Annotated in this window: 89 protein-coding genes and 2 pseudogenes (1 of these 91 cut by a window edge); 44 read left to right on the top strand and 47 right to left on the bottom strand. The window is 66.1% G+C overall.

All coding sequences use genetic code 11. From position 1 onward, the window contains the following. Window positions 1–3 precede the first annotated feature (3 nt). From DIE12_RS00280 to DIE12_RS00290, 3 genes are all read right to left on the bottom strand, one after another. Window positions 4–1,062 carry an LLM class flavin-dependent oxidoreductase gene (locus tag DIE12_RS00280; protein ID WP_124519394.1) on the bottom strand — a complete coding sequence of 353 codons (1,059 nt, stop codon included), beginning with the start codon at window positions 1,060–1,062 and terminating at the stop codon, window positions 4–6. A 39-nt stretch (window positions 1,063–1,101) separates the two neighbouring features. After that, complete coding sequence (locus DIE12_RS00285) at window positions 1,102–2,043, bottom strand: ABC transporter substrate-binding protein (protein ID WP_124519395.1); 942 nt, start codon at window positions 2,041–2,043, stop codon at window positions 1,102–1,104. A gap of 62 nt (window positions 2,044–2,105) precedes the next feature. Then, the gene (locus tag DIE12_RS00290) at window positions 2,106–2,666 is read right to left on the bottom strand and encodes a GNAT family N-acetyltransferase (protein WP_124519396.1); all 561 of its coding nucleotides are present in this window, start codon (window positions 2,664–2,666) and stop codon (window positions 2,106–2,108) included. Between the two features lie 755 nt (window positions 2,667–3,421). On the opposite strand from DIE12_RS00290, the gene DIE12_RS00295 reads away from it, so the two are divergent. Further along, window positions 3,422–4,690, top strand: coding sequence for a M20 family metallopeptidase (locus tag DIE12_RS00295; RefSeq protein WP_124519397.1), 1,269 nt, complete (start codon window positions 3,422–3,424; stop codon window positions 4,688–4,690). A 155-nt stretch (window positions 4,691–4,845) separates the two neighbouring features. Here DIE12_RS00295 and DIE12_RS00300 read toward each other — a convergent pair whose 3' ends face one another. The 6 genes from DIE12_RS00300 to DIE12_RS00330 all read right to left on the bottom strand — a co-directional run bounded on the left by DIE12_RS00300 (window position 4,846) and on the right by DIE12_RS00330 (window position 10,798). Continuing rightward, window positions 4,846–5,622 carry a S9 family peptidase gene (locus DIE12_RS00300; protein WP_124519398.1) on the bottom strand — a complete coding sequence of 259 codons (777 nt, stop codon included), beginning with the start codon at window positions 5,620–5,622 and terminating at the stop codon, window positions 4,846–4,848. Then, window positions 5,619–6,761, bottom strand: coding sequence for a DUF3182 family protein (locus tag DIE12_RS00305; RefSeq protein WP_260428990.1), 1,143 nt, complete (start codon window positions 6,759–6,761; stop codon window positions 5,619–5,621). The genes DIE12_RS00300 and DIE12_RS00305 overlap by 4 nt, the downstream gene beginning before the upstream one ends. A 406-nt stretch (window positions 6,762–7,167) precedes the next feature. Then, complete coding sequence (locus DIE12_RS00315; RefSeq protein WP_124519400.1) at window positions 7,168–7,377, bottom strand: type II toxin-antitoxin system MqsA family antitoxin; 210 nt, start codon at window positions 7,375–7,377, stop codon at window positions 7,168–7,170. Between the two features lie 34 nt (window positions 7,378–7,411). Beyond that, window positions 7,412–8,446 carry a succinylglutamate desuccinylase/aspartoacylase family protein gene (locus DIE12_RS00320; RefSeq protein WP_124519401.1) on the bottom strand — a complete coding sequence of 345 codons (1,035 nt, stop codon included), beginning with the start codon at window positions 8,444–8,446 and terminating at the stop codon, window positions 7,412–7,414. A gap of 243 nt (window positions 8,447–8,689) precedes the next feature. Further along, window positions 8,690–8,965: a hypothetical protein gene (locus DIE12_RS00325; protein ID WP_124519402.1), complete on the bottom strand. Its 276-nt coding sequence runs from the start codon at window positions 8,963–8,965 to the stop codon at window positions 8,690–8,692. 273 nt (window positions 8,966–9,238) lie between these two features. Continuing rightward, the gene (locus DIE12_RS00330) at window positions 9,239–10,798 is read right to left on the bottom strand and encodes a sensor domain-containing diguanylate cyclase (protein WP_124519403.1); all 1,560 of its coding nucleotides are present in this window, start codon (window positions 10,796–10,798) and stop codon (window positions 9,239–9,241) included. A gap of 496 nt (window positions 10,799–11,294) precedes the next feature. Between DIE12_RS00330 and DIE12_RS00335 the strand changes: the two genes are divergently transcribed. Genes DIE12_RS00335 through DIE12_RS00345 form a run of 3 tightly spaced genes read left to right on the top strand, consistent with a single transcriptional unit; the run spans window position 11,295 to window position 16,140 of the window. Beyond that, complete coding sequence (locus DIE12_RS00335) at window positions 11,295–14,171, top strand: xanthine dehydrogenase family protein molybdopterin-binding subunit (RefSeq protein WP_124519404.1); 2,877 nt, start codon at window positions 11,295–11,297, stop codon at window positions 14,169–14,171. Beyond that, window positions 14,168–14,884, top strand: a complete 717-nt coding sequence (locus tag DIE12_RS00340) for a (2Fe-2S)-binding protein (protein WP_124519405.1) — start codon at window positions 14,168–14,170, stop codon at window positions 14,882–14,884. Before DIE12_RS00335 ends, DIE12_RS00340 begins: the two co-directional genes overlap by 4 nt. Next, window positions 14,881–16,140 (top strand): cytochrome c, encoded by a 1,260-nt coding sequence (locus tag DIE12_RS00345; protein ID WP_124519406.1) that lies wholly within the window; start codon window positions 14,881–14,883, stop codon window positions 16,138–16,140. The genes DIE12_RS00340 and DIE12_RS00345 overlap by 4 nt, the downstream gene beginning before the upstream one ends. 95 nt (window positions 16,141–16,235) lie before the next feature. Here the strand turns inward: DIE12_RS00345 and DIE12_RS37895 are convergent, their stop codons facing one another. From DIE12_RS37895 to DIE12_RS00355, 3 genes are all read right to left on the bottom strand, one after another. Next, on the bottom strand, window positions 16,236–16,409 hold the full coding sequence (locus tag DIE12_RS37895) for a hypothetical protein (RefSeq protein WP_185640807.1): 174 nt from the start codon (window positions 16,407–16,409) through the stop codon (window positions 16,236–16,238). Between the two features lie 275 nt (window positions 16,410–16,684). Next, window positions 16,685–17,176 carry a peptidoglycan-associated lipoprotein Pal gene (pal, locus tag DIE12_RS00350; protein WP_124484754.1) on the bottom strand — a complete coding sequence of 164 codons (492 nt, stop codon included), beginning with the start codon at window positions 17,174–17,176 and terminating at the stop codon, window positions 16,685–16,687. A gap of 335 nt (window positions 17,177–17,511) precedes the next feature. After that, window positions 17,512–18,771 carry a porin gene (locus DIE12_RS00355; protein ID WP_124519407.1) on the bottom strand — a complete coding sequence of 420 codons (1,260 nt, stop codon included), beginning with the start codon at window positions 18,769–18,771 and terminating at the stop codon, window positions 17,512–17,514. A 567-nt stretch (window positions 18,772–19,338) separates the two neighbouring features. Between DIE12_RS00355 and DIE12_RS00360 the strand changes: the two genes are divergently transcribed. Beyond that, window positions 19,339–31,725, top strand: a complete 12,387-nt coding sequence (locus tag DIE12_RS00360) for an LWXIA domain-containing protein (protein WP_124519408.1) — start codon at window positions 19,339–19,341, stop codon at window positions 31,723–31,725. A gap of 119 nt (window positions 31,726–31,844) precedes the next feature. Here the strand turns inward: DIE12_RS00360 and DIE12_RS00365 are convergent, their stop codons facing one another. Next, window positions 31,845–32,504, bottom strand: a complete 660-nt coding sequence (locus DIE12_RS00365; RefSeq protein WP_124519409.1) for a response regulator transcription factor — start codon at window positions 32,502–32,504, stop codon at window positions 31,845–31,847. Window positions 32,505–32,643: 139 nt separating this feature from the next. Between DIE12_RS00365 and DIE12_RS00370 the strand changes: the two genes are divergently transcribed. The 3 genes from DIE12_RS00370 (at window position 32,644) to DIE12_RS00380 (ending at window position 37,706) form a co-directional block, all read left to right on the top strand. Then, window positions 32,644–34,413: a hybrid sensor histidine kinase/response regulator gene (locus DIE12_RS00370; RefSeq protein ID WP_124519410.1), complete on the top strand. Its 1,770-nt coding sequence runs from the start codon at window positions 32,644–32,646 to the stop codon at window positions 34,411–34,413. Between the two features lie 485 nt (window positions 34,414–34,898). Beyond that, window positions 34,899–35,780 carry a sterol desaturase family protein gene (locus DIE12_RS00375; protein WP_124519411.1) on the top strand — a complete coding sequence of 294 codons (882 nt, stop codon included), beginning with the start codon at window positions 34,899–34,901 and terminating at the stop codon, window positions 35,778–35,780. A gap of 9 nt (window positions 35,781–35,789) precedes the next feature. After that, window positions 35,790–37,706, top strand: coding sequence for a serine hydrolase (locus DIE12_RS00380; protein ID WP_124519412.1), 1,917 nt, complete (start codon window positions 35,790–35,792; stop codon window positions 37,704–37,706). 152 nt (window positions 37,707–37,858) lie between these two features. On the opposite strand, the pseudogene DIE12_RS00385 reads toward DIE12_RS00380, so the two are convergent. After that, window positions 37,859–38,080: pseudogene (locus DIE12_RS00385) on the bottom strand (ankyrin repeat domain-containing protein); the annotation flags it as partial. On the opposite strand from DIE12_RS00385, the gene DIE12_RS37900 reads away from it, so the two are divergent. The 14 genes from DIE12_RS37900 (at window position 38,059) to DIE12_RS00445 (ending at window position 54,347) form a co-directional block, all read left to right on the top strand. Next, on the top strand, window positions 38,059–38,211 hold the full coding sequence (locus DIE12_RS37900) for a hypothetical protein (protein ID WP_185500365.1): 153 nt from the start codon (window positions 38,059–38,061) through the stop codon (window positions 38,209–38,211). The pseudogene DIE12_RS00385 and the gene DIE12_RS37900 overlap by 22 nt on opposite strands. A gap of 413 nt (window positions 38,212–38,624) precedes the next feature. Then, complete coding sequence (mdlC, locus tag DIE12_RS00390; protein ID WP_124519413.1) at window positions 38,625–40,214, top strand: benzoylformate decarboxylase; 1,590 nt, start codon at window positions 38,625–38,627, stop codon at window positions 40,212–40,214. Window positions 40,215–40,269: 55 nt separating this feature from the next. Next, a complete protein-coding gene (locus DIE12_RS00395; RefSeq protein WP_124519414.1) occupies window positions 40,270–41,721 on the top strand; it encodes an aldehyde dehydrogenase in 1,452 nt (483 codons plus the stop codon). 141 nt (window positions 41,722–41,862) lie between these two features. Continuing rightward, complete coding sequence (locus DIE12_RS38445) at window positions 41,863–41,988, top strand: hypothetical protein (RefSeq protein ID WP_260426178.1); 126 nt, start codon at window positions 41,863–41,865, stop codon at window positions 41,986–41,988. Further along, on the top strand, window positions 41,985–43,331 hold the full coding sequence (locus DIE12_RS00400) for an MFS transporter (RefSeq protein WP_124519415.1): 1,347 nt from the start codon (window positions 41,985–41,987) through the stop codon (window positions 43,329–43,331). The genes DIE12_RS38445 and DIE12_RS00400 overlap by 4 nt, the downstream gene beginning before the upstream one ends. Window positions 43,332–43,424: 93 nt before the next feature. After that, on the top strand, window positions 43,425–44,570 hold the full coding sequence (locus DIE12_RS00405) for an alpha-hydroxy-acid oxidizing protein (protein ID WP_124519416.1): 1,146 nt from the start codon (window positions 43,425–43,427) through the stop codon (window positions 44,568–44,570). Window positions 44,571–44,653: 83 nt separating this feature from the next. Continuing rightward, entirely contained in the window at window positions 44,654–45,613 is a 960-nt protein-coding gene (locus DIE12_RS00410; protein WP_124519417.1) for a helix-turn-helix domain-containing protein, read from the top strand. A gap of 151 nt (window positions 45,614–45,764) precedes the next feature. Then, on the top strand, window positions 45,765–46,817 hold the full coding sequence (locus DIE12_RS00415) for a carbon-nitrogen hydrolase family protein (protein ID WP_124484766.1): 1,053 nt from the start codon (window positions 45,765–45,767) through the stop codon (window positions 46,815–46,817). 149 nt (window positions 46,818–46,966) lie between these two features. Then, on the top strand, window positions 46,967–48,199 hold the full coding sequence (locus tag DIE12_RS00420) for an MFS transporter (RefSeq protein ID WP_221621947.1): 1,233 nt from the start codon (window positions 46,967–46,969) through the stop codon (window positions 48,197–48,199). 198 nt (window positions 48,200–48,397) lie between these two features. Beyond that, window positions 48,398–49,819, top strand: coding sequence for an indoleacetamide hydrolase (iaaH, locus tag DIE12_RS00425; RefSeq protein ID WP_124519418.1), 1,422 nt, complete (start codon window positions 48,398–48,400; stop codon window positions 49,817–49,819). Window positions 49,820–49,855: 36 nt separating this feature from the next. Next, on the top strand, window positions 49,856–51,040 hold the full coding sequence (locus DIE12_RS00430) for a substrate-binding domain-containing protein (RefSeq protein ID WP_124484768.1): 1,185 nt from the start codon (window positions 49,856–49,858) through the stop codon (window positions 51,038–51,040). Window positions 51,041–51,044: 4 nt separating this feature from the next. Continuing rightward, window positions 51,045–51,890 carry a branched-chain amino acid ABC transporter permease gene (locus DIE12_RS00435; protein WP_124519419.1) on the top strand — a complete coding sequence of 282 codons (846 nt, stop codon included), beginning with the start codon at window positions 51,045–51,047 and terminating at the stop codon, window positions 51,888–51,890. Continuing rightward, window positions 51,868–53,643 carry an ABC transporter permease subunit gene (locus DIE12_RS00440; protein WP_124519420.1) on the top strand — a complete coding sequence of 592 codons (1,776 nt, stop codon included), beginning with the start codon at window positions 51,868–51,870 and terminating at the stop codon, window positions 53,641–53,643. Before DIE12_RS00435 ends, DIE12_RS00440 begins: the two co-directional genes overlap by 23 nt. Beyond that, window positions 53,640–54,347 (top strand): ABC transporter ATP-binding protein, encoded by a 708-nt coding sequence (locus tag DIE12_RS00445; protein ID WP_260426177.1) that lies wholly within the window; start codon window positions 53,640–53,642, stop codon window positions 54,345–54,347. Before DIE12_RS00440 ends, DIE12_RS00445 begins: the two co-directional genes overlap by 4 nt. Window positions 54,348–54,410: 63 nt before the next feature. Here the strand turns inward: DIE12_RS00445 and DIE12_RS00450 are convergent, their stop codons facing one another. Next, window positions 54,411–55,148 carry a helix-turn-helix transcriptional regulator gene (locus DIE12_RS00450; RefSeq protein WP_260426176.1) on the bottom strand — a complete coding sequence of 246 codons (738 nt, stop codon included), beginning with the start codon at window positions 55,146–55,148 and terminating at the stop codon, window positions 54,411–54,413. Window positions 55,149–55,607: 459 nt separating this feature from the next. Here DIE12_RS00450 and DIE12_RS00455 point away from each other — a divergent pair, with 459 nt between their 5' ends. Continuing rightward, window positions 55,608–56,666, top strand: a complete 1,059-nt coding sequence (locus DIE12_RS00455) for a porin (RefSeq protein ID WP_260426175.1) — start codon at window positions 55,608–55,610, stop codon at window positions 56,664–56,666. A gap of 215 nt (window positions 56,667–56,881) precedes the next feature. Here DIE12_RS00455 and DIE12_RS00460 read toward each other — a convergent pair whose 3' ends face one another. Genes DIE12_RS00460 through DIE12_RS00485 form a run of 6 tightly spaced genes read right to left on the bottom strand, consistent with a single transcriptional unit; the run spans window position 56,882 to window position 62,637 of the window. Next, the gene (locus DIE12_RS00460) at window positions 56,882–58,261 is read right to left on the bottom strand and encodes an MFS transporter (protein ID WP_124519421.1); all 1,380 of its coding nucleotides are present in this window, start codon (window positions 58,259–58,261) and stop codon (window positions 56,882–56,884) included. Beyond that, window positions 58,258–58,977, bottom strand: coding sequence for an ABC transporter ATP-binding protein (locus DIE12_RS00465; RefSeq protein ID WP_124519422.1), 720 nt, complete (start codon window positions 58,975–58,977; stop codon window positions 58,258–58,260). Before DIE12_RS00465 ends, DIE12_RS00460 begins: the two co-directional genes overlap by 4 nt. Then, a complete protein-coding gene (locus tag DIE12_RS00470; protein ID WP_124519423.1) occupies window positions 58,974–59,756 on the bottom strand; it encodes an ABC transporter ATP-binding protein in 783 nt (260 codons plus the stop codon). Before DIE12_RS00470 ends, DIE12_RS00465 begins: the two co-directional genes overlap by 4 nt. Further along, window positions 59,753–60,640, bottom strand: a complete 888-nt coding sequence (locus DIE12_RS00475) for a branched-chain amino acid ABC transporter permease (RefSeq protein WP_124519424.1) — start codon at window positions 60,638–60,640, stop codon at window positions 59,753–59,755. Before DIE12_RS00475 ends, DIE12_RS00470 begins: the two co-directional genes overlap by 4 nt. Next, the gene (locus tag DIE12_RS00480) at window positions 60,633–61,526 is read right to left on the bottom strand and encodes a branched-chain amino acid ABC transporter permease (RefSeq protein ID WP_124519425.1); all 894 of its coding nucleotides are present in this window, start codon (window positions 61,524–61,526) and stop codon (window positions 60,633–60,635) included. The genes DIE12_RS00475 and DIE12_RS00480 overlap by 8 nt, the downstream gene beginning before the upstream one ends. 16 nt (window positions 61,527–61,542) lie before the next feature. Then, window positions 61,543–62,637 (bottom strand): ABC transporter substrate-binding protein, encoded by a 1,095-nt coding sequence (locus tag DIE12_RS00485; RefSeq protein WP_124484776.1) that lies wholly within the window; start codon window positions 62,635–62,637, stop codon window positions 61,543–61,545. Window positions 62,638–62,943: 306 nt separating this feature from the next. On the opposite strand from DIE12_RS00485, the gene DIE12_RS00490 reads away from it, so the two are divergent. The 4 genes from DIE12_RS00490 (at window position 62,944) to DIE12_RS00505 (ending at window position 66,123) form a co-directional block, all read left to right on the top strand. Next, window positions 62,944–63,291 carry a RidA family protein gene (locus tag DIE12_RS00490; RefSeq protein ID WP_124519426.1) on the top strand — a complete coding sequence of 116 codons (348 nt, stop codon included), beginning with the start codon at window positions 62,944–62,946 and terminating at the stop codon, window positions 63,289–63,291. 12 nt (window positions 63,292–63,303) lie between these two features. Continuing rightward, window positions 63,304–64,548 carry a D-amino acid dehydrogenase gene (locus tag DIE12_RS00495; protein WP_124519427.1) on the top strand — a complete coding sequence of 415 codons (1,245 nt, stop codon included), beginning with the start codon at window positions 63,304–63,306 and terminating at the stop codon, window positions 64,546–64,548. After that, window positions 64,545–65,336, top strand: coding sequence for an aspartate/glutamate racemase family protein (locus DIE12_RS00500; protein WP_124484779.1), 792 nt, complete (start codon window positions 64,545–64,547; stop codon window positions 65,334–65,336). The genes DIE12_RS00495 and DIE12_RS00500 overlap by 4 nt, the downstream gene beginning before the upstream one ends. An 82-nt stretch (window positions 65,337–65,418) precedes the next feature. Continuing rightward, a complete protein-coding gene (locus tag DIE12_RS00505; protein WP_124484780.1) occupies window positions 65,419–66,123 on the top strand; it encodes a GntR family transcriptional regulator in 705 nt (234 codons plus the stop codon). Between the two features lie 110 nt (window positions 66,124–66,233). On the opposite strand, the gene DIE12_RS00510 is transcribed toward DIE12_RS00505, so the two are convergent. The 12 genes from DIE12_RS00510 to DIE12_RS00565 all read right to left on the bottom strand — a co-directional run bounded on the left by DIE12_RS00510 (window position 66,234) and on the right by DIE12_RS00565 (window position 79,023). Next, window positions 66,234–67,094: a class II aldolase and adducin N-terminal domain-containing protein gene (locus DIE12_RS00510; protein ID WP_260428991.1), complete on the bottom strand. Its 861-nt coding sequence runs from the start codon at window positions 67,092–67,094 to the stop codon at window positions 66,234–66,236. Beyond that, window positions 67,091–67,981 carry an amino acid ABC transporter ATP-binding protein gene (locus DIE12_RS00515; protein ID WP_124484781.1) on the bottom strand — a complete coding sequence of 297 codons (891 nt, stop codon included), beginning with the start codon at window positions 67,979–67,981 and terminating at the stop codon, window positions 67,091–67,093. Before DIE12_RS00515 ends, DIE12_RS00510 begins: the two co-directional genes overlap by 4 nt. A gap of 201 nt (window positions 67,982–68,182) precedes the next feature. Further along, complete coding sequence (gene argE, locus DIE12_RS00520) at window positions 68,183–69,349, bottom strand: acetylornithine deacetylase (protein ID WP_124519694.1); 1,167 nt, start codon at window positions 69,347–69,349, stop codon at window positions 68,183–68,185. After that, a complete protein-coding gene (locus tag DIE12_RS00525) occupies window positions 69,342–70,019 on the bottom strand; it encodes a DUF1028 domain-containing protein (RefSeq protein WP_124484782.1) in 678 nt (225 codons plus the stop codon). The genes argE and DIE12_RS00525 overlap by 8 nt, the downstream gene beginning before the upstream one ends. A gap of 1 nt (window position 70,020) precedes the next feature. Next, the gene (locus DIE12_RS00530) at window positions 70,021–70,467 is read right to left on the bottom strand and encodes a RidA family protein (protein WP_124484783.1); all 447 of its coding nucleotides are present in this window, start codon (window positions 70,465–70,467) and stop codon (window positions 70,021–70,023) included. Window positions 70,468–70,522: 55 nt separating this feature from the next. Then, window positions 70,523–71,872, bottom strand: a complete 1,350-nt coding sequence (locus DIE12_RS00535; protein ID WP_124519428.1) for an NAD(P)/FAD-dependent oxidoreductase — start codon at window positions 71,870–71,872, stop codon at window positions 70,523–70,525. Between the two features lie 485 nt (window positions 71,873–72,357). Then, window positions 72,358–73,191, bottom strand: a complete 834-nt coding sequence (locus DIE12_RS00540; protein ID WP_124519429.1) for an ABC transporter permease — start codon at window positions 73,189–73,191, stop codon at window positions 72,358–72,360. Window positions 73,192–73,215: 24 nt separating this feature from the next. Then, window positions 73,216–74,463 carry an ABC transporter permease gene (locus DIE12_RS00545; RefSeq protein ID WP_124485063.1) on the bottom strand — a complete coding sequence of 416 codons (1,248 nt, stop codon included), beginning with the start codon at window positions 74,461–74,463 and terminating at the stop codon, window positions 73,216–73,218. Between the two features lie 87 nt (window positions 74,464–74,550). After that, entirely contained in the window at window positions 74,551–75,609 is a 1,059-nt protein-coding gene (locus DIE12_RS00550; protein WP_124484786.1) for an ABC transporter substrate-binding protein, read from the bottom strand. A 2-nt stretch (window positions 75,610–75,611) separates the two neighbouring features. Continuing rightward, complete coding sequence (locus tag DIE12_RS00555; RefSeq protein ID WP_124519430.1) at window positions 75,612–76,784, bottom strand: ABC transporter ATP-binding protein; 1,173 nt, start codon at window positions 76,782–76,784, stop codon at window positions 75,612–75,614. 52 nt (window positions 76,785–76,836) lie between these two features. Next, window positions 76,837–77,985: an aromatic ring-hydroxylating dioxygenase subunit alpha gene (locus DIE12_RS00560; RefSeq protein ID WP_124519431.1), complete on the bottom strand. Its 1,149-nt coding sequence runs from the start codon at window positions 77,983–77,985 to the stop codon at window positions 76,837–76,839. 99 nt (window positions 77,986–78,084) lie between these two features. Next, window positions 78,085–79,023: a LysR family transcriptional regulator gene (locus DIE12_RS00565; RefSeq protein ID WP_124484789.1), complete on the bottom strand. Its 939-nt coding sequence runs from the start codon at window positions 79,021–79,023 to the stop codon at window positions 78,085–78,087. Window positions 79,024–79,502: 479 nt separating this feature from the next. On the opposite strand from DIE12_RS00565, the gene DIE12_RS00570 reads away from it, so the two are divergent. Genes DIE12_RS00570 through DIE12_RS00580 form a run of 3 tightly spaced genes read left to right on the top strand, consistent with a single transcriptional unit; the run spans window position 79,503 to window position 81,683 of the window. After that, window positions 79,503–80,330 (top strand): transporter substrate-binding domain-containing protein, encoded by an 828-nt coding sequence (locus DIE12_RS00570; protein ID WP_124484790.1) that lies wholly within the window; start codon window positions 79,503–79,505, stop codon window positions 80,328–80,330. Window positions 80,331–80,340: 10 nt separating this feature from the next. Next, window positions 80,341–80,991, top strand: a complete 651-nt coding sequence (locus DIE12_RS00575; protein WP_124484791.1) for an amino acid ABC transporter permease — start codon at window positions 80,341–80,343, stop codon at window positions 80,989–80,991. A gap of 29 nt (window positions 80,992–81,020) precedes the next feature. After that, on the top strand, window positions 81,021–81,683 hold the full coding sequence (locus DIE12_RS00580; RefSeq protein WP_124484792.1) for an amino acid ABC transporter permease: 663 nt from the start codon (window positions 81,021–81,023) through the stop codon (window positions 81,681–81,683). A gap of 249 nt (window positions 81,684–81,932) precedes the next feature. On the opposite strand, the gene DIE12_RS00590 is transcribed toward DIE12_RS00580, so the two are convergent. The 3 genes from DIE12_RS00590 to DIE12_RS00600 form a co-directional block, all read right to left on the bottom strand. Further along, complete coding sequence (locus tag DIE12_RS00590) at window positions 81,933–83,393, bottom strand: MmgE/PrpD family protein (RefSeq protein WP_124519432.1); 1,461 nt, start codon at window positions 83,391–83,393, stop codon at window positions 81,933–81,935. A gap of 45 nt (window positions 83,394–83,438) precedes the next feature. Then, the gene (locus tag DIE12_RS00595; RefSeq protein WP_124519433.1) at window positions 83,439–84,521 is read right to left on the bottom strand and encodes a porin; all 1,083 of its coding nucleotides are present in this window, start codon (window positions 84,519–84,521) and stop codon (window positions 83,439–83,441) included. A 183-nt stretch (window positions 84,522–84,704) separates the two neighbouring features. Further along, window positions 84,705–85,607, bottom strand: a complete 903-nt coding sequence (locus DIE12_RS00600; RefSeq protein WP_124484795.1) for a CoA ester lyase — start codon at window positions 85,605–85,607, stop codon at window positions 84,705–84,707. 228 nt (window positions 85,608–85,835) lie between these two features. On the opposite strand from DIE12_RS00600, the gene DIE12_RS00605 reads away from it, so the two are divergent. The 4 genes from DIE12_RS00605 to DIE12_RS00620 all read left to right on the top strand — a co-directional run bounded on the left by DIE12_RS00605 (window position 85,836) and on the right by DIE12_RS00620 (window position 90,610). Continuing rightward, the gene (locus tag DIE12_RS00605; protein WP_185500287.1) at window positions 85,836–86,600 is read left to right on the top strand and encodes an IclR family transcriptional regulator; all 765 of its coding nucleotides are present in this window, start codon (window positions 85,836–85,838) and stop codon (window positions 86,598–86,600) included. Window positions 86,601–86,673: 73 nt separating this feature from the next. Beyond that, complete coding sequence (locus tag DIE12_RS00610) at window positions 86,674–87,954, top strand: CaiB/BaiF CoA-transferase family protein (RefSeq protein WP_124519434.1); 1,281 nt, start codon at window positions 86,674–86,676, stop codon at window positions 87,952–87,954. A 66-nt stretch (window positions 87,955–88,020) separates the two neighbouring features. Continuing rightward, window positions 88,021–89,040 carry a cyclase family protein gene (locus DIE12_RS00615; protein ID WP_124519435.1) on the top strand — a complete coding sequence of 340 codons (1,020 nt, stop codon included), beginning with the start codon at window positions 88,021–88,023 and terminating at the stop codon, window positions 89,038–89,040. Window positions 89,041–89,122: 82 nt separating this feature from the next. Beyond that, a complete protein-coding gene (locus DIE12_RS00620; RefSeq protein WP_124519436.1) occupies window positions 89,123–90,610 on the top strand; it encodes an MFS transporter in 1,488 nt (495 codons plus the stop codon). A gap of 271 nt (window positions 90,611–90,881) precedes the next feature. Here DIE12_RS00620 and DIE12_RS00625 read toward each other — a convergent pair whose 3' ends face one another. Beyond that, entirely contained in the window at window positions 90,882–91,700 is an 819-nt protein-coding gene (locus DIE12_RS00625; protein WP_124484799.1) for a response regulator transcription factor, read from the bottom strand. Window positions 91,701–91,878: 178 nt separating this feature from the next. Between DIE12_RS00625 and DIE12_RS00630 the strand changes: the two genes are divergently transcribed. From DIE12_RS00630 to DIE12_RS00640, 3 genes are all read left to right on the top strand, one after another. Beyond that, a complete protein-coding gene (locus DIE12_RS00630) occupies window positions 91,879–92,724 on the top strand; it encodes a carbon-nitrogen hydrolase family protein (RefSeq protein ID WP_124519437.1) in 846 nt (281 codons plus the stop codon). A gap of 127 nt (window positions 92,725–92,851) precedes the next feature. After that, complete coding sequence (locus DIE12_RS00635; RefSeq protein WP_124484801.1) at window positions 92,852–94,192, top strand: APC family permease; 1,341 nt, start codon at window positions 92,852–92,854, stop codon at window positions 94,190–94,192. 139 nt (window positions 94,193–94,331) lie between these two features. Continuing rightward, window positions 94,332–94,928 (top strand): plasmid pRiA4b ORF-3 family protein, encoded by a 597-nt coding sequence (locus DIE12_RS00640; protein WP_124484802.1) that lies wholly within the window; start codon window positions 94,332–94,334, stop codon window positions 94,926–94,928. Between the two features lie 253 nt (window positions 94,929–95,181). Here DIE12_RS00640 and DIE12_RS00645 read toward each other — a convergent pair whose 3' ends face one another. The 4 genes and pseudogenes from DIE12_RS00645 to DIE12_RS00665 form a co-directional block, all read right to left on the bottom strand. Beyond that, window positions 95,182–96,672, bottom strand: coding sequence for an ISNCY family transposase (locus tag DIE12_RS00645; RefSeq protein WP_260427228.1), 1,491 nt, complete (start codon window positions 96,670–96,672; stop codon window positions 95,182–95,184). A gap of 450 nt (window positions 96,673–97,122) precedes the next feature. Then, on the bottom strand, window positions 97,123–97,491 hold the full coding sequence (locus DIE12_RS00655) for an addiction module antidote protein (protein WP_124519438.1): 369 nt from the start codon (window positions 97,489–97,491) through the stop codon (window positions 97,123–97,125). 2 nt (window positions 97,492–97,493) lie between these two features. After that, window positions 97,494–97,789, bottom strand: a pseudogene (locus DIE12_RS00660) (type II toxin-antitoxin system RelE/ParE family toxin). Between the two features lie 374 nt (window positions 97,790–98,163). Next, entirely contained in the window at window positions 98,164–98,928 is a 765-nt protein-coding gene (locus tag DIE12_RS00665; protein WP_409362688.1) for a TetR/AcrR family transcriptional regulator, read from the bottom strand. A gap of 342 nt (window positions 98,929–99,270) precedes the next feature. Here DIE12_RS00665 and DIE12_RS00670 point away from each other — a divergent pair, with 342 nt between their 5' ends. The 7 genes from DIE12_RS00670 (at window position 99,271) to DIE12_RS00700 (ending at window position 109,431) form a co-directional block, all read left to right on the top strand. Beyond that, window positions 99,271–100,437: an efflux RND transporter periplasmic adaptor subunit gene (locus tag DIE12_RS00670; protein ID WP_124519439.1), complete on the top strand. Its 1,167-nt coding sequence runs from the start codon at window positions 99,271–99,273 to the stop codon at window positions 100,435–100,437. Beyond that, complete coding sequence (locus DIE12_RS00675; protein WP_124519440.1) at window positions 100,434–103,604, top strand: efflux RND transporter permease subunit; 3,171 nt, start codon at window positions 100,434–100,436, stop codon at window positions 103,602–103,604. Before DIE12_RS00670 ends, DIE12_RS00675 begins: the two co-directional genes overlap by 4 nt. Further along, window positions 103,604–105,070, top strand: coding sequence for an efflux transporter outer membrane subunit (locus tag DIE12_RS00680; protein ID WP_185500286.1), 1,467 nt, complete (start codon window positions 103,604–103,606; stop codon window positions 105,068–105,070). Before DIE12_RS00675 ends, DIE12_RS00680 begins: the two co-directional genes overlap by 1 nt. Window positions 105,071–105,199: 129 nt before the next feature. Further along, entirely contained in the window at window positions 105,200–106,534 is a 1,335-nt protein-coding gene (locus tag DIE12_RS00685; protein WP_124519442.1) for a paraquat-inducible protein A, read from the top strand. A gap of 39 nt (window positions 106,535–106,573) precedes the next feature. After that, entirely contained in the window at window positions 106,574–108,169 is a 1,596-nt protein-coding gene (locus tag DIE12_RS00690) for an intermembrane transport protein PqiB (RefSeq protein WP_124519443.1), read from the top strand. Next, a complete protein-coding gene (locus tag DIE12_RS00695; protein ID WP_124519444.1) occupies window positions 108,166–108,855 on the top strand; it encodes a membrane integrity-associated transporter subunit PqiC in 690 nt (229 codons plus the stop codon). Before DIE12_RS00690 ends, DIE12_RS00695 begins: the two co-directional genes overlap by 4 nt. Window positions 108,856–108,936: 81 nt before the next feature. Next, on the top strand, window positions 108,937–109,431 hold the full coding sequence (locus DIE12_RS00700) for a TetR/AcrR family transcriptional regulator (RefSeq protein ID WP_124519445.1): 495 nt from the start codon (window positions 108,937–108,939) through the stop codon (window positions 109,429–109,431). Between the two features lie 163 nt (window positions 109,432–109,594). On the opposite strand, the gene DIE12_RS00705 is transcribed toward DIE12_RS00700, so the two are convergent. The 6 genes from DIE12_RS00705 to DIE12_RS00730 all read right to left on the bottom strand — a co-directional run. Continuing rightward, a complete protein-coding gene (locus tag DIE12_RS00705; RefSeq protein ID WP_124519446.1) occupies window positions 109,595–110,320 on the bottom strand; it encodes an OmpW family protein in 726 nt (241 codons plus the stop codon). A gap of 119 nt (window positions 110,321–110,439) precedes the next feature. Continuing rightward, window positions 110,440–111,495 (bottom strand): amidohydrolase family protein, encoded by a 1,056-nt coding sequence (locus tag DIE12_RS00710; RefSeq protein ID WP_124519447.1) that lies wholly within the window; start codon window positions 111,493–111,495, stop codon window positions 110,440–110,442. A 78-nt stretch (window positions 111,496–111,573) separates the two neighbouring features. Continuing rightward, a complete protein-coding gene (gene dmpG, locus DIE12_RS00715) occupies window positions 111,574–112,605 on the bottom strand; it encodes a 4-hydroxy-2-oxovalerate aldolase (RefSeq protein WP_124519448.1) in 1,032 nt (343 codons plus the stop codon). Window positions 112,606–112,616: 11 nt separating this feature from the next. Next, window positions 112,617–113,564, bottom strand: a complete 948-nt coding sequence (locus DIE12_RS00720; protein ID WP_124519449.1) for an acetaldehyde dehydrogenase (acetylating) — start codon at window positions 113,562–113,564, stop codon at window positions 112,617–112,619. After that, window positions 113,561–114,361 carry a 2-keto-4-pentenoate hydratase gene (locus tag DIE12_RS00725; RefSeq protein ID WP_260428992.1) on the bottom strand — a complete coding sequence of 267 codons (801 nt, stop codon included), beginning with the start codon at window positions 114,359–114,361 and terminating at the stop codon, window positions 113,561–113,563. Before DIE12_RS00725 ends, DIE12_RS00720 begins: the two co-directional genes overlap by 4 nt. Before the next feature lie 35 nt (window positions 114,362–114,396). Then, window positions 114,397–115,343 carry the 3' portion of a bifunctional 3-(3-hydroxy-phenyl)propionate/3-hydroxycinnamic acid hydroxylase gene (locus DIE12_RS00730; RefSeq protein WP_124519451.1) on the bottom strand. 820 nt of this gene lie beyond the right edge of the window, so only the last 947 of its 1,767 coding nucleotides appear in the window; its start codon lies beyond the right edge, outside the window; the stop codon is at window positions 114,397–114,399.

Below are 115,343 nucleotides of genomic sequence, written 5' to 3' on the forward strand. Positions count from 1 at the left end.
GCGTCACGCGTTCTGGTCGGGGGAAAGGGAGCGAAGGGAGCGGTCGGCCGCGAAGGCCGCCTGCACGGGGGTGATCGACTGCGCGCCGCCGAGCCATTCGGCCGACGCGAGCCGTGCCGCGTAATCGGTCACCGGCGAGTCGATCACGAACGCGTCGACGTCGAGCCGCCGGCTCAGCGCGTCGAGCGCGCGGTGGATGCGCTCGGGCGTATCGGCCAGCACGGTCGGGCGCAACTCGTCGATCCGGTAGTCGGACGCGCCGCTTTGCCGCGCAAATTCGGCCGCGGCCTGCGCGCTCGGCAGGTTGAAGCTCTGGCCGCCGGCGAACTGCAGCTTGAAGATCTTCAGCGGCCCGATCAGTCGCTCGGCCTCCTCGCGGGTCGGCGCGGCGACCGCGTACAGCGCGACGAGCGCTCGCGTGCCGCCTGCGTCGCGGTAGGCGGCCAGCGAGCGTTCGAGGTTCGCGTCGTCGCCGTTGAAGTGCCCCGCGTAGCAGAAGCGCCAGCCGTGTCGGGCGGCGAGCGCACCGCTGTCGGGCGAGCCGCCGAGCAGGATGCGCTCCGGCGCGTGCGGCGGCACCGGCATCGCGACCGCGCCGGCGAGCGGATGATCTTCGGCGACACCCCAGCCCAGGAACGCATCGAGTTCGGCGAGCTGGCCCGCGAAGCCCGGCTTTTTCGCCTTGTCGTGAAACCACTGCAGCGCGCGTGTGGTCAGCGGCAGCCCGCCGGGCGCCTTGCCGACGCCGAGATCGACGCGGCCCGGCCCGAGCGCGGCGAGCAGCTTGAAGGTTTCGGCGACCTTGAACGGGCTGTAGTGCTGCAGCATCACGCCGCCCGAACCGATGCGAATGCGCGACGTGTGCGCGAGCAGGTGCGCGACGACGATCTCGGGCGCGGAGCTCGCGAAGCCGGGCGCGCCGTGATGCTCGGCGACCCAGAAGCGCTCGTAGCCGAGCTGTTCGGCGCGCTGCGCGAGGGTCGTCGTGAAGCGCAGCGCGTCGGCGGCGGTCGCGCCGTCGGCGATCGGACTCTTGTCCAGCAATGAAAGCGAATAAGACATGGTGATCGGCGTTCCTGCGAAGGCGTGAAGGGGCGGCGCTCAGCTCTTCGGCAAACCCGGCGGATTCGTGCGCGACTGGTCGATCGCTTCGGACGCGAGGTTCCAGCGGTCGAGGATCTGCTGATAGCGGCCGTTCTTGATCAACCCGTTCAGCGCGACCGTCAACGGATCGGCGAGCCCGCTGCCGCGGCGCGTCGCGATCGCGATGTCGGCCGTGCGCGGCCAGCCGCCGCTGATCGCGCCGACGAGCCGTGTCTTGCCCTGCTGCGCGCTCTGGTACGCGAGCACCGAGTTCACGCTGAACACGGCATCGGCGCGACCCGACTGCACGGCGACGATCCGCATCGCTTGGTCGTCGTAGTACTGCACCTGCACCGGTTTCAGGCCGTGCGCGACGTTCTCGCGGTCCCACGCGAGCAGGATCTTTTCCTGGTTGGTGCCGGCGTCGGTCACGATGCGCAGCCCCGCGACGTCCTTCGGCTCGCGGATCGACTGGATCTTGCTGTCGTTGCGCACGTAGAAGCCGACCTGGTCCTTGCGGTAGGTCGAGAAATCGAATTTTTGCTTGCGCTCCTCGGTGACGGTGACGTTCGAGATCACGGCGTCGACCTTCCCCGATTCGAGCGCGAGCGGCCAGTCGGCCCACGCGAGCGGGACGATCTTCAGCTTGCGGCCGAGGCTGTCGGACACCAGCTGGCCGACGTCCGCGTCGAAGCCGACCACCGTGCGCGCGTCGGTCGCATACGTGCTGATCGGCGGCAGGCTCGGCGCGACGCCGATGGTCAGCGTGCCGGTTTCGGCGAACTTGAACGACGCTGGCACCGCGCGCTCGACGGTCGCATCGGCCGTGCCGCGCGGGCGGCCGCGCTGCTCGGGGCTCAGGTCGAAGGTCGCGGCGGCCGCGGCGATCGCGGTCACGCCGACCAGCGCGGCGGCCAGCGTGCGGAGCGCACGCGGCGTGAAGGGTACGGCTCGTTGCATGGATGCGTCCTTGTTGTGTTGTCGTCGGGAGCGAGGGAGCGGAATCGGATGACGCGACGCGTTCAGCGCGGCAGCACCGCTTCGGGCAGCGGCGCCCACAGGTCGGTGAGCGTCGACGTGCGCGACGGATCGGCGAGATCCTTGCCGAAGCGCAGGTGGAAATACGCTTCGGGGTCGATCGACGAGTCGAACAGCCGCGTATAGCCGGTGCGGTCGTACAGCGCCCACGCTTCGGGCTGGCGAAAGCCGGTGGTCAGGTACACGCGCCGATAGCCCTGTTGCGCGGCGCGCAGTTCCAGCGCGTCGACGATCAGGCGCGCGAGCCCCTGGCGGCGCAGGTCCGCGCGGGTCCAGATGCGTTTGAGTTCGGCGGTCTGCGCGTCGTAGCGCTTGAATGCGCCGCCGCCGATCGTCTCGCCGTCGCGCAGCAGCAGCACGAACGCGCCTTCGGGCGGCGCGAACAGCTCGGCCGGGTAGCGCGCGAGTTCGTCGCGTGCGGACGCGCGGCTGTCGGGGCGGTACGCGTCGTAGCGCGTCGCGTATTCGTCGATCAGCGCGTCGATCAACGGCTGGGCGCGGACGTCGAGCGGCGTCGTGTCGATGATGCGGTCGTTCGTGGCCATGGGCATCGCGAAGGGCGCGCGATGCGGACGTTCCTGGCGGGGGCGGGGCACATCGCCCGGCCGGTCTGTTCCGTTATCGCGACGCGGTTGTCGTGATGACGGCGGCCGCGGTGCTTCCTGCGCTGCATCCGGCGTGCCGCCGCCGTTTCGAACACGTTAGCGGCGTGGGCGGCAAAGGCGAACGAAGCAATTTCGATAAGGATTTCGCGGGGGGCGTCAGAAGGCTTGCAGGGGGAGTGGGGTGGGGAGGCGATTGAGAGTAGTGCGGAGCCGAGCCAGTTCGATGTGTGTGCAATACATATGAATGCCGTGGGTTTGCACGCTGTTATTGCTCGATGTTCTATCGGTATTGCCGATTTGGGGGGCGATAAGGTTTGGCAGGAAGCGGCAAATCAGCCAGAACGAGTCATACGCCGTCTCGCCGAGCCGGACCTGCGGGCGACCGCTTTGTCTTATGAATCGACAGGACCTTCCGGATTGCCGCTATCGAGACTATGGTTCTCTTCTAGTCCTGTCCCGCTTCGGGCAGCAGGCGACTTGACGGAAACGTAATACGAAGTGCCAGGGTAGAGCGGGCTCGCCCGGATGTTCCGTGTTTCCCCCCTGTCGCATGCATCGGACTAGTCGGCGGATTGCGTACCGCGCTCCTGCCGCCGTGTCGCCAGATCGGGCGCAAGCGCTGCCACGCTTCAACGACGGCCGACGCGTGCGATGCAACATCGGCCCCCGCAACGAACCATTTGAAAGGATCGATCATGCCTGCATTGGTGGAAGCGACCAAGGACGCCATCGAAAGCCTCCTGCCCGAGCTCGAAGCGATCTACAAGGACCTGCACGAGCATCCCGAACTGTCGATGCAGGAAGTGCGTACCGCACGTATTGCAGCCGATTATCTCGAAAATGTCGGCTACGACGTTACGCGGGGTGTCGGCGTGACCGGCGTCGTGGCGGTGTTACGCAACGGCGACGGTCCGACTGTAATGTTGCGCGCCGACATGGATGCGCTTCCGATGGAAGAAGCGACCGGATTGCCATATGCCAGCACGGCGAGGGCGAAGGACGAGGATGGCCTCGAAGTGGGCGTCGCGCACTCGTGCGGCCACGACATGCACGTGGCCTGGCTGATGGGTGTGGCGCACCTGATGGCTGCGCACCGGGACGCCTGGCGCGGAACGCTGATGGCGGTCTTTCAGCCGGGCGAGGAAGTGGCGCGCGGCGCCCGCAGCATGATTGACGACGGCATGGCCGAACGCTTCCCGAAGCCTGACGTGATCCTTGGCCAGCACGTCATGGTTGGCGCGGCGGGCACGGTCGGCTATCGGAGCGGCACGATTCTTTCGGCGGGCGACAGTTTGAAGGTGAGGCTGTTTGGACGCGGTTCGCACGGATCGCAGCCACAAACCTCGATCGATCCGGTCATCATGGCGGCTTCGACGACGCTCCGTCTGCAGACGATCGTATCGCGGGAAATCTCCCCGCGCGATAGTGCGGTGCTGACGATCGGTGCGCTGCAGGCGGGAACGAAAGAGAACATTATCCCCGACGACGCGACGCTCAAGCTCAACATGCGCACATTCGACGAAGACGTGCGCGAATACATGCTGGGTGCGATCCGTCGCATCTGTTGCGCGGAATGCATGGCCTCCAACGCACCACGCGAGCCCGAATTCACGACGCTCTCGAGCTATCCGCTGACGATCAACGACGCGCAGACAAGCGAGCGTGTGCGGGAGGCATTCGAAGCGCACTTTGGCGAGCGCGCCTACGAAACGCCCCCGGCAGCAGCGAGCGAGGACTTCAGCGTATTCGGGCGCGAATGGGGCGTGCTATATGGGTTCTGGTTCATCGGCGGGACCGATCCGGATACATTTGGAAAGGCGTTGGCGGAGAAAAAGCTCAACGAGATTCCCAGCAATCATTCGCCGAAGTTCGCGCCGGTACTCGACCCGACGCTGCGTACGGGGCTGGAAGCGATGCTATGCGCGGCAGGGGCGTGGCTCGACAAGCGAGATGCATCGGCGTGACTTCGCACGCCGGCACGGTGACCATGCGTCGAATCCACGTACAGCAGGAAGTTTGATAGCTTTGAGGCAAGCCCGATTTCCGTCCCGGTCTTGCTTGGAAAATCCCGGCTCTTCAGGGCGGGCCGGATCGGTCCGATCGGTGCACTGACGGGCTTCTACGTCTCTGCCTGAGCGGGCGCAGCTCCGCGGTCGCCTGCGCGCAGGCCCGCAACCATCTCGTTCAGCCAGTTCACGACAAGCGCGGTATAGGCACGTTGGCTGGGATCATCCGATAGTCCATGGTCCGCACCGTCGATGATCCGGTACGTGAGCGAATGGGCTTGCAAAAACGCCTGCAGATAGCTGGCGATCACGGTATGCGGCACGATCTCGTCGTGTTCCGATTCGACGAGCAGCACATCGCCTCGAAAGCGGGCCGCCGCACGCAACGCCCGATTTTCCGACGCTGGCACGGTGCGTTTGCGATACGCGACGAGATCATGTTCGACATGCAAGGCGCGCTTCGGCGTGTTCCATCCTTCGTCGAGGTAAAGCGCTGGTACGCGCAGACCCAGCCAGCGCACTGGGCGCAGTTCCGTCAGGATGGCTGCGAGATAGCCTCCGTAGCTGCTGCCGATCACTGCAACCGCATCGCGATCGATCAATGGATGTGCAACGAGCGTATCGTAGGCGGCCAGCAGATCCTGCAGGTTGGTTTCCCGGGTCACGTTTTGTTGTTCGTCCTGCGTACGCCCATGTCCCGTCAGATCGAAGGTCAGGCAAACGCAGCCGAATGCCGATGCCTGCCGGGCGCGCTCGAGATACTGTTCCTGATTGCCGCCCCAGCCGTGCACGAAAAGAATGCCCGGCACCGTTGTCTTCGGAGCGAGCAGGGTCCCGTCCAGGTAACCGTTCTCGACCTTGATCCGCACGCCATAACGCTCCGCTGTCATATGCCGTTGCTCCCTTGCAAGGTATTACGATCCACCGTGTAGTACTTCGTGATGGCTCCCGCTTGCGGATCGACGCCTCGATAGATGACGCAGGCGCCATCAGGCACCTGCACATCGCCTCCGTAAATCTCACGCGTCGACGCACGCACCGCATGCACCCGAGGATCTGCCCTGAACATTCGCAACGCGCCAAGCTCGGCGCCCGTTGCGCCGCCGATCCGCCACGACTGCTCGAGTACCCCGCAACGGCGCACGCCTTGTGCATCGATGCCCCAGGCGACGTCGTAGTTGCGTCTCGATGCAAAAAAACCGGCGTAGTCATTTTGCACGGCGGCATCGAATGCACGCGCCTTGATGATCGCCTCCTGGACATCGCTCATGACATCGAGCTGCATAAGCAGGTCGAAGCCACCATGCACGGCGACCAGGTCGGTGCCGCCATAGACGTGGTGGCCATGGTTATTGACTGTTAGATGCTGCACGCCATAGTAGCTCGCGACCAGATCGTCGAGCGTCACCTGACCGACGCTCAGCGTCTCAATGCTATCCAACTGCCTTTCGACGACGATGCCTTCGGCTCGCAGCGCCGCGTCACCAAGCGCATCGAGTTCTGCTTCCAGTTCGTCCATGTCGGCGACGATTGACTGTCCTGCTCCTCCGACCCCATAAGGGCGCTTGATCCGTACGCCGCCCTCCTGCCAAAGGATGCGCGCCGCGTTGCAGGCATCGACCCGCGAAAACGCCGCGTAGCCCGGCAGCACCAGCGAACCAATGTGCTCGCCGAATACGCGTGACCAGCCCGGCGGCGAGGCCTGCGCGTCATCAGGCAGCGCATGTGCGATCAGCTTCGTCGCGACAAACGCAAACGGCACGACGCCGCCGAACAGATAGCGCTCGGATCGCACGCCAAGCTTGCGCGCTTGCGCCAACGTCAGCGTATCGTCGGGGACCAGATATCGATGCGCGGGGTACGCATGCTTTTCATCGAACTCGCCCGCCAGTTCCGTGCCCTTGAGCTCAGCGATCTGTCGGGCGAGCGCCCAGAGCGTGCCGACGTCGTGGCCGGATTGAACGGATTTGCGTTGCCCACGATAGACGAGGACGACGGGCAGCGCCGGTGTCGCAGGAGATGAACGCATCTTCAAGTTGTCCTCCCCGCGTCGTGGCGCAATGATTGGGGATTCGTTGCTATGCGAGGGCATCATCGGTCGATGCCGATCCTTGCATAGAGCAAGGCTTGTGCCTTTGTCTATCCGACAATCGTTTGTCTGCGCGGGGCGGCGAGTCGAGCGTGCTGTAGCTCTGTCGCTCTACTGGAAAATTGGTCCGATCGTTGGCGGAAGATGAATGTGATTGATCTTCCAAATGGCTACTGTAGAGCCGAGCGACCGCAGTCCGATCTGGACAACTCCATCGCACCAGGCGTCCAGCCCATCTCGATCGAACGGCCGCTTTGTAGAAAGCCGGCCGTCCGCTTAGGGTCTGTACCGGTCATGACACGCCATCTACGCAGCGACCCTCATCCCATCGAACGACGACGTGCATCTAGTTCGGCCGCCCGTCGAATTGTGTGGCGAACCGTGTCATCGCATCACCGAGACGACTGGCATTTTCGATATCGAGCACCGCTTCGCCGCATGCCGGGCAGAAGTCGCCCGTTATACCTCGAACGACCGTGGACACACGCTGAAACGCATACGGAATATCGCGTGTGTCGCGAATCAGTTCGGCTTCACCGCAGGCGGGACATTTCATGTTCGTGATCTCCTCGACGACTCGATCACGCACATTACCCGATGACCCGCGGCGGCGTCGACGCCTCCGCCAGCTGAAACAGGCAATCGCCGCGCTGCACCTGCGCGGGCACGCGCTTGCACACCACTTCGCCGTCGCCCTTGAAGCGGTGCAGCACCGGTTCGCGCAGCGGCGTATCGGGGAAGTGCACCCACGCGGCCGGCTGGCCGGCCTTCACCTGGTCGCCGAGTTCGACGAGCGGTTCGTACAGCCCGCGTTCGTACGCGTAGACGAAGTGGCGATCGCCGTCGACGCGCAGGAAGCGCGTGACGGTCGGCGGCGCGTCGGGCACGAGCGCGCCGTGCAGCAGGCCGATGTAGCCGAGATAGTGCAGCAGCCCGTGACGGCCGAGCCGGATCAGCGACGGATCCGCCATCCCCGCACCGCCGAGTTCGGTCACGATCGAGATCGCGCCCTGCCGGCGCGCGGCCGAGGCCGAATGCACCGGGTTCGGCGCGTGCAGCAGCGCGTTCGGCAAGCCGAACGCGACGAGCAGCCCGTTGAGCTTCGCCGCTTCGTCGTCGTCGAGCGGGTCGATCGCGAGCATGTTGCCGCCCTGGTACAGCAGCGAGCTGCCGCCCGAATGCAGGTCGACCAGATACTGCGCGCGCGACAGCAGCGCATGCTCGATGTAGTGGGCGATCATCTGCGTCGGCGTGCCGGTCGGGTTGCCGGGAAAGCTGCGGTTCAGGTTGCCTTCGTCGAGCGGCGACACGCGCAGGCCCGCGTCGGCCGCGGGGAAATTGGCCATCGGCAGCAGGATCAGCTGCCCGGTGACGCTCTCCGGGTCGATCTCGCGCATCAGCTGCGACACGATGATCTGGCCTTCGTATTCGTCACCGTGGTTGCCGGCCATCACGAGCGCGACCGGGCCGTCGCCGTTGCGGATCGACGCGATCGGGATCGGCAGCCAGCCATACGCGGAGCGATGCACGGAATGCGGCAGGCGCAGATAGCCCGCATGCTTGCCTTGTGCATCGAGATCGATTTCGCAGTGGATGGGATTTCGGTGTGAGGAGGAGGCGGTCATGGCGACATCGTTCGGAGAACGGGAATCCGCCATCTTATCGGGAAACGACCGCCGCGCGGCGAGCGGTGCGGCCGAGGTCGAGCGCCGTCAGGCGGCCCGCGCGCGAACGCGCGGCAAGCGCAACCAGAGCAGCCGCGCGCGATGTTGCAGCGCTGAAACGCACGCCTGCGTGCGGGCCGGCCGCCTGCGCACGCCGCGTGGTGCGTCAGCCCCTTGCGGCGACGGGGCCGGCGCACGAGCGCGTCAGCGGCCCGATGTTTCAGCCTCGATACGGCCTTCTTCCCACAGCGTCCAGAAACGGCTGCCGGCGCGATACGGATTCGCGCGCCGCGCCGCGTGGTCGGTGACGCCCTGGCGAAACGCGCCGTACAGCGTCAGCGGCGGATTGTCGACGCACGCGGCTTCACGCGCCGCGGGCATGCGGCGCTCGGAAACGAGCCGCCGGATCAGCGAGGCACCGTCGATCACGTCCAGTTGATCGATCGTTTCCGCGCGGCTGAGAACTTCGACGGTATTCATGAGTGGCCTCCCTGACATCCTGTTTCCCGGTCAAGGAGCAATAAGAGTGCCAGCCATCAAATGCCGCGCGCCGTCGCGATCGTGCGGGCTTCTGCAGCGAACGCTACGCGCGGCGCGCGCCGATGTTACGGAACACGTCACGTGACATGGGCGGCCGCGGCGGAACACCTGCGCGCACGCGTCGAACCACGCAAGGCGTTTCCGGAATGAATCGCGGGAAGCGAACGGGCAAGCCGGACAGCGCGGCGGCCGCCGGCGGGAACGAGCGCGCGCTCAGCTCGCGGTCGCGGGCGTCACGCGGCTGCTTCCGGCCGAATAGAAGCGGTAGATCCCCTTGCCGGCCGACTTCGCGTCGTACAGCGCGCTGTCAGCCTGCCGGATCAGTTCGTCGGGTGAGCCGTGCCCGTCGTCGAGCGCGATGCCGATGCTGATCCCGAAGACGACGGTCTCGCCGATCGACAGCGTGTACGGCGCCGAGATCTGCCGGATGATCCGCGCGGCGAGGACCGAGCACGCCTGCATGGTGGTTGCGTCGAGCGCGACGATGAACTCGTCGCCGCCGACTCGCGCCGCCAGTTCGCCGGGCGGCAGCGTCTTGCCGAGCCGCTCGGCGACCTGCATGAGCACTTCGTCACCGGCCTGGTGGCCGAAGCGGTCGTTGATCGCCTTGAAGCCGTCGAGGTCGAGATACATGACGGCGAGCGCAGGGCTCGGCACGTGCGGCAGGTGCGGCCGGTGCGCGAGCATCCGTTTGAGTTGCGCATGCAACTCGTGGCGGTTCGGCAATCCCGTCAGCGCGTCGTGCCGCGCGAGGTGCCGGATATGCTGCTCGGTCTGGCGGCGCGCGGTGACGTCCTCGACGATGATCACCGCGTTGCCGTCCGGCACGCGGTGGCGTGTGAGTTCGAGCTGGCGGCCGTCGGCGAGCGCGATGTCGAGCGGCTCCGGTTCGTCATGGTTCAGCCAGAGGTCGCATTGCACGGCGAGACTGGCGCCGTCGGGATCGGTGAGCGCGTTCGCGCCGAGCGCCGCGACGACGTCGGGCAGCGGCGTGTCCAGCATGATCTCGCGCGGCGAGCCGAACAGCTGCGCGGTGCGGCGGTTCGCGACGATCACGCGGCTTTCGCCGTCGATCATGCACAGGCCGTGCGGCATGTAGGTGAGGGCGGCGTCGAAGCGCGCGACTAGCTCGGCGTTGCGCTGGCGTGCGGCGATCAGCGCGACCAGCACGCGGTAATGGCGTTCGACGACCGTACGCATGGCCGCGAGATAGATCACGAGCGGCGGCAGCAGCAGCCATGCGCCGGGCCGCTGGACCAGCAGCGCGCCGACGCCGATCGGCACGACGCCGAGCGTGACCTGCGTCATCGCGAGCCGCGGCAGCGCCGAATTGCGCGACGCGATCCCGCCGAACACGCCGCCCGCGACCATTACGGCCAGCGTGCCGAGCTCGACGTCGGGCGCATCCACGCAGCCCATCACGCCGAGGCCGAGCACGCAGCACGCGGCGAGCGACACGGGCGCATAGCGCCGGGCCCAGTATTCGGCGCGATCGTCGCCGGCGGCACGACGTACCGCATACGCACGTGCGATCGCGAGCCGCGCGGCGAGCAGGCCGACGTCGACGACGAGCCACACGAAACACCAGAGTTGTTGCAGCCGGATCAGCGCGATCGCCGCGACGAACGCGCTGGCGAAGCCGGACAGCGCCATCGGACGCACGTCCTCGAACAGCGTGACGAGCATCGACGGGCGCAGCGCGGCCGTCACGTAGTGATCGCCGCAGGGGGGCGTGGCGAGAACGGCGTTCAGGAGGCGTGCCTTGACTGCCATGGCTATTTTGACCTCGACACGATGCGGTGCACTGCCGGCCGCCCCGCCCGGCACGGGATGGCCGGCGAACCGGATGCGCACGACATTAACATGAAACATCGGCCGCGCGTGCCGTGCGGGGACGTCGGCGCGTCGTCGTCAACTTCGTTCGCGCGCATCTTGCGGATCGCCGATGCGCAGGCAGGATCGTTGCAGACGGAACGATCTCGGGCGGCCGCGCGCGGACCGGTTTCAGCCCGCGCCGCACGCGGGCCGCCGATGGCGCACGATCGGCCGGCAGCCACCGATGCGGCCGGCGCGACACCGCGCAGTCGCACGCGTGTGCCGCCCGCGACCGCGCGCCGCAGCTCGTCCGAATCCCGTTATAAGAAATCCAATAAGCAATTCATGCGAGAAATACTATAGGCGATATATCAAAAACAATGCCAGAATGCGCGCCGCTCCGAACGCCGCGACACCCGATCGCCGTCCGAGCCGCATCAGGAGGTTCCCCCCAATGAAAAACCACGGCCTGTCACGGCGGGGTTTTCTGAAAGCCAGCGTGCTGGCGGGCGTCGCGGTCTACGTCGCGCCCATCGGCAGCCGCGCGTTCGCGGCGCTCTTCGAAGAAAAACTCCTCACTCCCGTCAAATGGGATAGCGTCACCGGCATCCCCCAATTCCGCATCGACGGCATCGCGAAGGTCACGGGCTCGAAAGTGTTCGCCCGCGACGTGCGCGCGGCCGACATGCCGCACTGGCCGCAGCAGCAGTCGCACGCGCTGATCCTGCGCGTCACGCAGGCCGACCGCACCTACGAGGGCTTCGACCTGTCGCTGCTCGGCGACGAGCTGAAGCCGGACCGCGTGGTCACGGCCGACGATCTCGCGCGCGACGGCGTCGCGTTCCCGACGTTCTACGGCGACGACATGCTGTTGCCCGCCGGCAAGACGCCCGCGTATCTCGGCCATGCGGTCGCGATCCTGATCTACCACGACTTCGCGCGCTTCCGCTTCGCGAAGAACGCGCTCAAGTTCCGCGACGACGTGATCCGCTACGGCGCGGTCACGGGCCCGCTCGAGCGCGATCCGTGGGGTACCTTCCGCTACGTGCGGGTGGGCGGCAAGACGGCCTACGACGACGATGTCTATTCGAGCCTGAAGGATGCGCCGATCTTCCCGAGCATGATGCGCAAGCACCTGCCGGTCTGGCCGGACGGCAAGGAGCACGGCAAGCTCGACGAGCAGGGGATGTTTCTCGCCGGCCAGATCGCCGCGGAACTCGACCATCCGTCGGCCGACTGGCTCGTGTTCGACCGCGAGTACAACACGCAGTCGGTCGACACCGCCGCGCTCGAACCCGACAACGCGAACTGCTGGTACGACGCCGCGACGCAGTCGCTGCACCTCGTCGTGCCGACCCAGTCGCCGCTCGAAGTGTCGGAGAACGCGGCCGCGATGGTCGCGAAATGCCGCTTCCCGGTGAAGAAGCTGTTCGTGCATCCGTGCTACACGGTCGGCTACGGCTCGAAGGATCACTTCAACGTGCCGTTCTACGGGCTCGTCTGCGCGCTGTACGCGGACGGCCGCCCCGTGCGGTTCGCGAACGACCGCTACGAGCAGTTCCAGACGTCGCTGAAGCGTCACGCGTTCAGGATGCGTTACCGGATCGCGGTCGACCGCAACACGGGCCTGCTGCAATCGTTCAAGGGCGACTTCGAGGCGAACGGCGGCGGGCGCTCGAATTTCTCGCCGTCGGTGGCGATGGTCGGCGCGACGGCCGCGCAATCGATCTACTACTTCCCGAAGAGCGACCTCGCGGCGGTCGCGATCGCGTCGCGTGCGATCGATGCCGGCTCCGCCCGCGGCTACGGCACGCTGCAGAGCATGGCCGCGACCGAGATGGCCGTCGACGAGATCGCCGCGCAACTGAACCTCGACCCGATCGAATTCCGCCTGCGCAACGCGCTGCGTTCGGGGATGAAGAACACCCAGGGCGCGATTCCCGCCGGCGCGCTGCGCGTCGACGAAGTGCTGGAGCGCGCGAGGCAGCATCCGCTGTGGACGCGTCGCGCGGCGCGCAAGGCCGAATTCGAGGCCGCGAACCCGGGCAAGCGCTACGGTGTCGGCTTCGCGTGCGTGCAGAAGGACTTCGGCACGGGCGCCGAGGCATCGTTCGCGAAGGTCGAATTCGACGAGAACGGCAAGGTGTCGCTGCAACACACGGCTGCCGAGATCGGCACCGGGATGTCGACGTCGCAGGCCGTCGCGGTCGCGAAGTGGCTCGGCCGCCCGGCAACCGAGGTGCGCGTCGCGGTGACCGAATGGCCCGACCTGCCGGTCGAGACGAGCGGCGATCCGTACCTGATGTCGCAGGCCGACCAGGATCGGCTGAGCGCGAATCCGCGCTGGTCGCCGGGCTATGCGTCGCCGTCGAGCGCGACCAACTCCGCGTACTACTTCACGCACAGCACGCGCGAGGCCGCGCGCGCGGTGTTCCGCTACGGGCTGTGGCCGGCCGCGATGTCGATCTGGACGCGCGGCCTCGGCGGCGGCCAGGCCGCGCCGTACACGATCCGCATCGAGGACGCGCGCTGGGTCGACGGCAAGCTGAGCGCCGACGGCCTCGAGCCGCTGACGTTCGAGCAGCTCGCGAAGCAGGCGCATGCGCTCGGCCTGCCGACCGGCGCCGTCGTGCACGTGTTCAACCGCTGGCAATGGACCGACGCCGAGTTCGACGTGGGCGGCGCGGTCGAGCGTCTGCCGATCGACGGGCTGTCGCTGCGTGTCGGCGCGCCGAAGACGGGCGCCGACGGCCCGCTGCCAGGCACCGTCGCGCCGGCCGGCGCGACCGCGCTGCACGGCACGCTGGCGCCGACCGCGAACGGCTATCGCGTGCTGGACCGCAAGCGCGTGTTCATCCCGCCGACGAGCCGCAACAACGCGGCCGTCACGTACTACACGGCGGTCGGCACGATCGTCGAGCTGGCCGTGCACGAAGCGACCGGCAAGGTCGAGCTGCTCACGCATCACTCGATCATGGAGTGCGGCAACCAGATCTCGCCGCAGCTCGTGTCGGGCCAGCTGCAGGGCGGCCTCGCGATGGGTATCGGCCATGCGCTGCACGAGTACCTGCCGCTCTACGAAGACGGCCCGGGCAACGGCACGTGGAACTTCAACCGTTATCAGCTGCCGCGCGCGAGCGACGTCGCCGTGTGGTCGCAGACGGGCGACGTCCTGCCGCCGCTGTCCGAGACCGATCCGCCGAAGGGTGTCGCCGAAGTGGTGATGATCCCCGTCGTCGGCGCGATCGTGAACGGCATCGCGCACGCGATCGGCCATCGTTTCACCGACTTGCCGGTGACCCCGCAAAAGATTCAGGAGGTGCTCGCATGACGACCGCCCAAACCGCCGCGTCGGCCGCGAGCGCCAGCGCGGCCGCGACCGCCGCGTCCGTGCCGAACGCGGCTTCGGCCGCGCCGGCATCCGCATCCGCTGCGGTGCCGGCTGCATCGGCTGTATCCGCCGCAGCTCCGGCCGCCGTCGAGCGTCCGCTCGTGCGCTTTCAGCTGAAGCCGCTGTCGGTGAAGATCAACGGCAAGTCCGTCGGCCCGATGCAGGTGCCCGAGGGGCTGATGATGATCGAGTTCCTGCACGAGTACGCGGGCCTCACCGGTTCGCGGCTCGGCTGCGGGCAGGGCATCTGCCACGCATGCGTCGTGATCGTCGACAAGCCGGACGGCACCAGCGAGGAAATGCGCACCTGCATCACCGGCGCGCACTTCTTCCACGGCCGTTCGATCCGCACGATCGAAGGCCACGCGAAGCGCAACGAAGCCGGCGAAGTGGTGGAACTGTCGCCGATCCAGCAGAAGTTCCTCGAGCACTTCAGCTTCCAGTGCGGCTACTGCACGCCGGGTTTCGTCAACGCGGCGACGGTGCTGATCGAGCGGCTGACGCGCGAGCCGGTCGCGAAGACCGACGTCGAGCGCACGATCACCGACGCGCTGAACGCGCACCTCTGCCGCTGCACGGGTTACGTCCGCTACTACCAGGCCGTGAAGGACGTGATCCTGACGACGCCGGGACTCGTGAAGGACGCCGCATGAAACGCACATTCGCCCATCGTGCCGCGCGGGCCGCGGGCCTGCCCGCGCTCGCGGCCGCCTGCGCGCTGCTGCTCGCCGCCTGCGGCGGCCAAGACGCGCCTGCCTCGAACGCGGCTTCCGGCGCGCCCGGCGCCGACCCGGTCGCGCGTGGCCGCTATCTCGTCAAGGCCGCCGACTGCGCGGCGTGCCACACCGCGAAGGACGGCGCGCCGTTCGCCGGCGGGGCGCCGCTCGAATCGCCGTTCGGCACGTTCTACGGTTCGAACATCACGCCCGACAAGGATCACGGGATCGGCAGCTGGAGCGCGGACGACTTCTACGCCGCGCTGCACGACGGCAAGGCTCCGGCCAAGCGGCTGTATCCGTCGATGCCGTACACGTCGTACCGGCAACTCACGCGCGCCGATAGCGACGCGATGTACGCGTACCTGAGGACCGTGAAGCCGGTCGCGCAGGAGAACCGCGCGCACGCACTCAAGTTCCCGTACAACCTGCGCTTCGGCATGGTGTTCTGGGACATGGTGTTCCTGAAGGACAGCCTGCCCGACGCGTCGCGCGGCCAGTCCGCCGACTGGCGGCGCGGCCGCTACCTGGCGGGCGCGCTCGGCCACTGCGCGGAATGCCACACGCCGCGTGCGTTCACGGGCCAGCTCGACGGCGCGAAGCCGTTCGCGGGCGCGGCGCTCGGCCGCGTGGCCGCACCGGACATCACGCCGGCCGGCCTCGCCGCGCGCGGCTGGACGGGCACCGACCTGCAGACGTTCTTCGGCGTCGGCATCGCGCCGCAAGGCTCGGCGTTCGGCGAAATGTATCCGGTCGTGCACCTGAGCACGCAGTACCTGGCGAAGGACGACCTGCGCGCGCTGTCCGTGTACCTGCTCGGCGATACGCCGCCGGCACCCCAGCCGGTGAAGCCGGTGTCGGCCGACGCCGCGCAGCTCGCGGCCGGCCGCTCGGTTTATCTCGCGGTGTGCGCGGGCTGCCACGGCTTCAACGGCGAAGGCAAGCCGCACGTGGCGGTGCCGATGAACGGCAATTCGACGCTGCGTCAGGGCGACGCGCGCAACCTGCTGGTCGCGATGCTCGACGGCGTCGACGAGCAGAAGTTTGCCGGCTACGAAAACCTGCAGCCGATGCCGGGTTTCGCGCACACGCTGAGCGACGACGAACTCGCGCAGCTCGCGAACTACCTGCGTGCGACATGGGGCGGACAGCCCGCAAGCGTCACGCCGGCCGACGTGAAGGCCATGCGTTGAGCCGTCGAGCGGCAGGGCGGGGCGTCGCGCGCAACGCAGCCGGTTCCCGGCCGTGTTCCCGCGCGATGCCTCGCCCGATTCCGGGAGGCGGTGTTTCAGTAGCCGCCGCCTCCTCCTCCGCCACCACTACCCCCTCCGTTGCCGCCCGCGCCGCCGTAGCGGCTCATGCCGGATCCTTGCGACATCCCGCCGCCCGACGACGTACATCCCGCCGACAGCACCAGCATCAGCGCCGCGACGAGCGCCGCGGCCAATCTTGCCGATTTCATTTCACTCTCCTTGGACCGCGCAGGCCGCGCGGCAGGGCGGTTCGCGTGAACCGGCGACCGCGCGATGACGAAACGTCTCCGTCAGGCGGTTTATTCCATGTTTTTTGGGTATCGGTGCGTCGCGGCATATAGCGACACGAATCGGCGCGCGGGGCGCACGCGCGTCGGGCGGCGCCGTGCTCACACGAGCACGCAGCCGGGGCGCCCCGGCGATTCGTCGCATGACAGGTAACGGGAGGACGGGGCCGGAATGTCGCCGTCGCGGCGGCATCCGGTCAACGATAGACGAGATCGGCGCGGCGGTTCTGCGCCCATGAATCTTCGTCGTGGCCGAGCGCGACCGGCTTTTCCTTGCCGAGGCTGACCGCTTCGAGTTGCGTGGCCTGCACGCCCAGCGTTTCGAGCGCGCCCATCACGGCTTGCGACCGGCGTTGGCCGAGCGCGAGGTTGTATTCGGACGTCCCGCGTTCGTCGGTGTTGCCCTGGATCAGCACGCGGCGCGACGGATGGCTGCGCAGGTAGTCGGCGTGCGCCTGCAGCAGCGTCTGGTATTCCGGCTTCACGGAGTACTGGTCGAAATCGAAGTAGACGCTGCGCTTCGCGAGCGGGCTGTTCGGATTGTCGAGATCGTCGGCCGCCACCGTGGCGACCGCTTCGCTCGATGGCGCCGGCGCCATCTCGGCATTCTCGGGCGTTTTCGCCGCGTGGTGGCAACCCGCCAGCAGCGCGAACGCCGCAATGACCGCGAATCGGTTCGTTTTGCTCATCGTGCGTCTCCTGCGGTTGACTGCATGGAAAGCGTGGTGCGGGCGATCTGCCGCATCACGCATGCGGCGAGACGGCACGAAAGCGCCGGCTTCCGTGCGCGATGCGCTTTCGTAAGCCGGCGACGTGCCGGATGAAAGATTGTCTCGGCCGGACGCCGACGCACGGCGCCGCTGCAACAAGATTAGGAAAAATGTCACAGCGTGACCAGTTTCTCCGTCTTTTTCGCGCGGAAACGACGCAGGACGCATTCTTGCTTGCGCGAACGCGCGCAGCATGCGCCGCGCATGCGTGATGCGCCTTTCCGGTGCGGGTGTGGCGCGCGTCGCCGGCGCACTCAGAACTTGTGCCGCAGCCCGAGCGCGACCACGACCTGGTTGCTGTTGGCCGAAGGCGTCATGGTCCAGACGGTCGCGTTGAACGCGGGGTTGCCGTTGCCGCCGCTCACGCTTTGATAGACGGCTTCGAGATACGCGTCCGTGCGTTTCGAGAACGCGTAGTCCGCCTGCGTGACCACCTGGTTCCATTTCGGGCGCGTCTGGCCCGTGCGCGTGTCGAAACGGCCCATCGTGTACGTGTACGCGGCGGCCACGCTGAACGCCGGCGTGACGAAGTAGCGGCCGTCGACCGTGAAGTTGTCGAACACGAGCGATTCACCCTTCAGCGGGGTGATGCCGCTGCCCTGGAGCACGCCGCTCACGCCGTCGGTGGCCGAGTGCGACCATGAGGCACCGACCGAATGCGGGCCGAACGCATAGCGGCCGGCCAGGGCCCAGATCTGCTGGTTGCCGCCCGTGATCGTCGCGGAGCCGTCGAGCGTGCTCAATGCGCCGTCCGGATTCGGCGCGTTGCGGTCGCGGCTGATCTTCAGGTAACCGGCGCCGAGCTTCAGCGGCCCGTTCGCATACCCGAGCCCCGCGCTCCATACGGCGTTGTTCGAGAACGCGCCGGCCGTGTTCGAGAATCCGAACATCGCGCCGAGCGTCAGCCCGCGATACGTCGGGCTCGTGTACTTCACCGCATGGTTGATGCGCAGGTTGCGGTTCGAGTCGTCGTTGTCGTACGGATGCACCGCGAGGTTGCCGCCCCAGCCGGGGCCCGACGCGCCGAGCGGCGTCACGAAATCGAGAATCAGGTCGTACTGGCGGCCGAACGTGAGCGTGCCGGCCGTCCGCGAGCTCAGGCCGAGCCACGCCTGACGGCCGAACAGGTCGACGCCTTTCTGCGACAGCTTGCCGGTCGTGCCCGAGAAGCCGTTCTCGAGCGTGAAGACCGCTGCCGTCCCGCCGCCGAGATCCTCGCGGCCGCGCAGCCCCCAGCGCGACGCGTTCAACGCACCGCTCGTCATTGCGACGCTGCCGCTGCCCGGCGAACCGGCGCCTTGCGTACGCTGGTTGGTCGAATAGGTGATCGACGTATCGATCAGGCCGTACAGCGTCACGCTGCTCTGTGCTCGCGCGGCGCAGGGAATCAGGAAGCCGGCCGCACAGGCGGCAATCACGCTCAGCGGGAGCGCACCGGTACGACGGCCGCGGCGGGCGGCAAGCGGCGCGGCGACGCGTGCGCCGGCGGGCTTGGTTGTTTTATAGGAATGCATATGACTTTTTTCGCTGGTCTCCGGCCCGATCGCCGGTGGGTCGTATCGGCGCGCGGGCCGACGGATCGAGTGGGCATTATTGGAGAACGTGCGACCGGCGATTAAGGCGCTGCACAGGAAAGGTCCTCTGCGGGATCGCGTGGAATCGCGGCGTTTCCACACGGGGTGTTTCGATCGAATCTGCGGGAATTCGGCCGTCGCGCATGCGGAACGATTCGGCAGCGCCGGGGCGGTTCAGCGTGAGCATCGGCGCGGTCAGGAGCAGGCGGCGGAGGGCGGCGGGGTGGTGACGCGTCGCGAAAGGCGTGTGCCGCCGGTCGGCGGCATCGTGTATTTCTGACCCGATGCGCGGCAGCGAGCAAAATTTTCCGCCCGAAGCGCCAAGGACCGAATCGCGGCATCGGGTTGATTGCGTTCGTAGCGCGGGTCTTCCCGCGCTGCCGCAACCGGCCCGGCGACTACGTAATGCGCGGCCTTTTCACGTGCGCCCGTTCGGCACAATGGACCATTGCGCGTGGCCCGCCTGCCGCTGTGCCGGCACGTCACGCATGCCGCGGGAGAACGGACATGGTGTTGATGGCTGTGGGCGGGGGCGGACCGGTGAACGTGCCGCAGCCGCAGGATGACAACGATCCGGCACCGACGAACGAGGCCGGCAGCACCCCGCCGGCGCAGACGCCGGAACAGCAGGCCCTCGCGGCCGCCCAGGCCGAGACGCAGCGCCTGCTGCAGCTCGCGCAGGCCGAAATGGCGACGCTCAAGCGCCTGCACGACCAGGGCGCGTCGCAGGCCGATCTCGACAACCAGGTGAAGAAGGCCGAAGCGGCATGGGGCTCGGTGCAGGCGGCCGTCGAGAACCAGATGCGCGTCGCGGCCGACGGCGGCGGCGACACGAACAAGGCGATCGCGGGCGTGGCCGCGGATCTGCGCAATGCGACGCCGAACGATCCGGTGCTCGGCTCGGTGCTCGACGATGCGCAAAAGGCGGTGTCGGCCGAATCGGCGCCCGAGCGGGCGACCAACGTGAAGGCGTTCCAGTTCGCGCTGGCGGTGCAGAAGGACCAGGCCGCGAACGCCGACGTGAAGCAGTACGACGCGCTGCCGGGCGGAATCCGGCGCGCCGATCCCGACACCGGCGTGCAACTGCGCCAGGCGGCCGGCACGGCCGACACGAATGCCAACAACGCCTACACGGCCCTCACCACCGCGTTGCGCCACGAGTACAGCACGTCGGCTGCGACGCTGCGCCTGAACGACGCGAAGGCCGACTACGCGGCGTGGCAGAAGGAGCCGGGGGGATTGCGCCGTGCCGACGAGGCCGACGTCACGCAGGCGCTGGCACAGGCGCAGAGCCAGTACGACAAGGTCGTGACGGGCGGCGACGACACCGCACTGACCTACGTGACGGCCGACGAGCAGAAGCAGGTCGTCGCGTCGGTGAAGCAGAATCACGACGGCATGTGGTACACCGGCCTCGTCGACGCGCTGGGCGAGGAAAGCCAGCTCAAGCGCACGATCGCGACGATCAATCCCGACGATCCGTCGCTGTCGCCGCAGATGAAGCAACTCGCGCAATCCGATCCGGTCACGTTCGCGCTGTTGCAGGACACCGGTGTGACCGTCGATCCGAACGATCCGAAGCTGTCGCCGCAGGAGAAGGCGCTCGCGCAGCAGAATCCGCTCGCGGAAGCGTTCGTCAAGCTGACGGGCATTCCGGTGAGCACCGACGGCAAGAGCGACGCGGACGCGAAGGCGCTGAACGCGAAGATCGACCAGGCGGGCGGCGTGTTCGCGTACGCGATGGCGCAGGCGGACAAGAACAATCCCGGTTACCAGAAGATCCAGACGCTGCTTGCGGCGGCGCCCGAGGTGCGGCTGCAGTACACGAAGCAGCAGGTCGCGCAGCTGATGCAAGTCCCGGGCAGCAATCCCGGCGCGGCGCTCCAGGTGCTGAAGACCAACATGGACGCGTCGTTCTCGCTCGACGAGCGCCAGACGCTGTGGACCCAGGCCGGCCAGCCGCATTTCGACGCGAAGTTCATCCATACGCAGATCGATCCGCTGATGCAGAAGCCCGATGCGGATGCAACGGATCAGGCGAGCATGCGTGCGCGTTACGACGACACGATGAACGCCGACAAGGCCGGCAAGTGGATGCAGGACATCCTGAACAATGCGCCGCCCGAGTTCGCGGGCGTCGTGCTCGATACCGTCGAGCACGATTTCGGAAACAAGTGGATGCAGACGAACACGGGCACGCCGCAGCCGTACGGGCAAGGCACCGAGTTCTACAAGGGGCTCAGCAAGGCGGTCGGGCTGGCGGACCAGCAACCGACCGCGAGCGGCGTGCCCGTGCGGCGCGAGGACGACGTCGCGAACTGGCTGCTTAACGACAAGGGCAACGCGAAGACGCTGATCTACACGCTGCGCGGCAGCAACACCGGCTACGGTTTCGACACGGTGCGCGAGGCGCTGTCGTCGGGTGTCGATCCGGCGCTGTCGAAGGCGCTGCTGTCGAAGATGCAGAACGACGACCGGTTCCAGGCGGGCTTCGCGAACGACTTCCAGCTGCGTTACGACCAGGGCACCAAGAGTGCGCAGAACAAGCAGAACAAGGACGCCGCCAACGCCAGCTACAAGCTGTTCCAGGCCGATCCGGACAAGCAGCTGAAGGCGTATTTCGACGACTTCCAGAAGAACTTCGACGACAAGTCCTACACGTTCGCCACCGGCTCCGACCAGATGACGAACTTCGTCGGCGCGGGGCTCGGAATCCAGCCGGACGACCCAGCCGCGACGCCGACCGACCGCAACGACGTGCCGTCGATGGCGATGCTCGAGCAGTTGATCGTCGGCAACGGGCAGTTGCAGAACGGGGTGGCGGTCAACAGTCGGTCGCTGTACGCGAGGAATTCGGCGGCGACGCAGATGATCCAGACCGTCGTCGACCAGATCCGCAAGGTCGGCGGCGACCACGCGGTCGTGTCGCTGGTGCCGATCTACTACGTGTCGAAGGGGACCGGTACCGCGCCGAGCGCATTGTTCAAGGTGCAGGTCGCGAACCATCCGGACCAGTTCAAGCTGATCGACGATCGCGGCTGGAAGTACGACACCGTCGACGACTACCAGCACAACAACGCGCTGTCGGACGACGGCAAGCTGTACGTGCCGAAGAGCCTGACGAACGGCGCGGCGTCCGGCGGTTACGCGCAATACGAATCGATCGACGCACACAAGACGGAGTGGTACCAGCACGTCGAACACTATCTCGAGATCGGCACGGGGATTCTCGCCGCGGCCGGCGGTGTCGTGCTGGTCGCGAGCGGCATCGGTGCGCCGGTCGGCGGCCTGATGCTCGGCGCCGCGTGGACCGCGGTCGGCGCCGGGATGGCGGTCGGCGTGCCGGCCGCGATCGGCGACCTGAACAATCTGAGCGAGCACGGGCAGTCGATCGGCTTCGGCAATGCGCAGGCGCGCGGCGACTGGATCAGCCTGATCGGCAGCGGCGCGGGCATCGCGGGCGGCGGGCTCGGCGTCGCGGCGAAGTCGCTCGCGGAGGCGTCGTCGCTGCTGCGCACGACGGGCCAGGTCTCGGACATGGTCACGCTGGCATCGCGCGGCGAGGGCGTGACGGCCGACGTGGCCGGTCTCGGCCGTTTCGCGCAGGAAGCCGACGCGTTCCAGTCGGTCGCGCAGACGACGGGCCGCACGGCCGGCGTGCTCAACGTCACGGGCGGCGCGATCGGCGGCTATCAGATGGTCGACCAGGGCGTATCGCTCGTGAAGAACTGGGACGCGATGTCCGATTCCGATCGCGCGCAGCAGTTGCTGAACCTCGGGATCGGCGTCGCGCAGATGGGCCTCGGCTCGCATACGCTGATGGAACGGCCGATTCGGGCGATCACGAAGACGCCGGCCCCGCCGGCGACGCAGCGGCCGCTCACGATCGACGTGGCGAACGCGATGTTCGCCAACGGGCTGGCGAACCAGCGCCTCGCGGTCGGCGAGATCGGCAACCCGTGGCAGCACGCCGAGGAACAGGCGGCCAGCTTCGGCGAGCCCGTCGGCGACGGCGAGCCGGTGTCGCCGGCGGAAGGCGGGCTGCGGTCGCGCTTCACCGCGTGGCTGCGCGCGCGCCGCACGCAGGGCACGCCGGACGACGGCGACGCGATCCTGCTGCGGCTCGCGCCCGATGCCGAAGGGATCGACGGCGAAGCGACGCCGGCCGTTGCCGCCGCGATCGCGGGCGATGATGCGACGCCGGCCGGGGCCGGCACGCCGGCGACGGCGGGACGCCCCGCGTCGTGGCCCATTCCCGCGCATGTGGCGGCCGATCCGGACGCGCTGGCCGGCGTGGTCGGGTCGATTCTCGACAGCGGCAACCGCCTCGAGGACGTCGAATACTACGTGTACGCCCTGGAGGACGGCGAAGGGAACGTGCGCAAGCCGGACGAAGACGGACTCCCGTCGACCGAACGCGGCAACCTGGGAGACGACATCCGGGCGGCGAACGCGGACGCGCGGCGCGCGGCGGCCGGGGACGATCCGGTGAAGCTCGCGGCCGCCGCCTCCAGCGAGGACGGCACGATCGGCGTCACGCGTTACGCGTCGTTCCACGACGCGATGATGGTCGCCCGCGGCGGCGTGGCGGCGGGCCGCTACCAGGTCGCGCTGGTCGACCACGGCGCGCTCGCCGCGGACGGTACGGTGCCGCCCGAAGCGGTGGTCGCCCGGGTCGGGCTAAACGACGCCGGCGACGCGCTGATGCTGTCGATGAACGACGCGTACGATCGCACGCTGCGCGTGATGTACCCGCGCGGGTTCGATCCCGCCAAGCCGCTGATCCGCAGCGAGGACGGCCGGCGTGTCGACGTGATCAACGCGCCGCCCGGCATGGACGAAACGCAATGGGGCGCGTATCCGCGCCGCGAAGCCGACCTCGCGATCTATTCGAACCATCCGGACCAGCCCGAGAACCGGCTGCCGGCGGGCGAGCGGCCATTGATGCCGGTGCCGCCCGGCTACTTCGCGGTGTACGCGCATGCGTGGTCCGACGCGTTCGCGAGCGCGACCGGCAAGCCGATGAGCGCGGAAGACCTGGCCGAGCTGGTGCGCCAGAGCGGCTGGGACGGCAAATCGCCGGTGATCCTCTATGCATGCGGCGCGGGTACGCGGGTGAGCCCGCTCGCGCAACTGCTCGCGAACGTGCTGGGGGTGGACGTGTACGGCGCAAGCGGCTTCGTCGCGTGGCGTTCGCCGCGCTATCGCAGCGACGGCAGCCCGGACTCCGGCTATACGACCGGCATCGTGGTGGAGCCCGGCGCCCCCAGTCTCGCGGGGAAGCCGGACCATTCGGTGCAGCATGCGCCGCGCACCTACCGCTTCTCGCCGGCGCTGGCGGTCATCGACCAGGGCGCGCACGCGGTCGACTGGAGCACCGTGGCGCCGCGCCCGGTGTCGAATCGCTGGGGCGGCAGCGGCGCGGCGGGCGACGCGCGCGTGCCGCTCGGTGTCTACGTCTGGCGCGTGCTGACGAATCGCGGCGGCGCGGTCATCAATCCGCGCAGCCGCAGCCCGGCGAGCGCGCTCGAGATGACCCACGCGCTGGAGGAACTGGCGTGGAAAGGCTATACGCCGGGCACGCCGATCGCGCTGGAGGGGCCGCACAGCGGCGCCGATCCCGAACTGCTGCAGGAGTTCGCGGACCTGATCCAGGCGCCGGTGTTCGGCCGGCTCGGCGACGACGACGCGGCCGGCTGGCGGCGCGCGATCCCCGATCCGGGGCGCCGGCTCGCGCGCTTCCAGATCGAACCCGACGTGAACGGCAAGTTCTCGCCCGGCCGCGCGCAGCCGGTTCGCGTCAATCCGCTGGAATTGCGGCCGGTGCCGGGCTCGAATGTCGTGAACCTGCTGGGCCACGCGACCGCACGGCAGTTCCTGAAGGTGTCGGGCTTCGACATCGCCGAATCGCATGGCACGAAGCCGCGCGACGTGAGCTGGGACAGCGCGATCGCCATCACGAAAGACGGCAACACGATGTCGCCCAGGGAATTCGCGCGCAGCCTGCTCGAGGATCCTGCCTACACGGAAGGCAACGGCGTGCTGCTGACCGGCTGCTATCTCGGCTCCGGCGGCTACCCGTTCGCGCAGGAGCTCGCGTATGAACTTCAGGTGCCCGTGATCGCTTCGATCGCGTCCAATTCGATACGCGGCACCGGTGCGCTGGAACTGCACCCGAACAGCGACGACATCGTCGTGCCGGCGCACGATCCGGACGTGTCGACGCGGCTCTACCTGCATGTCCCGGAGGCGCCTGACGCGAGCGAACCGCCGCTGGTGTTCGCCCGGCGCGGCGAACCCGTGCCGGGCACGGTGGCGCACGGGTACGACGGCGCGCCGGTCGAACCGGTGCGCCCGATCGACGCGCAGATCGATCCGGACGCCGACAGCGGGCCGCGCGGCAACACCGGCACTCCGGGCGATGCCGCGCGGCCGGGCGCGACGGCACATGGGCCGGCCCAGCCGCAGCTCCCGGCGCATCCGCGTCTCGCACCAGAGCCGGATGCGGGCGAGCCGCCCGTCGACGAGCCGGTTCCGGTCGTCGACGTCGCGCCGGGGCAGATTTTCACGGCGGACGAGTGGGCCGCGCGCACCGAGCAGGCCGCCGAGGCCGAAGCCGACGACGGCCTGTCGGGGATTCCGCAGAAGACGTACCGGAACAACAGCCGCGTCTATACGGACCGCGCGATCGCCAACGACGGCGTGATGACGACGACGATTCGCGGCGAGTCGGTACTGCAACCGGGCTTCGACGACGTGACCGGCGTCGACGCGACGCAGCACCCCGAATTCCTGCGTCCGGCCGACACGCTTTTGATGCCGGCCGGCGACCCGCTGCATCCGGTCGGCGCGCGCGGGCTGATGTCGCCGCCGGGCCATCACGTCGTGTTCGGACACGGCATGTCGGCCGATGCGATGCTCGGCCCGGAAGGCCGGCCGGTGACGCCGGACGAGGTGGCCGAGCGTGTCGCGCCGCAGCTCGAGGCGGGGCAGGACGTGACGCTGTATTCCTGTTTCGGCGGGTCGGACAAGCGCGATCCGTTGCGCGTCGCGCCGGGCCAGGTGCGGGCCGCGAGCGGGACGTTCGCGGCCGCGCTCGCGCAGCGCCTGTCCGAACTCACCGGGCGGCCGACGTCGGTCTGGGCGCCGCAGGACATCCTGCTCGTCAAGCCGGACGGCTCGGCCACCGTGCGCGTGACGCGCCGGACCGGCGAGGTCGACAGCGATCGCCTGCCGATGCAGCGCTTCGTCGGCGATCCCGCGCGGGCAGGCCGCCCGGCACTGCCCGCCGGACCGGACGTGGAACCGGCGCCGAGCGCCGCGCATACGGCGCCGCCGCCACGGGCCGAGCGGCCGGCGCGTCCGACGGTGCCGCGCGTGCCCGATCCGACGTTCGCCGATCCCGGCTACGACTTCACGCCGATTCCGGACGGCACGTTCGAATCGGTCACGCTCGACCATCCGTTCCGCAGCGCGCTGGCCGACCGGCCGGGCGTGATCGGCGATGCCGCGCGCGTGACGCAGGCCGGCGGCACCGTGAGCCAGCACTGGCCGAGCTATTTCCTCGACGGCCCCGAGCCGACCCGCGTGATCGACGACGTGATGCAGGCGTTCGACGCGGCCGGCCTGACGAACCTGCGCGTCGAATTCGTGACGGGCGACGGCAGCATCGTGCTGGGCAGCGGCACCGATTTCGGCGCGCTCGATCCCGAGGCGGGCTGGTTCCGGTTCAGCGGCACGGTGCCGGACGCCGCGGCGTCGGCAGCGCACGCGACGGGCCGCACGGCCGCCGAAGCGCGGCGCGCGTTGCCGGAAGGCGTGACGACGGTCGCGCACGACGATCTCGGGCAGGCGCTCGATGCGGCGCAAGCCGGGCCGCGCAATCACGCGTACGTGCCGGCCGATGCGCTGCCGGACGACACCGCGTTCGCGCAGGGCGACCTGACGCCGGCGGAACGCGTCGCGGCCAGCGCCACCGCGCACCTGGCCGCGGTCGAGGCCGCCGCACCGGCCGACGTCGTGCTGCTGTCGGCGCTCGGCCACGATCCGGCGAGTGCGCTGCGCATCGCCACGCCCGACGGCGGCTCGCTGTTCAAGCCGGCCGGCGTCGACATGTACGTCGTGCGCACCCGCGATGCGGCGACGGGCGACGTGTCGTACCGGCTCGTCGGCGTCGATCGTTCCGGCTTGCCGGAAGGCTATGCGGCCGTGCATGCCGGCGGGACGCGCGCGCTCGGCGCGGTCGACGGCAACCCGACCTGGCCGAGGTTCGGCCACGCGGGGCCGGCCGGCCGTCTGGCGAGCCCGGCCGGCGACCCGGCAAGCAACCCGTCCGCCGCGGCGACGCCGGCCACTGTTTCCGGTCATTCAGCCGCCCCGGCCGCGCCGCAGGGTGCCGCAGCAGTCGAGGCGGCAACTCAGGAGCGCGCCGCCGACTGGCTCGACACCCTCGGCCGCCGCACGCTCACGCGTGTCGACGGCCGGCATGCGCCCACGCTGGACGGACTCGCCCGGCAGCTCGGCCCCAACGCGCATGTGCTGGTCACCGCGCATCACACGCCGCCCGACGGCGCCGCGGCCTATACGCCGCCGGCCTTCGTCGCGGTGCTCGAGACCGACGCGAACGGCGCGCTCGGCCCGGTGCGGATGCTGGACGGCAAGCGCGTGCCGCCCGCGCTCACCAAGGCGCTGGAAAATGCCAACAGCGGCGGCCGACGTGCACGCGGCAAGTTCGATTTCCATGTGTCGCCGGTCGCGCATGACGAACTGGTGGCGTTCGGCGGCCCGTCGAAGATCGAGACGCCGGACGGCAAGACGTCGTGGGACGTGACGGCGTCGGGCCATGCGATCGAGATGACGCTCGCGGGCGACGTGTCGAAGCTGCAGGATGCGCCGGTCTTCAAGCGGCCGCGCCAGGCCGTGCGTGCGGTTTCCGGCGCGCAGCGCTGGATTCACGTGGTCGACGACGAGACGGGCAAGGTGCTCGGCCATGCGGAACGCAACACGAATCACGAGTGGAAATATTTCGAAAAGGCGTCGCTCGGCGATACGGAGATCCCCGAGCAGGATCTGCGCACGGTGTTCCGGCGCCGCCGCCGCGGCGGCATTCCGGTCGGCCGGTCGCCGCGCCGCGGGATCCGCTTCGTCGTCAGCGACGTGGCGCCGGCCACCGTCGACCGCATCGGCGGGTTCCGGCCGGCGAAGGCAGCGCCGGCCGTCGAGAAGAAACCGATCCGCTCGGCCGGCGACCTGTTCCAGTCGATCGTGCCGGTGCGCCGGCCGCTGGCGCGCGCGGAGCAGGGCGACGACGCGAACGCCGCGCCGCTGGCGCCGGTCGATCCGCATCTGTTGCCGTCGGACCAGTCCGCGCTCAACGCGGTCGACTTCAGCGGCAACAGCGTGTCGCACCTGCTGACCGCGATCCGCAACGGCGCGCTGGACGGCGGCCGCCATGTGATCTACGTGTTCAGGACGGACGGCGCGGTGGCCGAGGCGCTCGGCGATCCGCTCGGCGTGATCGCCGAGCGCGATGGCGAGATGCGCTGGTTCGACAAGATCCCGCAGGTCAGCAACAAGAACCATCCGGGCGTGCCGCTCGACGCCATGCCGATCGGCAACGATCGCTTCGGCACGGACGTGCATTTCCTGCTCACGCAACTGTCGCCGCGCGATTTCCTGACCAGCGCGCGGCCGACGCGCGTCGCCGCGCTCGAGGCGCGCGCGAAGGCGCTGCACGATCAATGGAAGGCGGCGGAAGCGCGCGGCCTGCACTCGGCGCCGTTCCGCGCGCTCGCGGCGCGCACGCGGCACGGCTACAACGAGGTGCTCGCGGACTTGCGGCGCCTGGGGAGCAAGGGCACCGCGCCCGAGCCGCTGTCGATCGAGCCGTACCAGCCGGGGCTGTCGTCGGCGACCTCCGTCGAGTTCAGCCTGCGCCACGGCGCGGCGAAGCCCGAGCAGTATTTCGCGACGCACCAGCAGATCGAGGCGTACAACAAGCAGGCACAGCGGCCCGGCGACGTGAACCTCGTGCTGAAGGGCGAGCCGCAGGCCGTGATGGTCGACGTCGGCATGTGGCGCACGCTGCTCAACAAGCTGTACGTCGCGCGCGACGTGTCGACGTCCGCATCGCGGTTCCTGCCGGTGCCGGGCAAGCTGCGCGCGCGGACGCGCAACCTGGGCGCGGCGACCGTCGCCGACAAGCGGATCCGGCAGATCTTCACGCGCTCGAGCGAAGCGTTGCAGGATCGCATGGTGCCGATGGCGCGCTCGTTCTCGCTGAGCGACGATCCGGCGTTGATGGGCGCGCTGGTCGAGCGGTATGGCGGCGTGATGCCGGTCGTCACGCTCGTGATCGATCCGCATTCGCTCGCGGCGGTGCTCGGCAAGGCGCACGATCCGGATTTCCTGCGCGCGGTGCGCGCGCTCGGCGACCAGAAGCGCGCCGTGTTCGACGGCGAGAACGGGATGATCCATCCGGCCCCGGGCTCCGACGGGAAGGCGCTCGCGCTCGACGATCTCGCGCATCTGCATCGCTGGCTCGACGAGGCCGCACGCACCGGTTTCGCGATCCGGCTCGAGACGGCGCCGTCGCGCGCGCTCGTGTCCGGCGCCGACTACCGGTTCCAGTCGGGCACCAACGACACGTATCACGATTACGTGCGTGTGATGACCGCCCTCGAACGCTGGTCGAACGCGCATCCCGACACGAAGGCGCCGAACGTGATGGTCACGTTCCACGGCTGGGACGCGGTGCCGGAATCGGTGCCGGGCGGCGGACACGAGAAGCTGCTGCGCGCGGTGCTCGAGCGCAAGGGGCTCGAATGGGTGCACACGGGGCTGTCGTACGGCACCCACGGCGCCGACTTCATCGGCAACCAGGATCTCACCGGCGCGCTCGCCAAGCTGATCGTGGAGAACCGCAACCGGCCCGGGATCATCGATCGCCTGCATGGCGCCGATGCGCTCACGCGCGTGTTCGAGCGGGTCGACCGGCAGACGCTGGCGAACCAGCATCAGCTGCTGTTCGCGGAAGTCGAGCGGCTCGGCGCCGCGGACGGCATGACGCCCGCGGACATCGCCGCGCTGCGCCAGAAGCTCTACGAAGGCAACACGACCGTCTGGCTGAACCAGGCGCGCAAGGCGACGATCGAGCATGCGATGCCGCTGTGGGACGCCGACGGCAACCCGCCGCGCACCGGGACGGACGAGGGCGCACGCAGGTTCGGCGGCCGCTGGCTGGCCGACTACGGCACCGGCGTGCCCGACCGCGTGACCACCGGCAAGCGGCCGGCCGCCGCCGACCCGCTCGACCACTGGCGCGCGGTCGTGCACGATCCGGCGCTGATCAACGACGGCACCAAGCCGATCGGCACGAGCCGCCGGGAAGCGGCGCAGCTCGCGAAGGTCGACATTCCCGACGCGAAGCGCGCGCAGGCGGAACTGCATGCGCTGCGGGTGCACGACGAACCGATCGGCGAGAACACGCCGCCGCCATCGTCCAGGCGGATCGCCGGCGACATCGCGGCGGCCACCGTGACCGGCGGCGCCGGCGCGGGCGTGCTCGTCGCGGTCGGCCGGGAGTCGGTGCGCACCGCGACGAACTCGCTGTATGCGGGCCTGCGGGTCGGGCGCGTGTTCCAGGCGCTGCATCACGGCGCGGTCGCCAGCCTGAAGAACGGCGATCCGCGCGTGTTCGATCGCGTCGTCGACCGGCTCGTGCGCGGGCTGCAGGCACAACTGAAGGCGAACGGCTTCGACGTGGACGCACGCGGCGCGCAGCTGGAGCAGATCGCGCACGAAGGCAAGGCGATGGCCGCCCAGCTGCGCGCGCTGAACGACGACGGGATGCTGTCGTTCGACGATACCGTCGCGCATACGAAGGCGATCGCCGCCGACATGCTCGCGCAGATGCAGGGCGTGGTCGGCGGGACGTCGCTGAAGCTGCTGCATCACGGCAGCCCGCGCCATTCGATCGGCCGCGTCGGTCGCGTGCTGGCGCTCGGCGGCTACGGCGGTTCGATCACGATGAATGCGTTCAGGGCGATCACGCACGGCGACCTGCTGGCCGGCGGACAGGCGATCGGCGGCGCGTTCAGCGCCGTCTACACCGGCATCGTTTACAAGGGCAGCCTGCGCGGCGTGAATGCCGAGAACCGCAGCCAGCTGGCGCGGATCGCGAGCGCGACCGGCGACTACCTGACCTCGGCGGTCGGCATCGCAACCGGCGTGCATACCGCGCTGACCGTGGATCCGGTGACCGGCACGCTGACCGCGATGTCCGGCGCGCTGCTCGGCGCCGGGCGGCTGCATTCGCATTTCCCGAACGCGACGCCGTGGATGGAGCGCTTGCCGACCGGCATCGCGCTGGCGCCCGTGGCGATCTTCGGGATCATGCAGGGGATCAGCCTGTACACGTCGGCAACCGCGTCGGACGATCAGCACAAGCCGCCGGGTTCGTCGCCGAAACCGTCGGGTTCGAGTGCCGGGGCGCCGACGCCGGGTGCGTCGTTTGCGCCGTCGCCCGGCACGACGAGCGCACCGGTGCAGCCGAATGCGTCGGCAACGCCGTCGGGATCGGCGACGGGATCGGCGTCGGCGAGCGCGCAGCCGTCGGGTACGTCATCGCAACCGGCGCAGCCTTCGACGGGTGCACCGAGCCCCGCGCCCACGCCGCTGACGGCGACCGTGGCGGCCGGCGATTCGTTGTGGACGATCGCGCAAAGTCACGAAGGATCGTTGCTTGCCGCGGCACACGTGCCGGCCGACCAGCAGCAGCGGATGTCGGACGGTCAGCGGATCGACGTCGCGCTCAACGAGATCCTGCAACTGAACCGGAACCTGGCGAGCAAGCCGGGCGAGATCGATCCGGGACAGCAGGTCGTGGTCGGGTGACGGGGGCGGCGCGCGGAACGTGTGCGGGGCGGATGCAAGCGACGCGTCGCGCGTGACGACGAGCGACGGGCGGGCGCGCCACGACGCGCATGCATGCGTCGTCGTCGCCGGCCCGCGCGTCAGCGCAGGATTGCCTCCGCGCCGACATCGTCGGACCGCGGCAGCACGGTCAGGCCGTCGCGCAGCGCATACGCGATCACTTCGGCGACGTTGTGCAGCGCCAGTTTCGACATCAGGTTCTGTCGATGCTTGCGTACCGTGAGCACGCTGAGATTCAGCCTGATGGCGATGTCCTTGCTCGAGTGCCCGTTGGCGATCAGCACGAGGATTTCCTTCTCCCGGGCCGTCACCGGTGGCACGGCCGCGGCGGCGGTGTGCTCGAGGACATGGGCGAGCGAGTCGCTGACATAGCGGATACCCGACAGCACCAGCGCGACGGCACGCAGCAGCTCGTCGCCGTCTTCGTGCTTGAGCATGTAGCCGTCGACGCCGATCGCCACGGCCGCCCGGACCGTGGCCGGGTTCTGATTGCCCGTGACGACCAGGATCCTGGTCTGCGGCGATTGCGCCTTGATTTGCTTCGCCAGTTCGATGCCGGGGAAGCCGGGTAGATCGAGATCGAGCAGCAGCAAATCGGCCTGCGTATCGCACACCAGCCGACCGACCATCCGGCCGTCGCCGGTCTCCCCCACGACGGTCCAGTTCGCTCGCGTCTTCAGCAGCAACTTCAGCCCGTCGCGAATGATGGCGTGATCTTCGGCAAGCACGATTTTTTTCATTTTTCTTTCGCCTTCTCCCGGGGCACCCGGAAGCTCGTTCCTTTGCGACAATACGATGCAACCCCGTTGCGACGTGTCACGCGGCGGGCGAGATCGACGCCCGCTCCGTTCAACGCCGGATCCGATACGCGATTTTGAAATGGCAAACAGGATAGCGCAAGAATACCGTGCCGACGTGCAGCTGGAACTGGTCAATACGCTGTACCGACAGTCTCCGCCGATCCTGTTCGGCAACATCGCCGTCGTCAGCCTGACCACCTTTCTGTTGTGGAACGAGGTGTCGCGGCATGCGCTGCTCGCGTGGGCCGCGGCGATCTGCGTGCTGACCGCGATCCGTACCGTCATGGTCTGGCGGGATCGCCGCGCAGGCGAACATCCTGCCGGGACGGCCACGCGCCGCGCGCGGAAATACATGGTGTTCGCGGGCGTGTCCGGCTGCCTGTGGGGCGCCATGGGCGTGCTGTTCTTTTCGCCGAACAACACGATCGTGACCGCGCTGATCTGCATCGTGCTGGCCGGCATGACCGGCGGCTCGGTGGCGTCGCTCTCGTCGTGGTGGCCGACCTACGTGGCTTATGCGTTGCCGACGGTGCTGCCGTTCGCGATCCGCTCGTTCGCGTACGGCAGCGCGCTGTTTTCGGTGCTGGGCTTCCTGTCGCTGTTCCTGCTCGCGGTCAATCTCGCCTTCAGCCGGACGCTGCAGCGTACCGTGCGCGATGCCGTGTCGCTGCGCTTCGAGAACGTCGACCTGATCCGGCAACTGACGCAGGAGAAGGAGCGCGCCGAACTCGCCAATCGAAGCAAATCGCAATTCCTGGCCGCCGCCAGCCACGACCTGCGTCAGCCGACGCATGCGCTCGGCCTCTACATCGCGACGCTGCGGGCGATGGCGCGCGCGCCGAGCGTCGACGGAACCGCTCTCGACGACATCGCCGAACGGCTCCGCACCGCGTTGAAAGGCATGTCGCAATTGCTGAACGTGTTGCTGGACATTTCCCGGCTCGACGCGGGCGTGATCGATGTCGAGCCGCGCCGCTTCGCGCTGCAGCAGGCGCTCGACGCGCTGGACAGCCAGTTTCGCCAGGCCGCGCAGGCCAAGGGGGTGACGCTCAGGATCCGGCCGACCGCGATCTGGCTGGAAACCGATGCGGTGCTGCTGCACACGATCCTGTCGAACCTGTTGTCGAATGCCGTGCGCTATACGCGGCGCGGCGGCATCCTGCTGGCCTGCCGGCGTCGCGGCACCGACGTCGAGATCCAGGTCTTCGATACCGGCATCGGCATCGCGGGCGATCAACTGCCGCACATCTTTCGGGAGTTCTACCAGATCGGCAACGCGGCGCGGGACCGCGAGCAGGGGCTGGGCCTCGGGCTCGCCATCGTGCAGCGCACGGCGGCGCTGATCGATGCGAGCGTGCAGGTGCGTTCGACCGCGGGCCGCGGCTCGCTGTTCTCGGTGCGGTTGGCCATGGCCGACCATGCCCCGTCGCACGCCACCGGCGCGCACCCGTCGGGCGAGCGTGCGGACCCCGGGCGCGGGCAGGCGCGCAAGACCATCCTCGTCGTCGACGACGATCGCGACGTGCTGGCCGGCATGCAGACGCTGCTTCAGACCTGGGGGCATACCGTGATCGCTGCGCCATCGCTGGAGCGTGCGATCGAGCTTGCCGTGCCGCGGCGCGCCGAACTGGACATGATCGTGACGGACTTCAGGCTGGCGGGGCACGTGACCGGCGCCGATGTCGTCCACCGGGTGTTCCGCGTCATCGGACGCGAGATTCCGGCCATCATCATTACCGGCGATACGTCGCCCGAGGGCATCCATGCCGCTTCGTCGAGCGGCTTCAGCGTGATGCACAAGCCGCTCGACCCGCAGGAAATGCAGACCTTGATCGACGCGCCGGCGTGACGGCGTGACGGCGTGACGACGCAGCGATGTCATCGCACCGCGCCTGCTCGGCACCCGCACGCGAATGCGACGCGTTCGCGACGGCAGCCGGCGCGGCCGGCGCAGCGGCGACGGCACTACTGCATCTGCGGTATTTCCCAAACGAAACGGGTGCAGTACCTTCGCACCTGCTGGCAATCGTAAAAAACAGTCGCGCGGGGTAGCGAAGAAGGCAGGACAGCCGGGGAGACCAACCCACGGTTCAGGCCGCACGTCCGATCGAATCGGCACGGCGCCGGCACGGCCTGATGCCGCGGAACAGGATCGGTCGCAGTGCGGCCGATCCTGTTCCAGGCGTCGTCCTTTCTGAAAGCAACGCGACAGGGTGCCGTGCCTGCACCCTGAATCGCGCTCGCCTTGCGCATGAGCCGACCGGCCTCTCGCGGTCGAATCCTTGAACGGTCATGGCGCGGCCTCGCCCCCCGCCTGCCTGGAGCGCAACGGTGATGGACAATCTGCCCAATATCATGGTGGCCGCGTTCCCGGCCTTCGCGGTGCTGATCGCCGTGGAAATCGCACTCGCGGCGGTGCTCGGCCGGTCGCTGTACCGGACCCGCGACACGCTGGCGAACCTCGCGCTCGCGGCCGGCGCATTCGTCGCCAGCGTGCTGACCGGCGGGCTGGTGCTGGCGGTACTGAGCTGGGTGTACGCGCACCGGATCTTCACGATCCCGACGAACGTCTGGTGGGCGTGGGTGCTGTGCTTCTTCGCGGACGATTTCAGCTACTACTGGTTCCACCGCCTGAGTCACGAGGTGCGCTGGTTCTGGGCGTCGCATTCGGTCCACCATTCGTCGGAACAATACAACCTGTCGGTATCGCTGCGCCAGACGTGGACGGGCACGATCACCGGATCGTTCCTGTTCTGGGCGTGGATGCCGTGGGTCGGGTTCCATCCGAAGATGATCCTGTTCATGCAGTCGGTGAGCCTGATCTACCAGTTCTGGATCCACACCGAAGCGATCGGCAAGATGCCGCGCTGGTTCGAGGCGCTGCTGAACACGCCGTCGCAGCATCGCGTCCATCACGGCAGCGATTTCGACTATCTCGATACCAACTATGCCGGCACCACGATGATCTGGGATCGGCTGTTCCGCTCGTACACGCCCGAGCGATTCACGCCGCACTACGGGCTGACGTCGAGCATCGGCACCGACAATCCGTTCAGGATCGCGTTCTACGAGTGGCGCAATATCGCGCGCGACCTCGCGAAAGCCGACAGCCTGCACACCGCGATCCAGTATCTGATCCGGCCGCCCGGCTGGAGTCCCGACGGCAGTTCCCTGACGACGCGCGATGCGCGGCGTGCCGCACAGCAGGTTTCCTGAGAAGGCGATATGGCTCACACACGCGATCCACACGACCGGCGCCACGATGCGGCGCCATCCAGCGCCGGCCGCCGGCAATTCCTCGAATACGCGGGCGCGGGGTTGTTGTCTGCGATGCTGCCCGGTTGCGGCGGCGCGGATACGATTCAGCGGTCGACCTACGACGCAACCATCGCGGCGGGGCGGCAAACGATCCAGGCCGGGCTCGATGCCCATCCGCGGAACCTCGCGGGCATCTCGGTCGCGTTGCTCAAGGGCAATCAGGTCGTGTGGGCGCAGGCGTTCGGGAATGCGTCGATCAACCCGGCGGTCGCCGCCACGCCGACGACGCGCTACAACATCGGTTCGGTATCCAAAGTGATCGCGGCGCTGGCCGGCGTGATCCTGCAGGATCGCGGGCTGATCGACCTCGACGCGCCGATCGTCCGGTACGTGCCGTCGTTCACCATGCTGTCGCCGCAGTATGCGCAGATCACGTCGCGTCATCTGCTGTCGCATTCGTCCGGGCTGCCCGGCCAGAACGTCGACGACATGTTCTCGTATGCGCCGATTCCGGGCTATGCGGCGACCGCGCAAAAGGTGCTCGCCAACGAACACCTGAATCATCCGCCGGGCCAGTTCGCGGTGTACTGCAACGACGGTTTCACGATCTTCGAGCTGGTGGTCGCGGCAGTCACCGGGCTGAGCTTCGCCGATTTCGTTCAGCGCGACATTCTCGCGCCGCTGAACATGACGAATTCCGGCTTCCTGACCAGCGTGCCGGCGAGCGGCCAGTTCGCGCTGGCGTACGCGAACGGCATCCAGTACGGGCAGGAATTCGCGAATCCGTACGCCACCGGCGGCCTGTCGACGACGCCGCTCGACATGATGAACCTCGCGCAACTGTTCATCGGCAACGGCGTGTTCCAGGGGCGGCACATCGCGTCGGCGGCCGGAATCGCCGACATGCTGACGGACCAGACCGACCGGTGGCAGATCAAGTCGACCCGCCTCGGTTACTCGTATGCCTATGGTCTCGGCTGGGACGACGTCGACGATCCGGTCCTGCGCGCGGCCGGCGCCGCCGGGGCGTACAAGAGCGGCGGCACGCAGTTCTTTTCAAGCCATTTCTACGTGCTGCCGGCGGCGCAAATGGCGCTGATGATCACCGGCAGCACCGGCTATGACGCGGCCGGCATCGCGCCCGCGATCCTGCTGCAGGCGTTGCAGGAGGACGGCAGCATCGCCGGGGCCCCCGCGAAGGTGAATGTCGCTGCACCGCCGGCGGCTGCGTCGCCGGACGTTTCCGCCGTCGGCGGCGTCTACGGCAACGAATCGGCGCCGATGCAGGTCGCCGTGAACGCGGACGGCAGCCTGGCGTTGACGCAATGGAACGGCACGGCGTGGACGGACGCCGGCTCGAACAGCACGCCGTACGTGTATCGCAGCGACGGCTGGTGGTGGAGCGACGGCGATACCGTGTCGTACCGGTTCGATATCCTGCCGGGCACGGACGACGCGGGCAACGCGGTGAGCAATCGGTATCTGACCAAGCGTGTGGTCGACGGCTCGGGCTATGTGTTCCGCGTCACGCCGTATGCGCAGCAACTGCCGGCGCTGCCGCGGCTCGACGCCGCCTGGCAGGCACGTGTGAACACGTCGTGGAGCGTGATCAACGAATCGGCGCAGTCGGTGTTCTCGGGCGGCAAGCTGCGGGTGTCGCTCGGCAGCCTCGACGCGTTGCCGGGCTATGTCCTGTTCGCTTACAGCACCAGCGGCGGCGCCCACTTCAACTACCAGTTGTTGAAGCCGCTGGCCGACGACCGCTGCGGGATGACCGTGCAGATACCGGTGATGCCCGGCCGCGATCTGTTCGAAATCAGCATGACGAACGTGAGCAATGTCGAGACGATGGCGGCTTCCGGATGGCTGTGCCAGCGCGCGTGAGGGCCGGCGGGAAGGGCGCGAGGCGCGACATCAGCGGCATGACCGACGCGCCGGCAAGCCGGCTCCGGTGTTAAGGCCGGAACGTGTGCCTTCGTGACCTTGTGCCGCATGACGATCGACAGGCAGTCAACCTCGACGGCAAGCTCGAGCGGTCACGGCCTCGCTCGCAACGTCACATCGGCATTCGGCGTCGCGCCCACCTTTTCGAGCGCCGCAACCGCGGCGTCGTTGCCTTGCAGGATGGCGTTCTGCAGTGCGGTGCGGCCGAGCGCATCGACGTGATCCGGGTTCGCGCCACGGCCGACGAGCACCGGCAGCATGTCGAGGCGGCCGAACAGCGCGGCGAACGACAATGCCGTTTCGCTGGCGGGATTTCTTCGCAGGGCTGATGCAGGGCCTCGACATGACGACCTGGGTGCAGTTGCCGGACGGCAACCTGCAGGTGCGGTTCAACAGCGGCGTGATCCAGTATCGGCAGGGCACCGGCGCCTGGACCGACGCGTAGGCGGCCCGCCCGGGTGAAGCCGGCGCGGGACACGCGAGCGTGCGCCGGCGCAGTTGTCATGGCCGCGTCGATCAGCGTCACGCTGCCGCTTGTTTCAGCCGCGACGGCCGCTCGGCCGTTGAAAGGGGCTAAAGGAATCGAACAAGGTCCCGAGTTGTCCGGTACTAGGTGTCTTCCCTGAACGGGATCGCCATGGCCGCTCACCGCGGCCGCCGCAGAGCCGGCGATGACGGCGTACGGCCTTGACCCGCAAGGCTTCCGGGCGGAATGGACGCATCCGGCAGCCCGATGGACCCATGCCAGAAAGTAATGACTTTGAGCAATTTTGGCAATTTTCAAACAATTCATCGAATCCCATACTGCGGCTCATCCAATCACCGCCAGCCTGAGTGGCTAACCGCAGAGGACTCGAGATGCAACGAAACACAAGTGGGCAGCCGACCGTTCGCGATGCCGTCGTGGACTTGATGCGGCGCCTCGGAATGACGTCGGTGTTTGCCAATCCCGGCTCGACCGAGCTGCCCATGTTCCGCGACTTCCCGGAGGACTTCCGGTACGTGCTGGGATTGCAGGAAGCCGTCGTCGTCGGTATGGCGGATGGATATGCCCAGGCGACCGGCAATGCCGCTCTGGTCAATCTGCATTCGGCGGCCGGTGTCGGCAACGCGATGGGCAACATATTCACGGCTTTCAGGAACCGCACGCCGCTGATCATTACTGCCGGCCAGCAGGCCCGTTCAATTCTGCCGTTCGATCCGTTTCTGTCGGCATCGCAAGCAACCGAGTTGCCGCGGCCCTATGTGAAGTGGAGCATCGAACCGGCTCGTGCCGCGGATGTTCCGCTTGCGCTCGCCCGTGCTTACCACGTGGCGATGCAGGAGCCGCGTGGCCCGGTGTTCGTTTCCATTCCGGTCGACGACTGGGATCAGCCGGCCGACCTCGTCGAGGCGACACGGGTCAGCACCCGGTTCCGCCCCGATCCGGCATCGATCGCGGAGATCGGTGACGCGCTGGACAACTGCAAACGGCCGGCCATCGTCGTCGGCGCGGAACTCGATCGTTCCGACGCCTGGAGCGAGGCCATCCAACTCGCCGAGCGCCACAACGCGCGGGTTTATGTCGCGCCGATGTCGTCACGCTGCAGCTTCCCTGAAGATCACCGACTTTTCGCCGGATTCCTTCCGGCGATGCGCGAAAAAATCGTTCGGATTCTGGATGGGCATGACCTGATCTTCGTCATCGGGGCGCCGGCTTTTGCGTATCACGTCGAAGGCAGTGGGCCGCATGTGCCTGATGGCGCGGCGTTGTACCAATTGATCGACGATCCGGCTACCGCGGCGTGGACCCCGGTCGGCACGTCGGTGGTGGCGAACGTTCGCCTGGGGCTGGCGGACCTGCTCGCCCGTCCGGCGCCGCGCGGCCGGCCGTTGCCGGCGCCTCGCGAGGTCGTCGAGCGAGCCGAGCCCACGGCGGTCATGTCGGTCGCGTATGCGTTGCAGACGCTCTCCGAGGTGCGCGACCCAGCGGATATCGTGGTCGAGGAGGCGCCAAGTTCGCGGCCCGTCATGCAGCGTTATCTGCCGTTCACGCGCAGTCAGACGTTTTACACGATGGCAAGCGGCGGTCTGGGCTACGGCATGCCCGCCGCGGTGGGCGTGGCGTTGGGCAAACCCGGCAGCCGCGTGATCGGCCTCATCGGTGACGGCTCGACGATGTATTCGCCCCAAGCGATCTATAGCGCGGTCCAACTCGATCTCCCGATCACCTTTGTCATCCTGAATAACGCCCGCTACGCCGCCTTGCAGGAATTTGCGCCCGTCTTTGGCTTCTCAGCGTCGGATCCGGTACAGGGCACCGACCTCGCGGGGCTGGATTTCGTTTCTCTGGCCAACAGCATGGGTTGCGAAGGGGTGCGAGTGAGCGACGCGCCGTCGCTGAAGTCCGCGCTGGAAGACGCTTTGTCTTCGGGCAAAACGCGCCTTGTAGAAATTGTCGTGGCCTGACCGCGAGTCGGTGGTTCGACAGGCTGGCTTTTCAAACATATTCCAGGAGACGGCTATGAATCAGGTATCGATGTTGATCAACGGCGAGCGCACGATGGCTCGCGATGGGGCGACAGTCGAGCGCCGCAATCCGCTCGATGGCACGGTTGCATCGACCGCACCCGCCGCGACCGTCGCCGATGCACGGGCCGCGGTGCACGCTGCCGCCGCCGCTTTTCCCGCTTGGTCGGCGATGGGGCCCGGCGAGCGACGCGCATTGCTGAATCGAGCCGCAGATGCGCTCGAAGAAAAGCGCGACGCTTTCGCGCTGGCAATGGCGACCGAAACGGGCGCGTCCCGCCTGTGGGCCGATTTCAACGTCAAGCTTGCGGCCGACGGATTGCGCGAAGCTGCTGCGATGATCACGCAGATTTCGGGCGAAGTGATTCCGTCGGACGTGCCCGGCAATCTCGCGCTCGGGGTTCGGCAGGCCGCCGGCGTCGTGCTCGGGATCGCACCGTGGAACGCGCCCGTCATCCTCGGCGTGCGTGCCATCGCGTTGCCGCTGGCTTGCGGCAATACCGTCGTGCTCAAGGGTTCGGAAATTTGCCCCGCGACCCACGGCCTCATCATCGAGGCGTTGCAGGACGCCGGGCTGCCGCGCGGCGTCGTGAACTTCATCACGAATGCGCCGGCGAATGCCGGCGCCATTGTCGAAGCGCTCATTGCCGAGCCCGCGGTCAGACGGGTGAACTTCACGGGCTCGACCCGCGTCGGCCGCATCATCGCCACCCAGTGCGCGAAGTATCTGAAGCCCTCGGTACTTGAGCTCGGCGGAAAGGCTCCGTTTCTTGTTCTTCACGATGCCGATATCGACGCTGCGGTTCAAGGCACGGCATTCGGGGCGTTCGCAAATTCCGGTCAGATCTGCATGTCCACCGAACGCATCGTCGTCGACACGAACATCGCCGACGAATTCGTCGCGCGCTTGGCCGAAAAGGCGAAGAGCCTGCCGCTTGGCGATCCGAGAAAGGGCCCGGCCGTGCTCGGCTCCGTTGTAGACATGGCGACCGTCAGGAAGTGCAACGACCTGATCGACGACGCGCTGGCGAAAGGTGCGACGTTGGTCTGCGGAGGAAAATCCGAGACCACGCTCATGCCGGCCACGCTGCTCGATCACGTCACGGCCGACATGCGTATCTACCGGGAGGAGTCGTTCGGGCCGGTCAAGGCGATCGTCCGCGTCGAGGGAGACGAAGCGGCCATCGCATGCGCGAACGACAACGAATATGGTCTGTCGGCGGCAGTCTTCAGCCGTGACGTCGCGCGTGCGTTGATGGTAGCGAAGCGTATCGAGTCCGGGCTTTGCCACGTCAATGGGCCGACGGTTCACGACGAGGCGCAAATGCCGTTTGGCGGGATGAAGTCCAGTGGTTTCGGGCACTTCGGCGGCAAGGCGGGAATCGCGGAATTTACCGATTTGCGCTGGATCACCGTGCAAACGACGCCTCGTCACTATCCGTTCTGATGGTTGCCACGGTCGGGGCGCGTCTTGTTCGCGACGGACGAGACGGGCCGCTGGATCGTGGGCGCGAACAAAACAACAACCCCGTACCGGTGAGTAGCCTTCGCTCCTGTAACGACGAGCGATCGGCTTAAGGAGACTGCAATGCCTATTGTCAATTTTGAGTGGTCGCTCGATCGCACCCAGTTGGAGTCGGGCCATCACGTCGGAAAACGGATTACCCAGGCCGGCGATTCAGGCTTCACTGCTCTGGTCGGGGGGGCGAAATGAACGATCGTAATCCCGGTCTGCCGATCGTAGACATAGGCCGCACCCTTGATGACGGACCGTTCTCGCCGTTTCAGCGAATGGTCGTCTTTCTCGCCGCGTTCGCGATCGTGATGGATGGCTTCGATGGGCAACTCATCGGGTTCGCGATTCCCAGCTTGATCAAGGAATGGGGCATTACGCGCAATGCATTTGCGCCCGCCGTTGCTGCCGGCCTCGTAGGCATGGGTATCGGTAGCGCGTTCGCCGGGCTTTTCGCGGACAGGTTCGGTCGGCGCTGGGCCATCATTGGAAGCGTGCTGGTATTTGGCCTGGCGACGAGTTCGATTGCGCTATCGCCGGACGTCATGGCCATTGCAATCCTGCGCTTCTTCGCGGGACTGGGTATCGGTGGTGCGCTGCCAAGCGCGACGACCATGACGGCGGAATTTACGCCGGCTCGCCGGCGGACGCTCGCAGTCACCGCAACCATCGTGTGCGTACCGCTGGGGGGCATGCTTGCGGGACTGTTCGCGAGCGTCGTGCTTCCTCACTATGGCTGGCGTGGGCTCTTTCTCATCGGCGGCACGCTTCCCTTGGCACTGGCGTTCCTGCTGTATCTCGCCATGCCGGAATCGCCCCGGTATCTTGTCCGCCATGACGAACGCTGGAACGAACTGCGTCACCTGCTGACCCGCATGTCCCGCTCGATTCAGCCGGACGCCGTGTTCGCCGATCAGAAGGAACAGAAAGCGGTACAGCGTCCGGGCTTTCGTGCTCTGTTCGCGGACGATCAAGGCCGTGACACGATTGCAATCTGGATCGCTTTCTTCATGAACCTGATCGCGGTCTACAGCGCATTCAGCTGGCTGCCGACGATGCTTGCAGGCGAGGGGCTCAGCCCTTCGGTGGCAGGTTCGGGTCTTACTGCCTACAACCTGGGGGGCGTCATCGGCGCACTGGGCTGCGCAGTGGCAATCGGCCGGTTCGGGTCACGCTGGCCTTTGCTCGTGTGCTGTCTGATGGCATCCGCGAGCGCGCTTTTCCTGCGCGGCATCGACGTCTCTGCCCACACGACGTTGCTTGTGTTCGGAATTGGTTTGCACGGCCTCTTCGTGAACGCAGTTCAGTCGACGATGTATGCCCTTTGCGCCTACGTCTACCCAACCGAGATACGCGCGACCGGGACCGCATCCGCGCTTGCATTCGGGCGGCTCGGAGCGATACTCAGCGCGTTCGCCGGGGCATTCGTGATCACGCAGGGGGGAGCGTCCGCGTACCTGGGCATGCTTGGTGGGGCGATGTCGATGGTCTTTATCTGCCTGATGATCGTGCGTCGTCATGTTCCGCCCGTCAATCGCGCCTGACCTCAGGCTCCAGCTTGACAGAGGCGCGCGAATCCGGACTCCAGCGCGCCTCGTGTTCTTCGCATCACGATCTACTCCGACAGTACGTCAATCATGACAAAAGGATTTCCCGGCATTTTCTCCGTCAGCGACTATCGTGACGAAGCCAGACGGCGGCTGCCACGAATGGTGTTCGACTATCTGGAAGGCGCGGCGGACGATGAATCGGGACTGAGGCACAACCGTTCGGCGTTCGATAAATTGCAGTTGTTGCCGCGCCGGCTGTCGGATGTCAGCATACGAGAGCAGTCGGTGGAACTTTTAGGCCGGCGGATTCCATCGCCGCTGGTGATCGCACCAACGGGTCTCAATAGCGCATTCTGGCCCAAGGGCGACCTCGCACTTGCGCGTGCGGCGGCCAAGGCCGGTATTCCCTTTGCGCTATCGACGGCTTCCAACATGTCCATCGAAGAGGTGGCAAAAGGAGCCGACGGAGAACTGTGGTTTCAACTGTATGTGGTTCATCGCAACCTCGCGAAGAGCCTGGTCAATCGTGCCCGCGCGGCTCGCTATTCGACCTTGATCCTCACCACCGATGTAGCGGTCAACGGTTTTCGCCAACGCGATCTTCGCAACGGCTTTGCCATGCCGTTCAAGGCAAGTGCGCGCGCGGCCGTCGATGGACTGTCGCACCCGCGTTGGCTTTGGTCCTATCTGATGCACGGCATGCCGGAGTTGAGAAATTTCGCTACGGACGAGGCATCGGACACGGCCTCCCAGGCAGCGATTCTTCGCAGACAGATGGATGCGAGCTTCAGTTGGGACGACCTGCGCCGTTTGCGGGACGAATGGCCTGGCAAACTCCTCGTCAAGGGCATCGTGACGGCCGACGATGCCGCGCGGTGCGTCGAGCTCGGCGCGGACGGCGTGATCGTTTCGAACCACGGCGGCCGGCAGCTCGCCGACCTGCCCGCGACAGCCGATGTGCTGCCGGATATTGTCGAGCGCACCTCGGGAACGACTGTCATTCTCGACAGTGGGATACGGACAGGGGCTGACGTCGTCAAGACGATCGCCTTGGGGGCACATGCCGTGATGCTCGGGCGCGCCACGTTATACGGGTTGGCAGCCAGAGGGGAAATCGGCGTGAGCGACGTCATCGAGATGATCAAACGGGAAACAGACCGGACGCTCGCCCTCATCGGTTGCCGCTCGGTCGGGGAGCTCGATCGCAGCTACATTTCGAAGCGACCGTCATAGGTTACTGCGCATTGACGCGGGATTCTGGATGCGCAATTGTTCGGGATCGCTATCCCGCGTATTTGTAGTCGGAATCTTGTGCCATGAATCAAGTGATTACTACGGATCAATACCATCGCGACGACCGGCTTGTGGCATGGGCGGATCAGGTTCGGGCCAGCTGCGTCCCCATGGTTTTCAGGACCGAGTCCGATCAGGGATTTCGTGGCGAGATCTCCAGCGTGAACACCGACGGAGTGTGCGTGTCACGGATCTCGGCGGTCGATCACGTTGCGGCGCATGACTGGGAGGAAGTGCGGCGCACGGCGGACGACTACCTGCTCGTGTCGATACAGATCGAGGGGCGAGGTGCAATCGAGCAGGATGCCCGCACCGCGTTCGTCGACCCTACCGACATGGTGCTGTTCGACTCGTCGCGCAATTTCGCGTGGCATTTTTCCGGGGAGCATTACACGATCCGCTTTCCGCGCAGGGCGCTGGAGAAATTGGTGCCGTGTGGCCGGCAGCATACGGCAGTGAGGATTCCCGCGGCGACGGGGATCCGCCGCGTCGCGGCCGACCATATCGCATCCGTGCACAGAGCGCTTTCGTCAGACGAAGTCGCCGTGGCCGGCTGCGGGAAGCTTGCCGATGTGACCGCAAATCTGGTCGCCCTGGCGCTGGCCGATCATTTCAACACGGTTCCCCTGCCGAAATCCAACGTGAAGGAGATGCATCTGCTCCGGGCGCGTGCGTTCATCAAGGATCGTATCCACGAACCGGAACTGGGACCCGAACAGATCGCCGATGAGCTTGGGGTTTCCAGCCGTTACCTTTACCGACTGTTCGCCGAGGCCGGAGAGTCGATAGGCGAGATCATCTGTACGACCAGACTCAATGGATGCGGCGAGTGGCTTCAGCAGCGCGCCTACGCAAACCGCTCGATTACCGATATTGCGATGGCATGGGGTTTCAATAATGCATCGCATTTCAGCCGTACGTTTCGACGTCACTTCGGAATGTCCGCCCGCGACTACCGTGCGAAGCATTGCGACGCTTTCTGAAGCGTCCTGAGTTGGCTGCGACAGCGATCCCACCTGCTGGCAGCAAAAGTGAAAATCCTGTTCTGTCAGAGTCAAGCGTCCGCCATATTGGCCCGGGACACTTCATCTACAACGTTGCGGGCGTCCCGCCCGCGAGTCGTGGAGGAATATCTTGGCTCTCAACCATCCCCAATATAAAGCGGCTGTGGTGCAGGCCGCCCCGGCGTTCCTCGATCTTCAGGCCGGAATCGAAAAGTCCATCCGCTTGATTGAACAGGCCGCGCAGGCCGGCGCCGACCTGATCGCATTCCCCGAAGTCTGGCTGCCGGGCTATCCGTTCTATGTCTGGCTCGGTACCCCGGCCTGGTATATGAGCAAAGGCTATGTCCAGCGCTACTTCGACAACTCACTGAGCTACGACAGTCCGGAAGCCGACGCACTGAGGGACGCGGCGAGAAAAAACCGTATCACGGTGGTGATGGGACTCTCGGAGCGCAAGGGCCACTCGTTGTATATCTCCCAATGGATTATCGGCCCCGACGGGGAAACACTCCTGCAACGACAGAAACTCAAGCCCACACACCTCGAACGGACGGTTTTCGGTGACGGGGAGGGCAGTGGCTTGACCGTGGTCGACAGTCCGCTGGGAAAGCTCGGCGCGCTTTGTTGTGCCGAGCACGTGCAACCTTTGACCAAAGCCGCCATGTATGCGCAAGGCGAACAGGTCCACGTTGCCGCCTGGCCGAGCTTTTCCCTCTATGAATTTGCGAGCGCATTGAGCCACCAGGTGAACAACGCGGTTTCGCGAACCTACGCCGTCGAAGGAGGGTGCTTTGTCCTTGCGCCTTCGACAGTCGTCACCGAAGAGATGGTCGAGAGTCTGTGTGACACCGCGGACAAACGTCAGCTGTTGCGGCCAGGCGGTGGCCATAGCGTTGGATACGGGCCTGACGGGGCGGAATTGTTCGAAAAGATCGACGAAACCGCAGAAGGCTTGCTCTACGCCAACATCGATCTCGGCCTGCAATCGCTTTCGAAGTGCGTTTTCGATCCCGCGGGGCATTACTCGCGGCCGGACGTTCTGCGATTGCTGATCGATCGGCGGCCGCGCCCCCCTTTCGCCGAGACTCTCGACAGAACGCCGGTGGAGACGCGCGCCGATGCTCAAACGTCATCAGACAACGGCTGCTTGTCCGAGCTTGCGGGAAGTGGCGTAGATCAGTAACGGGACCATCGAGTTCGCCATGTCATGCCATGGCGAGCCGGGTCAGAGGTTTTCATGTCGCTACCGTGTTTGCTTGATATCGATTGAAACCGGACGGTTTTTTCGAAATAACAGCAATCCGGTCTCGACCATATATTTAGGATGTCGATATGAACTACAAAGAAAATCGAGACTACGAATGGAAGATGGTCATCTTTCTTGCGGTGCTGTTCGGAATCGTCGGTCTCGATCGTCTGGTCATCGTGTACCTGTTTCCGGTGCTGCTGCCGGAGCTCAAACTGAACAACACGCAGGCAGGCGCCATCGCCTCGGTTCTCGCATTGACTTGGGCAGTTTCGACATGGGTGCTCGGGAGTCTGTCCGACCGCCATGGGCGTCGCAAGATTCTGCTCGGTTCTTCAATCTTCTTCTCGGTGATGACATCCTTTACCGGTGTCGCCAAGTCGTTCCACAGCATGCTGCTTGTGCGCGGCCTCCTCGGCGTGGGAGAGGGGGGCGTCTTCAGCGCCAGCGTTGCGACCATCGACGAGATATCGACGCCGCGTCGGCGCGGCTTGAATCTTGGCATTCACCAGTCGTTTTTCCCCCTTCTTGGTATCGGTCTTGGACCGATCATCGCTACCCAGCTCGCGATGCATATGCGCTGGGAGTGGGTGTTCTTCGTTCTCGGTATCCCGGGGCTTTTGCTGACGTTCCTGATCGGCAGGACCATGCGGAAGTCGGAGGCAAATCGCGACAAGCAGGTCCGATCGGCATCGGGCGGCCCCTTGACCGTGCTGCGATACAAGAACATCTGGCTGACCACGGTCATCGGATCGCTTTTCCAGACGGGCCTGTTCGTGTTCTCGACGTTCGTCGCGCTCTATCTGACCAAAGTGGCGGGCCTCAGCCTCGGCACGGTCGGCCTGATCATCTCCGGATGGGGTTTCGGCGGGTTTATCGGGATGATCGCCGTTCCGGCGATCTCTGATCGGCTCGGGCGGCGGATCGTGCTCGTCGTCTCTGCGACTTGCTACGGCATCCTGATGTTGGCTTTCGTTCTTTGTCACGCTTCTCCGATCGTCATGTTCGCGAATCTCTTTGCTGCCGGGATTTGCGGCTTCGGCATCGCACCGCTCTTTCTTGCCGTGATTCCATGCGAATCCGTACCGTCCACGCTGACTGGCTCCGCCGTAGGCGTTCCTACCGCTGTCAGTGAACTCATCGGTGGAGTCCTGATGCCGGTGGTGGCTGGCGGGCTCGCCGACACGTTCGGTCTTGGCTATCCGATGCTGATCGTCGGTGGGGTGTCGTTGGTGAGCGCTTTCGTGGGGATGTTTCTCGATGAAACGGTGCCGGCCGCGACGTCGAAGCATTCCGTCTCGAACATCGACGCGGTCTGAACGTTCGGCAAAGAGCAGGCGGATTTCAGACCTTTGCGGGGACTCGCGCGATCAAGGCCGCCGACGTCGGTCGCGGGGCTGCATCGGGCGCGGTGAGGTGACGCTGCCACGGTTGAGCGTGTCGTCGTCATTTCTGACGATACGCTGCAAAAAAGCAGGCGCGCAATCTACGAAGACCGAAATGTAAGCGAGACGTAGATGCCAACCCTCCCGCAGCTTTCAGTCGTCGACGCCAAAGGTGCGATCGATCGACGCGAGATATCCTGCCTGGAATACGTTCAGGCGCTGATGGATCGACAGGCTGAAACCGAGTCGCTGAACGGGTTCGTGTATGTCGACCCGGAGAAATTGTTGCAATCGGCGCGGGCGCATGATGAATCTCCCGCAGCCCGAACAGGCCGGATGTCACTTGCAGGCATTCCATTGGCAATCAAGGACAACATCGACTGCGTGGGCATGCCGACAGCCGCTGGAACGGCAGCGCTGCGCAACGCCGTACCTCGAGCGAACGCGCCGGTCGTGGCGCGCGTGATCGAAGCGGGTGCGTTGGTCGCGGGCAAAGCCAACATGCACGAACTCGCTTTCGGCTGCACCAACGACAACGGATTTTTCGGCCCGGCCCGCAATCCGTATGACCCGTCCAGAATTCCTGGCGGAAGCAGCGGCGGGTCTGCCGTGCTGGTGGCGAGTGGTGCGGTGCCGGCGGCGCTCGGCACCGACACGGGCGGATCGGTGCGAATACCGGCGGCGCTGTGTGGACTGGTCGGCTTTCGTCCCACGCATGGACGCTATCCGTCAGAGGGAGTCGTACCGATATCGCCCACGCGCGACACGGTCGGTCCGATTGCCCGAACCGTCTCCGACATGATGTTGCTGGACGAGATCCTGTCCGGAAGTGGTTCAGCGCCTCCCGTTGTCGACGGTGCACGTGACTTTCGCCTGGCAGTCCCGTACTCGACGTTGTGGGAGGGGCTGTCACCCGATGCGCGGCCGGTACTCGAACATGCGCTGCAGAAGCTCGAGGATGCAGGCTTCGAACTGGTTGACGTAGACCTGCGACGTTATCCGTTTTTCCGTGCGCAGAAGAGCGCAACCATCCCGTTTTTCGAGTTTGGCGGTGCCGTGGGCCGCTATCTGGAAACAGGTGGCGTGGCTGTGACGTTCCCGGAGATCGTTGCCCGGATCAAAAGCCCGGATGTAGTCCGCATCGTCAGCGACATCCTGGGGGCCGGTGCGATTTCCGCGGCCGAATATACCGAAGCGCTTCTCGCGCGAGAGCGGTCGCGCACGTCTTACGTGGCGTGTCTTCGCGAAATGGAGGCCGACGCGCTGCTATTTCCCACCGTCCTGATTCCGGCTTGCAACATCGGCTCTGAAACCGTGGCGGTCGGGTCTGAAGCGCTCGATGTCTTTGCCGCGTACACGCGAAATACCGAACCAGGCAGCAATGCCGGGGTACCCGGCATCACCATTCCCGCAGGTCTGACCCAGGATGGGCTCCCGGTTGGACTGGCGCTGGACGGTGCTCCGTATTCGGATCAGCGAATCCTGCAGATCGGCAAGGAAATGGAGCGCGTGCTGTGTGCCGCGACGTTCCCGCGTCTCGACGCACACGATTGATTCATCCGGCAACGGCTTAACGAGAAAGGCAAGCAAATGAATCGTCGAAATATCCTGAAAAGTATTGCGCTCGGTGCTGCAAGTGCCGCGGTGGGCGTCGGGGGGCTCGTTCCGGCATCGGTACGCGCGGCAAACCAGCCGCTGAAGCTGGCGCTGATGGCGCCGATGAGCGGGCCGGCCGCATTTTTCGGTCAAGCCTGCAAAAACTGTGCGGCGTTGGCAATCGACGAGATCAATGCGCGCGGGGGCGTTTTGGGGCGCCCCCTCGAGTTGCTGGTGGGCGACGCCGGCGCCGCACCTTCCGAGTCGGCGCAGACGGCGCTCCGCCTCTGGAAGCGCGACAAGGCGGAGGTCTTTGTCGGATCGCACGATAGCGCTGTCCGGACGGCGCTGGAAAGTCTGTTCCGAGGCCAGGTGCCTTACTTCTATACCCCGATGTACGAGGGCGGCGATTGCGCGAAGGGCACGTTCTTCGTTGGCGAGACGCCTGCGCAGCAACTGGCGCCGGTCATTCCGTGGCTGACCGCCAAACACCAGGTCAAGCGCTGGTTCCTGATCGGCAACGACTACATCTGGCCGCGCAAGTCGAACGAAGTGGCGAAAAAGGCGATTCAGGGTTCCGGCGCGGCCGTGGTCGGCGAAGAGTACGTTCCATTCGACGTCGACAACTTCGACGCGGTACTCGGCAAAATCCGGGACAGCAAGGCGGATGCGGTCTTCATCACGCTGGTGGGCGGGTCGGCCGTCACGTTCAACCGAAGTTTTGCGAGCTTCGGTCTCAGCGACAAGATGATCCGCTTCGGCACGATGGTCGAAGAAAACACATTGATCGGCATCGGTGCGTCCAACTCCAGGAACCTCTACTCGGCCTCCGGCTTTTTCTCGACGCCGACCGCCACGTCCGGGCAGTTTCTGGAGCGCTATCACAAGCAGTTCGGTGCTTCGGCGGTTTTGAGCAGCATCGGCGAGTCGACGTACGAGGGCATCCTGATGTATGACGCCATGGCCAGGAAGGCGAATTCCGCGTCGATCGGCGATCTGACGAAGACTTCCGATGGCGCAAGTTACACAGGCCCGCGCGGCGCGGTCACGATGAAGTCGCGCAATGTGACGGCCGACATCTTCCTCGCGAAGGCATCAGGCGTCCGATACGACGTCGTCAAGACGTTCTCACAACTGAGCTCGGCCGAAACCTGTGCGAGCGGAGCGGGTGCGGGTTGAAGTCATGCTGCTTTCCCATCTTCTCAATCTCGGATACGCATGCGCGGCCCTCGCGCTCACGACGATAGGTCTGGCAATCGTGTTCGGGCTGCTGGGCGTGTTGAACATGGCACATGGCGAGTTCATCATGCTGGGCGCGTATTCGGTGGTCGTCGTGCAGCGTCTCGGGTTACCCGCCTTGCTTGCCATACCTTTGGCGATCGTCGTATGCGCTGCTGTCGGATGGATCGTCGAGCGCCTGCTGGTTCGCCCTTTGTATGAGCGGCCATTCGACACCTTGCTCGCAACCTGGGGCGTTTCGATCCTACTGCGCGAAGGCGTGGTCGCATTGTTCGGAAAGGGTTACCAGGACGTGACGGGTGCGGATGGCAAATCGATGGATGTCCTTGGCACCCAGTATCCGGCATTCCGGCTCGCGATGATGCTCGCGGTGGGCCTGGCATTCGCGGGGCTCGCCGCATGGTACAGCCGCAGCCAGACGGGCGCGCGGATTCGAGGCATGGTCGCGAATCCGCTTCTTGCCAAGGCAGCCGGCATCAATACGACCCGACTGGCCAGCGGCACGTTCATTACGGGTGTGGTGCTGGCCGGGTTGGCGGGGGTGCTTCTCGCACCGATCGTGCGGGTCGAGCCATACATGGGCCTCGACTATCTGCTCAATTCGTTTTTCGTGCTCGTTGTCGGTGGCCTGGGCAGCCTGCTCGGTCTCGCGGTAGGCACGTTCGTCATCGGAGGGACGCAGGTCGCGGTGTCGAGTTTCATCGATCAGACGTCGGGCTATACCGCTGTCCTGATCCTGTCCATCTATTTCTTGTGGAGTCGCCCAAATGGCCTCGTCTCGCGCCGTTGAAACGGCCCTCCAGGTTGTCACGGCGGCGATTCTTCTCAGCTTGCCGCGGTGGGCTGGTGATTACAGCGCAAACAGGATCGGGCTTCTGTTGCTGTATGGAATGGCCACGCAAAGCGTTGCTTTGTGCTGGGGGAATGCGGGCTTCTTGCCGCTGGGCCAAAGCCTGTTTTTCGGGCTGGGTGCGTATGTCAGCGCCTTTGTATTGCGCTGCGCCGCCGCGGCCGGTGGCGAATGGCAGATCATTATGCTTCCGCTTGCAATTGCAGTACCGGCGGCCCTGGCCTATGCAATCGGATTGATCGTCTTTGCGCGCCGGATCGACAGTGGGCCGTTCTTTTCGTTGATTACCCTTGCGCTTTGCATGTTGGGGTTTCTGGTCGCCAATCAATGGAGCAGCGTAACCGGCGGCTTCAATGGGTTGACCGATATCCCCGATCTGCCGATGACCGACAGGTATGGAAGCCTGTATTACGTGATCGCCGCGGCTGCGGTTGTCGTCACGGCGCTGATCACCTGGTTGAACCGCAGACCGATCGGGACGCTCTGGGCCGCCACTTCAGAGAATGAAGATCGCCTCCAGTTCTTTGGATTCGCGACACACAAACTGAAGGCTGCCGCTTTTGGCCTATCGGGCGCGATCGCAGGTTTGGGGGGCGCGCTGTATGCGCCTCATGAGGGCCTCGTCGGTCCTCAGGCGGTCGGCGTGGCGTTGTCAGCGCAGTTTGTCATCTGGGCGGCCGTCGGGGGAAAGCGCAGTCCGTTGGGCGCGCAACTCGGTGCCGTCGTGATCGGACTGCTCGCAGCGACCTGGCGTGATCTGTTTACCTATTGGGAAGTGCTGGTTGCGCTGATTTTCATCGGTGTGGTGCGGCTGTTTCCCGATGGCCTGGCCGGCATGGCCGCTGCGCTTGCCCGAATTGCGGGTCTGCGAGTCGCGAACACGATTCCGGAGAAACGGGCCGATGCGCCCGACATCGCCACGATTGACATTCGACCGCTTCAATCCACGCTGCTCAGTTTCAGGAAGGTGGAAGTCAGCCAGGGTAGCGTCAACATTCTCAACGGGCTCGATCTCGAGGTGGGAGCCGGGGTCATCAATTGTTTCATTGGCCCCAATGGCGCCGGGAAGACGTCGACGTTCAATGCAATGACGGGCCGCTTGCCAGTCCGTTCAGGCGAAATCCACTTTCGCGGGGCCGAGATTTCGTCCTCTCAGGCCTGGCAGGTCGCCCGACTGGGAGTCGGCCGCAAGTTTCAGATTCCCACGGTTTTCGCCCAGTTGTCCGTCGACAAGAATCTTCAGATCGCCCTGTGGGCGAATCGGATCCGTCCTCGAGAGATGCTGACTGCGGCGCCCCTGCATTGGAATTCGGTTCAACGCGTCCGCACGCTTGGAAAATTCGGGTTTCTTGAATCGAATATGGCTGTTCGTGCGGGAGATCTTTCTCAAGGGATGCGCCAGATGCTGGAGTTCGCGATGGTGGCCATCACCGAGCCGCGTCTTTTGCTCCTCGACGAGCCGTGCGCGGGCCTCTCGGCGCACGAAACCCGTCACATGATGGACGCGATCACGTCGACCGTCGGCGAACTGGAGGCGTCAGCCATCGTGATCGAGCATGACATGAGCGCGCTCGAAAAGATCGCCGGCAACGTGGTGGTGCTTCATCAGGGAAGAAGCCTCGCGGTCGGGTCTCTGTCGCAGATCAAGATGTCGGCAGAGGTCAAGGCTGTCTACTCAGGAGGAAGAAAATGAGCGAACGCCAGCGAGAAGCCATGTTGAGCTTTTCGTCGATCGTCGCCGGCTATGGTGACACGATGGTGCTCAAAGGGATCAGCGGCGAGGTGGCTGCGGGTAACGTCCTGGGTGTATTCGGCCGCAATGGTGTGGGCAAGTCGACGCTGATGCGCGCTTTGACGGGCGTCATCCGGCCCATGTCCGGTGCCGTAACCGTCAACGGGGGTGAAGTCGGCAAAGTGCCGTCGCATCAGCGACGACGTTTGGGGATGAGCTACGCGCCGCAGGAACGGGTTGTCTTTGACAATTTGAGCGTCGCAGACAACCTGACACTCGGATTCAAGACAAGAAGCCTGGACGCATACGACGACTTGTTCCGGATCTTCCCGCGTCTGCAAGAGCGGTTGTTGCAGCCGGCTGGAAAGCTGAGCGGTGGTGAAAAGAAGTTGCTTTCCTTCGCCAGAATCATCGCGGAGCGTTCGCCTCTCACGCTGATCGACGAGCCGTCGGAAGGGGTTCAGCAGGAGAACCTGGAGCGCATGGCGTCTGTTATCCGGTCTCGGACCGCAGAAGGAGCGGCGTTCGTGGTTGTCGAACAGAATCTGACGTTTCTAACTTCGATCGCCGACAATTTCATCGGTTTGGATCATGGAGAGATCGTGCTGTCGGGCGACTCGATCGATATGTCTCGCGACCAGCTCGAAGCCGTATTGGCGGTTTAGTCTTCCGTATCAAACGATTCGTCGCGTCGCGTGCACCTGATCGTCGATCGTGCCGTTCAACACTCATGACGGCGCGGTCGTTCTAGCCGCGGCGACGGAAGCAGCAAGCTCCGCGCGGTTGGAGAATCCCTTCTTGTCCATGATCCGCCGCAAATGGGTGCGCACGGTCGACAAGCTGATGCAGAGCAGGCGGCCGATATCCTGATCGGTACAACCCTTCGCGACAAGTTGCGCGATCTCGCTCTCACGGTCGGTGAGACCCGTTGCACTACCTGCCCGACGTTTGATGGCGCGGCAAAGGAACGGCTCGAGCGCATCGAGCACGAGTTTGTCGCGCATCTCGAATTCAGGTCGATCCTGTGTCCGCCAGATTCTCAGATCGCTGAGCTGGCGCTCGCCGTCGAAAACAAACATGTTGATCCCGTGATGCAAACCATCCTGTGCGAGAAACTCGTTATAGAACTCACTTTTCTCTAGTGCAGGTCGGTCCATGACCTCCTCCACCAAGGTGGCTTTGCGCATCTTGCAGAGCTGCGCCGTCATCGGGTCATTGTGCTGGTACCAGCTCGTGTAGCGGCGCACATGATCGGAGTCGACATTGACCGCGATCGGGTCGACGTATGTTCCTTTTTCTGCATCCCAGTTGTACGAGACGCAGAAATCGGATCGCAGCAGCCGGGTCAAGTCTGGCAAAACGACGCGTCTTACATCCACCATCGGTCCGAGCTCTTCGAGCCGTCCGATGATGTCCCCGAAAAGTCGGAGTTCGTCGAGCGTGAGGTCGTGAACTGGTGGCTTCAAGGGTGCCTCATCGGTAGGAAGAATCAAGAGACAGCATGCGCGGCAGCCTTGAAAGACAGGCTCGCATTACACGTCAAGCATAGCAGGGAAAAAATGCTGATCGGCAACGAAACTTCGCTTCCTCTACCTGTTCGTTGCATTCATGTCTCAGCTGGATCCACGGCATACCTACAGATCAAAAAGGGACGCTCGCCGGGGCCTTCGAATTTCGTGAGCGAGGGGGGAGGCCAGGGAATTCGTGTCGACATTTCTAACGATGGGCCTCAAAAAAAGCTGCTCATAGAGTAGACGCACAGTGGGAAGCGGACGTGCTGAGACTGTTCGTTGTAGTGAGGCAAGCTGCAGGATTACCCGGAGACGCCTGCCCATTGACCAAACGATTCCGATGCATTTCCAGCGGGACGTTTTCCTCAGTCATTCTCGTCAACGAAAACTACGCTATAAAATTAGGAAAGCGATATGAATATGGTCATCAAGCGAAGCATGGTTGTCTGCGCCGCGGTTGGGTGCGGCGCGGCACATGCGCAGTCCTCAGTGACGCTGTACGGGCTGGTGGATGCGGGCATTACGTACACGAACAATGCGACGTCGAGCACCGGACATGGCGCGCTCGTGCAGTTTGCGTCCGGGTCTTCGCAGGGAGATCGGTGGGGGCTGACGGGTAAAGAGGACCTGGGGGGCGGGCTCAAGGCGATCTTCACGCTCGAAAGTGGCTTTCAACTTTCCAACGGGGCCTTGGCGCAGAGCGGGCTGTTGTTCAATCGTGCAGCCTTCGTGGGCCTTGACGGGCGCTTCGGGACGCTGACGCTCGGGCGGCAATACGACTTCATCGGCGATATTTTCCCGGCGTACTCGATCGCAGGAAACACGGCAGCGGGCATCCTGGGGTGGGGAATCCCGGCGTATGCGGCTGGCGGGTATACGCTTGATAACCGACTGTGGGGCGATAACGTCAATAACTCGGTGAAGTATCTCTCGCCAAAGATTTCGGGTTTCAGTGCCGGCGCCATGTATGGTTTCGGCAATGTCGCCGGCTCGTTGGGCACCAATAGCTCGATGAATTTTCTGCTGAACTACAGCCAAGGTGGGCTCGCCGCATCGCTGTCGTATTTCAAGCAGCATAACGCGACAAACTCCGCGAATTTGACGGAATACGCAGGCGGTGCAACTTACAGTCTCGGGAAAGCCCAGATATTCGGCGTAGTGACCGATGTCCAGTTGAGCAGCGGCACCAAAGCTCGGGCGCTGACCTATGACGGTGGCATGACTTACTTTGTCAGGCCAGATCTTTCGCTTGGAGCAGGGTTCCAGTTTCAAGAGCGCAATAACGGGGTCGGCAGCGCGAATCAGGTCACCATCGGGGCGGATTACTTCATTTCCAAACGCACGGACGTTTATTTCGTTGGGGCGCTCGCGCATGATCATGCACACGGCGCTCAAATCGAAGCAGCGCTCGGGTCGCCGTCCAGCACGAGTTTTCAGACTGCGGCGAGAATTGGCATTCGGCACAAGTTCTAACTGTTGCGGGGCAAGACCGATGGCGAACTGGAGCTTCACCAATCTGTTGGGGAAGGGGCACAGTCCAGAGTGTTGTCGGATGCAGAGAAGCTCGAGCCACTGCTTACGCAGTGTCTAGTGTGTTGCATCGACCGGTTGAATCCACCATCCCTTGCGGCCAGTCGCTGTGTGCATGATGTCCTCGCTGTCATGAAGAAGGGCGGCCCGCGGGGGCGTCAACCCGGGTCGATGCGTCTGAACACGATCGCGAAGCCGGCCAGGTAGACGCTCGCGATCACGGCGAAACCGGCCGCGGTCGAGCGCTCCGGGCTGGCGATCGCGTGCAGCACGACCGACGCGATCGCAACGCCGACCAGCGAGCCGATCTGCCGGCTCGCGTTCAGCGATGCGGCGGCCAGATTCGCGTCCGCGGGGCCGGCCGACTGCATGACGACGAGATTCATCGCGGGGATGGCCTGGCCCGCGCCGAAGTTCGCGATGCCGACCGCGATCGCGAGCGTCGTGTAGGGCAGTGCCTCGATGCCGATCAGCGCGGCGCTGCCGAGCGTGGCGAGCGCGAGGCCCGCGAGCAGCGTGCCGCGCGGGCCGAGCCGCGCGCTCACGCGGGCGGAAGCGAGATTGCCGATGCCGAACATCGCCATCAGCGGAAACAGCTCGAAGCCGGCGCGCAGCGCGCTCGCGCCGCGCGTCTGCTGCAGGTAAAGGCTCAGCAGGAAGATTTCCGCGAGGATGCCGAAATTGATCGCGAGCCCGAGCAGTCCGCCCGCGACGAAGCGCCGGTTGCGCAGCAGCGCGGGCGGCAGGATCCGGTCGCGGGCGCGACGTTCGCGCCACACGAATGCCGCGCCGGCGGCAAACGTCGCGGCCGCGCCGGCGACGATGGCGGGCGAGCGCCAACCGGTGCCCGGCCCCTCGATCAGCGTATCGCTGAGCGCCGCGAGCGCGAGCGCGCCGAGCAGATGGCCGATCGTGTTCAGCGGGCCGGGATGGCGCGGCGAATGCTCGACATGGCGGCACGTGAGCCACAGTCCGGCGAGCCCGACAGGCAGGTTGACCCAGAAGATCCCGCGCCAGCCGATCGCGTCGACGAGCACGCCGCCGATGCACGGCCCGATCGCCATCGCCGCCGATACGAGCGCCCCCCAGATGCCGATCATCCGCGTGCGCACCGGCCCGGCCGGAAACGCCAGCGTGAGCAGGCTGAGCGAGCTTGGCATGAAGAGCGCGGCACCCACGCCCTGCAGCAGCCGCGCGGCGACGAGCATGCCGCTCGTCTGCGCGGCCGCGCAAAGCACCGACGCGGCGACGAACAGCGCGAGCCCGGCGACATAGATCGCACGCGGCCCGTAACGGTTCGCGAGCGCGCCGCCGAACAGCAGCAGCGCGGCGAAGCTGAGCGTATAGGCGTCGACGACCCAGACGAGCGCGGTCAGCGACATGTCGAGGCTCCCCTGCATCGCCTTCAGCGCGACGTTCACGATGGTCACGTCGAGCATCGCCATCACGAAGCCGCAGGCAAGCGCGACCAGCACGTGTGCCGGCCGCGCGGCAGGCGCGCCGGTCGCGCCGGCTGCGGGCGCGGCGTTCGTGCTCATGCCGCGCGCCCGCCGAGATAGAGGCGCCGCATCTCGTCGCTGTCGAGCAGCTGGGCCGAGGTGCCCGTCAGCGCGACGCGACCCATCGTCAGCACCACGCCGCGATCGGCGATGTGCAGCGCCTCGATCGCGTTCTGTTCGACCATCAGCACCGCGACGTGCTCGGTATCGCGCATCCGTACGATCGCGTCGAACACCTCGTCGACCATTTTCGGCGACAGGCCTGCCGACGGCTCGTCGAGCAACAGCAGCACCGGGCGCGGCATCAGCGCGCGCGCGAGCGACACGATCTGCCGCTCGCCGCCGGACAGCGCGCCCGCGGGCGACCGATAGCGGCGCCGCAGGACGGGGTATTGCTCGCACAGCTCCTCGATCCGCGTTTCGCGAGGGAACGCGGACATCGCGTGGCCGCCGAGCATCAGGTTCTCGCGCACCGTCAGCGCGCCGAACACGTTGTCGGTCTGCGGGACGAAGCCGATGTCGTGTTCGCGGATCTTGCGGTGTACCGGCACGCGCGCGATGTCGCGGCCATGCATCGTGACCGTGCCGGCGCGGGGCGGCACGAAGCCGGCGATCGCCTTGAGGAGCGTCGATTTCCCGCAGCCGTTCGGGCCGAGGATCGTGACGATGTCGACCGGCCCGACGGACAGCGATACGCCGTGCAGGATGTCGATGTCGGCCGTGTAGCCGGCGACCAGGTCGCGAACTTCGATCATGACGCCCCCATCAGATGGCGCGCATGGGCCCGGCCCAGGTAGGCATCGAGCACGCGGCGGTTGCTTTCGAGTTCGGCGGGACGACAGTCGGCGATCGCGGCGCCGCGATCGAGCACGATGCAGCGGTCGCACAGCTCGCGGATGAAGTGCATGTCGTGCTCGATCACGACCAGCGTGACGCCCAGTCCGCGGAAGCGGCGCAGCTCGGCGACCAGTTCGCCGCGCAGGTTGGGGTGAACGCCCGCGGTCGGTTCGTCGAGCAGCAGCAGCTTCGGCTCGGTCATCATCGCGCACGCGATGCCAAGCAGTTTCTTCTGGCCGCCGGAGATCGCCGCGGCGCCCAGTTGGGCGACGTGCGCGAGCTTCAGTTCCTCGAGCAGCGCGGTGGCGCGTGCGCGCGTCGCGGCTTCCAGCGTGCGTGTCGCGCGGCTGCGCAGCAGTGCCGCGACGGGGCCGTGGCGGGCCGACGACGCGGCCATCGCCAGTTCGAGCACCGACATGCGCGCGGGCATCGACGGCAACTGGAACGTCCGGCGGATGCCGAGCCGTGCGATCCGGTACGGCGCAAGCGTGTCGATGCGACGCCCGGCGAAGCGGATCGCGCCGGCCGCGACGGGCGCGAAGCCCGTGATCGCATTGAGTGCAGTGCTCTTGCCCGAGCCGTTCGGCCCGAGGAGTCCGACGATCTCGCCGTCGCCGACGGCGAGCGAGAGGCCGGACAGCACCGCGTTGTCGCCATAGCGGATCGTGACGCCTTCAAGGTCGAGCAGGGCGCTCATGGGCGAACCTCCAGCCGTTCCGGCACGAGGCCGCGCGGGCGCCACAGCACGCATGCGAGCAGCATCAGGCCGACGAGGCCGAGGCGCACCGCACCCGCGAGGTCGCTGCCGACGCCGAGCCAGTCCTTCAGGAACGGCGCGAACGCGTAAACCGCCTGAACGATGAGCGCGCCGGCCAGCACGCCGGCGTGGCTGCCGAGCCCGCCGACCATGACGATGGTCCACAGCGCGAAGGTTTCCGACGCCACCATCGCATCCGGGCCGACGTAGCTGATGTACCAGGTGAGAAGCGCGCCCGCGAACGCCGCGGGCAGCGCGCCCGCGACGCTCGCCCAGGTCTTCAGCGCGACCGGGTCGTAGCCGAAGCAGACGGCGAGCGCGGGCTCCTCGCGCATCACCTTCAGCGCGCGACCGAAGCGGCCGGTGGTCAGCAGCCGGCATGCGACGCAGGCGACGGCGAGGCCGCCGGCCGCGACGGCGAGGAACGCGAGATCGGCCCACGGCGCGCGCAGCCCGGGAAAGAGCGGCGCGATGCCGCCGATACCCTGCGCACCGCCCGTCAGCCAGCCCTCGTTCAGCGCGAACGTGCGCAGGATCTCGGCGATCGCGAGCGTCGCGATGCCCCAATAGTCGGCCGACAGATGTCGGCCGAGCCGCGCGATCGAGACGGCCAGCACGCTCGCCGCGCCCGCCGCGAGCGCCACGGCGGCCGGCAGCGGCCAGCCGAGCTGCGAAGCGATGCCGGCGGCGTAGGCACCGAGCCCCGCGAACGCAATGAAGCCGAAATTGACGAGCCCTGCGTAGCCTGCCTGCAGGTTCAGGCCGAGCGCCATCGTCGCGTACAGGCACGTGACGGTCAGCAGATGGACGATGAAACTAGACACGACGCACCTCCCCGTCGAAGATTCCATACGGCCGGAACACGAGCACGACGAGCAGGATGGCGAACGACACCGCGCCGACGTATTCGACCGGAAAGAAAGCGACCGGCCGGCCGACCAGCCCGCCGAAGTCGACATCGAGCGCGGTCGTCTCGGCAAGCGCGATCAGGAATGCGCCGGCCGCCGCGCCGAGCGGATTGCCGAGACCGCCAAGGATCGCGGCGGAAAACACCGGGATCAGCAGCCCGTAGCCGAGGTTGACGTGCACGCTTTCAGTCGCGCCGAGCATCGTGCCGCCGAGCGCCGCGAGCACGCCGCTCGCGAACGTGATCACGTTGGTCACGCGCCGCGCATCGATGCCCGTCGCGAGCGCGAGCGCGCGATTCGACGCGAGCGCACGCATCGCACGGCCGAGGCGGGTGCGGTACAGCAGCAGCGCGAAAACGGCGAGCGCGACGCAACCGCACGCGATCGAACCCGCCTGCGCGGGCGACATCGCGACGCCTCCGACCATCAGTGGCGGGCGCACCGCCTGCGCGTACTGCAGCGGCCGCGAGCCGGCGGTGCCGAGCATCAGCGCGACGGCGAGCAGCGAAACGGCGAGCGAGCCGATCATCGCGACCGCGCTGCCGGAGCGCAGCAGGCGCGTGAACACGAACAGGTTCAGCAGCGTCGCGGCAAGGCCGACCAGCGCGCACGACACGGCGGTCGCAAGCGGGAACGGCATGCCGATGCGCTCGAACCCGAGGGTCGCGAACGCGCCGACCATCGCGTACTGGACGTGTGCGATGTTCGGGAAGCGAATCAGCGAGTACAGCGTCGACAGGCCGACGGATACCAGCAACAAGTCGGACGTGCGCATCAGGACATCGATCAGGAACTGCAGCATCGCGTGCTCCCGGTGGCTACTGGGCGACGACGGATTGCCGGTACACGACCTTCTCGTACGGCTGCACGAGCCGCTGGCCGTCGGCATCGAAGGCGATCGTGCCCGTCACACCGTCATAGGGCTGGCTGGCCGCGAGTTCCGCACGCACCTTCGCTGGATCGGCCGAGTGCGCGCGGTTGATTGCCGCCGCGGACAGCATCGTGGCGTCGTACGCGTAGCTGCCGAACGCCGAGCGCGGCGCCTCGTGATACGCGGCGCGATAGGCCGCCGCGTACGCGGCGGCGCTCCCGCCGAGCGCCGCGACCTCCAGGCCGATCTGCCCCTGGGCGATCTGGGCGGGCGTGTCGCTCGTGCACATCGTCAGGTAGATGCCGTACCACGGCCGCTGGTTGAGGCGCATTTCGAACGCCTGCCGGTTTAGCGTCGCGGCTTCCTGCCCGTACGCGCTGTACACGTAGCCGTCGGGCTGCGCGCGCGATGCCTGTTCCAGTTCGCGCCGGTAGGTCGACTGGCCTTCCGTGTAGAGAACCGTCGAGACGATCGTGCCGCCGAGTGCCTCGAAACGCTTCCTGAACTCGGTTGCGATGCCCTGGCCGTAACCGTTGTTCGGCGCGATCAGTGCGATGCGCCGCAGCTTGCGGTCGTACACGTCCTGCGCGGCGAAGCGCGCGGACTGGTCGTCGAGCCCGATCGTGCTGAACGAGCCCGCGCCGATCTTGCGGACCTGCTGGCTCGACGAACCGATGTTGACGTGCACGTCGCCCTGGCGCACGAGGAATTGTCCGATCGGGATCGTCACCGACGACGAAAATTCGCCGAGCACGAGCGGCACGCGCTCGACGGTCGCCAGCTTGCGTGCGGCGTCGAGCGCCGTGTTGGCCGTGCCGCCCGAATCCTCGATCCGTACCTGCAGCTTCTGCCCGAGCACGCCGCCTTGCGCATTGATCTTCGCGACCGCGAGCTCGATCCCGCGCCGCTGGTCCTCGCCGATCGACGCGCTCGCGCCTGTCAGCGGCAACACGGCGCCGACGCTCACGTCGGCGTACGCAGGAAATGTTGTCCACGCGCCGAGCGCGACGCAGATCCCGAGACTCCAGCAACCCAGCTTCATTTTTGCGCTCCTGAACATGTGTTGAATTGCGTTTGAAATACAAAAGTGTCGACAGAATCACAGAACAAAAATCGTTGGCAAACATTTTTTGGACGAATGTTGCGAGGTCCGTAAAGTGCCTTGGAATGAACAAGAAAATGCCTTGTTTTAGCGCACTAGACGCACAACAAGAGCGACTGTAAACACCAGCGACGGGCAGATGCGCCAGATTGGGTCAATGTCGAATCTTTTCGAAAAAAGTGTATACAGTGATGAATACGAATGCTTAGAATTCAACCGACTCGACACGGAAACGGAGGCAGTGCGATGGACATCAAGCGCTATGGCGCGGGGGAACGGATGAGCCAGCTCGTGGTGGCGGGCGGCTTCGCGTTCATTGCCGGACAGGTGGCCGATGACACCGCGCTCGACGTCGCCGGCCAGACACGCCAGATCCTCGACAAGATCGACCGGCTGCTCGACGGCGCGGGGCTCGACAAGCGCCGGATCGTGTCCGCGAGTATCTGGCTGGCCGATCACCGGAGCTTTGCCGACATGAACCGGGTCTGGGATGCATGGGTTGCGCAGGGCGATACGCCGGCGCGCGCATGCGTGGAATCGGCGCTCGCGTTTCCCGAGTACACGGTCGAAATCGCGGCGATCGCTGCGCTCTAGCGGAGACGAGTCATGAGGACGGTCGTGCTGGGAGGCGGCATCGTCGGTGTGACGACCGCGTACTTTCTCGCGAAGGCCGGCGACGAGGTCGTGGTGGTCGACCGGCGCGACGGCGTCGCGCTCGAGACGAGCTTCGCGAACGCGGGACTGATCGCGCCGGGGCATTCCTATACGTGGGCATCCCCGCGGGCGCCGAAGATCCTGCTCAAGTCGCTGTTTTCGGACAGGCAGGCGTTGCGTCTCAAATGGTCGCCGGACTGGCGGATGTGGGCGTGGTGTCGCCTGTTCCTGCGGAACTGCACGGCGGAGCGCTCGCGCAGGAACACGTCGATCAAGGTGCGGCTGTGCCGCTATGCGCAGCAGCAGCTCCAGTCGGCGACCCGCGACGAGGCCCTCGCGTACGACCGGATCAGCAGCGGTTTGCTGTACCTGTACCGGGATCCCGCATCGTTCGAGCGCGGCGTCGCGAACATGCGGATTCTGTCCGACAACGGCCTGCCGCTCGAGACGCTCGATTTGCGCGCGGTGATCGAGCGCGAGCCCGCGCTCGCCGGCGCGGCGGACGCGATTGCCGGTGCGATCTACTGTCCGTCCGACGAGAGCGGCGATGCGCACCTGTTCACCCGGGCGCTCGCCGAACGCTGCCGCGCGCTCGGCGTCGAGTTCCGTTTCGGCGCAACGATCGACGGCGTGCGCGCGCATGCGGACGCGGTGGACTACGTGCAGACGTCGCAGGGCCGCGTGAGCGGCGACCGCTATGTGCTCGCGCTCGGCTCGTACTCGCCGTTCGTCGCGCGCGCGCTCGGCTACCGATTGCCGATCTATCCGGTGAAAGGCTATTCGGTCACGCTGCCGATCGATGCACGCCACGAGCCGCCGACGCTCGGCGGCGTCGAGGAAAACCAGCTCGTCGCGTGGGCGCGGTTCGGCGATCGGCTGCGCCTGACCGCGACGGCCGAATTCAGCGGCTACGACACGACCCACACGCCCGCGGACTTCGCGCACATGCTGGCGACCGCGCGGGCGCTGTTTCCGAACGGCGCCGACTACACGAAGCCGTCGTACTGGGCGGGGTTGCGGCCGATGACGCCGGAAGGCACGCCGATCATCGGTGCGACCCGCCATCGCAATCTCTTTCTCAACACCGGGCACGGCCACATGGGCTGGACGATGTCGTGCGGTACCGCGAAGATCGTCGCCGACCTGATCCACGGCCGGCAGCCCGACATCGACATTACCGGGATGACACTCCAGTGAGCGAACTTCTTTCGACCCCAGTGCAGCATGGCGCCGGTTCGTACGCGCGCTTCGGCTTCTCGCTCGATGCGGGCATCGCGCGCCGCGCGGCGATCGGGCTCGTCGTGCTCGCGACCGACCATACGATCGAATACGAATGGCGGCGCGTGCTTTCGCTCGACGGCGTCGCGTTCTACGAGAGCCGGATCGCGAACTCCGCCGACATCACCGCGGAGACGCTCGCGCGGATGGACGGCGGGATCGCGGCGGCCGTCGAGTTGATCCGCCCCGGCGAACGTCTCGACGTGGTCGCGTTCGGCTGCACGTCCGCGTCGACGGTGCTCGGCGAGGAGCGCGTGTTCGAGCGGATTCGCGAAGCGCGGCCGGGCGTGGCGTGCACGACGCCGATCACCGCGGCACGGGTCGCGCTGGGCGCGCTGGGTGCGCGCGGCGTTGCGCTTCTCACGCCGTACGAGCGCCCGATCAACGAAGCCATGGCCGCCTACCTGCGCGCGCGCGGCGTCGACGTCGTCAGGGCGGGTTCGTTCGAGCATCGCGACGACAACGAGGTGGCGCGGATCGACCGCGCTTCCATCGAGCGCGCGGTGCTGGCGCTGGCCGCCGATCCGGCGGTGGATGCGGTGTTCGTGTCGTGCACGAGCCTTAGGCTAGTCGACGCGCTCGCGGAGATCGAGGCGCGCGCCGGCAAGCCGGTCCTGTCGAGCAATCACGCGCTCGCGTGGCATGCGCTGCGGCTCGCGGGCGTCGACGATCCGGTGCCGGGCTTCGGACGCCTGTTGATGCAATGACGGTGGCAGAAGCACCCGAAGCGTCCGCAGGCCGGTCCATGGTCGATAATGACGGTCGCCGACAGACGAAGGAGGAGGCGAGATGGCAGCGAATTCCGTGCTTGGCGGCCGCGAGGCTATGGCGCCCAGGCGCGCGGGCCTTACGGTCAACGAGATTTACGAGCAGTTGAAGCAGATGGCCGTGCTGTACAAGATCCGGCCGGGCGAGCGGGTCAACGAGCTTGAACTGGCGGAACGGTTCGACGTCAGCCGCACGCCGATCCGGGAAGCACTGAACCGTCTCGTCGCGGAGAACCTGCTGGTCTTCGTGCCGAATCGCGGATTCTTCATCCGCCAACTGGAAGGGAAAGACGTGTTCGATCTCTTTGAGCTGAGGCGTTCGATCGAGTCGACCGCGGTGATGCTCGCGTGCGAACGGGCGTCCGACAACGACATCAAGACACTGCGCCGCTTCTGGCGGCAGGTGATGAAGAGCGCATCGCGGATGCCGTCGTCGGAGCTCGTCCTGAAGGACGAACTGTTTCACCTGGAGCTTGCCGCGCTGTCGGGCAATGCGGAGATCGGGCGCGTACTGCAGGGAATCAACGCGCGGATTCACTACGTGCGATGGGTCGACGTCGATCAACGGCGCGACGAGGCCTTCACCGAGCACCTGGAGATCCTGGACGCGCTCGCCGCGCGCGACACCGAACGGTGCGTTGCGTTGACCGACACGCACATCCGCTGGCGGATGGAGGAAATCACGCGGGTCGTGGAAGCGAGCGTCGTCAAGCTGTACGCGAAATAACGGGCGGTCCGCGACGCACACGCGCATCGCGGGGCCGCACCGACGAGACGCAAGGCAAAGGAGGACGGGGCGCGGATCTTCAACCGCAACCTCCGGCGCAGCCCTTCCGGTCACTCGCGATAAGACGGTTCCTCGACGTCGAGAATCCGCTTCATCTCGTCGAAATGAGCGATCGAGAAATCGTGGAAACGTTCCCAGTCCCGAGCCGTTTTCTCGGCCACTTCGTCGGACAGCACGTTGATCGGCTTGCCCGTCGCATATGCGTTGACGAGGATCTGGCAGGCGCGTTCGAGCGTGTACATGTCGTCGAAGGCTTCGCCGACCGTCGGCGCCGTCACCAGCACGCCGTGGTTGCCCATCATCAGGCGCGATTTGTCTTTCAGCAGCGCCACGAGGCGCGCGCCCTCGTCTTCGGTGTCGGCCATGCCGGAGAACGCCGTATCGAGCGCGACGCGATTGAAATAACGTGCGGTATTTTGTTCGATCGGCAGGATGGTCGGATCGCTCAGCGTAGAGATCGCGGTGGCGAACACCGGGTGCAGGTGCATCGCCACGCGCACGTGCGGCAAGCGCTTGTGCAACTGACCGTGGATCGCCCACGCGGTCGGATCGATTCTGCCGTTCTGAAGACTCGACGGATCGTCGGCATCGAGCAGGACCAGATCGCTCGCACGGATGCGCGAGAAGTGCATCCATTTGGGGTTCATCAGGAAGCGGCAGCCGTCGTCGGAAACGGCGAGGCTGAAGTGGTTCGCGACCGCTTCATGCATGCCCAAGCGGGCGAAAGAGCGGAAGGCGGCCGCGAGATCGATGCGAAGCTGGAGTTCGTTCATGGGAAAGATTGGTAGAGAAGGGCGCCGAACGTGCAGGTGCAAGTGAAGGATTTTGCGTTGATCGCCACACCAAAGAGGCTGTGGCAGAGATGCCGGCCTCGCCAAAACCGGCGTGCGTGGGTTGCGGGGTTCGTTCACCGACTCCCGGTGACGACGCTGTCCGTGGCCGCACTCGTGTCGGTAGCGTTCCAGAACGCGTTGCGGTCGCGGTAGTTCTGCAAGAACTGCTGCAGGCGCGGATTCTCGGAGCGGCGGAACACCTCGCCCGGCGCGCCGCTCACGGCGATCCGGCCATGATCGAGAAACACCACGCGGTCGGCCATCTGAGCAGCGAAGCCCATCTCGTGTGTGACGACGACCATCGTCATGCCGTCGCGGGCGAGCTGCTTCATCACCTGCAGCACTTCACCGACGAGTTCCGGATCCAGTGCGGAAGTCGGCTCGTCGAACAGCATGATGTTTGGCTCCATCGCCAGCGCGCGAGCGATGGCGACACGCTGCTGCTGGCCGCCCGACAGTTTCAGCGGATAGGCATCCGCCTTGTGGGACATCCCGACCATCTCGAGCATGCGGCCACCGATCTCGTTCGCCGCGGCGGCCGGCATCCGGCGCACGCGCCGCAGTGCTTCGGTGACATTGCCGAGGACGGTCATGTGCGGCCACAGGTTGAACTGCTGGAACACCATGCCGATGTTGCGGCGCACGCGGTTGATCTCGCCGGACGAGGCGCGCACGCGCGCGCCGTTGCGCTCGACATATCCGAGCGTCTCGCCCTCGATCAGGATCGTCCCGTGATCGTAGGTTTCGAGCGCCGCCATGCAGCGCAGCAGCGTGCTCTTGCCCGAGCCCGAGGGGCCGATCAGGCAGACCACTTCGGAACGCTCGATCGAGATGTCGATGCCGCGCAGCACATCGACGTCACCGAAACGTTTGTGCAGGCCGTCGACCTCGATGAGCGGTGACGCGGATGCGCAGGCACGCGTCACGGCAAGCTCGCTTTCGTGAATGTGGCTGACTGCGTTCATAAATACCTCGATCAGGTAGGGTCATCGAGCCGTGCGGGCCCGATGCGGCGCAATAGACGGGATGCCAAGGCGATGGATCGACTTTACGCGGTCGATATTGATAGAAAAAAACTCTTTTTGGATGCAGGTCGAAAGTTTTCCCTATGCAAACCGGCGCCGTACCCGACCTGCCGCGAGCCGGGCCAAGCGGGCCGCCGGTCTTTATGAGGAAAGATGATCCGCCAGGCGCCGCAGCATCGAATCGCAGTCACGCAATTGCTCGACGGTGACGAACTCGTCCGGCTTGTGGCCCTGATCCATGCTGCCGGGCCCACAGACCACGGTGGGGATGCCGGCCGCTCCGAACAGCCCCCCTTCGGTGCCGAACGCAACGGTGCCGAACGCGCTGGATCCGCTGAGGATCGCCAACAGGCGGGCTGCGTCGCCGTCGTCGGGCGTCGCAAGGCCGGGATAGGCCGACAGCGGTTGCATCCGGATGTCGCAGTCCGCGCGGACCGCGCGCATCTTCGGTGTCAGGTGTTCCTGCGCGTAGGCCTGCAATTCGTCGATCACCTGATCGGCGTCGAAGCCCGGCAGCGTGCGCACTTCGAAATCGAACTCGCACGCCTCGGGGACGATGTTGAGCGCCTTGCCACCGCGAATCACGCCGGTCTGCACCGTCGAAAACGGCGGATCGAAACGCTCGTCGTGATGTTCCGGTTGAGCGAGGCGGTCGCCGATCTCCTCCAGCCGGTTGATCAGACGGGCCGCGTACTGGATCGCATTGACGCCGTAGGGGGCATACGCCGAATGGCACGCGGCACCCTTGACGTGGCACCGCATCGCCAGCTTGCCCTTGTGGCCCAGCACCGGCTTCAGTTCGGTGGGCTCGCCGATCACGCACAGAACAGGCCGGTGCGGACGCGTTGCGAGTTCGGTCAGCATCGGGCGCACGCCGAGACAGCCGATCTCCTCGTCATACGAAAAGCCCAGATGGATCGGTAGCGTCAACCGGCGCTCGACGAACATCGGCACTGCCGCCAGCACCGAAGCGAGAAAGCCTTTCATGTCCGCGGTGCCGCGGCCGTACAGCCGGCCGTCACGCTCGCTCATCTCGAACGGCTCGACGGTCCACGCCTGGCCGTCCGCGGGCACGACATCCGTATGGCCCGACAGGAGGATGCCGCCGCGATCGCGCGGCCCGATGGTCGCGAACAGGTTGGCCTTGCTGCGCTCGTTGTTGTAGAACAGCTCGCTGTCGATGCCGTAGCCGGCCAGATAGTCGCGGATGAACTCGACCATCGCGAGGTTCGAATCGCGGCTGACCGTTTCGAATGCGATCAGCTTGGCGAGCAGCGCGCGGCTGGTCGGGCGGGTCGACTCACTCATCGCCTGGTACTCCGTAGCTCGGTGCCGCGGTCGGATCGAGCGCGCGAGTGACGTAATCCTGCATCTGCGGACGATAGGCGTGCCATAGCGCGGCGAGCGCGGCGATCGGCGCGTCATCGGTCCAGTCGACCCGCAGGTCGACAAGCGGCCACACCTGCGTATCGGCGATCTTGAGCGCGGCCGAATGGACCGGGCCGGCTTCGCCGCCGGCGTCGATCGCCGCCTGCATCGCGGCGAGCAGACGGTCGGCGAGCAGGCCGGGGGTGTTCTCGAACGCAGGCACCATGGCGTCGATCACGTCGCGGCTCGCCAGCATGTTGCCGGCGGCGACGCATTGCTCGCCCGCCACCGCATGGTGCAGACCGAGCGCATGTGCGCCGGTCTGGAACGCGGCCCGCCCCTGCGCATCGACTACGGCGAGTTGCCGATAGTCGCGCCAGCGGTCGGTGGCAAGCGCGGCCTCGAGCGCCTGCGCGGGGTCCGGCGCGCCGCCGCCGAGCAGATCGAGAACCTGCGGGCCGAGCGACGGCAGCGTGACGTTCTGCGTCGCCACGGCGCCGATGCCGGCGCGAACCCATGGACAGCGCGCGCCGACCGCAATGCTCGATGAACTGATCGCGATGCCGAGTTGTCCGGTTTCGGCACACCGTCCGACGATCGAGAACGTCATGTCACACTCCGGTCGCGGGCGCCGGCTGCCAGCCGTCGGGAATCACGGCGATCACGTCGATCTCCATCAGCCACTGCGGCTGGCCGAGCGCCGACACGACGAGTCCCGTCGAGATCGGATAGACACCCTTCAGCCACTTGCCGACTTCCTGATACACCGGCTCGCGATAGCGCGGGTCGATCAGGTAGGTCGTCGTCTTCACGATGTGCGTGATGTCGCTGCCGGCTTCCTCCAGCAACTGCTTCACGTTCTTCATCGCCTGCTCGGCCTGCGCGCGCGGATCGCCGAGGCCGATCAGGTTGCCGTCGAAATCGGTGCCGACCTGACCGCGCACGTACACGGTATTGCCGGCGCGCACGGCTTGGCACAGGTCGTTGTCGAGCGTCTGGTTCGGATAGGTATCCTTTGTATTGAACATGCGGATACGGGTGTGGGTAGGCTGGCTCATCGTGAATTCCGGGAAGGGGGTTCAATAAACTACGCGGTTCGGCTCGGTGCGACGATCAGTGCGCGGCGGCCCGGGTCACCATGGGTAGCGTGACTTCCGGCTCAGCCGGAGCGACGTCGTGCTGCGCGGGTTTCGTCACACGTTGCGCCGCGGATTCGTGATAGCTCTGATAGCTGCGCTGCGTCGCGATATGCCCGGCCACATGCTTCGCGTCGTGCCAGACGCCCCAGATGAACGCGGAGCCGCGACGCGACAGCCACGGCAGACCGACGAAATAGACGCCGGGCTCCTTCGACACGCCGCGTTGATGTTTCGGTTTGCCGTTCTCGTCGAAGGCATCGACCTGCAGCCACGCATAATCGTTCGCGTAACCGGTTGCCCAGATGATCGACGTAACGCCCGCCGCAGCGAGGTCGAGGCCGGCGAGCGGGTGGGTCACGCATGCCGGATCGGCCGGGATCCGACGCGCGTCGGGCTCTTCCGGCAGATCGAGACCGTTGCTCGCGACATAGGCGTCGGCCGCGTCCAGCAGCGACAGATAGTTTTCGTCGCCGGCCGTGATGTTCGCGGCGAGATCCTCTTCGAACGTGACGACACCGTGATCGAAGGACTTCGTCAGGCCGACGAGCGTCACGCCCTGGTGCGCGAGGCGACGGAAATCGACCGTGTGGCCGCCATCCGCGCCGCTGACGGCGATCGTCACGTGCGCGCGTCCGGGGCTCATCACTTCCATGTCCCACAGACCCAGCACGCCGAGCCACCAGCAGAAATCGCGGCCGCGATAGGCGCGCGGCGGACGGTCGTGCGGACCGACCGACAGATAGACCTGGCGGCCCGAACGTTGCAACTCGTCGGCGATCTGTACACCCGACGAGCCGGCGCCGACGACCAGCACGTTGCCGGCGGGCAGTTGTGCGGGATTGCGATAGTCGGCCGAATGAATCTGCGTCAGGGCCGGGTCGACCGGTGCGATGGCCGGAATGATCGGCCGCTGGAACGGGCCGGTCGCAACCACGACCCGGTTTGCGTGGAGGGTCCCGTCGGAAGTCTCGACGACGAAACCCTGGCGGCCGGCATTACGCACCACGCGCTTGACCTCGACGCCGGTGCGGATCGGCGCGTCGATCATCTTCGCGTATTCGGCGAAGTAGTCGACCATCTGGTCCTTCGTCGCAAAGCCGTCCGGATCGACGCCGCCGATCGTCAGGTTCGGAAAGCGGTCATGCCAGGCCGGACCGTTTGCAACCAGCGAATCCCAGCGGCCGGTGCGCCAGCGTTCCGCGATGCGATCGCGTTCAAGCACGAGATGCGGCACGCCGAGTGCACCAAGGTGTTCGCTCATCGCGACACCGGCTTGCCCGGCGCCGACCACCAGCGTATCGATTGATGTGACTTCCACGGTCATGATGATTCTTCCTGATGCGTATCGATTTGGTTGTTCATGGGCTGGAATCCGTCTTCGTCACAACGCTCACGACGCGACGGGTCGACGCTTGTATCGTGCGGGAAAGGAACGGAAGTGAATCCGCAGTTCGAACCGATCCGAGTCGCAAGGCCTTCCTCGCGTTGAATTGCGCGGTCTTCGGGAAAATCTACGCCTGTCGAGAGAATCCGAAAAATATATTTAAAAAATGCTTTGCATCAGGTTTGGCTATGCAGACATGTACATGAATAAGGCACCTCGGTCCGAAGCCACTTGCACCGGACGCTGACGGCGCGTTTCGATCAAGTTGCGCGGTGAACGCGCAAGCCTGGGCGCGCCGGGGCCATCTTTGGACAAAGGCAAAAGCCGGGACGGTGCGGGCAATCGCGCCAGGCGCGCGGGTTTCGCGAAAGCGCGGCGGCACGGCAATGGTCGCGCAGCGCCGGCCGGCCAGGACGGAAAGCCAACTAGGCCGGCTCGCGCGCGGCGCTCGCTGCCTGAGCTCGGCCGCGCAGCCAGTTGATACTGGTGAAGAGCAGAAGCGCGAACACGATCAGCACGGTGGCGACGGCGAGAATCGACGGATCGATCTGATCGCGAATGCCGCTCCACATTTGCCGGGGCACGGTGCGCTGGTCCGGCCCGCCGATGAACAGGATCACGATCACCTCGTCGAACGAGGTCGCGAACGCGAACACGCCGCCCGTCGCGACGGCGGGCAGGATCAACGGCAGCGTCACGCGCCGAAAGGTAGTCCACGGTGCGGCGCCAAGATTGGCGGCCGCGCGCAACAGGCTCTGATCGAACGACAGCAGGGACGCCGTCACCGTGATCACCACGAACGGCGTGCCGAGCGCCGCATGCGCGAGGATCACGCCCGGATACGAATTGACCAGCCCAAGCGGCGCGAAGATCAGATAGAAACCGGCCGCGACCACGACGATCGGGATGATCATCGGCGAAATCAGGAGCGGCATGATCAGCGAACGGAACGGGAAGTCGTCCCGTGCGAGGCCGATGGCGGCGAGTGTGCCGAGACCGGTCGCAATCGCGGTCGATGCGCAGCCGATCGCGATGCTGTTCATAAACGCACGCTGCCAGTCCGGGCTGCCGAATGCCTGCGCATACCAGCGCAGCGAGAAGCCGTCCATCGGATACGAGAAGTACGCCCCGGAGTTGAACGACAGCGGAATGATCACGAGGATCGGCGCGACCAGAAAGAACAGCACGAGCACGCAATGAATGCGCACCCATGCGGTAGCAACGCGCGTCGACGGAAGACTGTTGGGATTGACGGACACGGGGCGCTCCAGTGACGTCAGGCGTCAGCCGAACCGGAGCCGGTCGATGCCGACGAGCCGGTTGAAGATGAAATAGAACACGGCGGTGAAGATCACGAGATACGCGGACAACGCACCCGCAAGACCCCAGTTCAGTTGGTCGTTGGTTTGCGACGCGATCAACTGGCTGATCATCTCGTCACCGGCGCCGCCGAGCAGCGCCGGCGTGATGTAATAACCGAGCGCCAGCACGAACACGAGAAAGCAGCCGGCGCCGATGCCGGGCAGCGTCTGCGGCACATACACGCGGAAGAACGCCACCACCGGGTGGGCACCGAGCGACTGCGCGGCGCGCATGTAGATCGGCGGCACGCTTTTCATCACCGAGTAGATCGCGAGAATCATGTAGGGCAGCAGTACGTGAGTCATGCCGATCAGCACGCCGGCACGATTGAAGATGAGTTGCATCGGATGATCGACCACATGCAGTGCGAGCAGCACGCGATTGATCACGCCGCCCGGTTGCAGCAGCACGTACCACGCCGTCGTGCGCACGAGCAGCGAGGTCCAGAACGGCACGATCACGAACAGCATCAGGCGGTTGCCCTGTTTCGCCGGCAGATTGGCGAGCAGCCACGACACCGGATACGCGAACAGCAGGCACAGCAGCGTGACGGTTGCGCTGATCGACACCGTGCGCACGAACGCCGTGCGATACACCGCGCCGCTCGCGGGCACGCCATGAATCGCGCCCGCGGGGGAAACCTGTGCGTCCACGCCGTTCAGCAAATAGTCGGGCGTCCAGCGCGACGATGCGCGTTTCAGCAGGCGCCACGTTTCGGGCTCGCCCCAGCGGTCATCGGCAGCGAGCAGGACCGGTTTCCAGGCCGTGACGACGTCCTGAGCCCGCACCGCTCGGGCCGACTTCAGCAGCAGGCTGCGGAATTCCGGCTGGTAGAAGTTCATCCGGCGCGCCACGTTGCCGAGCGTGCCGGCGTCGGACGCGCTTTTCAGCGCGGTGGCGAGCGCTGCGAAGGCGGAATCGCCCGGCAAGCCCCGGCCGTCCCATTGACGCAGCGTTTGCGCGAAAGCCGGCATGGCATCGGACAGCTCCGGATTGCGCACGCTGCGCGCGAGCAGCGAGGCGATCGGCGCGATGAACGTCGCGAGCAGGAACACGAGGAGAGGCAGCGTCAGCAGCAGCGCGCGCATCGCCGCCTTGCGCCGCGCCTGGCGGAATTTGGCGGCGCGCGCGCCGGCGAGCGCCGGCCCGGCTGCCGTCACGGGGGGCATGGTTGAGTCGTTCATCGGAACTCCAGGGCGACGCGGCCCGGCTGGAACGCGTCGCGCAAAACCACTACGACTTCGATGAGATTCGGCTTACTGGCTGAGCCACGTCTGGAAGCGCTTGTTCAGCGTATCGCCGTTGTCGGCCCAGAAGTTCGCGTCGATCTGAATCGGGCGCTTGAAGTTCGCAGGCGCGGTCGGCAGGTCGGCAAGGCGGGTCTTGTCGATCAGTTGCAGCGAGGCCTTGCGCGGAGGCGCATAAGCGATGTACTTCGACAGGTCGGCGAATGCCTGCGGCTGCGACGACGCGGCGATGAATTGCTTGGCGAGCGCTGCGTGCTTCGCGCCCTTCGGCACACCCCACCATTCGTAGTCGTACACCTGCGCGTCCCAGACGGTCTTGAACGGCTTCTTGTCCTTGTGAACGGCGCTGTCGATCCGGCCGTTGTAGGCCTGCACCATGGTCACCGCGCCGTCCGCGAGCAGTTGCGGCGCCTGCGCACCGGCTTCCCACCAGACGATGCTCGACTTGATCGTATCGAGCTTCTTGAATGCACGGTCGACTCCGGCAGGCGTGACCAGCGCCTTGTAGACGTCGGCCGGTGCCAGGCCGTCGGCAATCAGCGCCCATTCGAGCGTGACCTTCGGCGATTTCCTGAGGCCGCGCTTGCCGGGGAATTTCTTCAGATCGAAAAAGTCGGCGATCGTGGTCGGCGCAGTCTTCAGCTTCGACGCGTCATAAGCGTAGATGGTCGACCAGACCATCGCGGCAACTGAACAATCTCGCAGCGCGCCGGGCAGGAAATCCGCGGTATTGCCGATCGTCTTGCTGTCGAATTTCTCGAGTAGACCTTCGTCGCATGCATTGATCGCGTCGTTGGTCTCCATGTCGATCAGGTCCCAGGTCGGATTCTTCGCCTGTTCCATGGCCTGCAGCTTCGCGAGACCGCCGTCGTAGGACTCGGTTTCGAATTTCGTACCGGTCTTCGCAGTGAACGGATCGAACCACGCTTGACGCGCGGCCGTCTCATAGGCGCCGCCAAACGTGACGACGGACAGCGTGTCCGCTGCATGAGCGGTGGCGGGCAGCGCGGCAAGCGCGATCACGACCGCCGCGGTGCGGCGAAGAACGGCGTAGTGGGGGTTTTTCATTTTCAGACTCCAGCGGCGAAGGGCACGGCAACGGGTGGAACGGGTAAGCGAACGGCGGAACTGGAGACCCGGGCGACCGCCGACGACAGCACCTTGCAATCGTCGTAACGCCACACGATCGTAGCTGCGGCGCCGATCGGCGGCAGCGCGACGAGACGCGTGTTCGACACCTTGACGACCATCGTGGCGTCGCCGCCGAGCTTGAGCAGCACCCGATGATGATCGCCGCAGTACACGATGTCGCGCACCGTCGCGGCGAGTGCGTTCACGTCCGCGGGCAGGTTGGTCGCACCGGCGGCGAACACCTGCGCTCGCTCGGGACGCAACGCGAGCGTCCCGGCGTCACCGGACTCGACATGGCTGCCGCGGCGCCCGCGGATCGTCATGCCGGTGGCGAGCACGAGCGTGGCGAGTTCGCCGTCGAGCGCGCCGACCCGCCCGGTCAAACCGTTGTTCTCGCCGACGAAGTTCGCGACAAACGCGTTCTGGGCGTTCTCGTACAGCTCGGTCGGCGTCGCTGCCTGCTGGATGCGACCGTCCGAGAAAACCGCGACGCGATCCGACATCGTCAATGCTTCGTTCTGATCGTGCGTCACGTAGACGACGGTCAGCGACAGCTCGCGATGTAGCCGCATGATTTCGTATTGCATCGTTTCGCGCAGCCGCTTGTCGAGCGCGCCGAGCGGCTCGTCCATCAGAACGACGCGCGGCTCGAACACCAGCGCGCGCGCCAGCGCGACGCGCTGCTGCTGGCCGCCCGACAACTGCGCCGGACGACGCGATGCAAGATGCGACAGCTCGACCATGTCGAGCGCGCGCTTCACCCGCGCCTTGCGTTCGTCGCGCGGGGCCTTGCGCACCGAAAGCGGAAACGCGACGTTCTCCGCGATCGTCAGATGCGGAAACAGCGCGTAGTTCTGGAACACCATGCCGATGTCGCGCAGGTGCGGCGGCTTGTCGTCGAGGCGGCGGCCGTCGAGCAGGATGGTGCCGTCGGTCGGTGTTTCGAAGCCGGCGAGCATCATCAGGGTCGTCGTCTTGCCGGAGCCGGACGGCCCCAGCAGCGACACGAATTCACCCTGATCGATGTCGAGATCGAGTCCGTCGACGACCGCATGCCGGCCGTCGTAAGACTTGCTGACGCCGACGAACGAAATGTAAGGTTGACTGGCCATCGAAAGATTCAATGAGATGATGTGTCGGACTGCGTCGCGATCCGGCGACGTTTCAGGTTGCCACGCGCGACGCGAGATAACGTGCGAAGTCGTAATTCGGCCGCTCCAGATGACTCAGATGGCCGGGTTTCGCGAGCGGTGCGTGCACGCCGCGGAACACTGCCTCGACACCGCGCCGGTCTTCGAGATTGACTTCGTCGAGCAGTGTCTTCAGCGTTGCCATGTATCCGGCTGCCTGCGGATCGTCGATGAATTCCGGCGACAAGCCGCCGCCGAAGCGGATGTGCACGCGATCGACGCCCAACGGTTGCAGGACCAGATACCAGAAATAGCCCGGTGTCAGCGTGACGAGATGGGTCGGGTAGATCGCGAGCAGGGCAGTCGTCTTGCGCCACTGGCCTTGCAGACGGGTGTTGTTTGGATGGGCGTTGCCGATCGGCAGCGATGCTTCCTTCGTGATCCAGTGATAGTTGAAGGCCGGCCGCCCCGGCGGACACTCCATCTCGTCGAGCTTCGAATGCGGGCCCACCGTCGCGCGATGCAGCATCGGCAGGTGGTAGCTTTCCATGAAGTTTTCCGCGAGGATCTTCCAGTTCGTGTTCCACACGTGTTCCTCGTGGAAGGTCTCGACATAGGACGACATATCGTAGTCGGCGATCAGCTCGTCGAGTTCCTTCAACTGCGTCGCGACGGGCGGAGCGTCGTGATCGAGCGTGACGTAAATCCAGCCTTGCCAGATCTCGCAGCGCACCTGCGGCAGCTTGTAGGTGTCCTTGCAGAAACCGTCCTGCCTGTCCATCATCGGTGCGCCCCGCAGATCGCCGTCGAGCGAATAGTTCCATGCATGGTATGGACAGACGATCCGGCGCACATTGCCGCGACCTTCGAGCAGCGTCGACATCCGATGCAGGCAGACATTCGACATCGCGCGCAACGTGCCGTCCTCGCGGCGGATCACGATGATCGGCTGATCGGCGATCTCGGCGGTCAGGAAGTCGCCCGGATTCGGCAGCGCTGTCGCACGCCCCATGCACAGCCATTCGTTGCGGAAGATCGTTTGCTGTTCGCGCTCGAGAAATTCCGGCGATGTGTAGACCGCCGGCGGCATCGCGCGGGCATCGCCAAAGTCGCGTTCACAATTGCCCTTCAGATCGCGCACGATCGCGTCGACAGCCTGACGTGCTGCGGGAATGGTGCTCATCCTGGCTCCGAAACAAGGACACTGATCAAGTGACGAGCAATTTAGCAAGTCAAAATCCAAGACCAACTATTCTTTTCGGATGTGACTGCCAGTTTTTTCCTATTCAGCTGGCGTTGCCTGGATGTGCACTTCAGGTATGTAGGTCTCGCAGAATTGCGCGAAGCGCGTGACCAGCTGGCGCGGCTTCATGTAGCGGGACATCGCGATGCCGAGGGTGATCGACGTGACGTCGTCGCGAAACGGCCGGATGGCAAAGTTTGAACCGTCGACCGTGCTGGTCGAACGAAGCGGGAAATTCAGAATGCTGAAGCCAAGACCGTTGGCCACCATGCCGCGCACGACTTCCGGCTGCGACGAGCGGAACGTCGGCGACGGGCGTCGGCCGAGCGGATCGAACAGTCCGGCGAAATACTCGCGGCTGTGCGGCAGATCGAGCAGAACATAGGGCTCGTTGAGCAGATCGGCGAGCGCAACCTTCTTGCTGCGCGTGAGCCGGTGTCCGAGCGGCAGGATCGCATATGGCGGCAACGTGACGAGCGGCGTGAACGCAATGTCTTCGGTCAGGTCGAGGCTGTAGGTGAGCGCCATGTCCAGCGTGCCGTTGGTCAATGCCTGCAGCAGATCGTCCTGGTTGGCCTCGATGGTGCGAAAGCCGATACCGCCGTGCTCGGTGACGAAGCGGCTCATGATCGCCGGCATCAGCGGCGGCGCAAGCGAGACGAGGCAACCGAGCGCAATCGTGCCCGTCATGCCGCCGTCCATTTCACGCGCCATCGTCTGCAGTTCCTCCGCGTTTTTCAGCAGGTTGCGCACCTGGCCGAGCACGTCGCGTCCCGCTGGCGTCAAGGACACACCGCTCGCGCGATGGCGAATGAACAGCTGGATGCCGAATGACGATTCCAGCTCGCCTATCGAGGTCGAGATCGACGGTTGCGAGATGTGCAGCTGACGTGCCGCCGCGGTAAACGACAAGGTTTCGGCGGTGACGACGAAGTAGCGCAACTGGCGCAGCGAATACCGCAATGCAATGTTTTCCATGAAGCAGGGCTCGCACAGGATTCAATCGGGAACGGTCCGCTTGACGGGACGTGCCGCTTATTTTGCATAGCCAAAAACATTGATATGGGAGTCTTTCATAATTTTTTGTTTTGCACTTTTATGCCGACGATTTATCGGGTCCCGCTTCTTTCGGGCAATGCACTTTATCGGGGGGAAGAATGAATCGTGTTGGTGCGGCGCGCGTCAAAATCGTGCAATTCGCGTGTGCGCTGCCCTGGAAGACCATGGTCCGATTTTTTGCGATCGACGTGGCGAACGGCCACTGTGATCCATTGGCATGCCTCGGCTACACGGGCTTCATAGATAAAAGCTTCCGTGTGGATCGGAAAACAATATTTTCGCCGACAAATTGTCCACGTAGATTCAGCTGACGGCGGCGGATGCGCTCGGCCAAGGGCCGATCTGGCGAACGTCCGGCATTTCATCCCATCATTTCGACCTCGACTGGAGTACGACAGATGAAACGATTCAAACCCTGGACTTCCCTGCTCGTGGCATTGACGCTGGCGGCAGGCAGCGTGGCCGCGCATGCGGACAGCATGCTCGATCGCGTCAAGCAGCGCGGCGAGCTCGTCGTCGGCACCGAGATGCAGTTCGCGCCGTTTGATTTTCTGGAGAACGGCCAGCAGGCTGGCTTCAACAAGGACCTGTTCGCGGCGGTCGGGCAGATCGTCGGCGTCAAGGTGCGTTTCGTCGATCTGCCGTGGGAAAGCGTGCTGCCGGGTCTCGACGCCGGCAAGTTCGATATGGTTGCAGGTCCGCTGACCGTAACGAAGGCACGGATGGAGCGCTATGCGTTCTCGCTGCCGATCGCCGAGGCTACCGACGCGCTGCTCAAACGCGCGAGCGACGGAAGCTTGAAAATATCGGCCGATATCGCCGGCAAGGTGGTGGGGGCGGGCAAGGGCAGTGCGCAGCTCGAACAGCTGAAGAGCTACGCGGCGACGTTGCCGAAGCCGCCGACGATCCGCGAATATGTCGACAACAACCAGGCGTATGCGGATCTCGCGGCCGGACGCCTCGCCGCCGTCGCGAACTCGCTGACCAACGTCGCCTATGTCGCGAAGCAGCGCCCGGCCGTGTTCTCCGTCGTGCAACCCGCCTTCGGCACGAAAGTCTATTTCGCCTATGCGCTGCGCAAGGATGCCGACAGCACGTCACTGGCCAGCGCATTCAATGGGGCGCTCGTCACGCTGGACAAGAACGGCACACTCGCCACGCTGCAGCGCAAGTGGTTCGGTGTCGCGACGGCGCTGCCGGCCGAGATGCCGACGCCAAACTACTGAGCGCAACGCCATGTTCAGTCTGACCACCTTCATTGACGGCTTGCCGCTCTTGTTTCGCGCAGCGTCGATGACGCTCGAAGTCTCGGCGGCGGGGCTGGTGCTCGGCTTCTTCATCGGTCTCGTGATCTGCTGCGGCCGTCTTGCGCCGCAAGCGGCGATCCGCGCCGCGGCGGGGGCATACGTACGCGTGTTTCGCGGTGTGCCGCTGCTGGTGCAGTTGCTGCTCGTCTACTACGTCCTGCCGTTCGTCGGGCTCAACGTATCGCCGGTGACGGCCGCCGTCAGCGCCGTGTCGCTGTGCTCGGCGTCCTACATCGCGGAAATCCTGCGGGGCGGATTCGTGAACCTGCCGCGCGGCCAGATCGAGGCTGCGACGATGCTGGGCCTGTCGGCGAAGGATCGGTTGTGGCGGATCCAGGTGCCGCAGGCGGTGCGGATGACGCTGCCGTCGCTCGTCAACGAAATGGTATTGCTGATCAAGGCATCGTCGTTGATCTCGGTGGTCGGCGTGGCTGAAATCACGCGCACCGCGCAGAACATCGCTGCCAGCACGTATCAGCCTCTCGAAGCGTATGTGGCGGCCGGCATGATCTATTTCCTGCTGTGCGGTGCGCTCGCGTTGATCGCGCACGGTGCGGAGCGGCGCCTGCGGGCCGCATGAACGAGCCCTAATCCTTGCCGGAGCTTTCGATGCTGACTTTCAATCCCCATGTGATCACGAATAACCTTCCGCAGATCGGCGCGGGGCTCGCGACGACGGTGGGCGCCTGGGTCGCGAGCACGCTGGCGGGTGCAGCGATCGGCTTTGGCTGCGCGCTTGCCCAGCAGGCGTGCGGCCGCTATGTACGCGCGGCGATTCGCGTTTATATCGAGCTGTTCCGAGGCACGCCGTTTCTCGTGCAACTGTTTTTGCTGTATTACGGCGGCCCGTCGTTCGGCCTGACGTTCGATCCGTTGACGGCGGGCGTGGTGGGTCTCGCACTCTATGCCGGTGCCTATTTCACCGAGGCGTTCCGCTCCGGCTTCGAGGCGGTGCCGCGCGGCCATGTCGAAGCGGCTTCGTGCCTCGGCATGACATGGTGGCAAACGACCTTTCGTGTGCAATTGCCGGAGATGACGGTACTGATCCTGCCGGCGCTGACCAACCTGACGATCGTGCTGAGCAAAGAGACCGCTGTGTTGTCGATCGTCACGGTTCCCGAGCTGACGTTCGTGCTGACCGGGATCGGCTCCGCGAGCTTTGCCTTCGTCGAGACATTGCTTGCGCTGTCCGTCTGTTATCTGCTCCTGGTCGAAATGTCGACCTGGGCCGGCACCGCAGTCGAGCGCCGCGTCGCGCGCCGGCTCGCCTGATGCTGTTCGCGGCGGCTCATAGTCGCCGGTTGAATACGGATGACCGACCTCGCCGATGAAAGCGAGGTCGATTTCGTTTTGACTGGCGATCCCCGTGCCACCATGGAGCCACGTCGCGTGGTCGTTGTACCGGCACCGCCGCTACGACGGCAGCGACGCGCACGCGTGGCTGCGCGGCCGCATCGTCGAGGTCGCGCAAGTGCTCGAGCGGCATGGCGTCGTGGCGGAGGCCTGGGCGGGGCACGCGGCTCAGCCTACGACGAGCAGCGGCGGCAGCGTCGCGACGTCGGGCTGCTCGTCGAGCCGCCACAGGTAATCGAGCGCCGCGCGGATCTGCGTCGGGCTCCAGTGCCGCCGGCAGTTCTTCGCGAACTTCGCCTCGTAGTCGTCGCGCCGCATCGGCCGCGTCGGCGAGCCAGGCAGCTCGTCCACCTGCTTCGCGCAGGTCGTGCCGTCTTCGCACACGGCCGTCACCCGGTTCGGCGCCTGCGCCGGATAGCGGGCGGTCAGCGCCGGGTCCTCCTGCACCGTGACCCGCTCGATCAGCGCGCGCAGCGCCGGATCGTGCAGCGCGTCGTGCCGGTAGCTCTCGGTCGTGATGTCACCGTCGAGCATCGCGCGCGCGACGATGTACGGCAGGCTGTGATCGGCGGTCTCGTGGGTCGACGGCGCCCATTTTTCGCGGTCGCGGCCGGCCGTCACGTAGCCGACCGCGGTGGTGTGGATCTCGATGCGTCGGATGCGGCGCAGGTCGCCGACCTGCGCGGCGACGTCGAGCGCGGCCGGAATCGCGGTTTGGGTGAGTCCTTGCGCGGGATAGAACTTCACGAAGCACTTGCCGATCCGGAACGCACCGTCGCGCCCGCCGAATTCGCGCGTATCGACGGCGAACGGCCCGGACACCTGCGGAAAGAACCCCGCCATGCCTTCGAAGATCGGCGCGGGGCCGGTCAGCCCCGCGCGCGCGAGCTGCGTCGAGAACACCGCGTTGCGCGCCGCGTCCGCATCGGCGAGCGCCTTCCAGTTCGACAGCTGCTGGACGCGCGTCTGGTTCAGCGCGAGATGGCTGTTGATCGACAGGTTGACCGCCTGCACCAGTTGCGGCGCGGGCATGCGCATCAGCTTGCCGGCGGCGAGCGCGACGGCGGGCAGGCTGTAGCACGTGTGGTCCCAGCCGCGCGGGCTGATCGCGGCGGCGTCCATCAGCCGGCACGCGATCTCGTACGCGATCGCGATCGACAGGATCAGGTCGCGGCCGCTCGCATGCTGCGCTTCGGCGACGGCGAGGCACGCGGACATGTTGTCGCTCGGATGGCCGGTTTCCTTGCCGGCGTACGCGTCGTTGAAATCGTAGTAGCGCAGCGCGGTGCCGGTCGCGAACGCGGCGAGATCGGGGCTCGTGCGTCGGTTCGTGCCGACGATCGTCGACACGCCGTCCGGCGACGCGAGCGCCGCGTCGCGCGCGATCCGCACCGGGCGTTCGTCGTGCGCGGCGATCGCGCAGCCGAGCGCGTCGATCAGATGCGCCTTGATCGTCTCGATCGTCGCGGCGTCGAGGTCGCGATACTGCAGGCCGGCCGCGTAGTCGGCGAGCTGTTGCGCGAGATCGGGGCTGCCGGCGGCCGCCGGCAGCGAGCCGGCGCGGGCAGGGCCAAGTGGTAGCGCGAGCGCGGCGCCGGTCAGCGTGGAAAGAAAGTGGCGGCGGTTCATGGTTTGAAGACTCCGAAGGTTCCTGAAAGGGCGAGAGAGGCGGGCTCAGAACAGCTTGCGCAGGCCGAGCGCCACGCCCGCGCTGCCGGCGCGGTCGGCGGCCAGCGTGTAGTGGAGGAAGTTGTAGTTGTAGTTGTCGAAATCGAGCGCGGCGCGGCGCGCGTAGCCGCCCGCGAGGTACAGCGTGACGGATTTCGACAGGAAGTAGTTCAGCTGCAGCGTGACCTGCTGCGGGTTGGCCGGGTGCGGTGCGCTCGCCTGCGCGTCCGGCGGATTCTGCGCACGGATGTCCTCGTAATAGAACGCGCCGAGCGCCTGCAGGTAAGGGGTGATCATGTAGCGCACGCCGGCCCACCAGAACGTGTAGTTCGTCACGACCGACCGCGTGGCGACGCCGCTTTGTCCGTGCGTGACGCCGGCCAGCAGCTGCGCGCGGTCGACGGACACGATCGCGGCGGCGGCGTAGCGGCGAAAATGCGCGAAGCCGCCAGGCTGCGGCGTGTTGACGTTGTCGAATGCGGCGGCGAACGAGAATGCGGCGCCGGCATAATCGAAGCCGGCGCCGTAGGCGGCATTCGCCTGGAACGCGCCGGGCGTGCCGCCGAACGAATAGTGCGTTTCGAGCGTCAGCGAGCCGATCTTCGCCAGGTACTTGGCGACGTTGTTCTCGCGGAAGTTGACACCGACGATCGCGCCGGCCGGCTCGTACAGCGTCGAGTACGCGCCCGTCGGCGAATAGCGCTCCATGACGTCGAACAGCGTCGAATACTGGTGGCCGAGCCGCAGCGTGCCCCAGCGCTCGTGCTGCAGCCCGATCCACGCGGAGCGGTCGAAGCCGCCCGCGCCGGTGCCGGTACCGTTGTTCAGGTTGATGCCGCTTTCGAGCCGGAATGCGGCCTGCCAGCCGCCGCCGAGATCCTCGACGCCCTTCAGGCCCCAGCGCGAGCCGCTCTTGCCGCCCGACGCCATCCGCACGAGCGATGCCGACGACTTGTCGCCGGGCGCGGCCTGGTGGGTGAGGAATTCCGTATAGATGTCGGCCACGCCGTACAGCGTGATCGTGCTTTGCGCGCAGGCGCCGGCCGATACGAGGCCCAGTCCGCACAATGCGGACATTCGCTTGCCCATGGCTAGTCTCCTTCGAGGGTTTGTTGTTTGTTTGATTGCGGCGCCGCGCTGGTCGAGCGGCGCGGCGGTGCCGCGGGCGGCGCTATCCGGGCCGGGCGGCGAACCGGCTGCGTCGCGGCGGGACGCACGCGCGACGTGCGCACGTGCCGGGGTGAAGCACGGCGATACAGGGCGGCGCGTGCATCACCGGGGCGCGCCGTCGTCACGCGCCTGCACGGCCGCGTGCCGCGCGAGCACGCGCTTCGCGCGGGCGACGCCGGGCGCGTCGACCATCCTGCCGTCGACGCGCAGCGCGCCGCGCCCGTTCGCGCACGCGTCGTCGTAGGCGGCCAGCACCGCATTCGCGTCGCGCACCGCGTCTTCGTCGGGACGGAACGCGCGGTTGAGCGCGCCGACCTGCAGCGGATGGATGCAGGTCGCGCCCGCATAGCCGAGCTCCGCGGACGCGCGCGCGACGCGCTCGAACGCGTCGAGATCGCGTAGCTCGTCGAGGCCGCCGATGAGGCCGAGCGGCAGGACGCCGGCGGCGCGCGCGGCGATGATCAGCAGTTGCTTCGGCACGCGCAGCACGTCGGCGCTCGCGGCGCTTTCGCAGTTCAGCGCGAAGTCGCCGCCGCCCAGCATCATCGCGACGACGCGCGGCGATGCCTGCGCGATCCGGTCCATCGCCTGGAACGCGCGCGGCGTTTCGACGATCGCGACGATCCGCGTGCGGCCCGGCTGCGCGCCGCTTTCCTCTTCGAGCGCGGCCAGCAGTTCGTCGATCGCCTCGACGTGCGAGCCGCCGCGCACCTTCGGCAGCACGACGCCGTCCACGCCGGCCCGGACGGCCGCGCGCAGGTCGGGCACCAGCAGGTCGAGCGGGCCGTTGGCGCGCACCAGCACGTCGCGGCCCGGCGCGCGCAACGCCGGCACGGCATCGGCCAGCCCGTCGCGGGCGGCCTCCTTGCATGCTGGCGGGACGCTGTCCTCGAGATCGAGGATCAGGGCGTCGGCGTCGCTCGCGGCAGCCGAAGCGACGAAACGGGGGACGTGGGCGGGGACGTACAGCAGCGAGCGCCAGACCGGTTGAGACGAGAATTCCATCGATGATCCACGAAAATGAAAGCCGCTTTCATTTTTGTGGCGGATGCTGGCATTCGTCAAGATTATCGTTAACGCCTAGTTTTCAAGGGGATTTTCAGAAATGACGAGCGAGTGAATCTGTGTTGATTCATGTTGCTGTCGTCGACGATCTGCGTATAATGAAAGCAACTTTCATTTTTAGATGCCGGCCGTCGCAGCACGACTCTGCCGGCATCGCACGAGGTGGACATGAGCAAGATGGAGACAAGCAATCCCGCAGAGGGCGGCGTGGCCGCGGTCAACCGCGCGCTGACCGCGCTGCTGGCGTTCGGCAACGCGCCCGGCGGGCTGATGCTCGCGCAGGTCAGCGAGGAAACGGGGCTCAACATGAGCACGCTGTTGCGGATGTTCGAGTCGCTCGAGCAGTTCCGCTTCATCAAGCGCCTGCCGGATGGGCGCTACGTGCTGGGGCCCGCCGTGTTCCAGCTCGGGATGATGTATCGCGAGTCGTTTCAGCTTCGCGAGTACGTGATGCCGATCCTGTCGACGCTGTCGGCGGAAACCGGTGAGACGGCCGCGTTCTACGTGCGCGAAGGGGATCAGCGTGTGTGCCTGTTCCGCATCCAGGCGCAGCGCTCGGTGCGCACGCACCTGCGCGAAGGCGACCGCTTTCCGCTCGACGTCGGCGCGGCCGGGCGCGTGCTGCTCGCGTTCAGCGGCACGCGCGGCGGCGACTACGAGAAGACGGCCGAGCAGGGCTACGCGGTATCGATCGCCGAGCGCGACCCGGAAAGCGCGGCGATCGCGTGCCCGGCGTTCGGCGTCGGACGCGTGCTGAGCGGCGCGATCTCGCTCGGCGTGCCGCGCTATCGCTTCAACAAGAAGGTGCTGGCCGACTACCTGCCGCGCGTGCAGGCGGCCGCCGCCGAGCTGACGCGTGCGCTGGGCGGCGATCTGCCCGCCGCGGGCGCGGCGTTTCGCGCAGCCGACCAGCTCGGCGCGCTGCTCGAGTAGCGCCGGCGCGCGGCCGAGCGCGCGCACTTCGAAGTCCGCATCGAACGACTCACCCACCAACCAGGAGACCAGCATGTTCGTTCCCGACCCGCAGGCCGCTCACGCGGCCGGCGCGCGCCGTCGCGCGTCCACCGGCCCGATCCATCCGAAACCGTTCGACGCCGGCGCGCGGGGGCCGCTCGCGGGCGTGCGCGTCGTCGATCTGTCGCGCCTGATGGCGGGCAACATGCTGAGCGTGCAGCTCGCCGATTTCGGGGCGGATGTCGTCAAGGTCGAGAGCGAGCGCGGCGATACGCTGCGCGCGGTCGGCGCGGGCGGGATCAGCACGAACTGGAAGGTGTACGGACGCAACAAGCGCAGCGTGTGCGTCGACCTGCGCGCGCCCGAGGGGATCGACATCGTCCGCCGGCTGGTGCGCGACGCGGACGTGTTCGTCGAGAGCTTCAAGCCCGGCGTCGCCGAGAAGATGGGGCTCGGCCCGGACGACCTGCTCGCGATCCGTCCCGAGCTGGTGATCGCGCGGATCTCCGGCTGGGGGCAGACGGGGCCGTACCGCCACAAGCCGGGCTTCGGCACGCTCGCGGAAGGGTATGCGGGGTTCGCGGCGATCAACGGCTTCGCCGATCGCGAGCCGGTGTTGCCGCCGATGTTCCTCGGCGACATGACGGCCGGGTTGTCCGGCGCGATCGCCGTGCTGGTCGCGCTGCATGCGCGCGCCGCGCACGGCGCGGCGGGGCAGGTGATCGACGTGTCGCTGTTCGAGCCGCTGCTGTCGATCCTCGGGCCGGCTGCAGCGAACTACGTGATGACCGGCGAGATCAAGGCGCGCACCGGCAGCCGCTCGTCGAACACCGCGCCGCGCAACGCGTATCGCACGCGCGACGGCAAGTGGCTGTGCCTGTCGAGCTCGACGCAGGCGATGGCCGAGCGGCTGTTCCGCGCGATCGGCCGAGCGGACCTGATCGACGATCCGCGCTACGCGACCAACGTGCAGCGCGTGCAGCACGCGGAGGCGCTCGATGCGATCGTCGGCGAATTCATCGCCGTGCGCGATCTCGACGCCAATCTCGCGTTCTTCGAAGAAACCGGCGTGACGGTCGGGCCGATCCAGGACATCGCGCAGATCGTTCAGGATCACTACGTGATCGAGCGCGAGGCGCTCGTCGAGCTGCCGGACGACGACGTCGGCAGCCTGCCGATGCACAACATCACGCCGCGCCTGTCGGCCACGCCCGGCGCGTTCCGCCGGCCTGCACCAGCACTCGGCGAGAACAATCGCGAGATCCTGCTGCCGCTGCTCGGCGAACGCGAATACGAGCGGCTCGCCGGGCTGGGCGTGATCCGCACGCGCTAGGCACGCCGTGCGAGGCGGCCGCGAACGACGGCCGCCGCACCCTGGACATTGCATGGAGGAGACACCATGAAGCCACGCTGGACCCATCGGCCGCCCGGCTCGAACTGGGGGGATTTCGGCCCTGACGATCAGAAAGGGCGCTTGAACTGGCTGACGCCCGACGCGGTGCTGCGCGGCGTCGCGGAGGTGCGTGAAGGCCGCGTGTTCTCGCTGAGCCTGCCGCTCGACGTGCCGCGCGGAGGCGGGCTGAACGCGCGGCGCCGGCCGCCGGCGATCATGCCGGCGCTGCACGGCGACAAGCCGTACTTCGGCTATCGGGCTGACGAACAGGTTGCCAACGCAACCGATGTGGTTTGCGACGATTCGTTCTGCATGCACTCGCAGTTCTCGACGCAGTGGGATGCACTGTCGCACGTCGGCTCGCTGTTCGATCCGGCGGGCAACGGCAAGCGCGCCCGCGTGTTCTACAACGGCTACCGGATGGATGAGCACATCCGGGTGCCCGAAGCGGGTGCGCCGCGCGGCGGTGCGCGCGCGCTCGGCATCGAGGTGATGGCGCAAACCGGCGTGCAGGGGCGCGGCGTGATGGTCGACCTGCGCCGCCACTTCGGCGACGAGCGGCGCAAGATCGGCTACGCGGAATGGATGTCGGTACTGCGCGCGGACGATGTGGTCGTCGAGCGCGGCGACATCGTATGCGTGCATACGGGCTTCGCCGATCGCCTGATCGAAGCCGACGCGCTCGGCGAGCCCGCCGCGCCGGACGTGTGCTGCGTGCTCGACGGCAACGATCCGCGCCTGCTCGAATGGATCGACGCATCGGGGCTCGCCGCGCTCGCGGCGGACAACCATGCGGTCGAGGAGCGCCCGCGCCATGCGTCGGCGCGCGAGCGGCCCGGCGCGCTGATGCCGCTGCACGAGCTGTGCCTGTTCAAGCTCGGCATCCATCTCGGCGAGCTGTGGCATCTGACGCCGCTCGCCGACTGGCTGCGCGCGCATCGGCGCAACCACTTCCTGCTGACCGCGCCGCCGCTGCACCTGCGCGGGCTCGTCGGGTCGCCGGTCAATCCGGTCGCCACCGTATGAACGCCGGCGCCGCGCGCACCCGCGCCGGCGCCCTGTCCGCCGCTTCGCGCAGACCGCGCGGGCGGATCACCGAGGAATCGCCATGTCCCATTCCCATGCGGCGTCGATCGCCGCGCGCATCGACCGCCTGCCCGCGACGGCCAGCATCTGGACGCTCGTGATGTTCCTGAGCGTCGGCGGTTTTTTCGAGATCTACGACCTGTTCCAGATGACCTACCTGCCGCCCGGGCTGATCCGCGACGGCATCTTTCACGCGGGCTCGCACGGCGTGCTCGGCATGTCGGACCAGGGCGCACTCGGCGCGGCGACGTTCGCCGGGCTGTTTGTCGGCGAGATGTTCGTGTCGCGCCTCGCGGACCGCATCGGACGGCGCGCGCTGTTCACCGGTGCGCTGCTGCTCTACACGGCGGCAAGCCTTGCGATGTGCGTGCAGACGCACGCGCTCGGCATTCTCGTGTGCCGCTTCGCCGCGGGCTGCGGCATCGGTGCGGAGCTGATCACGATCGGCGCGTTCCTGACCGAGCTGGTGCCGAAAGCAGTGCGCGGGCGTGCGTTCGCGCTGTGCTTCGCGATCGGCTATCTCGCGATGCCGGTGCTCGCGCTGGTGTCGTGGCTATGGGTGCCGCACGATCCGCTCGGGGTGTCCGGGTGGCGCTGGGTCGTGCTGCTCGGCGGCAGCGGCGCGGTCGTCGTCTGGTGGCTGCAGTCGCGGCTGCCGGAGTCGCCGCGCTGGCTTGCCAGCACCGGCCGCGAGGCCGACGCCGAAGCCGTGCTCCAGCGGCTCGAGCAGGCGGTCGAGCGGGAATCCGGCCGGCCGCTGCCCGCGGTCCGGATGCCGGCCGTCGCAACGCCGGCCGCGCGGCGCGCGCCGTCGATGTGGGATGCGCGGCATCGCGGCCGCACGGCGATGCTGATCGTATTCAACGCATTCCTGAGCATCGGCTTCTTCGGCTTCAGCCAGTGGCTGCCGACGCTGCTGGCCGCGCAGGGCGCGAGCGTCACGAAGAGCCTCTGGTATGCGTTCGTGATCGCGTTCGCGTATCCGGTGTCGCCGTTCATTGCCGGCGTGCTCGCCGACCGCATCGAGCGCAAGTGGCTGATCGTCGCGTCGGCGTTCGGCGTCGCGCTGTTCGGCACCGCGTTCGCGATGTCGGCGCAGGCGCCGTTCGTGATCGCGTTCGGCCTGCTCGTCACGCTGTCCAACACGGTGCTCGCGAGCAACGGCACCGCGTACCAGTCGGAAGTGTTTCCGACCGAGATCCGCGGGCGCGCGCTCGGCTTCGTGCATTCGATCGGCCGCCTGACCGGAATCGCGAGCAGCTTCATCGTCGCGCTGCTGCTCGAGCGCGCCGGGGTGTCCGCAGTGTTCGTGCTGATCGGCGGCAGCATGCTGATCGTGATGGTGTCGATCGGTGTGTTCGGGCCGTATACCAACAACCGGGCGCTGGACGAGATCACCGGCCGCAGCGACGATGGCGCCGAGAACGCGGCGGCGGTGCGCGGGCTCGCCGCATTGCCGACTCGGCGTGTCGATGGGCGGCACAAGGGAGCCGGGGATGGGGCGGTGTAATGGCGCCGGCAGCAACGGGGCAAGGCGCGGATTCGAACGGTTTCAAGACGGCAGACACCGTCTGCGCAGTCGATCGAGCGTCGCCGCGTCGTGACAGGATTGCCCGGTTCAAAAACGCATCGAACGCCAATGCCATTTATCCCGGGAGCCGGAATTCGCGTCCGTCACGAATCTCCGGCTCAATCTGGATGCACGTGATTCCATGCTCACCGGCGAAGCCTGAAGCGGCAGCGCGCCTGCCGGTATTCGTGCCGTGACACCGAGACGCGAATCACGCAGATTCGCCGGATCTGCCCCGATCGTAGAACATCGCGAACAATTCGGATTGCGATCCGACACCCAGCTTCGCGTAAATGTGCTTCTTGTGCGCACGCACGGTTTCGAACGAAATCGACAGCTTTTCCCCGATCGCGCGTGACGAAAATCCGCTCAATGACAGCATCGCGACTTCGATTTCGCGCGTGGTCAACGCGCCGCGCCCGCTCTTTCCGGTCAGCATCCCGAAGCGCGCCTGCGGGTCGGGCGCTTCGCCTTCGGTCACGCGCGGCGCATCCTTGATCGCGAACGTCTCGAAGCGCAAGCGCTGCTGCATCAACGACAGGACCCAGGGCGTGTACAGCGTGAGCAACGCAATCTCGCGATCGTCGTACTTGCTCGTCTTGCCGAGCGAAAAGCCCAATGTGTGATCGCGATCGATCATGACGTTGAAATGCACTTCGTCGCCGACGATGTTTTTCCTGAAGTACCGCTGGTAGTACTCGGTCATCCGGAAATTGTCCGGCGCGACGTCGGCGAGCGTGTAGAAGCCCGACGCCTGCGTTTCGAACGCGGCGAGATAGAACGGATCGAGTTGATAGAGGGCGGCCAGATAGTCCTGAAACATCAGGTCGATCTTGCCGTCGGGCATCGCCTGCTCGGCAAGCACGAGAGGCGGCGCGGCGCGCGCGAAACGCAGCGCGACCCAGTTGTCGAACTCGAGATGCCGCTCGAGCACACGCGTGAGGCGTGCCCAGAAATGCGGGCCATCGAGGGCGTCGATGGCCGAGCCAATCTCCCGATGAAAAGCGAGATCTCGCCATTCGAAGTCCATCGTGTGCTCCGGTGAGGGTAACCCTGGCGGGGAATTTCAGGTCAAAAATAATAACCCGATAATCGGCCTCACTTCGACAGGCAGGGGTACACGGCCTGTTTCGCTCGACCGCGCGTCGTATCAGAAGGGCAGGGCAGACGACGCGTCGATGAAAGGCTATTGGAAGGAGACGGTTTTCATGCAGGTAGAACTCGCGCAACTCTCGCTGATCGACGGCGACGTCGCGCACAACACGCGCAAGGTGATTGACAGGATCGGGCGCGTCGACGTGGCAGGCGGCACGAAACTGATCGTGTTCCCCGAGACGACGTTGTCGGGCTTTCCGACCCGCGACAATGTCGCCGAAGTCGCACAGACGCTCGATGGCCCCGGATTATCCGCGGTACGCGACGCGGCACGACAAAAGGGCGTCGCTGTCGCCGTGGGCCTCGCCGAGCGCGACGGCAACCGGTTTTACAACACCACGGTACTTGTCGACGAGCAGGGCGACATTGTGCTGCGCTATCGCAAGACGCATCTGTGGGCATCGGATGTCGGTGTCTTCACACCGGGTGACCGCTTCGCGACGTGCATCTGGAACGGCCTGACGGTCGGTCTGCTGATCTGCTACGACATCGAATTTCCCGAAACGGCGCGAGCCGTCGGCGCGCTCGATGCCGATCTGCTGATCGTCACGAACGGCAACATGGACCCGTTCGGCCCGGTGCATCGCCGCGCGATCGCGGCACGCGCGATGGAAAACCAGATGTTCGCGGTGATGGTGAACCGTTGCGGGGCCGGCGACGACAATCTGACGTTCGCAGGCCTTTCCGCGCTCGTCGATCCGTTCGGCGAAACCGCGCTGGAACTGGGCAGGGACGAGGCGGTCGTGCAGGCGAACCTCGATCTCACGCGTCTCGAAGCGAGCCGCGAACACTACAACTACCTGCACGACACACGTGTGGCGCTTGATCTCGCGCCGCTCGAGCAGTCGGACGGCCATCGCGCATTCATGATCGAAGCGCGTTGTCAGCGCGGCGAATAATCCGGTTTCGCAGTCCGTTCACGGCATCGCGCGGGCGTCATGCGTCGCCCGGGCGTGCCCGTTCAATCGAAATGTCGGCCGAAGGCACACAGGCATTCGCATCGGCCCCGAAGGTCCAGGAGATAACATGCAAGCGTCGTCATCCCATGAATCGCCGAGCCTGAAGCGCACGCTCGGCCTGCCGTCCGTGCTGCTGTTCGGCCTCGCCTATATGGCGCCGCTGATCGTCTACGGTACCTACGGCGTGCTCGCCAAGGCCAGCGACGACACGGCCGCGCTCGCCTATCTGCTTGCGCTGATCGCCATCGCGTTCACCGCGCTCAGCTACGGCAAGCTCGCGCGGCTCTATCCGACTGCAGGTTCGGCTTATACGTACACGCGCAAGACGTTCAACCCGCACCTCGGCTTCATGATCGGCTGGGCGACGCTGCTCGACTATTTCTTCCTGCCGATGGTGATCTGGTTGATCGGCGCTGCATATCTGAACGCCGCCTTTCCACATGTGCCGACCTGGATCTGGATCGTCGCGTTCATCGTATTGACGAGCGGCTTGAACATCGTCGGTATCGAACTGGCTGCGCGCTTCAATATCGTGCTGATGATCGTGCAGCTCGCGATCGTCGTGATGTTCGTGGCGCTGTGCTGGCACTACGCGTCAGCCGCGGCCGGGCCGGGCGGCATCGCGATGGCGGAGCCGTTCTTCAAGCCGCACGTGCCGTTCGGCGCAACGATGGCGGGCGCCGCGATCGCTGCGTATTCGTACCTCGGCTTCGACGCGGTGTCGACGCTGACCGAGGAAACGATCGAGCCGAAAAAGAACATGCCGCGTGCGATCCTGCTGATTGCGCTGATCGGTGGGGCGATCTTCGTGATCGCGGCATACACGATGCAGCTCGCGCACCCGGGCGTCGAATTCAAGGACACGGATTCAGCCGCGTTCGAGGTCGCGAAGATGATCGGCGGCGATGTGTTCGTCACCGTATTCCTCGCGGGTCTGATCCTCGCCCAATTCGCGTCGGGGATTTCCGCGCAAGCGAGCGTCGGCCGGCTGCTCTATGCGATGGGTCGCGACGAAATCCTGCCGAAACGCGTATTCGGATTCATTCACCCGCGCTTCAAGACACCGGCGATCAACATCGCGCTGGCGGGCGTGGTCGGCCTGATCGCGCTGAAGCTGGACGTCGCCACGTCGACGTCTTTCATCAACTTCGGCGCGTTCCTTGCCTTTACGGCCGTCAATCTGTGCGTGATTCGCCTGTATCTGTCGGGCAATCATGGCGAGCGCCGGATCGGGGTGTTCGGCGGGCTCGTGTTCCCGGTGATCGGCGCGGTGTCCGATATCTGGCTGCTCGTGAGTCTCGAGAAGGCGGCACTGGTCCTCGGCATCGCGTGGTTCGTGCTCGGGCTGGTATATCTGTGCTGGATTACGCGGCTGTTTCGTCAGGCGCCGCCGGAAGTGGCGATTTGATCGAGGTGAGGCGGGCTGCAGTGCGGTTGCTATGCGCGGATGCTTCGCGTCCCTTCCAGCGTCGGCGATCCTACAGTGCTTGCTTCAGGTGACCATTGCGAGGCAATAATAGTGCAGGTTCGCGTTCTGAGGAGATCGAATGCCGAAATCGTTCCCGCGCTTCACCCTCAAAGTGGCGCTTCAGCACATCGATCCGCCCGTCTGGCGTCAGATCGAAGTCGAAGGAACTGAATCGCTGCGCAAGCTGCATCACATTCTGCAAGCAGCTTTCGGATGGGAAGACACGCATCTTCACGACTTCCTGATCGATGGCATGACCTACGCCATGTTCGAGATCGATGATGTGGTGGACTTTGCTGACTCGGGCACGACTGCAGATGACCGAAAGGTTCGTCTGCAGGCGGTCCTGAAGCCAGGTTCGCGCTTCGTTTACCGATACGACTTCGGGGACGGCTGGAATCACAGCGTCGTCGTCGAGAAGATGGAAACGATCGAGGGCCAACCTTGGGGAGAAGCCCAAGTCATTGGCGGCGCCCGTGCTTGTCCGCCGGAGGACGTTGGCGGTCCATCCGGCTATGAGGCGTTCCTGAATACGCTATCCAACGATCCGGACAGTGAAAAGGCAGAGCGTTACCGAAACTGGATCGGGTCCGGCTTCGACGCGGAATTGTTCGATTTGCGCGCTGCCAATGCAGCGCTGTTGCGCATGGCTTCCAACCGTTGGGGCAATCGGTAACTCAAACTGCGTCAAGACTCTGGACGGCATGAAGACGAGCTGATGGACTTCATGACTCTAACGAGACCGCAGTATGCCGATAGAACCTTAGTGTTGCGCTGAAGCGGCTGATCTTCGGCGCGGGACGCAACACCGCCAAATGCACCAGTGTCGTAGCCATTTCAAGATGTCGTGGCGCCAGCTAAATAGAAATGTCCGGTTTTGAGGTTGGGGTTAGGGTTGGTTTCGCTGCCTGTTTGTCCTGGTTTATTCGTTACGCCGTGTCGAAGGCGGGCGTCTGAACGGGCAGGGCGCTTGCGTCGGATCCACTGTCCCTTGCAGACCGACGGCCAGGTTTGCGGGGTTGCGGTTGCGCCTGCCTGTGCTCAGCCAAATCCACAATCACTTGCTCGACGTCCGCCTGCACGAACTCGCGCTGCTTCTTCTTGCCCGGCTGAGGTTTGTTTCGATCGGTCTTGGTCGAATCGCCCCGGTTTGTTCGGGATGGGGCTTTACCGATGCGGCTGTTATCGCGTTGCGCCTGAATCGCCTGAGCGACCTGCAATACGTGACTCAGGCGCTTGTGTTCGACGACTGCGGCTTGATCGATCTCGGCGAGCCGATCGTACTGCCTGCAGGGCAACACCTGACCCTCCGTCCGGAGCTCGATGCGCCCGTCCGGGTACTCCCACACGTCGATGTAGCGGTGAATCAGCTTCCGGTTCTCTGGGGTGTCGTCCAGCAGGTACATCACCCGGTCGTACTGCACCGTCAGCGACTTCGTCACTTTCCGCAGTTCGCGCCACGTAAGCGTCAACTCAAGGCTCTCGTCGTCCCGCAGTGGCCGATGAGCGTCGAAACTGCTCTTCGGTGGCTTCGCGAAACGTGCGTTGTAGGCCGCCATGAAGGAGGGTGCATAGGCGTTCGCCTCGGCCACCGTGCTGATCCCGCGCAGCCGCAGTTCCTTGACCAGCCGGTCCTGCAGCGTCAGGTGCGCACGCTCGACCCGCCCCTTGGCCGGGCTGCTGTTTGCGCAAAACGTGTCGATGTTCAGCTCGTACATCGCGCGGCCGAAATGCGTCACCCGATTGCCAGTCGTGCCCGGGTTGACGTTGCGAAACACGCTGTACTTGTCGCTGTACAACGCCATCGGCTTGCCGTGACGCTCCAGATACGCGCGCGTCGCCTCGAAGTAGCTGAAGGTCGACTCGGTCGCCGTGAAATGCAGCATCATCAACCGGCTCGTCGCATCGTCCACGTATACCAGCAGCGTGCAGGCTGGCGCCCGATCCTCGAACCAGCGGTGGTCACTACCGTCGATCTGGATCAGTTCGCCCAGGCACGCGCGTCGTGCCCGTGGCTGGTAGACCTTCGGCGGCCGCTGCCGGCGCGGCACCCACAGCCCGGCGTCCGTCATCAGCCGCCTGACCGTTTCCTTCGCCAGCCGGATGCCGTGGCACTCATACAGCTTCTCGCAGGCCAGCGTCGGCCCGAAATCGGCGTAGCGATCACGGATGATCGACAGTGCTCGATCGGCCAGATCAGCGTCCAGCCGCCGATTACCGGGACGCCCACGCTTGCGCGAAGCCAGTCCGGCGGCGCCAGACTCACGGTAACGATCCACCAGACGCTGGAGCTGACGCACGGTCACGCCCAGTCGTTCGGCCGCGCGTCCGGGCTTGAGTCCCATGTCCACCACGGCCTGGATTACCTTCAGACGGTCGAGTTCTCGCATGTTCAGTGTCACCAATGCACCTGGATACATGGCCGGCTCCGTGGTCCCGCAAAGAACCGGCCAGCATACCGAGGTCAAAACACGACATTTCTAAGTAGCCAGAACACGACATTTCTAAAAAGCTACTACAACCAGTCATATCGATAATTCACGTTATGTCAACTACGAGGGCTGACCAAACCGATGCTCAGATTCGGCAAAAACTGACGCCCGACGAAATGCTCGCCTGGCTCGGCGTGCATGCGTCGCATTACCTTTCGAGCCAGCGCAACCTCGTGCACTACGTGCGTGGCAGGAACGTCGTCGACGCGATTCGCGCGCGAAGCACGACGGCCCATTCGCCGCCGCCCTCGCGCGGTGATTGCACGACTGGCTCGACGAAGAAGTCGTGAGTTTCGATCCATACGCCATTCCGCCGGCCCAGCCGGCTGCATAGACCACAGTGGACCGGCGCGACATTCGCGGTCGGCCCCGGTGACGCTACGCATGCGCCGCAGTGCGGGCGCGCGGGCGGGCGCGCGTTCGTGTCGGAGCTGGCTCCGGCGTCGCTTCGGCCGCCGACTGTGCCGGCGCAACGGTCAGATGCAATCCCAACGCGCCGACAACCTTCATGATCGTTGCAAACTCCGCGTTCCCACCTTCCGACAGCGCACGATAGAGTGCTTCGCGCTTTACGCCGGACTCGCGCGCCAGCGCGGTCATGCCGCGAGCTTTCGCGACGTTCCCGAGCGCGGCCTGGATCAGGCGCGGATCGCCATCTTCGAACGCTTGCGCCAGGTAGTGACGAATCGTTTCCTCGTCCTTCAGGTACTTCGAGCCGTCGAATTCGGCCAGTTCGCTGATTTTCATCTTCAATCCTCCAGTTCACCGGCGATTTGCTTCGCCGTCTTGATGTCCTTTTTTTGCGTCGACTTGTCCCCGCCACACAACACCACGACGATGATTTTTCCGCGCCGCACGAAGTAGGCCCGGTATCCCGGCCCGACGTCGATCTTCATTTCGTTGACACCGTCACCGACTGCGCGCCACTGGCAAGGTTGCCGAGCTTCGCCCGCTCGATGCGCAGACTGATTGCCGCGCTGCCGACGGGATCGCGAAGCCCGTCGTGCCAGCTATCAAATTGGGGGGTGGTCAGGACTTTGAACATGAATGGATTGTAACCCATGGGGGACACCATAGCTACTGCCTCGTGCGGTTTCGCCTAATCGGCGCTCGCCGCTGTCGGACGCGGCGGGCGGAGTCCGAAGCCGCAGCCTCTCGTGCTCACTTCCGCACGTCTTCTCTCTTTGTGCCTACCCGTAGACGGCCTACGCCGGGTTGCCTGTCGATTGCCCCCCGAGGCCAAGGCATGCGGCCGCTTCCCGATGCGGGATTTCCGTGCGATTGGATGCACAATTCGTTTACCGTGATTCAGGACCGACGCATCCGCACCATTCGCTGTCGTGCAAGCGCGACTCCTCAAGGATCGTTGTGTCAAAGCCTCACTATTTCGGCCAGCCCCGCGTCGACGGCAACCAACCGTCAACAGCTCTCCGCAGCGGTGAAGTCGCCGGGCGGCAATGGTCGGTTCGCCACGTCCTTTGCTTCGGCGCGCGTCAGGCCTAGCGTCTGCAACACCATCGCCGCGGCCCGCTCGGGGAGCCGGCCTTCGTCTCCCGCCGGCTTCCTCGCTTCGCCCTCAGCCGTGTCGGCCGCGTAGCACTCCGCCGCGATCGCCGCCAGGATCGTCCCCGTCATCGCGAGCACGCTCATGAACGGATCGCCGACGACGAAGCGGCGTGCCGCGATTCCGCGCTCGCTGTCCCGCCGCAAGTGCCGGCCCAGCCCGTGGTCGAGCGCACGCGCGGAAAAGCCCTCCCGCATCAGGAACCGCCCCCAGAGCCGCTCGCGGCGCGCGCGCATCAGCGTGTGACGCACGCAAACCGACACGACCTCGGCCGGATCCGACAAACCGCTCGCAAGACGCTCGAGCCCGTCCGCGAAATCGTCGAACACCCACTCGGTCAGCGCGGCGAAGATGCCGTCCTTCGATTCGAAGTGGTAGTAAAACGAGCCGAACCCCACATCCGCCGCCTCGGTGATCTCACTGATCGCGACGTTGTCCCTGCCCTTTTCCGCCATCAGGCCGAACGCCGCCCGCAGCAAGCGCATACGTGTCGCCTCCTTGCGCCGGGCGCCGCGCGGTTGACGCTGTTCCGCTTCGGCCACTGACGCATTCGGGCGACGCGGCCGGACCGGTTTGTCGTCCACGAGCGCACCTTCCCTTTCCATAAGAATTTTCTGCATGACGCAATTCTAGATGACTCACTCATACTTGACAACATTATCAGTTATGAGTCTAATCTCGAAAATAGCAGAACCGGTTCCTGTCCGGACACCGTTCCGGACCCACGCCAGCGAGCGTCGGTGACGCGCAGGCGGCCCCGTCGGCACACTCGGCGGCGATCGTCGTGCGCAAGCCGTGTCATGTCGGCAATCGGAACGATCTGCACCTCGAACATCGGAGTACTGATTGATCGTCATGCGCACCGTCGGCGGAGACGCCCGCGCGCGCCTGCATAAACCGGGGTGACCTGCCGTGGTCGCCGAATCATTTTTAGTTTGACCCTCACTTGTCTTGGAAACATCGTGAAATCACCCGGACTTGACGCGCGGACTTCAACGCGCCCGTTTCTGACACGCATCGCGCCACCGCTTCGGCGCGCCCCGATCGCATTCGCCTGCTGTGCGATTCTTCTCGCGGCTTGCCACTCGCACGAGGCCCCGGTGCCCGAACTGCAACCGGTGGTCGCGCTGCCGGTTCATGCGGACAATGGCGCCGTACAGCGCGTGCTGCCCGCGCAGGTTCAGGCGCGATATTCGACGCCGCTGTCGTTCCGGGTCGGCGGCAAGATCGTCGAGCGGCGCGTGCGAATCGGCGACACCGTCAAGGCCGGCCAGACCCTCGCGATGCTCGATCCGGCCGATCTGCACAACACGTTGCTGAACGCGCGCGCGCAGCTCGATGCCGCCGAGCATCGCCTCGCCTATGCGAAGCAGCAACTGGATCGCGACCGCGCGCAGGCTCAGGCCAACCTGATCGCGCCCGCGCAGCTCGAGACAACGCAGGACGCGTATGCATCGGCGGTCGCGCAACGCGATTCCGCGCTCGCGCAAATGGCGCTCGCGGGCGATCACCTGCGCTACGCGACGCTGGTCGCGGATCACGACGGCGTCATCACGTCGGAGGATGCCGATACCGGGCAGAACGTCGAGCCCGGCCAGGCGGTGTTTCATCTGGACTGGAGCGGCGACCTCGACATCGTCTGCGACGTCGCGGAGCGCGATCTGCGCGATCTCGCGGTCGGCCGCACCGCGCACGTCAGCCTGACGGCACTGCCGGGCAAGGTGCTCGACGCACGCGTGCGCGAAGTCGCGGCGGCCGCTGATCCGCAAAGCCGCACCTGGCGCGTGAAGCTGACGCTGGTCGCGCCGGGGCCGGACGTCCGCTCCGGGATGACCGCCAGCATCTCGTTCGACGGCGCCGCCGACACCGCCGTGGACCACGCGATCACGCTGCCGGCCACCGCACTCTTCCATCGCGGCGAAGCGCCGGCGGTCTGGGTCATTCGCAAAGGCAGCGACACGCTGGAACTGCGCCCGGTAACGGTCGGACGCTACGACGAGCGTACGGTCACGGTCACGTCCGGCCTCGCGGAAAACGAGCGTGTCGTGATGCAAGGCGTCCATACGGTGAGTACCGGCCAGCACGTGCGCGTGGTGCCGCCGCTGCATGCGGAGGACTTCGCATCATGAACGGTCCAGAACACCGGTCCTCGACGGACGGTGCGCTCGGCGCACAAAGCGGTGCCGCGTCGCGCGACGACGGCGGTTTCAATCTGTCGGCATGGGCGCTGAAGCATCAGCAACTGGTGATCTTCCTGATCGGCCTCGCGACGATCTTCGGCATGATCGGCTATACGCGCCTCGCGCAATCGGAGGATCCGCCGTTCACGTTCCGAACCATGGTGATCCAGACCTATTGGCCGGGCGCCACGGCGCGCGAAGTGCAGGAACAGGTCACGGACCGGATCGGCCGCCAGCTCCAGGCCGCGCCTTACGTCGATAACATCAAGAGCTATTCGCGCCCCGGCGAGTCGATGATCTTCTTTGCGATGAAGGATTCGGCGCCGGTCGACCAGGTGCCGGAAACCTGGTATCAGGTGCGCAAGAAGGTCGGCGACATCCGGGCGACGCTGCCGAAGGGCACTGTCGGCCCGTTCTTCAACGACGAATTCGGCGACGTCTATACCAACATCTATGCGCTCGAAGGCGACGGCTACTCGCCCGCGCAACTGCACGATTACGCGGACAAGCTGCGCACCGTGCTGTTGCGCGTGCCGGGTGTCGCGAAAGTCGACTACTTCGGCGACCCCGCCCAGCACGTATTCGTCGAGATCTCGAACGCGCAACTGACGCGGCTCGCGATCACGCCGCAGCAGCTCGCGCAGGCCATCGACGCGCAAAACGCCGTCGCACCGGTCGGCACGATCACGACATCGGACGACCGCGTATTCGTGCGGCCGAGCGGTGCGTTCAAGGACACGCAGGCGCTCGCCGACATGCTGATCACGGTGAACGGCCGGACGTTCCGGCTCGGCGACGTCGCGAAGGTCACGCGCGGCTACGACGATCCGCCCGTCACGCAGATGCGTACGAACGGTCACGCGGTGCTCGGCATCGGCGTCACGATGCAAAAAGGCGGTGACGTGATCGACCTCGGCAAGGCGCTCGACGCGAAGGCAGCCGAGCTCCGGGCCGGCTTGCCGGCCGGACTGAAGCTGGCCGCGGTGTCGAGCATGCCGCATGCCGTCAAGCACTCGGTGGACGATTTCGTCGAAGCGGTCGGCGAAGCCGTCGCGATCGTGCTCGTCGTCAGCCTCGTGTCGCTGGGCCTGCGCACCGGCATGGTCGTCGTCATCACGATTCCGATCGTGCTCGCCGTGACGGCACTGTGCATGCACGTGTTCGGCATCGGCCTCGACAAGGTGTCGCTCGGCACGCTGGTGCTCGCGCTGGGGCTGCTGGTGGACGATGCGATCATCGCCGTCGAAATGATGGCGGTGAAGCTCGAGCAGGGTTGGAGCCGCGCGCGCGCGGCGGCCTTCGCCTACACGAGCACGGCGTTCCCGATGCTGACCGGCACGCTCGTCACGGTATCCGGCTTCCTGCCGATCGCGCTCGCGAAATCGAGCACCGGCGAATACACGCGGTCGATCTTCGAGGTGTCCGCGATCTCGCTGATCGTGTCGTGGTTCGCGGCCGTCGTGCTGGTGCCGCTGCTCGGCTACCACATGCTTCCCGAGCAGCAGCATCACGACGCTCATGCACATGGGCAGGACGTTTATGAAACGGGCTTTTACCGGCGGCTGTCCGGATGGATCTCGGCGTGCATCGAGCGCCGCTGGGTGGTGCTGGGCGTAACGGCCGTGCTGTTCGCGATCGCGATGGCGGCATTCACGCGCGTGCCACAGCAATTTTTCCCGAACTCGGAGCGCCCCGAACTGCTGGTCGACCTGCGCCTGCCGGAAGGCGCTTCGTTCGACGCGACACTGCGTGAGGCCACGCGGCTCGAGAAGGTGCTCGACGGTCGGCCTGAAATCGATCACGTCGTCGATTTCGTCGGCACCGGTGCGCCGCGCTTCTACCTGCCGCTCGACCAGCAGCTCCAGCAGCCGAACTTCGCGCAGTTCGTGATCACGGCCAAGGACGTCGAATCGCGCGACCGCTTGTCGCATTGGCTCGAGTCGACGCTGGCAAGCCGCTTCCCGACCGTGCGCACGCGCGTCGCGCGCCTCGAGAACGGGCCGCCCGTCGGCTTTCCGATCAAGTTCCGCGTGAGCGGCGACGACATCGCGACCGTTCGCGGCATTGCCGAAAAAGTGGCGGACAAGATGCGCGCCGATGCCCGCACGCGCAACGTGCAGTTCGACTGGGACGAGCCGGCGGAGCGATCGGTGTCGTTCGAAATCGATCAACTGAAGGCACGCCAGCTCGGCGTGACGTCGGAAGACGTGTCGAGTTTCCTCGCGATGACGCTGTCCGGCTATACGGTCACCCAGTATCGCGAACGCGACAAGCTGATCGACGTCGACCTGCGTGCGCCGAAGCGCGAACGGATCGACCCGTCGCAGCTCGCCGGCCTGGCGATCCCGACGCCGCACGGCCCCGTGCCGCTCGGCACGATCGGCCACGTGCGCGACACGCTCGAATACGGCGTGATCTGGGAACGCGACCGCCAGCCGACCGTCACGGTGCAGGCCGACGTTCGTGGCGAAGCGCCGAGCATCGGCGTGACGCGCGCCATCGACGGCACCCTGGCGACGCTGCGCGCCACGCTGCCGACCGGTTACCGGATCGAGGTCGGCGGTGCAGCCGAGGAGAGCATGAAGGGCCAGACGTCGATCAACGCGCAGATGCCGCTCATGATCATCGCGGTGCTGACGCTGCTGATGATCCAGCTCAAGCGCTTCTCGCGCACCTTCATCGTCGTGCTGACGGCCCCGCTCGGCCTGATCGGCGTGGTCGCGGCGCTGCTGCTGTTCGGCAAGCCGTTCGGCTTCGTCGCGCTGCTCGGCGTGATCGCGATGTTCGGGATCATCATGCGCAACTCGGTGATCCTGGTCGACCAGATCGACCAGGACATCGCGGCCGGGCAGCCACGCTTCACCGCGATCGTGGGCGCGACCGTGCGCCGCTTCCGGCCGATCATGCTGACCGCCGCGGCCGCCGTGCTCGCGCTGATTCCGCTGTTGCGTTCCGGCTTCTTCGGCCCGATGGCCACCGCGCTGATGGGCGGCATCACGATCGCGACGGTGCTGACCATCTTCTTCCTGCCGGCCCTCTACGCGACCTGCTTCAAGGTGCGCAGCGACGAACGCGAGTCGCACGCGATGGACGTCGCGTCCTCGGAGACATGCTGATGAAATTTCCCCTTACCACATCGGTGCTCGCCGCGAGCGCGGCGCTCTGCCTGAGCGGCTGTGCAATGGCCCCGAGCAGCACGCCGCCCGCGATGCCGTCGCCGGCGCACTACGGCGCGACGCCTCAGGCGCCGCGCACCGCCGAAGCGGCAGGCGTCGCGCAGCAGTTCGACGTCGGCGCCGCGCCCGTGCCGCAATGGTGGCGCCTGTACCGGTCCAGCGCGCTCGACGCGCTGGTCGACGAAGGCCTGCGCGCGAACCCGACTCTGGCCGCGGCGGAAAAGACGCTCGCCGCCGCGCAGGAGGAGCTGCGCGCGCAGATCGGGGCGTCGACGCTGCCGTCGATCGACGCGAACGCACAGGTGGCCCGCACGCGCACGCCCGACATCTCCGGCGCGGGCGCGCAAAGCCTGCGCTACAACGTCTTCGTCGGGCAACTGCAGGCGCATTACACCTTCGACCTGTTCGGCGCCACGCGATATGCGAACGAGGCGAGCGCCGCGCGCGTCGACGTGCGCGGTTGCGAACTCGAAGCGGCAAGGCGTGCGCTGGCGGCCAACATCGTCGGCACCGCCATCCGCGCCGCGACGCTCGACCGCCAGATCCTGCTGACGGAGCGCCTGGTCGCCGTTGCCGAGGCATCCGCAGTCGAAGACCAGCAACGTTACGCGCTCGGCGCGGTGTCCCACGTGCAGTCGCTGGCGTCGACGCAGGGCGCGGCGTCGCTCGCCGCGACGCTGCCGCCGCTGCGCCAGCAGCGTGCGAGCGCGGTTCACTCGCTGGCGATCCTGCTGGGCCGCACGCCCGACGCGCCACCGCCGGTCCCCTCCTACACTGGACTGTCGCTGCCGGAACACGTGCCCGTGGTCGTGCCGTCCGACCTGCTGAAGGCACGGCCGGACATCCGCGCGGCCGCGGCAGCCGTGAAGGCGGCATCGGCGGACGTCGGCGAGGCGACCGCCCAGTTGTTCCCGAGCCTGTCGCTCACCGCGACGATGGGGCGCGGCGGCTTCAGCTGGCCAGCGCTGTTGTCGGGCGCGGGCGGGCTGTGGGCCGTCGGCGCCGGGCTGTCGCAGCCGATCTTCCACGGCGGTGCGTTGCTGGCACACCGGCGGGCGTCGCGCGATGCATACGACGCCGCGGTGCTGCAGTACAAGGCGGCGGTGCTGTCCGCATTCGGCGACGTCGCCGATTCGCTCGCCGCGCTGGACAACGACGCGCAAGGACTGGCCGCGAACGAACTCGCGGCGCGCGCGGCAGGCGAGGCTTTCCACGAAACGGCGCAACGCCGCACATTGGGTGCCGTTCCGATGTCCGCGCAACGGTCGAGCGAACAGCTCTATCTGAACGCGGAACTCGATGCGGTGCGTGCCGCGAGCCGCCGGATGACCGATACCGCGGCGCTGCTGCAGGCAATGGGCGAACTGCCGCCCGCCACCGGCACGACGGTCGCGGCCCGGCAATAGCCGCTGCTTGCGTCGATGGACCGGCTGCGCGCCTTCGAGCCGCACCGGTCCGCAGTCTCGAAGCCCGATGCCCGGCGTAACGTGCATCGCGCGGCGCCGGGCCTTCATTACCCGCATGGTTGATTCCCGATGAAATCCGACAACCTGGTCGCCTGCCACGAATGCGACCTGCTGATTCAGCGTCCGCCGCGCCTGCGCGCGCTCACGGCGCACTGCCCGAGATGCCACGCTCGCGTGAGCGGTACGGCGCACGGCCGCCGCTCGCTCGACCGGCTGTGCGCATTGACGGTCGCCGCGCTGGTGACGTGTTGCGTCGCGCAGGCCTTTCCGATCGTCGCGCTCGATGCGGCCGGCATCGCGTCGCATGCGACGCTCGGTGACGCGGTTCGCGCGCTATGGTCGAACGGTCAGCCGCTGGTGGCCGCGCTCGTGTTCTGCACGACGATGCTGTTTCCGATACTGGAGCTCGCCGCGTGGCTGTACCTGCTCGCGCCGTTGCGCGCGGGCCGCGTACCGCGCCACTTCGCGCAAGTGCTGCGCGGCATTCACCGATTGCGGCCGTGGAGCATGGTCGAGGTGCTGATGCTCGGCGTGCTCATCACGATCGTCAAACTGACGAGCCTCGCACACGTGCTTGCCGGGCCCGCGCTATTCGCGTTCGCCGGGCTTACCGTGATGCTCTGCGTGCTGTCGACGATCGAACCGGCCCGACTGTGGGAAGCGCACGACGAACTCGTCGCACTGCGGCCAGGCGATGCCGAGCGTGCGAAACCGCCCCGCCCCGACACGACGCGACATGCGGCGCCCCGGGCCGCGGAAAGCAGCGGATCGGCGGGCATGACGGCCCGCGCCGCGGGATGGATCGCCTGTCACCTCTGCGCGCGCGTGCAGCCGGCTCACACATGCGGCGAGCGCTGCACGCGCTGCGGATCGCCGCTGCACGCGCGCCGTCCGCACAGCATCGCGCGCACGGGCGCGCTCGTCGCTGCCGCTGCGTTGCTCTATATCCCGGCGAACCTGTTGCCCGTCATGCACGCGACCTCGCTCGGCCGGGCCGAGGACGACACGATCCTCGGCGGTGTCGCGTACTTCTGGACGTCCGGCGACTGGGCACTCGCCGTCATCGTGTTCATCGCGAGTGTGCTCGTGCCGATGCTCAAGCTTGCGGCCCTCGCATTCCAGGCGATCGCCGCCCATCGCGGCGTGCGATGGCGGCCGCTCGAACGAGCCCGGCTGCATCGGCTGGTCGAGCGCGTGGGCCGCTGGTCGATGCTCGACGTATTCGTCGTGGCGCTCACGATCGCGCTCGTGCATTTCGGCTCGTTCGCCGACATTACGCCCGGCCCCGGCGCGCTCGCGTTCGGCGCCGTGGTCGTGCTGACCATGTGCGCGTCGATGCAGTTCGATCCGCGGCTCATCTGGGACGGCGCGCCCCGCCCCGCCGCCGCCCATCACCAACCTTGAACCGGCGCAAGCGCCCGCTTTATTTCGAATTCCAAAACGATGTCTTCTTTCGATTTTTCGCCACCCGAGATCCGGCCGCGCAGCCGCTGGATCCCGTCTCTCGTCTGGATCGTGCCGCTCGTGTGCGCGCTGATCGGGCTGTCGCTCGTGATCCGGACCGTCACCGCCAACGGTCCGACGATCACGGTCACGTTCGCCAACGCCGAGGGCCTCGAAGCCGGCAAGACCAAGGTCCGCTACAAGGACGTCGATATCGGCACCGTCCAGACCATCACGCTCACGCCCGACTTCAAGCGCGTGGTCGTCGGCATTCAGCTGACGCACGAGGCCGCGCGCTTCGCGAACCGCGACACGCGCTTCTGGGTCGTTCGACCGCGCGTCGGTGCCACCGGCATTTCCGGCCTCGGCACGCTGCTCTCCGGCGCATTCATCGGCGCGGATCTCGGCCGCTCGCCGCAGAAGCAGACCGATTTCACCGGTCTCGAGACGCCGCCCGCTGTCACCGCGGACCAGCAGGGCCGACGCTTTCTGCTGCACGGCGACTCGCTGGGCTCGGTCGACATCGGCTCGCCGGTGTTCTACCGGCATGTGCAGGTCGGTCAGGTCGTAGGATTCTCGCTCGACAAGGACGGTACGGGCGTCGACGTTCAGGCGTTCGTGAAAGCGCCCTACGACAAGTACGTCAGCGTCAATACGCGCTGGTGGCACGCGAGCGGCGTGGATCTTCGGCTCGATTCGAGCGGCCTGAAACTCAACACGCAGTCGCTGGCGACCGTGATCGTCGGCGGTCTCGCGTTTCAGTCGCCGCCCGGACAAGCGGACGCGCCGCAGGCAGCCGACAACACGCCGTTCCGGCTCGCCCCCGACGAAGCCGACGCGATGCGCGACCCCGACGGCACGCCGCTGATGGTCGTCATGCGCTTCGACCAGTCGCTGCGCGGGCTGTCGGTCGGCGCGCCGGTCGATCTGCGGGGCATCGTGCTCGGTCAGGTCACGAACATCGGGATCGAGTACAACGAACACACGCGCAACTTCAGCATGAAGGTCGCGATGGCGCTGTATCCGTCGCGACTGAGCCGACACAGCGATACGGCGCTGCCCGCGCCCGATACGGCCGGCGGCCACGAACTGCTCCAGCACCTGGTGCTCCAGGGGCTGCGCGGGCAGTTGCGTACCGGCAGCCTGCTGACCGGTCAGCTCTATGTGGCGCTCGACATGTTCCCGAAGGCGCCGCACGCGAGCGTCGACGCGCGCCGCACGCCGGTGGAACTGCCGACCGTGCCCAACACGCTCGACGAACTGCAGGTGCAGATCGCCGACATCGCGCGCAAGCTCGATCAGGTGCCGTTCGACCGGATCGGCAACAATCTGAACGGCGCGCTCGCGCATGCGAACCAGTTGTTCGGTCACCTCGATGAGCAGGTCGTGCCGCAGGCGCGCGACACGCTGGCCGCCGCGCAACGCACGTTCAGCGCGGCAGAGTCGACGTTGGGGCAGAATTCGCCGATGCAGTCGGACGTTCATGAGGCGATGCAGTCGCTCACGCAAACGCTGCAGTCGTTGAATGCGCTTGCGGACTATCTGGAACGTCATCCCGAATCGCTGCTGTTCGGCAAGAAGGGAGACCGGCAATGAAAGCGCGTTCGTTTGGTCGTCTCCGTATGCCGGCGCGCATCGCGACGTGCGTCGCACTCGCGGTGCTGAGCGCGTGCGCGTCGCCGCCGGTGCATTTCCATACCCTCGCGGTGGCGGACGATGCGGGTGCCGAGGCCGCCGCATCGCATCCCGCCTGGCTGATCGACATCCAGGCCGTGCACGTCGCGGCGCCTGCGGACGGCAACCGGCTCGTCGTGCAACGCGGCCCCGATCGGACCGACATCCTGGAGCAGGAGCGCTGGGCCGCGCCGCTCGGCGACGAGATGCGCGGCGGACTGTCGACGCGCGTCGCGTCCCGGCTCGGCACGATCGATGTTCATCGCGTCGCCCACCCGGACGGCGCGCCCGTCTACCGGGTCGCGGTGGACGTCCAGCGAATCGAATCCTGGCCGGCATCGCACGTGCTGCTCGATGCGACATGGAGTGTGAGTTCCGGGTCCGGACAGCCGGCACTGACGTGCCGCAGCATCGTTCGGTCCGGTGCGTCGACGGGCTACGAAGCACTCGTCGACGCGCAGCGTCGCGCGCTCGATGCGCTCGCGCTCGGGATCGCCGCGGGCATTCGCGCGGCGGCCGCGCACGCCGCGCCGCCGGCCGATTGCCGCGCGGGCGCACTCGGGCACCCTGCTGTCGATCGCGGCGCGCCGGACGCGCTCGACGATTGAATCGGCGCCGTGACGACGCGACATTTCCCGCGGCGCGACGTTGCGCCACTTCAATCATTTCCACCGCACGGACAGCACAGGATGAAAACCGCCCGCCTGACCCGCATGCAACGCCGGCTCGACACTCGCGAGCGGCTCGTCGCCGCCGCTCGCGAATGCTTCATCGCGAAGGGCTTCGCCGACACGACTGTCGAACATATCGTCGAGCGCGCGGGTTACACGCGCGGCGCGTTCTATGCGAACTTCGGGCACAAGCGCGAGCTGTTGATCGAGATCCTGCGTCGCGACCGCCCGAAATTACTGGCGAAAATGCGGCCGGCAACGCATGAGCACCGAGGCTCCCGCACCGCCGGCTCCGCGGACATCGCCGCCGGCTGGGAATGTTTCCCGCTGTGGGTCGAGGTGCACCTGTACGCGCTGCGCGATGCCGGGATCCGGCAGATCGTCGACCGGCTGCACGCCGAGCCGGCGCCGCCGGCTGCGGCAAGCGGTGCGGCGGACACCTCGGAGCGCATGCCATCGTCGGCCGAATGGGCGGCAGTGCTCGGCGTTGCGCTGATGCGTGCCGGTGCATAGTACTCAGGTTATGACGAGCCGACGCAAGACACCGTGATGCGCGCCGTTCGGGCGGCCGCCCGGTCCATCAATCCGACCGTCCCGAACGACTATCCGCACAATGGCGGACGCCGGCCTTCCGCAAAGGCTGGCTGTCGAATGGGCGCCGGCCGCTTGATCCCGTTCAGAACCGATACCCGACCGACACGAAAGTCGTGATCGGATCGATCTTGATCCGCGTCGAACTGGTCACGGTTCCGACCGCGGATCGCGTGCTCAGGTCGGCTTTCGTCGACAGCCACACGTAGGCGACCGACACGCCGACCGACCAGTGCGGATCGATGTTGTACGTGAGCCCGGCGTTGACGATCGGCGCAAAGGAATGGCTCAGCGCCACCGACGTGGGGCCCTCCAGGCGATTGCCGAGCGTCGGCGAATACAGGAATGCGCCGCTCGCGACCTTGTCGCTCAGCTGTACGTCCCTGAACCATACATAGGTGAGGCCCGCGCCGACGTATGGCCGAAACCGGGCCGACGGTTCGCCGAAATGATATTGCGCGAGAATCGCCGGGCTCCATGCGCGAGCCGTCCCCAGTTCGCCGAGCGACGACAGGGAGCCCGTGCCGCTCAGATGCAATTTCGGCGGAATGCCCAGGATCGTCTCGACTGCGACGTGATCCGTGACGAAATAGGTCGCCGTCAGCGCGAACGTATCGGTATCGGCCACGCTCGCGCCGCTACCCGCCACCGTGCCCGAGCGCCCGAGCGCGTTGACCGTCAGCGGCTCGCTCGAATCCTGCGGCGCCATGTGCAGCCATCCGGCGTTCATGACCCACTGACCGGCCGATTGTGCGCGGGCGCACGACATCGCCGCGATCGACAGAAGAATTGCCGCGCTCGTATGCTTCATGGTGTCTCCGATTGTTGTGATGTGCAGGATGGCGCCGCCGGGGAACGGCGGCATGCGTCGCCGCCGGACGGAGGTCATCCGCCCGGCATGCGCGTCCAGGGTTCCGGACGAAACGGGATTCAGCGGTCTCTGAGCCGGTCGATCAACCGGACGCCCGCGCCGGCAGCCGCACGCCTGAGCGACGCCAGCGGGCCGTCCTCGGGCGAGGGCGTACCGGCGACACGCTCCGCGCCGCCGGCAAAACGCGGGAACAGGCGCAATGCGTTGCCGCGCTCGATGCCGGCGCGCGCGTCGGTATCCCAAACGGGTGATCGTTCGAGCGTGTCGCGCTGCATGGCGGTGACCGGTGCCGGCGCGAACGGGAAATCGCTGCCGAAGAGGATCTGCGTCGGCTCGACCAGTTCGCGCAATGCGGCCTGCGGATACGCGGCTGGCGACAATGCCGTGTCGAAGTGGAATCGACGAATGGTCGTGAGCACGCCGTCCGGTACCGCAGCAAGGTATTCCGGCATCAGGTTGGCCAGCGACACGCGCCACGCGACGTAAGGCAGGAATCCGCCCGCATGCGCGAGAATCCAGCGAATGTTCGGGTAACGCGCCAGCGTCCCCGTCAGCAGCAGATTGACCGCCGCGCGCGTCGTGTCGCACAGGAATTCGATCAGGAATCCCGGCGCACCCAGCCCGAGCGCCTCGCTTGTCCGATGCAGGTTCGGATGCACGAACACGACGGCCTGCCGGCGATCGAGTTCGGCCATCAATTCGTCGAATTCCGGCGCGCCGAGAAACTTTCCTTCCGTACTGCCGAGCAGCACGACGCCGTCCGCCTTCAGCACGTCGAGCGCATGAACGGCTTCCGCGCAGGCCAGTTCGGTAAACGGCATCGGCAGAACCGCGAACGAACCGAAGCGGCCGGGATACGCATCGCAGAGCTGCGCCGAATATTCGTTACATTGACGTGCGAGCGTGCGCGCCTCTTCGACATCGCCGAAATACACGCCCGGCGCCGAGATCGACAGCAGTGCCGCCTGAATCCCGTTCACGTTCATCACGTCGAGCGACGCTTGCGCATGCCATTCCGGCAACGCCGCGCTGGCGACCTTATGTATGCCATGCCTGGACATTGCGTCGCGATAGGCCGGCGGAACGAAATGATGATGGACGTCGATTCGGTGCACGATCTGCTCCGGCGCGAAACATTGATATGGATAGCAAAATATTATTCAGGTGCGTCTTCGCGCAAAACGAATCGGTCGCTACGTCGCATGCCCGGATGCGGCCCGTGCGTTCGACAGATCCAGCGCAACATCGACGATCATGTCTTCCTGCCCACCCACCATGCCGCGTCGCCCCAGCTCGACGAGGATATCGACCGTGCCGAGGCCATACTTTCGGGCGGCCAGTTCGGCATGGCGCAGGAAGCTGGAGTACACCCCGGCATAACCGAGCGCGAGCGTTTCGCGGTCGACGCGCACCGGGCGATCCTGCAGCGGCCGAACGATTTCGTCCGCCGCATCCATCAGCCGGTACAGATCCGTACCGTGACGCCAACCAAGGCGCTCGGCCGCCGCGATGAATACCTCGAGCGGCGCGTTCCCAGCCCCGGCCCCCATCCCCGCCAGGCTCGCGTCGACGCGATCGCAGCCCTCCTCGACGGCGACGATCGAGTTCGCCACACCGAGACTCAGGTTGTGATGCGCGTGAATGCCAACCTCCGTTTCCGGTTTCAGCACGTCCTTGAACGCGCGGACGCGATCGCGCACGTCGTTCATGTTCATCGCGCCGCCGGAATCCACGACGTAGCAGCACGTCGCGCCATAGCTTTCCATCTGCTTCGCCTGCTCGGCGAGCCCGACGGGCGTGTGCATGTGACTCATCATCAGGAAGCCCACGGCCTCCATGCCGAGCTCACGCGCGGATTCGATGTGTTGGCGGGAAATGTCGGCTTCCGTGCAATGCGTGGCGACCCGCACGATGCGTGCGCCAGCGTCGTACGCGGCGCGCAGATCGTGCACGGTGCCGATACCGGGCAGCAGGAGCGTGGCGACCTTCGCGTGGGTGACGGCACCGGCGACCGCTTCGATCCATTCGACATCCGTGTGTGCGCCGAAACCGTAGTTGAAGCTGCCGCCCTGCAGGCCGTCGCCATGCGCGACTTCGATCGAATCGACCCGCGCAGCGTCGAGCGCCATGGCGATTTGCCGCGCCTGCGCGATGCTGTACTGGTGGCGAATCGCGTGGCTGCCGTCGCGCAATGTCACGTCGGAGATGTAAATCTTCTTGTCCATGGTCGGGAATCTCACGTTGCGTCGCGCAGCATGCGGGCGGCGACCCGTTCGGCCATCGCCATGGCTGCGCTCGTCATGATGTCGAGGTTGCCGGCGTAGGCGGGCAGGTAGTGGGCCGCCCCCTCGACTTCGAGGAAGATCGAAGTCTTGAGGCCCGACATGCGTTCGCCGACGCCCGGAATGCGGATCGGCCGATCGGATTCGATGCGATCGAACTGCACGCGCTGTTTCAGGCGATAGCCCGGCACGTACGACTGCACCGCTTCCACCATTCGCGCGACGGAGGCTTCTATGCGTGCTTCGTCGGCGAAATCGCTGAAGGCGTACACCGTATCGCGCATCATGAGCGGCGGCTCGGCCGGATTGAGTACGATGATGGCCTTGCCTCTCGCGGCGCCACCGACCGTTTCGATCGCGCGCGCCGTCGTTTCGGTGAATTCGTCGATATTGGCGCGGGTACCCGGCCCTGCGCTCCTGCTCGAGATCGATGCGACGATCTCGCCGTAGTGAACGTTGGCGACCTGCGACACCGCCGCGATCATCGGGATCGTCGCCTGTCCTCCGCACGTCACCATGTTGACGTTGGGCGCATCCAGATGGCGCTCGCCGTTCACCACCGGTACGCAGTACGGGCCGATAGCCGCCGGCGTCAGGTCGACCATGCGGATGCCGGGTTTGAGCGCACGCAGGAGCGCATCGTTGTGCGCGTGGGCCGACGCCGACGTCGCGTCGAACACGATGTCGATGTCGTCGAAGCCAGGCATCCGCGCAAGCCCTTCGACGCCTTCGTGCGTCGTGGCGACACCCATCCGGGCCGCACGCCGCAGCCCGTCCGACGCCGGGTCGATGCCGACCATCGCGCCCATCTCGATGTGTTCGCCGTGCCGCAGGATCTTGATCATCAGATCCGTGCCGATGTTGCCGCTGCCGACGATACCGACCTTGAGTTTCCTGCTCATCGCGACGCTCCTTCGCGCAGGCGGCAATGCACGCTGCCGAGCGCGCCGATCTGCGCGCGAATGACGTCCCCGCTCGCCACCGCCACCATCGGGCCGAGCGCGCCGGACAGGATCACGTCGCCCTCGCGCAGCCTCTGTCCGTGACGCGCGATCGTGCAGGCGAGCCAGTAAACCGCGCGCAACGGATGGCCGAGACAGGCGGCGCCGACACCCGTCGATACCACTGCATCCTGTTTCGTCATCGTCATTCCCAGTTCGCCGAGCGAAAGCCGGCCGAGTGCAATGGGCTGATGACCGAGCACGTATGCGCCGCACGACGCGTTGTCGGCAACGGTGTCCTCGAGCGTGATCCGCCAATCGGCGATTGCGCTGTCGACGATCTCGAGCGCCGGCAGCGCATAGGCCAGCGATGACAGTACGCGGCCATAGCTCGGCGCGTCGTCGTCGAGATCGCGCCCGACGACGAATGCGATCTCGGCCTCGATCTTCGGTTGCAGCAGGCGATTCATCGGCACATCGTCGCCGTCGAGATGCGCCATGTCGTCGAACAGCACGCCGAAGTCGGGCTGATCGACACCGAGTTGCCGCTGCACCGCGCGCGACGTCAAGCCGATTTTCCTGCCGACGATGCGCGCGCCGGCGGCGATCCGTGCCGCCGTGTTCGTTTCGGCCACCGCATACGCGGCAGCGACCCCGGCAATGCCGAACCGCTCGGCAATCGGTTCGATCGGGATGCGCGTCGCGCGCGCACCGCGCAGCGCGTCGGCGGCGGCATGAATACGGGAGTTATCGGGCAATGGACACATGATCGGCGGATTGAGAGAGTCGGAATTCAGGCGGCCCTGGCGAGCGACGATGCCTCGGCCGGCACGGCCGCGCGGGTGCCGCTGCGGGTGTTCGGCACACCGAGCTGGTCGCGCAGGCGCGCCACGGCGCGTTCGAGTTCGGTCACGGGTACGACGGCGAATACGAACCGGTCCGGCCGCAGGATCGCCACGGCCTTGTCGCGAAACCCGGCCTTCGCGAACCACGCGATCATGTTGCCGTCGATGTCCTCGACCTCGGTCGTGCCGCCGTTGCGGTTGTCGCGTTCGACGCCTTCGAGCCCTTGCGGACGCCCGCCGTACGGATAGAGCGTGACGTACCGTACCGACAATGCCTGCAGCGCTTCGGCGGACGCATCGTCCAGATACCGGGAGGGATCGACGTTCAGGCCGACGAGCGAAAACCCGCGCCCGAGCACGTCGTCCATCCGTTGCCTCGCGCCGTCGAACCGGCGCACGTCGGGTTGCGGGGCGAGCGCGCCCTCCGGGCCGTTGCGGCGCCGCCGCGGCAAGCCGACGTACGCGTTCTTTTTATAGACCGGCGCCGGCTTGAAGCCCCCCTCCTGGAACCAGCGCTTGAGCGGAGGGATCATCCGGATGACCGCGAGCGAGGTGTCGCGCACGAGCGTGCCCAGCGGATTGCGCACGGACACGACGTTCTTGAGCAGCACGGACACGTCGATCATCGCCTTGGCGTGCGCGTGGCGCTCTGACTGATAGGTGTCCAGCAGTGCGTCGTCGGCGGCGCCGCGCAGCACGAGGTCGAGCTTCCATCCGAGGTTGTACGCATCGCGCACACCGGAACTGGCCCCCTGCCCCATGAACTGCGGCGTCATGTGTGCCGCGTCGCCCGCGAGCAGCACGCGGCCGACCCGCCATTTGGCCGCGATCAGCGCGTTGAACGTATAGACGAGCTTGCGCTTGACGACGAACTGGTCCGGATCGACGAACCGGG

Source organism: Burkholderia sp. Bp9015, assembly GCF_003853505.1.
In the GTDB taxonomy this organism is placed as follows: Bacteria; Pseudomonadota; Gammaproteobacteria; order Burkholderiales; family Burkholderiaceae; genus Burkholderia.

What these genes read in the sequence shown, in the direction of transcription:
- DIE12_RS00550 (WP_124484786.1), bottom strand. Translation starts at nt 75,609, where the DNA reads ATGAAAAACCCCCACTACGCCGTTCTTCGCCGCACCGCGGCGGTCGTG.
- DIE12_RS00295 (WP_124519397.1), top strand. Translation starts at nt 3,422, where the DNA reads ATGCCTGCATTGGTGGAAGCGACCAAGGACGCCATCGAAAGCCTCCTG.
- iaaH (WP_124519418.1), top strand. Translation starts at nt 48,398, where the DNA reads ATGCCAACCCTCCCGCAGCTTTCAGTCGTCGACGCCAAAGGTGCGATC.
- DIE12_RS00365 (WP_124519409.1), bottom strand. Translation starts at nt 32,504, where the DNA reads ATGAAAAAAATCGTGCTTGCCGAAGATCACGCCATCATTCGCGACGGG.
- DIE12_RS00300 (WP_124519398.1), bottom strand. Translation starts at nt 5,622, where the DNA reads ATGACAGCGGAGCGTTATGGCGTGCGGATCAAGGTCGAGAACGGTTAC.
- DIE12_RS00370 (WP_124519410.1), top strand. Translation starts at nt 32,644, where the DNA reads ATGGCAAACAGGATAGCGCAAGAATACCGTGCCGACGTGCAGCTGGAA.
- DIE12_RS00610 (WP_124519434.1), top strand. Translation starts at nt 86,674, where the DNA reads ATGTTCGTTCCCGACCCGCAGGCCGCTCACGCGGCCGGCGCGCGCCGT.
- DIE12_RS00695 (WP_124519444.1), top strand. Translation starts at nt 108,166, where the DNA reads ATGAAAGCGCGTTCGTTTGGTCGTCTCCGTATGCCGGCGCGCATCGCG.
- DIE12_RS00515 (WP_124484781.1), bottom strand. Translation starts at nt 67,981, where the DNA reads ATGAACGCAGTCAGCCACATTCACGAAAGCGAGCTTGCCGTGACGCGT.
- DIE12_RS00315 (WP_124519400.1), bottom strand. Translation starts at nt 7,377, where the DNA reads ATGAAATGTCCCGCCTGCGGTGAAGCCGAACTGATTCGCGACACACGC.
- DIE12_RS00335 (WP_124519404.1), top strand. Translation starts at nt 11,295, where the DNA reads ATGAAAAACCACGGCCTGTCACGGCGGGGTTTTCTGAAAGCCAGCGTG.
- DIE12_RS00445 (WP_260426177.1), top strand. Translation starts at nt 53,640, where the DNA reads ATGAGCGAACGCCAGCGAGAAGCCATGTTGAGCTTTTCGTCGATCGTC.
- DIE12_RS00460 (WP_124519421.1), bottom strand. Translation starts at nt 58,261, where the DNA reads ATGAGCACGAACGCCGCGCCCGCAGCCGGCGCGACCGGCGCGCCTGCC.
- DIE12_RS00525 (WP_124484782.1), bottom strand. Translation starts at nt 70,019, where the DNA reads ATGACGTTCTCGATCGTCGGACGGTGTGCCGAAACCGGACAACTCGGC.
- argE (WP_124519694.1), bottom strand. Translation starts at nt 69,349, where the DNA reads ATGAGTGAGTCGACCCGCCCGACCAGCCGCGCGCTGCTCGCCAAGCTG.
- DIE12_RS00465 (WP_124519422.1), bottom strand. Translation starts at nt 58,977, where the DNA reads ATGATCGAAGTTCGCGACCTGGTCGCCGGCTACACGGCCGACATCGAC.
- DIE12_RS37900 (WP_185500365.1), top strand. Translation starts at nt 38,059, where the DNA reads ATGCCGTTTCGCTGGCGGGATTTCTTCGCAGGGCTGATGCAGGGCCTC.
- DIE12_RS00570 (WP_124484790.1), top strand. Translation starts at nt 79,503, where the DNA reads ATGAAACGATTCAAACCCTGGACTTCCCTGCTCGTGGCATTGACGCTG.
- DIE12_RS00535 (WP_124519428.1), bottom strand. Translation starts at nt 71,872, where the DNA reads ATGACCGTGGAAGTCACATCAATCGATACGCTGGTGGTCGGCGCCGGG.
- DIE12_RS00620 (WP_124519436.1), top strand. Translation starts at nt 89,123, where the DNA reads ATGTCCCATTCCCATGCGGCGTCGATCGCCGCGCGCATCGACCGCCTG.
- DIE12_RS00580 (WP_124484792.1), top strand. Translation starts at nt 81,021, where the DNA reads ATGCTGACTTTCAATCCCCATGTGATCACGAATAACCTTCCGCAGATC.
- DIE12_RS00380 (WP_124519412.1), top strand. Translation starts at nt 35,790, where the DNA reads ATGGCTCACACACGCGATCCACACGACCGGCGCCACGATGCGGCGCCA.
- DIE12_RS00720 (WP_124519449.1), bottom strand. Translation starts at nt 113,564, where the DNA reads ATGAGCAGGAAACTCAAGGTCGGTATCGTCGGCAGCGGCAACATCGGC.
- DIE12_RS00645 (WP_260427228.1), bottom strand. Translation starts at nt 96,672, where the DNA reads ATGTATCCAGGTGCATTGGTGACACTGAACATGCGAGAACTCGACCGT.
- DIE12_RS00330 (WP_124519403.1), bottom strand. Translation starts at nt 10,798, where the DNA reads ATGGCAGTCAAGGCACGCCTCCTGAACGCCGTTCTCGCCACGCCCCCC.
- DIE12_RS00455 (WP_260426175.1), top strand. Translation starts at nt 55,608, where the DNA reads ATGAATATGGTCATCAAGCGAAGCATGGTTGTCTGCGCCGCGGTTGGG.
- DIE12_RS00325 (WP_124519402.1), bottom strand. Translation starts at nt 8,965, where the DNA reads ATGAATACCGTCGAAGTTCTCAGCCGCGCGGAAACGATCGATCAACTG.
- DIE12_RS00705 (WP_124519446.1), bottom strand. Translation starts at nt 110,320, where the DNA reads ATGAAGCATACGAGCGCGGCAATTCTTCTGTCGATCGCGGCGATGTCG.
- DIE12_RS00340 (WP_124519405.1), top strand. Translation starts at nt 14,168, where the DNA reads ATGACGACCGCCCAAACCGCCGCGTCGGCCGCGAGCGCCAGCGCGGCC.
- DIE12_RS00655 (WP_124519438.1), bottom strand. Translation starts at nt 97,491, where the DNA reads ATGAAAATCAGCGAACTGGCCGAATTCGACGGCTCGAAGTACCTGAAG.
- dmpG (WP_124519448.1), bottom strand. Translation starts at nt 112,605, where the DNA reads ATGGACAAGAAGATTTACATCTCCGACGTGACATTGCGCGACGGCAGC.
- DIE12_RS00400 (WP_124519415.1), top strand. Translation starts at nt 41,985, where the DNA reads ATGAACGATCGTAATCCCGGTCTGCCGATCGTAGACATAGGCCGCACC.
- DIE12_RS00395 (WP_124519414.1), top strand. Translation starts at nt 40,270, where the DNA reads ATGAATCAGGTATCGATGTTGATCAACGGCGAGCGCACGATGGCTCGC.
- DIE12_RS00470 (WP_124519423.1), bottom strand. Translation starts at nt 59,756, where the DNA reads ATGAGCGCCCTGCTCGACCTTGAAGGCGTCACGATCCGCTATGGCGAC.
- DIE12_RS00530 (WP_124484783.1), bottom strand. Translation starts at nt 70,467, where the DNA reads ATGAGCCAGCCTACCCACACCCGTATCCGCATGTTCAATACAAAGGAT.
- pal (WP_124484754.1), bottom strand. Translation starts at nt 17,176, where the DNA reads ATGAGCAAAACGAACCGATTCGCGGTCATTGCGGCGTTCGCGCTGCTG.
- DIE12_RS00565 (WP_124484789.1), bottom strand. Translation starts at nt 79,023, where the DNA reads ATGGAAAACATTGCATTGCGGTATTCGCTGCGCCAGTTGCGCTACTTC.
- DIE12_RS00625 (WP_124484799.1), bottom strand. Translation starts at nt 91,700, where the DNA reads ATGGACTTCGAATGGCGAGATCTCGCTTTTCATCGGGAGATTGGCTCG.
- DIE12_RS00280 (WP_124519394.1), bottom strand. Translation starts at nt 1,062, where the DNA reads ATGTCTTATTCGCTTTCATTGCTGGACAAGAGTCCGATCGCCGACGGC.
- DIE12_RS00690 (WP_124519443.1), top strand. Translation starts at nt 106,574, where the DNA reads ATGTCTTCTTTCGATTTTTCGCCACCCGAGATCCGGCCGCGCAGCCGC.
- DIE12_RS00490 (WP_124519426.1), top strand. Translation starts at nt 62,944, where the DNA reads ATGGACATCAAGCGCTATGGCGCGGGGGAACGGATGAGCCAGCTCGTG.
- DIE12_RS00305 (WP_260428990.1), bottom strand. Translation starts at nt 6,761, where the DNA reads ATGCGTTCATCTCCTGCGACACCGGCGCTGCCCGTCGTCCTCGTCTAT.
- DIE12_RS00545 (WP_124485063.1), bottom strand. Translation starts at nt 74,463, where the DNA reads ATGCCCCCCGTGACGGCAGCCGGGCCGGCGCTCGCCGGCGCGCGCGCC.
- DIE12_RS00495 (WP_124519427.1), top strand. Translation starts at nt 63,304, where the DNA reads ATGAGGACGGTCGTGCTGGGAGGCGGCATCGTCGGTGTGACGACCGCG.
- DIE12_RS00480 (WP_124519425.1), bottom strand. Translation starts at nt 61,526, where the DNA reads ATGCTGCAGTTCCTGATCGATGTCCTGATGCGCACGTCCGACTTGTTG.
- DIE12_RS00665 (WP_409362688.1), bottom strand. Translation starts at nt 98,928, where the DNA reads ATGCAGAAAATTCTTATGGAAAGGGAAGGTGCGCTCGTGGACGACAAA.
- DIE12_RS00640 (WP_124484802.1), top strand. Translation starts at nt 94,332, where the DNA reads ATGCCGAAATCGTTCCCGCGCTTCACCCTCAAAGTGGCGCTTCAGCAC.
- DIE12_RS00630 (WP_124519437.1), top strand. Translation starts at nt 91,879, where the DNA reads ATGCAGGTAGAACTCGCGCAACTCTCGCTGATCGACGGCGACGTCGCG.
- DIE12_RS00560 (WP_124519431.1), bottom strand. Translation starts at nt 77,985, where the DNA reads ATGAGCACCATTCCCGCAGCACGTCAGGCTGTCGACGCGATCGTGCGC.
- DIE12_RS00345 (WP_124519406.1), top strand. Translation starts at nt 14,881, where the DNA reads ATGAAACGCACATTCGCCCATCGTGCCGCGCGGGCCGCGGGCCTGCCC.
- DIE12_RS00285 (WP_124519395.1), bottom strand. Translation starts at nt 2,043, where the DNA reads ATGCAACGAGCCGTACCCTTCACGCCGCGTGCGCTCCGCACGCTGGCC.
- DIE12_RS38445 (WP_260426178.1), top strand. Translation starts at nt 41,863, where the DNA reads ATGCCTATTGTCAATTTTGAGTGGTCGCTCGATCGCACCCAGTTGGAG.
- DIE12_RS00635 (WP_124484801.1), top strand. Translation starts at nt 92,852, where the DNA reads ATGCAAGCGTCGTCATCCCATGAATCGCCGAGCCTGAAGCGCACGCTC.
- DIE12_RS00410 (WP_124519417.1), top strand. Translation starts at nt 44,654, where the DNA reads ATGAATCAAGTGATTACTACGGATCAATACCATCGCGACGACCGGCTT.
- DIE12_RS37895 (WP_185640807.1), bottom strand. Translation starts at nt 16,409, where the DNA reads ATGAAATCGGCAAGATTGGCCGCGGCGCTCGTCGCGGCGCTGATGCTG.
- DIE12_RS00440 (WP_124519420.1), top strand. Translation starts at nt 51,868, where the DNA reads ATGGCCTCGTCTCGCGCCGTTGAAACGGCCCTCCAGGTTGTCACGGCG.
- DIE12_RS00485 (WP_124484776.1), bottom strand. Translation starts at nt 62,637, where the DNA reads ATGAAGCTGGGTTGCTGGAGTCTCGGGATCTGCGTCGCGCTCGGCGCG.
- DIE12_RS00615 (WP_124519435.1), top strand. Translation starts at nt 88,021, where the DNA reads ATGAAGCCACGCTGGACCCATCGGCCGCCCGGCTCGAACTGGGGGGAT.
- DIE12_RS00420 (WP_221621947.1), top strand. Translation starts at nt 46,967, where the DNA reads ATGAACTACAAAGAAAATCGAGACTACGAATGGAAGATGGTCATCTTT.
- DIE12_RS00600 (WP_124484795.1), bottom strand. Translation starts at nt 85,607, where the DNA reads ATGGAATTCTCGTCTCAACCGGTCTGGCGCTCGCTGCTGTACGTCCCC.
- DIE12_RS00430 (WP_124484768.1), top strand. Translation starts at nt 49,856, where the DNA reads ATGAATCGTCGAAATATCCTGAAAAGTATTGCGCTCGGTGCTGCAAGT.
- DIE12_RS00435 (WP_124519419.1), top strand. Translation starts at nt 51,045, where the DNA reads ATGCTGCTTTCCCATCTTCTCAATCTCGGATACGCATGCGCGGCCCTC.
- DIE12_RS00355 (WP_124519407.1), bottom strand. Translation starts at nt 18,771, where the DNA reads ATGCATTCCTATAAAACAACCAAGCCCGCCGGCGCACGCGTCGCCGCG.
- DIE12_RS00360 (WP_124519408.1), top strand. Translation starts at nt 19,339, where the DNA reads ATGGTGTTGATGGCTGTGGGCGGGGGCGGACCGGTGAACGTGCCGCAG.
- DIE12_RS00405 (WP_124519416.1), top strand. Translation starts at nt 43,425, where the DNA reads ATGACAAAAGGATTTCCCGGCATTTTCTCCGTCAGCGACTATCGTGAC.
- DIE12_RS00505 (WP_124484780.1), top strand. Translation starts at nt 65,419, where the DNA reads ATGGCAGCGAATTCCGTGCTTGGCGGCCGCGAGGCTATGGCGCCCAGG.
- DIE12_RS00685 (WP_124519442.1), top strand. Translation starts at nt 105,200, where the DNA reads ATGAAATCCGACAACCTGGTCGCCTGCCACGAATGCGACCTGCTGATT.
- DIE12_RS00595 (WP_124519433.1), bottom strand. Translation starts at nt 84,521, where the DNA reads ATGGGCAAGCGAATGTCCGCATTGTGCGGACTGGGCCTCGTATCGGCC.
- DIE12_RS00680 (WP_185500286.1), top strand. Translation starts at nt 103,604, where the DNA reads ATGAAATTTCCCCTTACCACATCGGTGCTCGCCGCGAGCGCGGCGCTC.
- DIE12_RS00320 (WP_124519401.1), bottom strand. Translation starts at nt 8,446, where the DNA reads ATGACCGCCTCCTCCTCACACCGAAATCCCATCCACTGCGAAATCGAT.
- DIE12_RS00605 (WP_185500287.1), top strand. Translation starts at nt 85,836, where the DNA reads ATGAGCAAGATGGAGACAAGCAATCCCGCAGAGGGCGGCGTGGCCGCG.
- mdlC (WP_124519413.1), top strand. Translation starts at nt 38,625, where the DNA reads ATGCAACGAAACACAAGTGGGCAGCCGACCGTTCGCGATGCCGTCGTG.
- DIE12_RS00375 (WP_124519411.1), top strand. Translation starts at nt 34,899, where the DNA reads ATGGACAATCTGCCCAATATCATGGTGGCCGCGTTCCCGGCCTTCGCG.
- DIE12_RS00290 (WP_124519396.1), bottom strand. Translation starts at nt 2,666, where the DNA reads ATGGCCACGAACGACCGCATCATCGACACGACGCCGCTCGACGTCCGC.
- DIE12_RS00700 (WP_124519445.1), top strand. Translation starts at nt 108,937, where the DNA reads ATGAAAACCGCCCGCCTGACCCGCATGCAACGCCGGCTCGACACTCGC.
- DIE12_RS00590 (WP_124519432.1), bottom strand. Translation starts at nt 83,393, where the DNA reads ATGAACCGCCGCCACTTTCTTTCCACGCTGACCGGCGCCGCGCTCGCG.
- DIE12_RS00675 (WP_124519440.1), top strand. Translation starts at nt 100,434, where the DNA reads ATGAACGGTCCAGAACACCGGTCCTCGACGGACGGTGCGCTCGGCGCA.
- DIE12_RS00555 (WP_124519430.1), bottom strand. Translation starts at nt 76,784, where the DNA reads ATGGCCAGTCAACCTTACATTTCGTTCGTCGGCGTCAGCAAGTCTTAC.
- DIE12_RS00575 (WP_124484791.1), top strand. Translation starts at nt 80,341, where the DNA reads ATGTTCAGTCTGACCACCTTCATTGACGGCTTGCCGCTCTTGTTTCGC.